This is a genomic window from Paraburkholderia sp. RL17-337-BIB-A (assembly GCF_046025895.1).
GTDB classification, from domain to species: Bacteria; Pseudomonadota; Gammaproteobacteria; order Burkholderiales; family Burkholderiaceae; genus Paraburkholderia; species Paraburkholderia fungorum_C.
The window spans coordinates 3,567,941-3,683,283 of the sequence record NZ_JARESY010000002.1; the positions used below are offsets into that span (position 1 = coordinate 3,567,941).

Sequence of the window (115,343 nt, forward strand, 5' to 3'; positions counted from 1 at the left end):
GTCGGTGTAGGTCACGCGGCCCTGTTGCAGCACCAGTTGGCCGAAGTGCAGTTTGACGGGGCTTTGCGGCGGCGTAGCGGCGGTCACCGTGGCCGGCGTCGCAGAGGACGCAGGAACCGGCGCGGACGCCACCACGGGCGCAGAAGCAGCCTCTGGCGTCAACGGTACCGGATCGTGGCCGCTCTTGTCGCGTGTCAGCGATTGCGCGGCGCCGCTTTCATGCGCGACCACGTCCTTCAGATTCAGCTTGCCTTGCGCGTCGAGCAGCACACGTCCATAGAACCTGGTGAACGTAACGCGGCCCGCGTCGACCGTCGTGCCGTGTTCGTCGTAGTCGGCCTTCAGGTTGGTCAGCGCGAGCGAACCCCAACCCGCGAATGGATCAGACGTCGCCTTGTCGAGCATCCGTACGTCGACGAGTGCCACGTCGCCGCGGTACGTCGCCTTGAGTGCTTTCGCCTGACTCAGCGCAAGATCGCCGTTCGCATTGAGCAATGCGCTCGCGATCAGTGCATTCAGCTTGCCGCCGAAGTACGGTTCGAAGGCCGCCGCATCCAGACGGTTCGCGTTCACCTTGACGGCCACCTTGAGCGGCGTCGCCGTGACATCGCCTTTTACGCCGAGCGTGCCTTTCTGGTTGAGCGTTGCTTGCAGATCGATCGGCAGCGGCTTACTGAGATCGTCGCTGATCTGCTGCACTTTCAGTTGCAGCGGCGTCACGCTCAGCTTCACCGGCCGCGGCGTGGTGTTGTCGGTGAAGTTGGCACTCGCGTCTTTCAGGTTGAGTTCGCCGATCTTGTAGTGCCACGCGGGCCCTTCGGCTTGCGCCTTCTTCACCGCATGGATCGCCGTGCGCTGCTGCTCGGCCTGATGCGGACCAGCGAGCGCGGCGAGGTCGATACTGCCGTCTTTCAGACGCTGCGCGTTAACCACGAACCCGGTCGTGTCGACGCCGGTGATATCGGCCGTGCGTCCTGCTACGTCCACCTGCTTGACTGTCACCGTGCCTTGCGCGAGCGAGACGACTGGCTCCCTGCTGCCGCGTGCCGCGAGTTTGAGCGACTGTAGATCGAGTTGCGTGTCGGTGACCATCACAGCGGCTGGGGACTTCGACCAGTTCGCGCCAACGTTCGCGTTGGCGGACAACGCGCCGTCCACCACCTGCGCGGCAGTTGCCGTGTCGAGATACGGTTGCAGCAGCGGCAACTTCAATGACTTCAGATCGAGCTTCGCACTGGCCGTCTTCGCGACGAGGCCGAACGCACCCGCCGCGCCGAGCGAACCGCCCGCATCCTTGAAGTCTGTGTTCAGCGTGTAGTGCGCAGGCGTAGTGGCGAGCGTCGAGAAATCGGTCAGCGTGACGGCCAGTTTTTGCAGGCCAAGGTCGACCGGCCGCGAGGCGGCTTCATCGTGAACGTTCACGGTGCCGTCGTTGAGCGCGAAACGCTTGATCGACAGATCCAGAGGCTGTGCGGTCTTATCCGTGGCGGCTGCACCGGATGCCACGACTGGTGCGCTGGCGGCGTTGCTGGCGGCGTTCTTAGCCGTCGTGGCCGCAGAAGCGGCCGCCGCGGATGCCGGAGCGGAAGCAGACGCCGATGCTGACGTGGAAGCCCCCGCAGCAGGCGCAGGCGCGAACATCTTCTCGACACTCAACACGCCCTCTTTATCACGCGCAAGATTGGCGCTTGGCGCGTCGATGCGAATATCGTCGAAGTGATACAGGCTCTTCAACGGCTCGAGCGTCGCGGCCGCCACATGCACCGCGCGCGCCGCGAAGAACGGCGCCTTGCCTTGGTCGCGCACGTCCACATCGTTCAAATCGACCGTGCCCGCCACGCGCAACGAAGGTGCGTCATTGGAGACCACGAAGTTGAGCTTGAGATCGGTGGACAGTTTGCCGCTCTGCACGATCACAGGCAGCTTGGTCGGCACATAGGACATCAGACGCGGCACGTCGAGCCCGTCGAAACGCAGCGACACTTCCGACTCGCGCGACGCTGCAAACGGTTTGGTCTTGCCGTCGATAGCGAGCGGACTACCGTCAATGCGCGCACGCAAAAGCGGCTCGACGAAGATGTCGGTTTTCGAAGGCAGCGTGGCGATGAATGGAACACCGAGCTTCCATTGATCGATCACATGGGTCGCGCCGAGCAGCTTGTCGTCGAACGTGATCTGGCCATTTTCAAGGCGAATGTTCGACACCGAAAAGAGCGTCGGCTTGCTATCGGGCTTGGCCGGCTGCTTCGAAAACTTCTCGATCAGATCGGTGAAATTGAAGCGCTGCGCGTCATAGCGCACGATATGAAAACGCGGCGAATCGAGTTGCACTTCGTCGATGATCGGCGCGGCGCGAAACAGCGAACTCCACGACGGTTTCACGATGAGCCGCGAAATATCGACGAAATCGCCCGCGCCGCCGCGCTCGCCGATATGCACGCGATCGGCTTCGAATCTAAGTGTGTACGGATTCAGCGCAATGCGCCCTATCGTGGCGGGCCGCTCGAGTTGCTTGCTGAGTTGCTGCTCGGCGATGTGGCGAATCAACGGCGGCGCCGCAAAAAAGCCCAGCAGACCGAACAATACGAGAAAGATCAGCAGACCGGTGATGACACGCCGGGTAAGGCGTGACTGCGCGACGTCGCGCACGGTCTGCATGGAAGAGGCGAATGATGCTTTATTGAGGCTTGCCATGCTCGGTCTTGGGTAATGCGGCGGCAAGCCCGCCGCGAAACGAAAATCCCGCAAGCGGCAGTATAAGTGGTGAATCTTACGCGGCGTACAAATGTAAGCTGGGGCTTACACATTGTTGCGCGTTACAGCGCCGCATGTCCGCCGGCACGAAGCGGCGGACACGGAGCTGAGTTATGCGTTACTCATGCATTGCTGTCACAGCAGTGACGCATATCACTGATGCTGATGCGCTTCACTGTCGCATTCGCCGCCGCGTTGCGTTGGCGAACTTCGTTGACGAACTTCATTGGCGCAATTTACTCACGCCCTTCATTGCCGAACGACCGCCGGCGGTTGCCAACTGCCGTCGGTAGCTTGCGGCTTCGGCGCGTACAAACGCAACACCAGTTGCAGATCGGCGCGCGGCGCCGGCAACCAGTTGCCACTCTTGCCGCGCGCCGACGACACCGTGACGTCGAGCGACCCGTCGCGATTGCGGCGCGCACCGTTGCGATCGCCGACCGCCAGACGCGCCGGCGTGCTTTCCCCTAACGCGCCGTCCTTCGTGTAGGCGGTGATCGACCAGAAACCGCGCACCGGCGGCAACTGGTTCGGCGCGAAGTGGATCACGTAGCGGTTCGCGCCATTGAGCGCATGCCCGTCGCTGTCCTGGGTGACAACCACGCGCACTTCATCTTCCTTCGTGCCGATGCCCGGCTGGGTCGCGGCGGCGTAAGCCCGCATTGCGTAGTCCGGGCCGTAGTTGCCCACACCGTCGCCGAACCAGCTCCAGCCGTTGCCGCTCAGCAGATTGGACGGCGGCGTGACGATGCGCTCGTGGCCGTCAGTCAGGCCCGCGGCGATCGCCTCGGGTGCCCTCGGCAGTTTCACCGGATCGCCAGGCGTCACGCCCAGGTCCGAGAGGATTTTCAGCGCATGCGGATCAGCCGGCGTCGGCGGATTGTCAGGCAAGGCCTGCGCCAGTTTGCTGAAGAAGCCGTTCGCGTCGAGCGCGGCGACTTGCGCGGCCGGCGTGCCGGAAGCGGTCGCGGCGGCGGCATCGGCGGCATTGCTGCGCGGCGGCGCAATCGACGCCGCGCGCGTGTCGCCGGTATAGACGCTCAACGGCGCGACGCGGATGGCGCTTTGCAGCTTGCGCACCGCCGTCAGGTCGCGGGTACCGTTCGACTGGATACGCACACTCACCCAGGCGTTACGGGTCGGCACGTCGACGCGTTTGGCGCCCTTGGGCAGATCGCCCTGCCAGCCCGGGCCGACGAAGGCAATCGTTTGCGCCTTGATACCCGCTGCGCGGCTGGCAAACTGCGAGCTGGTCGACCACACCACGTTGGTCCACATGTCGAGTACGCGGGCGTCCACGTAGCGGCCACGCGAATCGGGCAACGACACGATCACCGGCTCGCTGCCGAGGTCCAGCCAGCCGGTCGAGTCGAGCGTGTCGAGACTTGGCCGCAGCGGATTGGCTGCGCCGATTGGCGGCAAGGCCTGCGCGTGGCGCAGCGTGTTGACCGGCGCCTGGCCCGGATCGGTGCCAACCGCCGCGTCGCGCGCGACGCCCATTAGCACCAGTGGATAGCCGAACACATACGAATCGGCGACTTCGTCCTTGATCCAGCCAGTGGTTTTCTGCGTCGTGGATGGAGTCGACGCGCAGCCAGCCAGAAATGCGAGGCCTGCGAGCGATGCGCAGGTCCAGTGAAGCGAAAACAGTTCTTGGCGATTTTTTATCATTCGTTCAGGTGGCGGAACGTGCGGTCCTAAGGGAGACGTCGGTGCGCAGCGAAACCTGTTTGCGTGGCCTCCCTGAGCCGAACGCAGCCAGTCCGCGGCTTGCGATGCCGACAACATCGGGTTGTATCGTATCCTTGCTCACCAGGCAAGCGCAAAGGCAATAGCGCGTTGTAATGCGCGCGCGGACACCATTGACAAAAAGGTTGACGATATTTGTCACTTCCGCGCCGGTTCTTGCCTTGCTGGCCGCCCTTCCCGACCACTCGCCGATTTTTTGTATCCGGAGTGCTTTATGTATATGCCCGCCCATTTTGAAGAGAACCGTCCAGAGGTTCTCCACCGCCTGATCGCCGAGCAGCCGTTCGGCGCGCTGATTACCCACGGGCCGAATGGGCTCGATGCCAATCATTTGCCGTTTGAGTTCGACGCGAAGCGGGTCCCTGGAACGGGCGAAGCGAAACCAGTCCCCGGAAGGGATGACGCGCAGCGCGTCTCCGGCGGCGGCGACCCGACGCTCGCCTCGGCAGGAAACGACGCGCCCGCGCATTCCCACGGCGTCCTCCGCGCCCACGTCGCCCGCGCCAACCCGGTTTGGCAGGAAGTCGCCGCTAACCCGGAAACCCTCGTCATTTTCCAGGGGCCGGCCGCCTATATCTCGCCGACCTGGTATCCGAGCAAGCACGAGACACATCGCCAGGTACCGACTTACAACTATATGGTCGTGCACGCGCATGGCCGGATCGTCGTGCGCGACGACGAGGCGTTCTTGCGCGGCCTCGTCGCGCGGCTCACCCGCAAAATGGAAGCGGGCGAACCGGTGCCATGGAAAATGGGCGACGCACCGGCCGACTATATCGCCCAGATGCTTGGAGCGATCGTCGGTCTCGAGATCGAGATCACGCGACTGGTCGGCAAGTGGAAACTCGGCCAGAACAAGGAAGCCGCCGACCGGCGCGGTGCGGCCGAAACGCTGCTGGCGCGCGCCAGCGACGAACAGAAGGCGGTTGGTCAGGCCATGCTGGACGCGCCGCCCGCGTTCTGAGCCTGGATTCGACCGGCGTAGCGCGACGCAGCCGGCTCGCCACAAAAACATCCTTGACCTTCCCATCATGGGAAGGTCAATACTCGAGTCATGATGCGGCCCGATGCCGCCATGAGCCCTGCTTACCATGACCGAACTTGCCTCGCCACTGCGTCCCGCGGACGCCCCGCCCTCCAGAACCACCGAACTCGACGTCGGCGGTATGACCTGCGCCTCGTGCGCGATGCGCGTGGAGAAGGCGTTGGCCAAAGTGCCGGGGGTCAGGCGCGCGTCGGTGAATCTCGCCACGGAAAAAGCCAGCATCGACAGCGACGCTGCCGTCGACCCCGAAACGCTCGCCAGCGCCGTACGCAAAGCGGGCTACGAGGCGACGCCGGCCGCGCTTCCAGACGTCGCACCAGTGCAAGCGCCGCAGGTCAAGGACCTGGCGATTGGCGGAATGACTTGCGCGTCATGCGCGATGCGCGTCGAAAAGGCGCTCGCGAAGGTGCCGGGCGTCGTCGGCGTGTCGGTGAATCTGGCGACCGAAACGGCAACCGTCAATCTCAGCGAGCCGGCCTCGGACGCAAATGCCGATGCCGACGCCGACGCGCTGATCGCAGCGGTCAAGAAGGCCGGCTACGAGGCAACGTTGATTTTGCCGCCGGACGGGGCGGCGTCGGCCGACAATGTCACCGCTGCCAACGCCGCCGACAGCAAACACACTCAAACCCGCCGCGAACTGGCAACCGTGCTTGGCTCCGCCGTGCTGACGCTGCCGCTCGTCCTGCCGATGGCCGGCGAATGGTTCGGCCTGCACGCGATGCTTTCGCCGTGGCTGCAATTCGCCCTCGCCTCCATCGTGCAGTTCGTGTTCGGCGCGCGTTTCTATCGCGCGGCCTACCGTGCGGTGCGGGCCGGCGCCGGGAATATGGACTTGCTGGTGGCGCTCGGCACATCGGCGGCTTATGGGATCAGCGTCTACGAACTGGCAACCCATCCGGGCGACATGACGCATCTGTATTTCGAAGCGTCGGCGGTGGTAATTACGCTGGTGCGTTTCGGCAAATGGCTCGAGGCGCGCGCCAAGCGCCAGACCACGGATGCGATCCGCGCGCTCAACGCACTGCGCCCCGATCGCGCGCGAATCCGCGTCGGCGCGGAGGAACGCGAAGTGCCGCTCGCGCAAGTGCGGGTCGGCACCGTGGTGATCGTGCGTCCGGGCGAGCGCGTGCCGGTCGACGGCGCGGTACTCGAAGGCCGTACCCATATCGACGAATCGCTGATCACCGGCGAAAGCCTGCCGGTGCCGAAGCAGGCAGCTGATCCGGTTACCGCCGGTTCGATCAACGGCGAAGGCGCGATTGCGGTGACGACCACCGCGATCGGCGCGGAAACCACGCTCGCGCGAATCATCCGTCTCGTGGAAAGCGCGCAGGCTGAGAAGGCGCCGATCCAGCGTTTGGTCGATCGGGTCAGCGAGATCTTCGTGCCGGCGATCCTGGCGATTGCGGCGCTGACGCTGGTGGGTTGGCTGATTGCCGGTGCAGGCGGTGAAACGGCGATTCTGAATGCGGTCGCCGTGCTGGTGATCGCCTGCCCGTGCGCGCTCGGACTCGCAACGCCCGCGGCCATCATGGCCGGCACCGGCGTCGCCGCGCGGCACGGTGTGCTGATCAAGGACGCCGAGGCGCTGGAAACCGCGCATCGGGTGAATATTGTCGCGTTCGACAAGACCGGCACGCTGACGGTCGGGCAACCGTCGGTGACGGCGTTCGAGGCGATCGGCGGTATTGGACGCGATGAGGCGATGGCGCTCGCCGCGGCCGTGCAGCGGCATAGCGATCACCCGTTGGCGCGGGCCGTGTTGAAGGCGTATGAAGAAGCGAAGCTCGCGACAGGGTCGCCGATTACAGCACTCGCAGCAAGTGCCGCGCGCGCGGTGCCCGGGCGCGGCGTCGAAGCCGACATCGATGGCCGCACCCTCGCGCTCGGCAGCACACGCTGGCTCAACGAGCTCGGTATCCCGTTGGCACCGCAACTCGCCGAGCGCGCAAAACAGCTCGAAGCTGCCGGCAACACCGTCTCCTGGCTGATGCAGCGCGCGCCGCTTGCCCCCGTCGCGCTCGCACTGATCGCTTTCGGCGACACCGTCAAACCGAACGCTCGCGCGGCCGTCGAACGGCTCGCCCAAATGGGCATCAAAAGCGTGCTCGTCACCGGCGACAACCACGGGAGCGCGGCGAGCGTCGCCAAGGCGCTCGGCATCGCCGAATTTCACGCCGAAATTCTGCCTGACGACAAGGCCCGCGTGATCCGCGACCTGAAAATTCGCAGCGCCGGCATCGTCGCGATGGTGGGCGACGGCATCAACGACGCCCCCGCGCTCGCTGCCGCCGACATCGGCATCGCGATGGCGACCGGCACCGACGTCGCGATGCAGGCGGCCGGCATCACGCTGATGCGCGGCGACCCCGCGCTGGTGGCGGACGCCATCGACATTTCGCGCAGGACCTGGCGCAAGATCCAGCAGAACCTGTTCTGGGCGTTCGTCTACAACCTGATCGGCATCCCGCTTGCCGCCTTCGGCTTGCTGAACCCGATGCTGGCCGGCGCGGCGATGGCGTTTTCGAGCGCAAGCGTCGTCACCAATGCGCTTCTGCTGCGTAGCTGGCGCGGCGCGTTGATGCGTTGATGCGTTGGCGCGTAGGTGCGCGTTGGCGCGTAGATGCGTTGATCCGCTGACTTGCTGTCACGCAGATTGGCGAGGCAACCCAGCAGAACGCGACGATCGTCGGCGAGGCGGAACGCGCGGCGGCTGAACTGCGCGATCAGGCTGCGCGGCTTGCGCAGGTAGTGAGTGTGTTCAAGCTGGAAGCGGGGCGCGATTAAGGCGTTCAGAACTCCACATCCAGTTCATCGATCTCCTCCACTTCCTGCTGCGCATCCGCGATCCACTGCTGCATTTCAGGCAGCGCCATGATGCGCTGCCCATAGTCGACAATCTCCGGATCCAGCTTGACGTCGTAGGTGACGAAACGCGTCACCACCGGCGCGTACATTGCATCCGCCGCGCTGCGTTCACCGAACAAAAACGGCCCGCCGTACTGCTTCAGGCACTCGCTCCAGATCGTCACAATGCGGTCGATATCGGACTGCGCGCGCGCCCATACCTTGAAGCCCGGGAAGTGCGCTTTGAGATTCATCGGCAACGCCGAACGCAGCGAACCGAAACCCGAATGCATCTCACCGCAAATCGAGCGGCAATGTGCTCGCGCACGGATGTCCTTGGGCAATAGCGCCGCTCCCGGTTTCAACTCGTTGAGATATTCGGCAATCGCCAGCGTGTCCCAGATCTTGATGCCGTCGTGACAGAGACACGGCACCAGAATCGACGGCGAAAGCAGCAGCAATTCGGCGCGCGCCGCAGGGTCGTCGATCGGCATCTCGATCTCTTCGAAAGGCAAGCCGCTGAATTTGGTCAGCAGCCAGCCGCGCAGCGACCACGACGAATAATTCTTGCTGCTGATGGTGAGCGTGGTATTTGCCATACGTTTCTCCCCCAGATGAGGCGTTGCGCCGACGCCCGACGATGCGCATGCACGCTGCCGTGCGCGGGCGCACCAAAGCGCGGCAATTTCGGCCCGCTGGCCTAACCCGCGCAAATGCTATGCCAACGTGCAGGGACAGCCGCGCCAGTGCAACTGCGTGATTGGCACATGACTTGCCTCTATTCGGGCTCCTTCCTTTTCTGCATTCGTGCGAAGGTTATGAACCTGTTCGCATATCCCACATACCAGGCTTTCGCCGACATGATGCTGCCGATGCGGCACGGCGCGGCGCTGGTGAATCATTCGCTCGAGGCGTGGCCCGCATTCGGCGATACGTCGCATGGACGTTCGATACGCGCGGCCTGCGAATTGTTGACGCTCGCGGGACGCACGCCTGTCAGGCCGCCGTTCGACATCGATAGCATAGTGACGGAAGGCAAACCGGCGAAGATCGTCGAGGAAGTGGCCGCGCGCACACCGTTCTGTTCGCTGTTGCATTTTCGTAAGGACGCCACGCTTTCGCATCCGCAGCCGCGCGTGCTGGTGATCGCGCCCATGTCCGGCCACTTCGCCACGCTGTTGCGCGGCACCGTGCGCACGATGCTGGCCGAGCACGACGTCTACATCACCGATTGGCACAACCCGCGTGATGTGCCGTTAAGCCAGGGCCGTTTTGGCTTCAACGAATTCGTGCGGCACGTGATCGACTTCACCGAGACCATTGGACCCGGCGCGCATCTACTGGCGGTGTGTCAGCCGACAGTCGCCGCTTTGGCTGCGGTCGCGCTAATGGCCGCCGATGACAATCCCGCGCAGCCCGCGAGCATGACGCTGATGGCGGGCCCGCTCGACACGCGCATCAACCCGACGCGCGTCAACGAGCTCGCGAAGAGCAGGCCGATCGAGTGGTTCGAGCAGAACCTGATTAGCGCTGTGCCGTTCGGTTTTGCGGGCGCGCATCGTCGCGTGTACCCCGGCTTCGTGCAGTTGCCCGCTTTTATGTCGATGAACCTCAGCCGGCATCTCGACTCTTTTGAGACCTTGTATTACGAGCGAGCCAAAGGCGATCCGGTCAAGGCCGACGCGATCCACACTTTCTATGAAGAGTACTTCGCGACGATGGACCTGACGGCCGACTTCTATCTGGAGACGGTTGATACGGTTTTTCAGCGGCATGCGCTGCCGCTGCATGAGCTCGAAGTAGAAGGGCGTCTTGTGGAGCCTTCAAAGATTCGTCGCACCGCGTTGCTCACTGTCGAAGGAGAAAAGGACGATATCTGCGCGGTCGGCCAGACGCTCGCCGCGCAGGACATGTGCGACAAGTTGCGGCCGTATCTGAAGACGCATCACGTGCAAACCGGTGTGGGGCACTATGGCGTGTTCAATGGGCATCGGTGGGAGCGGCAGATCTATCCACGCGTACGGGCCGTGATTTACGACAACGAGCCGCGCGCGGTGCTGGTGAGTTCGCGGGCGCGCACGATCCAGCCGGTGTCGGTGGCCGTCGCTTCTGAGCTGATGGCGGCAGCGCCGGCTGCGGCGGCGGTGGGCGATGTCGAGATGGATACCAACGTGACGACTGCCACGCCGAACGGCGCCACGCCCAGCGACGTCGCCAAGCCACAGCAAGCGTCCCGATCGGCACGCCGACGGCCGCCGGCGGCGCAATGAGCTGTTCGGTTGGACGGCCGCGTCGTGCGAGGCGCCGCGGGTCTACACAGCGGCGATCAAGCCGCGACGCTCTTCCACGGCTGCACCGCCGGCACTTCGCACGGACCTTCGACTTCGATCGACTTGAAATCGGCGGGCGAAACAATTTCGATGTACTCCATATCTTCCGAATAATCGAACAGATAGTGGACAATGCCCGGCGCCTGATGCACGCAATCGCCGGCGGCGACGAGCGTCTCCTTGTCGCCGTACATGAAGCGCGCCCAGCCCTTCAGCATGATCACAATGTGGAAATCGGCCTCATGGCGGTGCCAACCCGTGCCTTGCTCTGGTGCGTGATTCGCCTTGACGAGTTGCGCGAGTACCTTGCCGCCGGTTGCTTGCGCGATGCCTAAATCGCGGTATAGAAAAAAGTCGCGTAGGCCCTGGTCCACGTAGGGCGTGTCTTGCGGACGGACATGGCTGAACTGCGTGGCGAATTCGGTGGACATGATCGCGCTCCTCTTGAGTGAGCCGGCAGGTGAAAACGACGCGTTGGAGCGTCGGTTGCAAGCATCAAGCGCGCCAGTTTGCGAGGGGTGGCTTTGGCTTTGCGCTACTCGGAGGCGATGGGGGGTGTGCGGCGACGTCACGTCACGTCACGTCACGTCACGTCACCAAAGGCTAAGGCCGCGCACGCACTACGCGGCGCGTCCAACTTCAAACGCTTCTGCTTTTACGGACTGTTATGCGCTCGGGCGAAACATCTGGAACATCTCGCCGATTTCCGCGTAATCCGCGCGGTAGCCGGCGCGCATGATCGGCTGCGCGGCATGCGTGTCGAACAGGCCGTCTTTCAAGTAGGCCTCGTTGATGTGAACGCCGACCACTTGTCCGAGGGACAGATAGTTGTCCATTGGCTTGCCGTCGAGCGTATGCAACCGCACGATTTGCAGCAGCTTGCATTCGAGCGCGGCCGGCGATTCGGCGACGTGCGGCACATTGACATTGCGACCTGGCGCAGGCGTGAGGCCGGCGAGTTCGAATTCGTCGACGTGCGGCGGGACCGGCGCGGACGAGCGGTTCATTTGCTCGGCGAGCGGCTTGGTGGCGAGATTCCAGACGAATTCGCCCGTCGCTTCGATATTGGCGACGCTGTCTTTACGGCCTTCGCTGCAGAATCCGATGATCGGCGGGAAGCTGGCGAACGCGCCGAAAAAGCTGTAAGGCGCGAGGTTCAGCGTGCCGTTGGTGTCGCGTGAGGAAATCCAGCCGATCAGACGCGGGGCGACGATGGCCTTGAACGGGTCGTGCGGCAGGCCATGACCGGCAGCGGGATCGTAGAAATAGTGGGACATGGTTTTACGTTGGGGTTGGCGGATGAGGCGGGAGGTATTTATACCGCAGACTCGCTGGCGCTGCTGGGACAGGATTGAAAGGTGCTCCTGTTATTGGCCCTTCCAGATTCAGGTTGATCGATTGGCTTCGTGTTCCCGCTCGACAGGCCTGGGACTGTAAATTACAAATACAGTCTAAAACCTGTATATCTACTTTACAGTCTCTGAACTGTATTTTTGTGATACAGTTCAGAGACTGTACGAGTCTGAAGAAAATCCGATGGATTACGCTATCAAGACACTAAGTCAGCTTCGCCCGATTCTGTTGGGCTTCCGCAAATCCGCAGGGCTCACACAGGCTGCGGTGGCCGAGCTGCTAGGCATCACCCAGCAAAGCTACGCGCAACTGGAAGCCAATCCGGCATCGGCGAGTGTCGAACGGCTTTTTAGGGTCATGCGTTTGCTGAACGTGGAACTGCGCATGAGCCAGGCGTCGTCTGCACCAGGCAGTCAACCCGCGCAGGCCCGCACGCCAAAGCGTCAACAATCCGCCCCCACTGTCAAGAAAGCGAAGCCCCCGGCGGCCACTAACCGCTCCGCGCGAACTCAGAAGGCGCCGACTTCGAAACAGCCTCTCGGGGCAATCACGGCCAAAAAGAAAAGGGAAAACTGGTAATCATGGCGCGCCGCCCTCAGACGCAGCGACTCGACATCTGGATGAACGGCCTGCCCGTCGGCTACTGGGAAAAAAACCGGGAAGGTGACCGCCTGAGTTATCTCGACGAGTGGATCGAGGATGAACAGGGGCGCCCCCTTTCTCTGTCGATGCCATTCACGCCCGGAAATCAACCGTACCGTGGGGACGTAGTCAGCGCATTCTTCGACAATCTGCTTCCCGATAGCGATGCGATCCGTCGGCGATTGGCTCAACGGCATCGCACGGGCAGCACGAATGCTTTTGATCTGCTAGTGGCACTCGGCCGTGACTGCGTCGGCGCGATCCAGCTCCTTGCGCCTGATGAGCAACCCACCGATCTTTACGACATCTCTGGAACACCGCTATCCGATCAGCAGGTCGCGCAGTTGCTGCGCAATACCACCTCAGCAGCGCCGCTCGGCCAATACGACAGCGGTGCGGATCTGAGGTTATCGATTGCTGGTGCGCAAGAGAAAACGGCGCTGCTGCGCCATGATAAGCAGTGGATCTACCCGACCGGCAGCACGCCAACCACGCATATCTTCAAGCTCCCGCTCGGCCTCGTTGGGAACATGCAGGCGGATATGCGGACGTCGATCGAAAACGAATGGCTGTGCTCGAAAATCGTAGCGGCGTATGGACTGCCCGCGGCGGATTGCGAGATTGCAACGTTCGAGGATCAGAAAGCGCTCGTGGTTGAGCGCTTCGACCGTAGGCTGTCCAGTGACGCGAGCTGGATCGTGCGCCTTCCTCAGGAAGACATGTGCCAGGCCACCGGAAGGCCCTCGCACCTGAAGTACCAGGCTGACGGTGGGCCAGGCATCGCCGAGATCATGGACGTGTTGCTCGGCTCGGAAAACGCGGATCAGGATCGGCGGCAGTTCTTCAAAACTCAACTCGTGTTCTGGCTACTGGCGGCAACGGATGGGCACGCGAAGAACTTCAGCATTTTTCATTTACCCAACGGCTTATACCGCTCGACGCCCCTTTATGACGTGCTTTCCGCCCATCCGATCATCGGCCCGGGGCGAAATCAGATTGCGCGCCAGAAGGCGAAGATGGCGATGGCCGTCCGCGGCAGTACGAATCACTATCTGATCGACAAGATTCAACGCCGGCACTGGATCGAACAGGCTCGACAAGTTGAGCTGGGAAGCGAGACGGCGCAGGACATCATCGCCGAAGTAGTCGACTCGACCGATCACGTGATCAACGAGGTGAGCGGTCTCGTGCCGTCAGGATTTCCGAAAGGACTGGCGGAATCGATTCTGAGTGGAGTCGGGAGGCAGCGAAATAAGCTAGCGGCGGCGCCGAGTCGATCGTCGGCTGCGTAGCAGGGGAACGTGCCCCCCCCGCCCGACGCCATTAACCGCGACTAATCACCCGCTTGCGGCCTTCCTTGACTTGCGCCAAATGGGCTTCGCCGCTGCCCGACTTGAACCAGGCCCCGCCTGATACCACGCATTGACCTCAAGCGCCTGCACGACGGCACCTGAGCCCCCCCCCCGCCCGCAACCACGAACTTCCTGAAGTCAGCATCTCGCAGATCACGAGCGATGGTGAACAGCGCCGCCTCCATGACTGTCCCCGCCTGCGCGACGCCGAACTCGCGTCATCGGGCGTTGAGCACGCAAAGATCAGAACTGGCTCGGCCTTCGCGTCTGCGTCAACCTGAGTCGGCTCGCGAGGCGTTCCGATCGTCAGAACGTACGCATGCCGCCTCGAACCAGCATGTTCGCCACATCAGTGGCGCCGGTGAAATCGTCGGCGCTGCAACCGGCCAAGGTCGTTGGCAGGTCGGGGCAAGTAGACGGATTCATTGGGGCTCTTGCGGCACAGAAAGGTTGAACGCATCCCGACCTTAATTAACGATTAGGTACATATAACTCGGGATTGGTACAGAAAAGCTTGGGTCATGGAAGACAACGGCGACATATGGGCGCCCTTCCATCTGCGTCCCTGTAAACGTCCAAAGCGCCTATCTGTATGCGGTATGACGGCTTTCCGCAAGCGACAGCCGTATCTCCCATCATTAATCAAGACGCTCCTTTCGACACCGGCGACCCAGAATCCCCGTGCCTTGGTGTTAACCACAATGGGAATTAATCCCCGTCAAGCGCAATGTTTGACTAACGGAGCAAGTATTGAAAACAACCGCTGACCTCGGGGCTTGTGCACAGCAACAAGTCGCGGCGTACAGCACTGGCTCGACTTATCAACATGGTGGAGACACACCTTATGTTCAGGACTCACGCAGCGATCGCCGCTGTGCCTGGGGAGGCACCCGTCCCCCTCACATCGGCGGAAAGCGTATTCGAAGCCAGCGACCAGGATGTCCGGGCGACGATGCTGATCGAACGCATGGAGTCGGTGCCATTCTCCAGATGGCACGCCCGCGCCCGGATCGTGATGGGTAGCGCAACCTTCTTCGACGCCTACGCCGCCCTCTCGCTCGCCTATGCCCTGCCAGTCCTGATTGGCTTGTGGCACCTGCGGGGCGCGCAGATCGGCGGCCTCATCGCCATCGGCTACGTCGGGCAATTGCTGGGGGCCATCCTGTTCGGCGCGCTGGCGGAACGCTTCGGTCGGATTCGCAGCGCAACCGCCGCGATCAGCGTGATGTCGGTGATGGGCATTGCCTGCATCTTCGCGAACAGTTTCACCGCGCTGCTCGTCTGTCGGTTCATCCAGGGTATTGGCGTGGGAGGCGAAGTGCCGGTGGCCGCGACTTACCTGAACGAGCTGTCTCAGGCGCGCGGACGCGGGAGGTTTTTCTTGCTGGGGCAGTTGATTTTCCCCATTGGCCTGATGATCACCGGCTTGATCGGCGCGTGGCTCGTTCCGTTCCTCGGCTGGCGCGCCATGTTCCTGTTCGGCGCTATTCCCACGCTGGTCTCGGCAGTGTTCGTCGCCCTGCTGCCGGAGTCGCCGCGCTGGCTGATCTTTCACGGCCGGCTGGACGAGGCGCAACGTGTGATCGAGCGGGCTGAAGCAAGTGCGGCACGGCTGCCGCCGGAAAAGCGCGTGCCGACTGCGCCGCCGCGTGCCCCTGTGACTGCGGCGAACTGCAAGACCTGCTTCGTCAACCACTCGAGCGGGAAACGGCGTGTCTGGTCGGAGCTTTTTTCGACGGTGTACCGCCGCCGCACAGTGGTCGTGTGGACCATGTGGATCACGTCCTACTTTATTGCGAACGGGCTCAATAACTGGCTGCCGTCGCTCTACAAAACTGTCTATCACATGGACTTGCAAAGTGCACTTCACTTCGCATCCCTGACTAACGTTTTGCAGGTGGTGATCACGGTTGTCTGCGCATTGCTGATCGACAAGGTTGGCAGGCGCTACTGGAACCTGGGGGCGTTCATATTGACGGCCGCAGCGCTCGCCGGGGTCTGGATCCTCGGGGCGCACGAAGCGTTGTCTGTGATTCTCTTCGGATCGCTCGGGTACGGAATCATCGGCTCCACCAACACACTGCTGTTTCTCTACACGACCGAGATCTATCCCACGCGCATGCGCGCCATCGCAACGGCGATCGCCACCTCCTGGCTGCGCGCGGCGTCGGCTGTCGCCCCAGCCGTGGTCGGGCTGATTGTCGACGCAAACGGGATCGACGGCATGTTCCTGCTGTTTGCGGTGATCGGCATCATCGGCGCGTTCGCGGCATGGCAAATGATCGAGACCAGCGAGCGCCAACTGGAGGAGATCGCGCCCTGATCCACCTCGCAGTACAGACCGCCTGCAAAGCAGGCGAACGAGCCGGACGCATGCGCGCTTCGAACAAGAACAAGCACAGGAATAACCCATGACACCACGCTTCAAACACTGGGTGATGGCGGGAACCGCTGCGGTCTGCGCGGGCATGACGTCGCTCGCCGCCGCGCAAAGCATCGTCTATCTTCCGCCCTCCGGAAGCAGTCCGTCGCCGTCAGGCATCGAACTGTATGGCCGCATCGACACCTCGGTACAGTTCGGCAACGCTGGCGGTAATTCGATCACCCGCCTTGACAGCAGCAATGTGACGCCTTCGGTCTGGGGCCTCACCGGCAGCGAGGACCTCGGCGGAGGTTATCGGGCAGTGTTCAAACTCGAGGACGGGTTCAGTCCCACCACAGGTTCGATCGCGGGCAGCGGCGCGCTGTTCGGGCGCGAGGCGTGGGTCGGCGTGGCGGGCCCATTCGGGCAAGCACAGGCGGGCGTCAACTACACGCCGATATTCACCACGCTGGTGACTTATTCACAAGGGCAGTTATGGACACTCGGTTGGGGCAACGCGGCGAACAATTTCTTCTACCTGCCGTCGGCGCGCACGAGTAACTCTATCCGCTATGTGTCGCCCTCGTTGGCGGGTCTTCAGTTGCGGGCGTCGTATGCGCGGGGCGCCAATGGCACGGCGGGCGAACCGACCACGCTTGGCGACACCGCGTCCGTTGGCCTCGTCTACAAGATTGCGCGCCTGTCCATCGATATCGACTACCTGCAGCAGGCCGCGGCGCAAAGCACACCGGTCAACTCCGGAACCTCCACGAAGACCGGCAATTACTGGCTAGCGGGAGCGTCTTACGACTTCGGCTGGATCAAGCCGGCGGCGCTTGGGCAGATGCATCGCAACGGCTCGGGGAGCGTCGCGAACAGCACGACGTTTCAGAATCCCGACAACGATTTTTATGAGTTATCCGTACTGATACGTTCGTTAGGCACGGGAACACTGCTTCTCGACTTTGGCCAGTACCGCCAGATTGGTTTCAGCAAGGGGGACGCCACCTCTTACGCGCTGCGCTACGACTATCCGCTGTCGGCACGCACGGGGCTCTACGCCGGTATCGGCCATGTGCGCAACGGCAGCGCGGCGTCGTTCAGCATGAGTGGCGCCCAAGGAGCCGGCCTGCCCACGACACCTGGCCATAGCGTCACTTCAGCAGTCGTTGGAATGCTGACCAAGTTTTAATTTTTTCGCACTTTGCACGGAGGCATAGCATGAACCCACGACTTTATATCGGCACGGGCGGCCTGTCGGTCTGGTACAGCGACGATCGCGGCGACACGCTCAAGCGTTTGCTGTCCGACACCGGCATGTATAGCGAATCGAGAATATGGGCGCTCTCGACGCATCCGGAGCGGCCAAACCACATGCTCGCCGGCACCGATTCCGGAATCTACCGGCTCGACCTTCGGGAAGGCAAGTTCGTACACCTGCCCTCGCCCATGGACAACATGGCGATCTGGTCGATCGCGCAGGCGCCGGACGACGCCGATACGATCCTCGTCGGCACTCGTCCAGCGACGGTATTTCGCTCGACCGATAGCGGCGCGACGTGGCAAAAGATGAACGCCGGTTTCCCCGAATCCTGCAAGTTCGTATTGCGGCCGCGCATCACCAAGCTTCAGTTTTCGGCGACCGTGCCGGGCCTCGTATGGGCGGGTGTCGAGATCGCAGGGGTATGGGTCAGCCGCGACGGCGGAGAAAACTGGCAGCGCTCGTCCGAGGGCATCCGCTCGGACGATATTCACGATGTCACCTCGGTTGTGCGCGATGGCGTGGAAACCGTGTTTGCCACGACGGATCTGGGCCTGCACGTCAGTCACGATCTGGGACATTCCTGGCGTTTCGTCGAGATCGATTCGCCCTCGCAATACACCCGCAAGCTGTTCGCCCGCGCGGACGACAGCGGCGTGCTGTTCCTCACCAACGGCGACGGGCCTCCCGGTTCGTGGGGGCGCCTGCTGCGCAGCGTCGACTTCGGCAAGACATGGCAGGACGCCCGCTTGCCGGGCGAGGTGGCGAGCACGGTCTATTCGGTCGCCACGCATCCAGCGGACCCTAAGTTGATCTTCGTTGCCTCGGCTCTCGGGCAAGTATTTCGCTCCGCGGACGGCGGTGACAGTTGGTCGCAGATCCCTCGCCGGCTCGGGGAAACACGCTCGTTGATGTGGGTGCCGGTCTGAACGCGGCTACATGAAAGTAGATGAGACATTGGAGATTGATATGGAACTCGGCATCGCAGGAAAAAACGCAATTGTCTGTGCATCGAGCAAGGGCCTGGGACGGGGTTGCGCGTTTGCGCTCGCGCAGGAAGGGGTCAACGTTGTTATCAACGGCCGTCATCGCGAAGAAGTAGAAGCCACCGCCAATGCGCTCAGGGCGCAGACGAAAGTCCAGGTCACGGAGGTCGTCGCCGACGTGACCACGGCCGAAGGCCGCGCGAGGCTGCTCGACGCATGCCCGCAACCCGACATACTCGTGACCAATGCGGGCGGACCGCCCGCGCTCGATTTTCGCAAGCTAGGGGAGAAAGAGTGGCTTGAAGGACTGATCCCGAATCTGGTGGCGCCAGTGCTGCTCATCAAGGAAGTGATCGACGGCATGACGGAACGGCGTTTCGGACGCATCGTCAATATCACTTCGCGGTCGGTCAAGACGCCGCTGCTGCACCTGCCGCTGTCCAACGCCGCTCGCGCGGGACTGACCGGCTTCATTGGTGGCCTTTCGCGCCAGGTCGCGCCCCATAACGTGATTGTGAACAATCTGCTGCCCGGACCGTTTGCGACGGACCGGCAGATGGGACAGGTCCGCAGCAAGGCGACCGAGATGAAGATACCCGTGGACGATTACCTCAAGTCGCAGCACGCGCAGGTCCCGGTGGGGCGCTTCGGCACGGCGGAGGAATTCGGTCGTGCATGTGCTTACCTGTGCAGCGTTCATGCCGAATTCATCGTAGGGCAGAACCTGCTCATGGACGGCGGCGGCTTCGTTTCCACGCTGTAGTCCGAAGCGTTCAAAAGACAAACAGCGAGAGAGCCATGAGCTATGCATTCGATCCCGTCGCGCCGGTGACCGTTCCGCTGACCGGCAGCGACTCCCTATTTCCCGTGCACCGGATCTACTGCGTCGGGCGCAACTACGCGGATCACGCCCTGGAGGTCGGCCACGACCTGCTGGCGGAGCCGCCGCTCATCTTCTGCAAACCCGCCGCATCGCTTCTGGCTGTCGCGCCGGGCACGGTCGGCGTGTTCCACTACCCGCCGCGCACCGGCCTCGTCGACTACGAACTCGAACTCGTTGTCGCCCTCGGCCGTGGCGGCTCGGAGGTCGATGAAGCGGCCGCAAGCGAGCTCATCTTCGGATATGCGGCTGGCCTCGACATGACGCGCCGTGACGTGCACCGCGAGATGATGAAGGGTGGCAAGCCGTGGGATGTGTCGAAGGGCTTCGCCGGCGCGGCGCCCATTGGCGCCATCACGCCCGTGCGCGAGGTCGGCATCCTCGAACGAGGCCATATGTGGCTCGATCTGAACGGCGAGCGGCGCCAGGACTCCGACCTGTCGCTCATGGTCTGGTCAGTGCCGAAGATCATCGCCCAACTGTCGCGCTCCTTCGAGCTCAGGCCGGGCGACCTGATTTATACGGGCACGCCCAAAGGCGTGAGCGCAGTAGAACGCGGCGACATCCTGAGCGGTGGCATCGAGCGCGTTGGTGAACTCAAGCTACGCATTGCCTGATCTCGCCGTGCCCCTTCGAGCGGCATCCAGACTTTCTATAGTGAGAACATCGTGAATCCAGAACTTCTTGTCATCGTCGATCTTCCCGAAGCGCACGTTGCAGAGCTACGCCAGCATTTCACCGTCCATTACGTTCCAAACCCCCAGCAACTCGAACATCAAATCGGGAAACTTGGCGCTAGCGTGCGCGCCGTGCTGACCAATGGCATCACCGGGCTCAACAGCTCGCAACTCGAAGCGCTGCCGCGCGTCGAACTGATCCATGCGTTGGGCGCGGGCTTCGAGGCCGTCGACATCAAGGCGGCTCGCGCCCGCAACGTCAAGCTGAGCTACGGACCGAACACCAACGACTCGAACGTAGCCGACCACGCGTTTGCGCTGCTATTCGCGCTGGTGCGAGGCATCGCACGGTGCGACAGCCAGATTCGACAGGGCGAATGGCCGCGCTTCGACTTCCCCTCGATTGCGGGAAAGCGGCTCGGCATCCTGGGCCTGGGCAACATCGGCCTGCAACTGGCGCAACGCGGCAGCCGCGGATTCGACATGCCTGTGTCGTATCACACGCGTTCGCCTCGCGAAAACTCCCCCTATACTTACGCGGCATCGGTGCTCGAACTGGCGGAGTGGTCGGACTATCTCGTGGTCGCTTGCCCCGGCGGACCGTCGACCTTTCATATCGTCGACGCCCGAGTCCTGGAGGCGCTGGGTCCGAAAGGATACCTGGTGAACATAGCCCGAGGCACGGTCGTCGATACGCCGGCGCTTATCGATGCATTGCGGAACAAGCGCATTGCAGGCGCAGCGCTAGATGTAGTCGAAGGACAGCCCCATCCGCCGCAGGCCTTGCTCGAACTTCCCAATACGGTCTTCACTCCCCATATTGCCGGACGCTCTCCCGAGGCGCGTGACGCGATGCTCAAGAAAGCGCTCGCGAACCTGTGCGGACATTTCCGCGACGAAGCTCTGCTCACGCCCGTTCCGGCATGACTTGCACAGCGACCAGACAGGAAGCTCATCGTGACACGAATCGTTCTGATACACGCCGTCGAGGTGGCCATGCGGCCGGTGGAAGCAGCAATGCGCGAGTTCTGGCCTGCCGCGCAATGCGGCAACCTGCTCGACGACGCGCTGCCCCGCGATCTCGAAGCGGCCGGCACGCTGACGCCCGCGATAACCGGGCGTATTGCCGCGCTCGCCGACTATGCGGCAAATAGCGGCGCACAAGGCGTGCTGTTTACGTGCTCGGCGTTCGGCCCGGCGATCGACGAGGCTGCAAAGCGCCTCCCGATTCCCGTTCTGAAACCCAACGAAGCGATGTTCGAAGCGTCGCTGGATGCGGGTGGCGTGGTCGGCATGCTGGCCACTTTCGAGCCGAGTATCGCGTCAATGACGCGAGAGTTCGACGATGAGGCGAGACGCCGCGAGGTCTCGGCGCAACTCGATACCGTGTATGTTCCGGGCGCGCTAGATGCGCTGAAATCGGGCGATGCCGCGACTCATGATCGTCTGCTTGCCGAAGCCGCACCGCGCCTCGCCCATTGCTCGACCATCCTGCTCGCGCATTTCTCGACGGCTAGAGCGGCCGCGGCAGTTGCGGCGCGCAGTACGCAGCCGGTCTTGACGAGTCCCGGCAGCGCGGTCATGAAGCTGCGGCGGCTGACGGCTTGACGCTTTAGATATCGGCGGCATTCGCCGCCGTATCCCAGCGGATCAGCCACGCGCCCACAGCGCGTCGAATCGCTGGATGATTCGCGCGGCCCATTCGCCTGCCGCCTTCGACGCGCCCTGCACACGCATGAATCCATGCGTCATTCCTTCGGCCTCGATCAATTCCACCTGCGCACCATGACGCTCGAGATGGGCCGCATACTCGCGGCCTTCGTCGCTCAGCGGATCGAGTTCAGCCACTGCGAGTACCGTGGCTGGAGCAGCCGAGAGCGGCGCATGCGCGAGCAGTAACGCTCGCCCATCATCTTGCGGGGCGGAAGACGGAAGAAAAGATGCCCAGTAAAACTCGATATCGGCCAGCGTGATCCCCGGAACGCCTGCACTGGCGGCGTAGCTTGGCCGGGTGAAGTCCGTGTCCACCATCGGGTACAGCAGCAGTTGGGCCGACACGAGTCCAGGGACCCGCTCGTTGACGGCGAGCGCCGCGCCTGCCGCGAGGTGAGCGCCGGCACTATCGCCGATCACGGCCAGCGTACCTGTCGCAAGCCCAAGCCGCTTGCGGTGTTCCGCAAGCCACATGACGGCGTCTGCGGCGTCGTCACAAGGGGCTGGAAAAGACGCTTCGGGCGCGCGCCGATAATCGACGCTGACGACGGCGCAGCGCAGGGCGTCGGCCAGGCGCGCGGCTACCAGGTCGTGCGTGTCGAGGTCGCCGACCACCCAGCCGCCGCCATGAAAGAACATCGCCAGGGCCGGCGTGACGACGCCGTGCGGACGGTAGAGGCGCGCCGCCAACGTGCGCCCTTCCAGTTCCATGGAAAAATCCGTTACATCGAGAGCCACCGGGCGAGTCTCGTCTAGTAGCGCCCCGGTGGCCCGCAGACGATCCCGGCGTGCTTGCACGCCTGTTGAGTCCATGGGCGCGAGGTGCACGCGCAAACGGTTGTAGTATTCTCGGAGTTCGGAGTCCAACGGCATGGAAGTTCTTCCTTGGTAGTGCGAGCCGGTCGCGTGATGACCTCATCGCATAGAGATTTAATTCCCGATGTAGTTAATAATACCTCGGTTAGTTATTCTCGCCAAGTCGACTTCGGGGGCGTTCTTCTGAGCTCGGCGAACATTCAATCGAACCGGCGATCGTTCACCAATCGCTTTTTCACATGAACAAAGATGACCGAAATAGAAAAGGCCACGCGCAATCGCGACCGCACCCGTGCACAACTACTGGCCGCTGCGCGCGACGAATTCGCCCAGCAGGGTTATGGCGGCGCGCGCATCGAAAACATCGCACAGCGAGCGAGCACGAACAAACGGATGATCTATTACTACTTCAACAACAAGGAGGCCCTGTTCGTTGCCGTAATGGAAGAAACCTATCAGTCCTTGCGCGATGCCGAAGATAAGTTGGCGCTACTCGACCTCCAACCGGTCGAAGCGATCCGGGCACTGATTTTGTTCACATGGAATTACTACGTGGAACATCCGGAGTTTCTTCAGTTGCTCACGGCGGAAAATCATTACCGTGCCGAACATCTGCAGTCTTCGCCCACGATCAGCCGCATGCGTTCGCCGCTCGTGGAGACGTTGCGCGAAGTATTGGCGCGGGGGCAACGCAGCAACATTTTCCGCGGCGGCGTGGACCCGCTGCAACTCTATATATCGATTGCCGGCTTGGGATACTTCTACCTTTCGAACAACTACACCCTTTCCATGTCGTTTGGGCGCGACCTGAATACGCGGCGCGCCTATATGGAACGGCAGCAACACATTACAGACGTCGTGCTCGGCTATCTGCTGGTCGCGTGAGGTCGGCCGCAAAAGCTGAAAAACGTCGTCTATAGCGGGTCATCAATCCCGCCCCCCATCAATGACTAGCCCCTAGATAAGCCGCCTTAACCGAAGGATCATTACGCAACGCCGCCGCAGGACCATGCGCCGCGATCCTGCCATTCTCCAGCACGTACCCATAATCGGCCACATTAAGCGCTGCCGCCGCAAACTGCTCAACCAGCAGCATCGTCACACCTTCGCTCTTCAGATTGCCGATAATCCGAAACACTTCCTCGACGAGAATCGGTGCGAGCCCCATCGACGGTTCGTCGAGCAGCACGATATCCGGATTCAGCATCACCGCGCGCGCCATCGCCAGCATCTGCTGCTCGCCGCCGGAGAGCGTGCCGGCCAGTTGATGCCGGCGCTCCTTCAGCCGCGGAAATAGTTCGATCGCCCGCTCCAGATCCGCATTCACATCGCCGCGCGGCCTCGCCCACGTGAGACGCGGGAAAGCGCCGAGAAGCAGATTGTCGGTGACGCTCATCGTCGCGAACACGCGCCGGCCTTCCGGCGAATGCGCGAGCCCGAGCCGCGCGATGCGGTGCGAATCCAGCGCGTCGATGCGCTTCGCGTCGATGCCCACGCCCATCGTGATCTCGCCGGCAGTGGGGCGGATCATGCCGGAGATCGCGCGCATCGTCGTGGTCTTGCCCGCGCCGTTCGAGCCAATCAACGTGACGACCGACGCCTTCGGCACGTCGATCGAAATGCCATGCAGCACTTTGACCTTGCCGTAACCCGCATGCAGATTTCTGATCGATAGCATGTCTGTTCCTGTGGGAGACGTGAGCGTCTTCACGCAGCTTGCCCGGCAGCCTGGCCGCCGAGATAAGCTTCGATAACTTTCTCGTTCGACTGGATGTCGGCGGGCCTGCCTTCGGCGATCTTCTGCCCGAAGTCCAGCACGGAGACGCGGTCGCACACGCTCATCACCACGTCCATGTGATGCTCGATCAGCACAACGGTAATGCCGTGATCGCGCACCTTGCGGATGATCGCGACGAGCTCCTTGATATCCGGCGCGGTGAGCCCCGCGGCGGGTTCGTCGAGCAGCAGCAGTTGCGGGTCGAGCGCGAGCGCACGCGCAATTTCGAGCAGCCGTTGCTTGCCGTACGGCAGGTTGCGCGCTTCTTCCCCGGCGACGTTTTCCAGCCCCACGAAACGCAGCATGCCGAACGCACGCTCACGGGCGGCGTGCTCTTCGCGCTTGTAGCGCGCCGACATCAATCCCACATCGGCGAGGTTCGTCTTGAACGTGTGATGCAGACCGACCAGCACGTTCTCGAGCGCGGTCATTTCGCCGAACAGCTGGACGTTCTGGAACGTGCGCGCGATACCCGACAACGCGATCTGCGACGACGTCTTCCCCGCGAGCGACTGGCCGCGATACTCGAGCGTGCCGGCGGTCGGCACGTAGATGCCGGTGAGCACGTTCATCATCGTGCTCTTGCCGGAGCCGTTCGGTCCGATCAAGCCGTGAATCGTCCCACGCTGCACAATCAGGTCGACGTTGTTGAGTGCCTTCAGTCCGCTGAATTGCATCAGAATGCCGCGCAGTTCAAGGATGTTCCCGGTCGCGCCCCCCGCATGCACCGCCTGAATTGCGTCGCCGCCGATCGCCGCCGGTTTCGTCGTATCGACGGTCACCGTGCGAACCCGGCCGTGCGTCACGATCTTGCGCACGAAGCCGACCACGCCGTCCTGCAGGTAATACACCACCAGCAGAATCATCAGCCCGAAGATCGTCAGCCGCCAGTCGGCGAGCGTATCGATCCGATATGAGAAGGCAGCAAGTCCCACCGTGCCGAGTACCGGAATCGCGACCTTGCGCGGCGCCGACACCTTGCGCGCCAGCGCCACACCCGCGCCGATCACGACGACCGCCGCCAGCACCGAGGCGACGATGCGGAACATGTCGATATCGTCGAGCAGTTTCGGCAGCAGCACGATGATCGCCGAGCCGAGCAACGCGCCGGTGCGCGTCTTGCGCCCGCCCATGATGATCGCGAGCAGGAACAGGATGGTCAGTTCGAAGTTATACGTGTTCGGCGAAATGTACTGCTCCGAATACGAGTACAGACAACCGGCGAGCCCCGCGAAGCCCGCGCTGATCACAAACGCGTACACCTTGTAGCGGTACACGGAAACGCCCATGCAGTCCGACGCGATCGGACTGTCGCGCAGTGCCTCGAACGCGCGGCCCAGATGCGACTTGAGCACACGATGCACGACGATCAGCGACACCACCAGCAGCGCCGCGACGAGCCAGTAATATTCGACCTCGTTCATCGGCCGCCCGCCGATCGACGGCTTCGGAATCTTCACGCCCATCGGCCCGTTGGTCAGAAAATCCATCTCGTTGATGAGGATCTGCAGGATCGTGCCGAACGCGAGCGTCACCATCGCGAGATAGGGGCCGGACACGCGCAATGCCGGCAACGCGAGAATCGCGCCGAAGCCGGCCGTCACGAGGATCGCGAGCGGCGCGGTGACGAAGAACGGCATGCCGAGCTTGAAAAACAGCACCCCCGCCGTATAAGCGCCCACGCCGAACAATCCGGCATGTCCGAGCGACACCTGGCCCGTATAGCCGACGACGATGTCGAGACCGAACAGCAGGATCGCGTAGATCATGATGGTCTCGAACAGATGGATGTAATACGGGTTTCCCGACAACACCGGAAACACCGCCAGCACGACCAGCGCGAGTCCCGCCGCAATGAGCTTTTTCAGATTCACGGCGCGGCCCTCATACTTTCTTGATCGAGGTCTTGCCGAACAGCCCGGCAGGTTTCAACGCAAGCACGATCAGCAGGAGCACGAGCCCCGGCACGTCTTTATAGCCGGTCGAAATGTAGAAGCCGGTCGTGGTTTCCGCAATGCCGAGGATGACGCCGCCGACCACGATCCCCAACCCGCTCGACAAGCCGCCGATGATCGCCACCGCGAACGCCTTCAGCCCGAGCACGGCGCCCATCGTCGCGCCGGTCAGCGTGAGCGGCGCGATCAGCACGCCGGCAAAGGCGGCGGTCAGTGAAGAGAGCGCATACGAAAAGGTGATCACGAGGCCGGTGTTGATGCCCATCAGCGCGGCGGCGTCGCGGTCGTTCGCGGTGGCGACCACCGCTTTACCGAAGATCGTCTTGCGGTTGAAAAACTCGACGGCCAGCATCATCACGAGGGCACCACCCACCACCAGCAATTCCATCGGCAGCACATTGGCGCCGAACACCTTGATCGGCGCTTCCGGCAGCGGCGAAGGAAAGCGCAGATCGTCGCGGCCCCAGACGTTTTCCGCGACGTTCTTGAAGATGATGCCGAGCGCGATCGTCGACATGATCCAGCCGAATTCGGATTTGATCCTGATCGCAGGCCGTACCCCGATCCGTTCGACGAATGCGCCCTGCACGAGGCCGAACACGCAAACGATCGGAATCATCAGCCAGTAATTGACGCCGAGCGTGACGAGCGTGAGGCCGACCAGCGCGCCGAGCATCAGCGCGTCGCCTTGGCCGAAGTTAAGCGTGCCGGATGTGGCGAACGTGAGTTGATAGCCGAATGCGATCACGGCGTAGATCATGCCGAGCGCAATGCCGCTATAGATGAGCTGCAGAAGAATGGCCATGGTCGATCGCCCGAGGATTCACCGCATATAAGGCAAAGCCGCCCCCCGCCGTTAGGCGGGCGCGGCTCGCGGACATCACGCTACGCTTGCACTGCGCGGGTTTTGCACTTGTATTGTGCTTGCCGCCGCGCTCAGTTCGTCGCCTGCTTCGTGCGCAACTGGCTGCCGCCTTTCTTGTCGGCGTCGTACGCGTAGACCACGCGACCGCCCTTGACCTCACCGACCACCGGCACGTTCGGGCTGATCGCTTCGTGGTCGTCGTGCGTGAACGGCTTGTCATAAACCATCACGACGCCTTCCACCTTGCTGTTGAGGTTTTCGAGCGCGGCGCGCACTTTCGGACCGTCCGTCGAGCCGGCCTGGGTGATCGCGGCAGCCAGCAGGTAGATCGAGTCGTAGCCTTGAGCGGCGGACACCGGCGAATCGATGCGGTTATTCTTCGGCTTGAACTCTTTCAGGTAGGCATCGATGAACGCCTTGCGCTTCGGCGTGTTCGCTTCCTGAATGAAGGTCTGCGGCATGCGCGCGCCTTCGCCGTTGGTGCTGGCATTGTCGATGTAGTTGGCCATCGAGAGTGTCCAGCTGCCGATCAGCGGCACTTTCCAGCCGAGCTTGGCCATGCCGTTGGCGATCTGCGCGAGTTCAGGCCCAATGCCGTAGGTCAGCACCGCTTCCGCGCCTGCCTCTTTGGCCTTGAGCAACTGCGCGGTCATGTCCACGTCCTTGATATTGAATTTTTCGACGGCGACCGGCTTCACGCCTTTGGCGGAGAGCGCTTTTTCGAGGTCTTCGCGGCCGAGCTGGCCGTAATTGGTCGAGTCGGCGAGAATCGCGACCTTCTTGAAGCCGCGTTTGGTGACGGCTTCCTCGACGATCATGGGCGCCTGGATGCGGTCGGCGGCGGCGTTGCGGAAGACGTAGTTATCGGGCTGATCGGTGAACTGCTTTGTCACGATACTGCCGGTCGCGACGTTATTGAAAACGGGGATTTTGGCTTCCTGGAAGAAGCGCTGCGAGGCGAGCGCGACGCCGGTGTTGATGTAGCCCACCACCGCGACAACTTTTTCCTTGTTGATCAGTTCTTGCGCGATCTGCACGCCGCGTTCGTTCTTCGCTTCGTCGTCGCGTTCCACCAGCACGATCTGGCGCCCGAGCACGCCGCCTGCCTTGTTGATTTCAGCGGTGGCGAGGCGCACGCCGTCGCGCATGCTGACACCCATTGAAGACGACCCGCCGGTGAAAGGTCCGTCGACACCGATCTTGATCGGGTCGGCCGCGTAGCCGACATTGGCGAGGGCACAAAGCGCGAGCGCACTCACTACGCTCTTCAAGCGAATTCCCATGACTGTCTCCGTAGCATGTCTCTTTTATGCACGAGAGCCACGTCGTGGCTCGAGTGCGCGCCGACTTAACCGTTCTTAGGGGGCCTGACCGTTAATCGGTGAGCCAGTATAGAAAGCGTAATGTTTTAGTAATATGAGGAATTACCCGCTTGGTGCAATCCCGCAATCAAACGGTCGCCCGGTCGGACAAAACCGCCTGCGCGACTGCCGGGCTGTCACACGCCTAAACCTCGCTTCGCTTCAGCAGGTAATCGAGGCCGCCCACCCGATACCATCGATACCCGTACGGCTCGAGCACTACGGTATGCCGCCCGTCATCGGCTTCCACACTGTGGTCGTCGGAGAGAAGGTTGATGAGGCGGTTTTCGCCCTGCCCGCTGCAGCCCGAGCGGAACTTCACTGTGCAGGCCTCGGGTCCGAAGTTATGCACGCAGATCACCGAGTTGTTGCGCCAGTCGTAGCGCAGCGCGAGGACCTCGTTGCGCGATGTACGCAGGACCGAGAAATCGCCCCAGCTTATTTCCGGCACTTCCCGGCGCATGCGGATCATGCGCTCCGTCCAGTTCAGGAACGAATTCGGGTCCCGCCGCTGGCTGGCGACGTTCACTCGCTCGAAACCGTAAGCGCCGCCCGAGATGACCCGGCACGATGGCTTCGAGTGCTTCGTGAAGCCGCCGTGGGGTTCGGTCGACCATTGCATGGCGGTGCGCGTACATTCGCGCTCCGCCAGGCGCAGGTCGTCGCCCATGCCGATTTCATCGCCGTAGCGAAATACCGGCGTACCTGGCGAGGTCAGCATCAGGCTGTAAGCGAGCTCGAGGCGGCGCCTGTCGCCAGAGAGCATCGGCGCAAGCCTGCGGCGAATGCCGCGCTCGTATAGCTGCATGTCGGGGTCCGGGCCGAACGTGGCGAACACAGCGGCGCGCTGGTCGGGTGTCAGACGGCCCAGATCCAATTCGTCATGATTGCGCAGGAATACACCCCATTGAGCGGTCGCGGGACGTGGTTTCGTCGCTGTCAGCGCTTTCTTCAAAGGACCCGTATCGCCGGTCGCGAGGGTGTAAAACGTGTTCTGGTTGACCTGGAAATTGAACATCATCTGCAGGCGCTCGCCGTCGTCGCCGAAATAATCGAGGTCGGTATCGGGCAACACATTCGCTTCGGCGAGGATGATCGCGTCGCCCTTGCGCCATTGCAGAAACTCGCGGAAGGTCCGCAACATATCGTATTGCTCGACTGGCTTGCGTACTTTCGGGCCCTTCGTGGCAATCACGAACGGCACGGCGTCCATCCGGAATCCTGACACGCCGAGCTGGATCCAGAAGCCCATCACCTTGAGCAATTCGGCCTGCACATGTGGGTTCGCCGTGTTCAGGTCCGGCTGGAAGTCATAGAAGCGATGGAAAAACCAGCGTTTGGCCTGCTTATCGTAGGTCCAGGTCGATTTCTGAACGCCGGGAAATACGACCCCGTCTCGAGCGTTCGGCGGTTGCTTGTCGGCCCAGACATACCAGTCGCGATACTTCGAGTCAGGATCGCTGCGTGCTTCCTTGAACCACGCGTGCTGATCGGACGTGTGATTGATCACGAGGTCGATCATCACGCGCAAGCCGCGCTCGCGGCACGCATGCGAGAACTCGGCGAAGTCCCCCAGGGTGCCATATTTCGGGTCGACGTTGTAGTAATCCGAGATGTCGTAGCCGTTGTCGCGGCCAGGCGACGGCTGGAAAGGCATCAACCAGATGGTCGTGACGCCGAGCCCCTGAAGGTAGTCGAGCCGGCGGATCAGGCCCTGGAAATCGCCGACGCCATCGCCATTCGCGTCCATGAAGGTGCCGACGGAGAGGCAATAGACGATTGCATTCTTGTACCAGAGGTCATTTAGCATACGGTCCGCGCGCGGCTCCAAAACAATCGATCAGTGAGAGGAACTGCGATGTCTGAACTGGTGTGGTGGCAATGCGGCGTGATCTATCAGGTCTATCCGCGCTCGTTTCAGGACACCAATGGCGACGGCATCGGCGACCTGGCGGGCATTAGCGCGCGTCTGGAATATCTCACGGCGCTTGGCATCGACGCAGTCTGGATCTCCCCAGTCTACCCGTCACCCATGGCGGACTTTGGTTACGACGTCGCCGACTACTGCAATATCGACCCGATGTTCGGCACGCTCGACGACTTCAAGCAACTTGTGGACCGCGCCCACGCACTCGGGTTGAAAGTGCTGCTCGACTTCGTGCCGAATCATTCGTCGGACCGGCATGCGTGGTTCGAAGAAAGCCGGTCCTCGCGCGACAACCCGAAGCGCGACTGGTATCTGTGGCGCGATCCCGCGCCCGGTGGCGGACCGCCGAACAACTGGCTGAGCCGGATGGGAGGGTCCGCGTGGCAATGGGATGCGCACACCGGCCAGTATTACTATCACGCGTTCTTGCGCGAACAGCCCGACTTGAACTGGCGCAATCCCGAGGTGCGCCGCGCGATGGACGATGTCCTGCGCTTCTGGCTGGATCGCGGCGTGGACGGATTCCGCGTGGACGTGCTGTGGCTGCTGATCAAGGACGCCCAGTTCCGCGATAACCCGCCCAACCCCGCGTTCCGGCCGGGCGAGCCGGATCATCATCGACTATTGCAGACTTACACCGAGGATCAGCCGGAGGTGCATGAGATCGTGCGGTCGATGCGTGCCACGCTGGATGAATACGGCGAGCGCGTGTTGATCGGTGAAATCTATCTGCCCGTGCCGCAACTGATGACGTACTACGGCACGAACGGCGATGGTATTAACATGCCTTTCAATTTCCAGCTCCTGAACGCAGCGTGGAATGCGGCCGATATTGGAAGGATGGTGTCGGATTACTATCGCGCATTGCCGAAGCACGCCTGGCCAAACTGGGTGCTATGCAATCACGACAACCCGCGCGTGGCGTCGCGCCTCGGGGCAGCGCAAGCGCGCGTGGCCGCCGTGCTGCTGTTGACACTGCGCGGGACACCCACGCTCTATTACGGCGATGAGATTGGCATGATCGACGGCGAGATTCCGCCCGACCAGGTTCAGGACCCGGCCGAGCTTCGGCAGCCGGGTATCGGTCAGGGCCGCGATCCTGAACGCACGCCGATGCAATGGGACTCATCGCTGCCCCATGCCGGTTTTACAAGCGGCCGGCCGTGGTTGCCGGTAAGCACGGCAACCAGCGTTAGCGGCCAGGACGGCGAGGCATCGAGCATGTTGTCGCTGTATCGCTGGCTGTTGTCGATTCGGCGGAGCAACGCGGCGCTCCTGGAAGGGGCGATTGAAAACCTCACCGCGCACGGCGACGTGCTGACTTACGAGCGGCGTTCTGGCGATCAACGATTTTTCATGGCGCTAAACATGGGCGCCGCCGATGCCGCCGCCCCTTTGCCATCAGGCACGGTGCTGTTATCGACTTTACCCGGCCGCGGCGGCGAGTCGATCACGGAAGGCGCAAATCGTCTCGCCGCCGGCGAAGCACTGATCATCGAGCTCGTCTGATCGCCGATGGTAGGCAGCCCCCGTGCTGCGCGCTCGTCTGGGCTCCAGGGCTGATCGGCGAGGTAAAACGCGCCCGAATGAGGGCCGCCGTCGACCGTTCCCGGAAGCTCCGGCCGTCACCTGGCTCGGCGGCGCGCCGGGCTCACAGCTTCGCTCAGTTCGCAGTCTTCGGCGTTAGCGGTTCGAGCCCGGTCCCCTCAATCGCGGGGGCCGCGTCCGGCGATGACAGAAAATGGATCAGGGCCGCCGCGCCCGCTGGATTTCTGGCATTGGTGGCGATGCCCCCGGAAAACACCGTGTACCTTTGTACCTCCGCGGGCAAACTGCCGACCACCGTCACCCCGTCCACCGGCAACAGTTCGACGATCTGCTGAAATCCGAGCTCCGCTTCACCGTTCGCGATGACACTGGCGACCCGCTCGGACGGAATCATGCGGCTCTTGCTCTCCACCCGCCCCTCGATACCGAGACGCCGGAATAGCTCGCTGCCGATATAGACTCCATTCGCGTCGTCCGGATAGACGATCGACTTCGCGGCGAGCAGGGTGCGCCGCAATGCGTCGATCGAGCCGATATCCGGCTTCGGCGCCCCCTCGCGAGCCGCGATGCCGATTGCCGAGCGTGCGAAATCCACCTTGCTCCCAGACACGACCTTGCCAGCGTTGATCTGATCGTCGAGCGCATACCCGACCACGATCAGCACGTCGGCCCACTCGCCGCGCACAAGTCGCACAGGGATGGCATTCGCGGCCGTGCCCACTGCGGGCCCCCATACGGTGATCAGCGTATCGCCAGCCGCCTCCTCGAATTGTGGACCCAGTGCGCGATAGGCTGACGCAAACCCGCCCGAAATCATCACCTTAACTTCATCTGCCGATGCCGCGACGCTGCTCAACCATGCGGCCGCGACGCAGAATACGAGTGCGTGAACCCTCAGCTTGCGGCAAATCATGGCCACGCTCCATGTCGATCGGATGACCCAGCCCAGACATGCATCGAGTCTGGACGTTACTGATGATGTTAGCCAGCAGCGCGGCAACGGACGCATGCGGAATGCTCTTCTCGTCGCTCGCCTTTGACTGCGCCCACACCCTTAAGCGTGAGATCCTGGTGCGGAGGCTCAGTGGCCGGCTTGCCGTATAGGTCAGCGCACCACTAGTGTCCACGCCATCAAAAAGCGAACAACGAATCGATGTCTTTCGCGGTTAGTCCCCAAACGGGTTACCGGTGTCTTTCACTTCGGTATTGAGGTTGTATTCCGCACGCACGGCCTTGAGCACGCCCTCGATGTCGCGCTCGAAGCCGACCGCGTTGCCGAAGTGGGTCATGTTCCAGTTGCAGCCTGTCTTGTCAGCCTCTTGCAACTGCGGCCGCGGCACGCGAATCTTCACGCCGTCCTCGACGATTTCCTGCAGTCGATGAATTCGCCGGTTGACCTCTTGCTGAAGCTGCGAGGCATTGAGTGTCTTGCGTATCATCCAAGTCTCCTTCCGGTTGCTCAAGCCAGTCTAGCGCAAGTGAGGCGTTCCGCTACCTGGCGCTGAACATGGCCTATGATGCGTGCCGCCCCGCCATCGAAAATGGGCCGTACGCTGTATGATGCCGTGAACGAAAATGCACAGATTCGCGGCCGCTTCGACGAAACACACCTGCGAGCATTGACCGACCCCGCGAATTAGCTCGGCGCTGCTGCTCATATGGCGCGCGCGGTTGCGAACGGGTCAGTAGTACAAGGTCACCGCTGGCTCGGGCCGCCTCCGCGGCGGACCGCGGCATGCCGGTGACAACTTCGGAATGTCACGCCTCAGGGCCAATATTAGGAACATCGATGAAGCTTTACGGCAGACGTACTTCTATAAACGTACAGAAGGTTTTGTGGTGTCTTGGCGAACTGGGCGCTGTTGAGGGACGCGACTACGAACGTATTGATGCGGGTCTCGACTTCGGGGTTGTCAATAGCGCCGAGTACCTTGCGCTCAATCCGAATGGACTGGTGCCAACTTTGGTCGACGGCGACTTTGTGCTGTGGGAGTCAAATGCCATCGTCCGATACCTCGCCGGCGCAGCCGGCAACGAAGCGCTGCTTCCGGTCGAGCTTAAAGCGCGTGCAGGCGTCGAGCGCTGGATGGACTGGCAGCTTGCAACCCTGTGGGCGACGCTCCGCGTTGCTTTCCTGGGTCTCACGCGGACCCCGGAGCCCCAGCGCAACTACGACGTGATAAGGAAAGCGCACGCGGACGCCGGGCGTATGCTGGCAATCGTCGATAAGGCCTTGAGTGCTCGTGCGTACATTGCAGGCGCGGAGTTCACGGTGGCGGATATCGTAATCTGCCTTTCCGCCCACCGCTGGTTTTCGCTTTCGGACAACTTCGGTCAAGTGTTGGAACCGGCACCCCTGCTACCGTCCGTCATCGAATGGCACCGGAACCTCTCGTCACGCCAGGCGTTCAAGGATGCGGTAAGCAGTCAAAGGAAATAGCCAGGTTGGCATGGCGCCGATGCCAGCTTGACCCCGCATGCCGAAATCCGGCTGACCAGCTCAATGCCTCCGGCACAAACGCCGCACGCTATATGCGACATGACCGACCTCTTTACTACCAAACCTCGCGCGCCGCTCGCCGAGCAGCTCCGACCCGAATCGCTCAGCGATGTCGTGGGGCAGTCTCATCTGCTCGGCCCGGGCAAGCCCCTTCGGCTCGCGCTCGACTCCAAAAGGCTGCACTCTTTCATCCTATGGGGACCGCCCGGCGTCGGTAAGACGACGATTGCGCGGCTTGCCGCGAAAGCGTTCGACTACGAGTTCATCGCTGAGTCCGCCGTCGCCGCCGGTGTCAAGGAACTAAGGGAGGCCGCCACGCGTGCCCAGCAGGTGTTAGACCAACATGGCCGCTCGACCGTCCTGTTCCTCGACGAGATTCATCGTCTCAACAAGAGCCAGCAGGACGCGTTGCTGCCACACGTGGAGGTCGGCCGGTTGACCCTCATCGGTGCTACCACGGAAAACCCCAGTTTTGAGGTCAACAGCGCCCTGCTGTCTCGTGCGCAGGTGTACGTGTTAAAGCCGCTGTCCGACGGGGAGCTGCGGCAGCTGTTTGCGCGAGCCCGCCGTCTGCTGGGAGAGCTGGCGTTTGAGGAACCCGCGCTCGAAGCTGTCATCGGGTTTGCGGATGGCGACGGTCGAAAGTTCCTGAACCTCCTTGAGCAGCTCACCAATGCTGCCGTGGCGGCTGGAGTAACGCGCATTGACAGTAGCTTCGTCAGCACCGCGTCTGCCGCGACCACCCGGCGTTTCGACAAAGGCGGCGAGGAATTCTACGACCAGATTTCGGCGCTTATCAAATCTGCCCGCGGCTCCGACCCGGATGCGGCCCTGTACTGGATGGCCCGGATGATTGACGGCGGCGTCGACGTTCGTTATCTCGCGCGCCGCATCATCGTACTGGCAAGCGAGGAGGTAGGTAACGCGGACCCAAGAGCGTTGCAGGTTGCGGTGAACGCGGCTGAGGCCTATGAGCGGCTTGGCTCACCCGAAGGCGAACTTGCACTGGCGCAAGCCCTTGTGTACGTCGCGGTCGCGCCCAAGTCGAACGCCGTCAGCATGGCGTGGCATCAGGCGTTGTCATTCGTGCGCAGCGACCGCACACGCCCGGTACCGCTGCACCTGCGCAATGCACCAACGCAGCTCATGAAGAAGCTCGGCTACAAGAAGGACTACCGCTACGCGCATGACGAACCGGACGCGTACGCGGCGGGAGAGAACTACTTCCCGGAAGATATCCCTGAGCAGCGGTGGTATCAGCCAGTGCCGCGCGGTCTCGAAACCAGGATTGGCGACAAGCTTGACCATTTGCGCGAGCTCAACGAGCAGGCGCGCAAGGCAGACAAGAGCTAGGGCAGCACAGAAGCTATGTGACGGTTAGCTATCCGTACCGTTACGCAAGCCATTGCGCGGGATTCGTCCCGCTTTATGCGTTTCAAAGCCGCAGCAGTTCATCTTTCATCCACTCGTGGACGGCTCGACTCAGTTCCTGCTGTGACAGGTCCCGAGGGGAGAATGCCGGGCCGACAACCACACGAATTTTCCCAGGGCCGCTGGGCCAGCCTTTCGCCGGCCAGACTTTGCCCGCGTCGAGGACCACAGGAACAGCAGGCACGCCAGCTGCGCAAGCCAATCGAACGCCTCCCGATGTCATCCTCAACGGGGCGTCGTGTGGCACCCGGGTCCCCTCTGGGAAGATGACGACAACGTCCCCCTTCGCCAGCCTCTCAGCGCTTTCCTGCGTGACAGCCTGATGAGCCTGCCGAGCGGAGCCGCGGTTCAGACTAACCATATCGAGGCCACGCAACACCCATCCAAAAAAGGGAATGCGAAGAAGCTCTTCCTTGAAAACAAAACTGATGCGCCGTGGAAAAAGTGCAAGAAACGCGAGTGTCTCCCAGGTCGATTCGTGACGGCACAGCAGTATCGCTGGCCCTTCGGGAATATGTTCAAGCCCTTCTATCGAACATGAGACTCCCGGCAGCCAGCGCATCACAACTACCAGTGCCCGACACCATTGTTTTGCCAACCAGTATCGTCCAGCCCTACCGACGAAAGGAAACAGGAGCAGTATCGCCATTGAATACAGCGTCCCGCTACCGAGGAGATAGACGATGAACAGCCATTTAGTGAGAGTCGAGCGCATCGGGGCCTGATTCAGATTGGTTGAGGCGGAACAGTTTACCGTTGACAGGTGAGACTACGCCGTGAGCGATGCGTTCGTTCCCCAAACTCGGTCCACCGAAGAAATCAGCGATATCCGGAGAGGCCAGGCCCGTTTCGCCATCGCAAGACACCGAGACGTGAGCTTTAAGCTCTTGAAGTTTGGTGGACTTGACTGGATGGATGCTCCGTTTCATCCCGGCTGAATTTGCCAGGTTTTGAAAGAGTTCGATCGCTTCGACTATATGATGCGACGAGCCCATCTACGGACTGGTACAGAAAGTCGATCAAAAGGGCATGGCGGAATGACAGAACGCTGGGGCTTCCCGCGATCGCGTGAGAGTACCACTCGCCGCCGCGCGAACCCAACAAACCGAGGCGCGGCAAAAGATGCTCGCCAAAGTAAGCCCGAAAAGCGTGGCTAACTACGCTCCGATTGACAAATTCTCCGTGTAGGAACCCTAATCGTCTAGCACGATTCCTATACTCTATCTCGAGCGCACCAAGGTCCGCGAAATAAGGCACAGAGCGAAAGCGCTGCCTGTTTGGCAGCGTGGTCGATACGTCCGGCGTCGATCAGTTCATCGAGCACCGCCTCCGCCTTTGGCGTAACGCTCGCGAGGCGTGCCGGGTCGACGTCGTGGACGATTGTCCGATGCCCGTGCAACGCGCTTTGCGTCGCGATGCCGACGCCCATCAATCCCGTGCCTACTACACCTGTCACTGCCTTGCGCACGCCGGTCTCCAGCTGCCATCGATGAAAGCGTTCAAGCATGGCGCAGCGCGTTAATTTTCAAAGACCGAACGTGACAAAGCCGGTCTTCCGTGAGGAAGGACCGGCTTTGTGGACTTCACGCCGCGTCATGCGGCGCCGTCATGGGCGCATTAATAATGCTGCTGCGGACGATGGTCGTCGCGGTGATGCGGATCGTAGCCGTGCGGGTGATGACGCATCCAGTCGTCATGAGCCCAGTAGCGATGGCCGTCGTAATAACGATCGCCATGCCAGCCGATGTTGATCGAGACGCCCACCGGCATCATGTGCGGCTGACCGTACACCGCCGGTCCCGGACCATTCTCGATGACCACCCGTTCCTGGGCGAAGGCGCTGCCTGCCGCAAGCAATGCGCCGCCGGCCAGCAAGGTTGCAATAATCGAACGCGATGTCTTGTTAAAGGTTTTCATAGTGACCTCCCATCAAAGTTTTGTGTCAAGCCAGCGCCCGTGTTCGGTCCCACATTGAACCGCAATTTTGGGTTCGGACCAGACGCCGTACGCTTGAGACCAACTTTAGCGGGCCAAATCGCATGAAGACGTGAGCACTTGTAAGCACACATTTCGCAGAAAGAGACGGATGAGCACCCGCTTTTGTGGTGTCTGCCGCCCGTCACAGCGCATGCGCGGGGGATCAGGCGGATCGCGCGGCGCCGTTTCGTCAGGCCCTGTTACATTCATTTCGGCCAGGAAATATTCCGAAAGGCGCACAGAGACAGTGACAGCGCACGACGGCACCAAAACAAAAGCCACGGCACGCATTCGCGGGCAGTGGCTTCAATGAGGCGATGCGCACTCCACGTGCGCGCCCATACGCGGCGGTCCGCGCTCAGGCTTTACTACTTGGCTTTTTAGTCGCTCAGCTTGATGCCGAACAACGTAGCTTGCGCTTTGCGCATGCGGTCTGCTTCACGGCTACGGGCTTTATACGAGTAGTCCGAATCCAGCGGCAGATGGGGCGACGCAAAGAGGTCGCTGACCTTTTGGAACAATGCAAAAATGAAGCTCATGGCGACTCCCGGTTGGTTACTGCATTTGATAGGGGTTTTCCCTTAAGAAGAATTATAGGGTTTTCCCTAGTCAAAAGCTAGTGCGATGCAGCAATTTCCTGGGCGTGGTGTGTTGCCACAGCGTTTTCGTCCATGGTGCGTCGCATCATGACAACGTCCCTTTTTTCATATTTCAGGGTCAAAAGACTTCCCTTCTCGGTGAAGCCGCCGCCAGATAACGCTGGCGAGGCGGTCACTGACGATCAGCGCGAATTCGCTACTTTCGGCTTGTGCGCGTGCTGGGCTCGCGCGCTGTGTGTGCCATGAGCCGGCGTCGCCGCGGCTGGCGGAGGTGCTGCGGACGCGGCTGCGTCGGAAGCCGCGTCCGCCGCCGCGGCATTGGCCATCGCCAGGTGGGTGTCGAGCAAACTCGCCATGGCAGCCTGCTGGTTCTGCATCATCTGTTCAATGCGGTGCTGCTGGGCGGTGGTTTCTCGCGTCAGGTGCATCAGGAGCACTGTCTGCGTGATGCCGATCGCGACCGTCATCAGCAATGCGCCCACCACGATCGACAGCATCCATTTCATGCGGCGCGAATGGTCGGTCGCAGCGAGGCGTTGGTCGGCGATCACGCCATAGAGGGCGTCGACGGTATCGGCGAAGGCCGTCGCACGCGCACGGTCGAGCTCAGGCGCGAAACGCAGCGCAGCCGCGGCTGCTTCGGCGCGTTGAGCTTCGCGAAAGGACGGCGCAGCGAAAGCGGCGTTTGGGTGTGGATGTGGATGCGCGGACGCCGGTGCTGGTGCTGGTGCTGGTGCTGGTGCTGGTGCTGGTGCCGGTGCCGGTGCCGGTGCCGGTGCCGGTGCCGGTGCCGGTGCCGGTGCAGATCCTGGTTCTGATGTGGATGCTGGTGCCGGTGCTACTGCGGATCCTGCTGCGGGTGCGACCGCAGACGCGTCACCTATCACCTTGGCGGCCGGCTCCGGCTCAGCAGCCATCTCACCGGTATCAGCCCCAGCCGCGGACGAAGACGAAGCACGCTCCTCTCCCGCATTCGCGGCTTCAGCGCCAACTGCTTCTCGCGAAGCCGTCGTCGCCTTGGCAAAGGTCGCCGCAAAGCGCTGCGGCGGCGTAGAAGGCTTGGCACCGCCCAAGGTCGATGCAGCCGCTGACTCTGTCGTCGTAGCCCCCGGCTCGGCCGCCTGGCGCAGCGCGGTCACGCTGCGCGCCACCGTGGCCGCCGCCATTGCCGGCGTGAGCGGCGCGACTGCGTCAGATGCCGACGCCGCCGGCTTCTCTTCCACCAACGCCGCTGCTGTCGCCGTCTCATCCCCGAAAGCCAGTTCGCCAGCAGGCGATACCGTCGCTCCCGCGGCCTCGGTCTCCAACCCGCTCAATTGCGCATTCACCGGCGTCGGTTCATCGGATTTCGCAGCGCGAGGCGCGCGACGCGCCGACCGTACCTCAAACGACGCACCATCGGCATCGATCGCGCCGACCGCCGCCAACACGACATCGGGTAATTCAAAGCCATGCAGCGTGCCTTGCCGGACGTCGATATTCATCGCTTCCAGCGTGGCGCGGGTGGGATCGTCGGGGAACAGGTCGAGTGTGCTGTCGTCGCGTGAGGCATCGCTCAGTTGCGCGAGACGTTGTGCCGAGCGCACGGCGCGCGCCAGCTTGTTTTCAGTTTCGGTCGAGACGGTGGCCTGACGCCGCTTCTTCGAAGCGGCACGCTGAGGCCGGGACTGCGTGGATGCTACGGAATCTGCCATAGAGAAAAAAGCGGTCGTCGCCGGAAAGCGGGCGCCGGGCACCGCTCGTCAATGCCATTGGAATTTTTCGAGACCGCATTGTCGCATGGCCGCCCGCCCCTGCCGAAACCATTCGCCGACGATTTTCCGCTTTTTAAGACGCCGCCCCGTCCTGCCGGAACTGCTTGACGCCAGGCAACTGACGCAAGCGCGCGCAGATCGCCTCGTATTCGGTATTCGACACCCGATGCAGCGTGATCACGACTTCATCGCACTCCGGCGCGTCGTCGCTTTGCTGCATCACGAACTGCTTGACGCGCGGGCTCGCGGCGCCGAGTTCGTCGTGTATCGAATGGAATGTCATGGTGCCGCGCTCGACGATCATCGTCAGCTGGCGCCGTTGCTTCACCGTGATGAAGCGGCGCTCGAGCGGCTTGATCCCGGCGAGGATGATCAGAATGATGATGGTCGCGGCGATCGACGCCGTATATAACCCGCCGCCGACCGCCAGCCCGATCGCCGCGACCGACCAGAGGCTTGCCGCCGTCGTCAGCCCGCGCACGATCTCGCCGCGCAGCAGAATCGAGCCCGCGCCGAGAAAACCGATACCGGAGACCACCTGAGCGGCCATCCGCGACGGATCGAGCACGACGTGATCACCGGACAGCACTTCGGCAAAACCATAGGCCGACACGATCATGATGAGCGTCGAACCCACGCAAACCAGCATGTGCGTGCGCAACCCCGCCGCCCACGAAAGCCGTTCGCGCTCGAAGCCAATCACGCTGCCGAGCGCAGCCGCCAGCATCAGACGGGAAATGAGTTCGAGGTTCCCCAGCATTGTTTTTCCTCCTTATCTCAAATTATTTGAAGCGTATTGCGCACCTGTGGCGCAGTGCCAGCGGCAGCCGTTTGCTTTATGCTTGGCCGCACGCCGCCGCGCGAGTGGCCAGGACGATCGATCGACATGCTGCTTGCGAGCCTTCCTGTTGCAGGCCGATCGGCATCCATCATCGCCGACTCAGCACGATCGCCGGCGGCTGCGCCACGGCGCGAGCCAAAGTCCGCAGGCGTTTCGAATGACGCGTTTGACCAACCGAACTAATGCAGAGCATGACCCCTTCCACCGCTTCGACGAGCACACTCGCCACCGCATTGCGTGATCACTTCACTCGTGTGGTGCTGCCGCTGTGGCGCGGGCCCGGTTTTAACCCCGCGCTGAAACTACCCTACGAAGCGGTCAGCGCCGAGGGTTCGGAGCCGTTGCCCGCACAACGCTACCGGGCGATGGCGTGCGCGCGACAATTGTTCGTGTTCTCGCAAGCAGGCGATGCGGCCCACGCCCAGGTGCTGTTCGATTCATTGATGCACACCTTTCAGGACACGCGCCACGGCGGATGGTTCTATAGCGTGGATGCACAGGGCGCCCCGCTCGACACTACCAAAGACCTGTACACGCATGCATTCGTGGTGTTCGCGTGTGCGGAATACGGCGGCCGTTCCGGCAACCGCGACGCGCTGGAAGTCGTGCATCGCACGTCGGCATTGATTCAGTCGCAGTTCGCGGCCGAAGGTGACCTGTTCAACGCCGCGCTCACCGCCGACTTTGCCAGCGTGACCGGCACGCCGATCCAGAATCCCCTGATGCACCTCACCGAAGCCTGGCTGGCCGCCCGCGACGCCATGCAAGACAACGCCTTCGACACGGCGTTGCGCCGCCTCGCCGGCGCCGTCGCGCGTCACTTTGTGCATGCGCCGAGCGGTTGCATCGCCGAATTGCCGATTGGCGCGGACGACAACCGTCTGGAACCCGGTCACCAGTTCGAATGGTTCTGGCTGGTCAAGCAGGCGGGCACCTTGTTCGAGGCCTCGGGTCTCGACGAGTCGTTGACGCGCGCGTTCAGCTTCGCGCAGCAATATGGCGTGGACCCGCAAACAGGCGGGGTATGTGCCTCGCTCGACGAAACGGGACGGATCAAGGACGCCACCCAGCGGATCTGGGCTCAGACAGAATATCTGCGCGCATTGGCAAGCCACCACGACCCTGCTGAGCTCGCCGCGCTGCCGCGGCAAATCGAGCTTTTCCGGCAACGCTTTCTGCGTCCGCAAGGCTGGTTCGAATGCAAAACGGCGGCTGGTGACGTGGCGCGTGCCGACATGCCGTCGACCACGCCCTATCACCTCGCCACCGCCTACGAGGCGTTGCCCGGCTAAGCACCGGCAGCCATCTCGCGGACATCGGCGTTAAAAGCCGACTGGCCGGTCAATCAATATTCTTCGCGTTGCCAAGGTCCCCAGTCGGCGTCGGCAGTTTTAAATCGCGTGTAGGTCGCGCTTTGTCCGGTAGGGGTTTCCGATGTGTCGCCGTGCGGCTTTTTATCGGTAGTGTGGAGGGCGAAGGCCTGGTGATCGTCGCTATCGACCGTGATACGGCCGACCGGGTCCGGGGCGCCTTCTTGAGGTGATTTCGACTCCAATATCGCGAGATAGGGGGTCAAACGACTCCAGAACGAGGTGAGTTCTTCTTGCAAATAATGTGTCAATGTTTTTCCTGGAAGAGTAATACAAGCAGTTTACCCTACCGGCTGGAACACCCCGCAAAATGCTTTCTGGGTCCGAAAAGGGTCCCAAAACGGCCCAATCAGGGGAATACCCGAATACTTGTTGATTGGCGTCCATCATAAAGACGTGATACAACTCGTACTTCGCGCTCGATCTCGTGTTGAGAAATAGCGGTCGCGAATGCAACACACAACATTTACTGGATTAAAAATGGCAACAGGTACTGTGAAGTGGTTTAACGATGCAAAGGGCTTTGGCTTCATCACCCCGGACGACGGCGGCGAAGACCTGTTTGCTCACTTTTCGGAAGTTCAAGGCAGCGGCTTCAAGTCCCTGCAGGAAAACCAGAAAGTGACGTTCGAAGTCAAGCAAGGCCCGAAGGGCAAGCAGGCTGCAAACATCCAGCCGGCCTAAGTACCTTCAGGTACTTTGAGGCACCCTTAGGCGCTTGCGTCTAATGCAAAATGGCCCGCTTTCGCGGGCCATTTTCTTTGGCAGATGCCCTTTTTCCAGGCGCCTGTGCGGTTCAGATTGCCCGCATCCCCGACAGCGCGAACGCCGCCGCTTGCCCTCGCGTGTCGTCCATTTGTTGCGTTCGCAACACAGTTTCCGAAATTTCGATCACGGAAACGGCCTCTTTCAGTTGCTGCGTCTGTTGATGCCGTGAGGCATGCCGCTGCATGCTCGACCAGCACCGAACCGCCTTGAATCTCGGCCACCGATTCGCTGATCAGCGTCTTGATCTCCTTCGCCGACTGCGCGCTGCTAGGCTGCAAAGAATGACGGGAGCCATGTCAGGGTTAACGGCATCGACGCCCGCTCCTTGAGGGCTAATTTCGCTAAAGATCGCCTTACCACCCTGTTTCATTGGCCAACTCCACAATTCCAATCATTTGGCGCAACAATGCCCCCAGCATATTTCCGATTGACCTTGACGCGGTGCGCCAGCGCTTCCTAGAGTGGGTAGGGACTGCACAACGCACGCCAGTGCAGATATCGCCACGGGCCACCGCCCGAAGGAACCACAATGACCGACCTCCTCGACCGGGCGCGCGGCGCACTGCATGCCCAGCCGTTCAGCATGCTGTTAGGCGCCGAGCTGATGCACACGGGCACCGACGAATTGACGCTCTGTCTGCCGATCCGCGACGAACTGCGGCAACAGCATGGCTTCGTGCATGGCGGCGTCATCAGTTATCTCGCCGACAATGCGCTGACTTTCGCCGGCGCGCTGTCGCTGGGTCCGAAAGTCGTCACCAGCGAGTACAAGATCAACTATCTGCGGCCGGTGGTGAACGGCACGCTGATCGCGCGTGCGAGGGTCGTCTACGCGGGCCGGTCCCAGGCAACCTGCCAGTGCAACGTGTTTGTGATGGACGACGGTCGTGAGAAGCTCGTCGCAGTTGCCCAAGGCACGATCAATCGGATCGGCGATATGGGCGAGCACGAACCGGCGGGTTGAACGGGTGAAAGCGTTTCGTGTCAGCGCATGGTCATGGTGTACGGAAGCCAGGCACGTCTCCCAAGGTCGCGCGCTGATCATGCGGTCGGTCTTCAGGCAAACGGTCGCGAATTGAGGCATCCGGGCGCCGACTGAGGGTCCGATAAAAAAAGGCCGTTCCTGCATTGCGCGGGAACGGCCTCTTCACGTCTAACGGCTCACATCAACACTACATATCGCCTAAACGATCAACTCACTCCGCCGCGTAAGTCTTCTGCGTCTGCTCGCCGAGACCTTCGACACCCAGACGGATCGTCTGGCCCGGCTTCAGATACACCGGATTCGGTTTCACACCCATACCGACGCCCGGCGGCGTGCCGGTCGAAATCACGTCGCCCGGTTGCAAGCTCATGCACTGCGACACATACGACACCAGCTTGGCGACGCCGAACACCATCGTCTTCGTGCTGCCGTTCTGATAGCGGTGGCCGTCCACTTCGAGCCACAGGCTCAGATTCTGCGGATCGGCGACTTCGTCGCGCGTCACGACCCACGGGCCGATCGGGCCAAACGTATCGAAACCCTTGCCCTTGTCCCACGTGCCGCCGCGTTCGGCCTGCCATTCGCGTTCCGACACGTCGTTGATCACGCAGTAGCCGGCGACGTAATCGAGTGCGTTGGCTTCGTCGATATATTTCGCGGGCTTGCCGATCACCACGCCGAGTTCGACTTCCCAATCGGTCTTCTTCGAGCCGCGCGGGATTTCGACGTCGTCGTTCGGGCCGTTGATCGCGCTCGTCCACTTGTTGAAAATGACCGGCTCCGTGGGCACCGGCAGATTCGATTCGGCCGCGTGGTCCGCGTAGTTCAGCCCGATACAGATGAACTTGCCGATCTTGCCGACGCACGGTCCGATACGCGGGTTGCCTTCCACGACCGGCAGCGAGGCCGGATCGAGCGCGCGCAGCTTGGCGAGGCTTTCGTCGCTCAGCGCGGCGCCGTCGATATCGGGCACCACTTTCGACAGATCGCGGATCTTGCCCTGCGCATCAAGCAGGCCCGGCTTTTCCTGGCCCTTCGGCCCATAACGAAGCAGTTTCATCGTTGCACTTCCCTTTTGCGTTCAGTGATATTCAGTTCGTGTGTCAGTGTTTGGCAATGTCTTGCGCTGTCTTGCGGCCCAACTCAGTTCGACCAGCCGCCGTCGATCACATGAGCATGCCCCGTGGTAAACGACGATTCGTCGGACGCGAGATACAGTGCCAGCGCGGCGATCTCTTCCGGCTTGCCGATGCGGCCCATTGGCTGACGCGCGACAAAGGCCGCCTGCACGGCTTCCAGCGTCGCGCCCTGCGCCTTGGCCTGCTCGACGATCCGCTGTTCGAGCGACGGCGAAGCCACCGTGCCGGGGCAGATCGCGTTACAGCGTACACCACGCGTGATGAAGTCCGCAGCAACGGACTTGGTCAACCCGATCACCGCGGCTTTCGACGCGCTGTACGCAAAGCGGTTCAGCACGCCCTTCACGCTCGAGGCCGCCGACGACATATTGATGATCGACCCGCCGCCGTTCTCCAGCATGGCCGGCAAAAACGCGCGGATCATACGATACATCGCTTTCGCGTTCAAATCGAAGGCGAAGTCCCAATCCTCGTCGGTGCATTCGAGAATCGAACCGGCGTGCACGAAGCCCGCGCAGTTGAACAGCACGTCGACCGCGCCGAGTTCGGCCGCCAGTACCTTGATCGCCGCGTCGTCGCGCACGTCGAGCTTGCGCGCCTCGACCGGCTTGCCGGCCAGTCCGTCGATGCGGATATCGGTGGCGATCACGCGCGCGCCTTCCCGCGCGAACAGTTCCGCGGTGGCGAGACCAATGCCTTGTCCTGCCGCGGTGATCAGGGCCGTCTTGCCGGCCAGTCTTTGTGTCATTTACGACTCCAGTTGGATGGGCTTCTTTTGTTTCTCTCGTCTTCGTAACTTGTCTTTGTAACGCGTCTTCGTAACGCGTCTTCGTCACATCAAAGCCGATAAAACGCGGCGGCGTTGCCGCCAAAAACCGCTTCGCGCTCGTCGTCTCTCAACGACGCGAGCAAGCTGTTCGCCACCGAATGCCACAGCAGATAGTCGCCGTTCAGATCGAGTACCGGCCAGTCGCTGCCCCACATCAAACGCGCAGGACCGAATGACGCCAGCAGATGGTCGACATACGGTTGCAGCGTTTCCTCGGTCCAGCCAGGCGAGGCTTCCGTGACGAGTCCCGACAGCTTGCAGTGCACTTGCGGCAGCCGGGCGAGCCGCGTGATCGCATCGGCCCACGTTTGCCAACCCGCGCGACCGTAGCGAATCGGCGGCTTCGCGCCGTGATCGACAACCACGCGCAGCGTGGGAAAACGCGCCGCGAACGTTTCGAAAGGCTCGACGTGCCGTGCATAAATCAATGCGTCGAACGCCAGGTCGTGCGCGATCAGCGCTTCGATCGCGGGCGCGAGATCGGGGTTCGCAATCCATGTATCGTCGGGCAAATCCTGCAGCATCGGCCGCACGCCTTTGAACTTCGGCTCATGCGCCAGCGCTTCGATCACAGCCGGCGCGTTCGGCAACAGCAACGGCACCCAGCCCACCACGCCCGCAATCGAGAGTTCGTTGCGCGCGATGTCCAGCAAGTAACGCGTTTCGTCGATCGTCGGCGCCGCCTGTACCACCACCGTCCGCTCGATGCCCGCTTTTTCGCGCAACGGCTTCAGATCGGCGGGACCGAACGGCCGATAGAGGATTTTCAGTTCCGGCGTGAGCCACTCGTAGTCGCCGCGAGCGGGGTCCCAATAGTGCTGGTGGGCGTCGATATGCATCGTCAAATCAATCCTCTGGTGCGGGCGCGCGGCTGTCGAGCAAGCCTTTGTCGCGCAACGCGGACCACAGGTCCGCGGGGATCGGCTGCTCGAACGACGCGGCGTTCTCGCGCAATTCGTCGGCGCTGCGCGCGCCGGTCAACACGGTGGCAACCGCCGGATGCGCATACGGAAACTGCAAGGCCGCGGCTGGAAGCGGTACGCCATGCACACGGCACACCGCTTCCAGCCGCGCGACGCGCTCGATCACTTCTTGCGGCGCGTCGCCGTAGTTGAACTTCAGATCGCCTTCGACGCCGCGCGCCAGAATGCCTGAATTGAACGCGCCACCTAACAGGATGCTGACGCCACGTTCTTCACATGCTGGGAGCAGATCGTCGAGTGTGGTCTGTTCGAGGAGCGTATAACGGCCCGCGAGCAACGCGCAATCGATATCGTATTCAGCCATCGCTTCGAGTATGACCGCGCCTTCATTGACGCCGAGCCCGACTGCTTTGATCGCGCCCGAGGACCGCAGATCATCGAGCGCACGAAAGCCGCCGCCTTCGGTGAGTTGTTTCCAGTAGTAGGGGTTCTTGTCGCCATGCGTGACAACGCCAATATCGTGCACCAGCAGAATGTCGATATCGACGATGCCGAGGCGCTGCTGGCTGTCTTCGAACGAACGCAGAATACCGTCGTGTGTGTAGTCGTAGATCGCCTGGAACGGCAACGGGTCTTGCCAGCCTTCGCTGCCATCGTAGGGCGTGGTGCGCGGTACGAAACGGCGCCCGACTTTGGTGGACAGCACGTATTCACTGCGCGGATAGCCGCGCAACGCATCGCCCAGACGATGCTCGGCTTTCGTGTGACCGTAATGCGGCGCGGTATCGAAGTAGCGCACGCCTGTGTCCCACGCGGCGGCAATGGTCGCGTGAGCTTCTTCATCGGACAGATCGCGGTAGAGGCCGCCCAAGGGCGCCGTACCGAGGCCCAATCCGGTGACTTGTAATGTACGGCGGCCGATGCCGCGCCGCTGTTCGATTTTCGAACCGCCTGTTGTCGTCATTGACCACGTCTCCTGTGTCGACCAGAGTTAGCGCTTTAGCGCTTACTCTGGTCCCATGCAAAGCGGTCGACCAGAGTTAGCGCTTTAGCGCTTACTCTGGTCCCATGCAAAGCGGTCGATCGGAGTTGGCGCTTTAGCGCTTAATCCGATCCCATGCAAAGCGGTCGATCGGAGTTGGCGCTTCAGCGCTTACTCTGGTCCCATGCAAAGCGGTCGATCGGAGTTGGCGCTTCAGCGCTTAATCCGATCCCATGCAAAGCGGTCGACCAGAGTTAGCGCTTCAGCGCCTACTCAAACCCCCAGCACTTACTCCAATCCCATTCGCGTTTTTACCACGCAGCGCCCAGATTTGCCCGCCGCGCTAACGGTTTGTCCGCCAACAGGATCGCGCATGAAACGCTCAATGCGGCTCGATCGCCACAACCCGATGCAGCGGCGCAGCGTTCGACGGCAAACATGCGGGGCCGACCGGTTCAAAACTCTTGTACGTCAGAATAAATTCTTGATGTCCGAGCGTTTCCGACTTCGACGCCGCGCCTCGCGACACCGCCACCGTTTGCTCGAATACTTCGTGGCCGACTTCGTCGAGCGTGCCGCGGCCTTCGAGAATACGGCCTGCGTCGACGTCCATATCGCCGACGAGATTGCGGTACGTCGCGGGATTCGCGCACACCTTGATGACCGGCGAAATCGCCGAGCCCACCACCGACCCGCGTCCGGTCGTGAACAGAATCACATGCGCGCCACAGGCGATCAGTTCGCCGATTTCCGCGTTGTCGCTGATGTTCGGAAAGCCGAAGCGCGGCTCGCCGTCCGGCACGACGTCGAGAAGATAGAGGCCGCCGGTCGGTGGAACATCACCGGGTTTGATGATGCCGACAATCGGCGACGCACCGCTTTTCGCATACGCACCTAACGATTTCTCTTCCTGCGTGGTCAGGCCGCCGTCCGCATTGCCGACGGCAAAACTGCCATGCCCAAGGATCGAGTAGTAGCGCGCCGCCTTCGCTACACACGCAATGATTTCATCGCCGAGTTCCGGCCTCGCGGCGCGCGTTTTCATATGGAACTCGCAGCCCACCAGCTCGCCGGTTTCTTCGAAGATGCAGGTCGCGCCTGCGTCGATCAGATGATCGAACGCGCGGCCCACGGCCGGGTTCGCGGTAATGCCGCTGGTGCCGTCCGAGCCGCCGCAAATCGTGCCGATCACCAGTTCGCTTAGCGCCATCGGCACCTTTTGTTGCCCGGCGAGTTGCCTGCGTGCATCACGAACCCAGTCGACGCCGTATTGAATCGTGCTGCGTGTGCCGCCTTTTTCCTGAATCGTCAGGACTTCAACGGGACGGCCACTCGCGCGTACGACGTCCACGAGGTAGTGCTTGTTCATGCTCTCGCAACCGAGCGACACGAACAGCACCGCGCCCACGTTTGGATGTGTCGTAAGGCGCTCGAGCATCTTCTCGGCGTACCCATTCGGATAGCAACCGGGAAAGCCGATCAGATGCACCGGCGGCTCGCGCTCGGCTGAAGGATCGTCGAACGCATCGAGCGGTTCGCGAAACTGCGTGACGATCTCGCGTGCGACGTGATGCGCGCACTCGACCAGATACGCCACCGCAACCACGTTGCGGATGCCTTTGCGGCCATCGCTGCGCAGATAGCCTTGCAGCATGGGCGGCCGCGCGTCGGCGGATGCTATGTAAGTGTCAGTCATGGTCATTCCAGCGCGGCGCGAGGCCACGTCATTGTGCTCACATCAGTGATGGACGAACTCGTGGCCCGCGTCGTGCGTATAGGTGGGCAGGTAATCGCTTTCGAGGTTGTGCGTATGCAGATGCGCCCCGCGCGCCACCGCCTCGGTCACGTGACCGATCACCGCGCCGTAGCGCAGCACCTTGTCGTCTCTCGCGAGCTCATGGCGCGCCACCTTGTGGCCGAGATCGATGGTTCTGGTAAGCGTCACGCGTTCGCCTTCGATCTCGACTTGCGTGCCCGCATCGAGACGCGCCGCCGCGATCAGACAGTTATCCGTGGGACTGAGCAAAATCAGGCGTGAGTCGGTTGGCGATGTTTGGGGCGTTTGCAATGGACGGCTGGTCAAGTGAGTTCTCCGTGATGCGTGCGCATTAGTTTTGACCTTCGCCACTGGCGAGCCGCGCCACCATCAGCGAGCCGAGGATGATCGCGCCATAGATCGCCTGAATCCAGAACGACGGCACCTGGGCAAGCGTCAGCAGGTTCTGCACGACGCCGAGCAACAGCACGCCGGAGAGCGCGCCGAGCATCGTGCCCTTGCCGCCATCGAGTGAAATGCCGCCGATCACCGCCGCCGCGAACACCGTGAAAATCATGCCGTTGCCCTGGTTCGCGTTGATCGCGCCGACATAGCCGGTCACGATCAGACCGCCCACCGAGGCCAGGATGCTGCCGAGCACGAACACACCCCACGTGATGCGCTCAACGCGAATCCCCGCCGCGCGCGCCGCTTCCGGATTGCCGCCGATCGCATATAACGCACGGCCCAGGCGGTGATAGCGCAGCACGAATGCAGCGATCGCGAACGCGGCCGCTGCGAGCCACACGGACAACGGCAAGCCGAGCACGATGGTGGTCGCGAGCGCGAAGAACGACGGCGGCATATCGAACAGCGTGCCGCCTTTGGTCGCGCCGACCAGCATGCCGCGCAACACGATCAGCATGGCCAGCGTGACGATGAACGCGTTCAGTCGCAAACGCACCACCAGGAAACCGTTGACGAAGCCGATCACCGCGCCAACCACAATGATCGCCAGCAAACCTGCCGCCGCCGGCCATTGCATCCCGAAGCCCGCGGACGCCGCCGGCATCACCAGCATCGCGCCGACGGCGGGCGCAATGCCCACCGTCGATTCGAGCGACAAATCGAACTTGCCGGTCAACACGATCAGCGATTCGGCGAGCACGACCAACGCCAGGGCCGCGGACGCACCCAGCACGCTGATCAGATTCGCCTTCGTCAGAAAGCTTGGGCTGACAAACGCGCCGATCACGATCAGCAACGCGAGCGCGGGCAGCAGAGCCAGTTCACGCAGCCGCGCGAACTCATTGCGAGCACGTTTGCCGCGCGTCGTCTGTGCAGCGGTCTGCGGCTGGGCAGGCTGACCTTGCGCCGTGCCGAATGCAGGGCTGGGCACGCTATTCTTCATGAAGACTGACTCCTTCAACGGATGCGATCAGGTCGTGGTCCTGCCAACCCGCGGGAAATTCGGCCGCGACACGGCCACGGAACATGACCAGCACGCGGTCACAGGTGCGCAGATCGTCGAGTTCGCCTGACACGACCAGCACGGCTTTACCGTCTTCGCGCACGCGATCCACGACTGACAGCAACGCTTCTTTGGATTTCACGTCGACGCCTGCTGTCGGGTCGATCAGCACGAGTACGTTGGGATCGGTGGCGAGCGCGCGCGCCATCACGACCTTCTGCTGATTGCCGCCCGATAGGCCCGACACGATATGTTCTGGGCCTTGCGCAACGATGCCGAGCGCGTCGATCATCTTCTGACCGAAGGCATTCTTCTTCGCCGGTGGCGCGATGCCGAATTTGCCGAGCAAACGCGCGATCGTCATCGAGGCATTTTCGGCAACCGATTGCGTCAGCACCAGGCCTTCATGATGACGATCCTTCGGCACGCAGCCGATGCCGTGCGCCAATGCTGCGGGGACGTCACCGGGCGGCAGCCTCATGCCATCCACGCTGATCGCGCCGCTCTTCGGCGCGCGCAAACCGGCAATCGCTTCGGCCACGCTCGTGCGCCCGCTGCTCGTTGCGCCGGTCAGACCGACCACTTCGCCACGCTTCACCGTGAACGACACGCCTTCGTAATCGGGACCGGCCAGGTCTTTGACATCCAGCGCGATGGCTGTGTCCTCAGGCAACGCGTCGCGCGCCGCCGCATCGGCGACGGCGAGGCCGCCACGTTCGCCGGTCATCGCTTCGATCAACTGCTCACGCGGCAACGCGCAAACCGGCGCGCTGACGATATGCCGCGCGTCGCGCAGCACCGTCACGGCCTGGCAGATTTCATAGACCTCTTGCAGATGATGCGAGATAAACAGGAACGTCACGCCTTCGCGCTGCAACTCGCTGATGCGGCGGAACAGGCGCTTGATCTCGTCGCCGTCGAGCTGCGCGGTGGGTTCGTCGAGAATGATGAAGCGCGCGCCATACGACAACGCCCGCGCAATCTCCACCAGTTGGCGCGCTTCCACGCTCAGATCGCCGGCGCGTGCGTCTTCACGTACGTCGATCTTCCAGTGGTCGAGCAACTTACGCGCGTCGCGGCGCATCGCGCGCCAATCGATCACACCGCCGCGCGACGGCTGGCGGTTGATGAACAGATTCTCTGCAACTGAGAGATCGCGGATGATCGTCGAATGCTGATAAACGCAGGCAACGCGTTCACGCCATGCGTCGCGGTCCGCGATCGAGGGTGCAGCCACGCCGCCGAAACGCACTTCACCGGTATCGGGCTTGCGCAGGCCGGTCAGGATCGACACCAGCGTCGATTTGCCCGCACCGTTGCGCCCGACGAGCGCATGCGACTCGCCAGGCATCACGCGGATGCTCACGTCTTTCAGCGCAGGCGTGGAGCCGAAGCGTTTGGTGACTTCAAACGCTTCGACCACCGCGGGAAGTCCCTGCGCACCGAAGGCAGCCCCCGTGGGGGACGCCCCGAAGGAAACTCCCTCGGGGGATGGGACCACCGGAACGGAGGGCGTCGGCTCGCTCATTTAACGGTATTGCCCCACAACGATTTGTCGTCGACATTCGACTTCGTCACGAGCGGTGCGGGCAATTGATCTTCGAGTACGCCCGGCGACAACTGGACGATGTTGCTGCCGTGATCGGTCGGGCCCGGCTTGAAGGTTTGCCCGGCCAACGCGGCCTTGATGTAGAAGAGGCCGTATTTCGCATACGAATCGGCGGGCTGCGACACGGTGGCGTCGATGTCACCGCGACGGATTGCCTCGAACTCCTGAGGAATGCCGTCGTTACTGACGATCACGACATGCTTCGCATCGCCGGCGGGAAACAGCATCTGCTTGCGGCGCAGGGTTTGCAGCGTCGGCGACAGATAGACGCCGCCCGCCTGCATGTAGATCGCCTTCACGTCAGGATTCGCGGTGAGCAGACTGTCGAGCGCGGTGGCGGCAACATCGCCTTTCCAGCTTGCCGGAATCTCCAGCAGCGACAAACCCGGATAGCCCTTCAAACACGAGCGGAACGCTTCGGACCGGTCGCGCCCATTCACCGACGCCAGATCCCCCATGATCTGCACAACCTTGCCCGACTTCACATGCTCGCCAATGTACTTGCACGCTTTCTCGCCGTAGGCGCGATTGTCGGCGCGTACCACCATCGCCACCTTGCCTTGCGTCGGCGCGACGTCGACCGCGACCACCGGCACGTTCTTCGCCGCTGCGGCGTCGAGCGCGCGGCTGATCGCCGCTGAATCCAACGGCCCGACCACGATGCCCTTCGAGCCGAGATTCAGCAGGTTGTTCATGTCGGTAATCTGCTGGACGGGATCGCCGTTCGAATTGACCGGTGCGAGGATATCCATGCCCATGTCCTTCGCGTACTTGGGCAGATAGTTGTTGTACGACTGCCAGAACGGCGACGTGAGCAACGGCAGATCGAGACCGATCTTGCCGGCGTCGGCGGCTCGTGCCGCGCCACTAGCGGCGAGGCCGGAGACGCAAGCTGCCGCCGCGACGGCAAACAGAGAACTGCGGAACATACGGCGAGCCGCGTGCGGCCCTTTCGCGAACGACATGGTTTGTCTCCTGTGTCGGCTGGAGTTAGCGCTTTAGCGCTTACTCCAGCCCCATGCACAGCATGTCGGTCCGGCGTCAGCGCTTTAGCGCTTACTCCGGACCCATGCACGGTAGTGCGTCGAGGGAACTACGTGAACCCGCCGTGTGATGGCGAGCACTTCGTCCTGCGCTTTCTTATGAAGTATTGGCGTCCGTTGATTCACCAATGAACGTATTATTCATATACGGACTTTTCGAAGTCAAGGAACGTGCACTGCACCATGCGTCGGTGTTTCCCCTGGACTCGCGACACTTCGCATGAGAATCACCCCGCACTTACACTCACGCGCCAGATAATGAGAAAAGCACACGGAGCCTTGCTCGCCATGGACGCAGAAGATAAAGACGACGCCGACCGCTACCGCGCGCCCGCGCTAGACAAGGGTCTCGACATTCTCGAACTGCTCGCCGAGCAGAAAGAAGGACTGACGCGCGCCGAAATCACCAAGCTGCTGGGACGCAATGCGAGCGAGATGTACCGGATGCTGGAGCGACTGGTCGCGCGACAATACGTGGTGCGCTCGGCGGCGGGTGACCGGTATTCGTTGAGTCTGAAGCTGTATGCGCTCGCGCATCGCCATCCGCCGATGAACCGGCTGATCTCCGAAGCGCTGCCGCTGATGCAGCGCTTTGCCGATGCGGCCGAGCAATCGTGTCACCTCGTGGTATACGACCGCGGCAATCTGCTGGTGATCGCGCAGGTGGACGGACCGGGCACGTGGGGGATGTCGGTACGGCTCGGTTCGCGGGTCGGCCTGATCGATACCGGCTCGGGGCGCGTGATGCTCGCGTTTCAAAGCGTCGAGCAGCGCGAACAGATGCTGGCCGAACACACCAAGGTGAAGGGCGAAGTCACGATCGATCGCGATGCCTTGGAACAGGCATGCGCGCGGATTCGCGCGGCGGGTTTTTCGCAAAAAGACAGTCAGCAGACTTTCGGCGTGACCGACGTTACGTTTCCGATTCAGGGGCCGGCCGGTCAGGCGATTGCGGTGCTCACCTGCCCGTACTTGCGGCGCATCGACGAATATGTCGCGCCGACTCTGGAGGCGGCGACTGCGCTGCTGCGCGAGACGGTGCAGGCGTTGTCGATGTTTCGGGAAGAGGCGGCCTAGCGCACATGGTTTAGAATGGCGACCCTCTCAAAAATCACGCCGCATGGGTCCCCTCATGCGCGCTCAACGATCAAGCAATGGCGAAACTTCTGACCGATTCCGAATTCCAGCGTTTTTCCGAACTCCAGCAGAAGCAGTCGAGCTTCACGATCACGCCTGAAGAAGCCGACGAACTGCGCGACATCGTCGCTCATGCGCAAAAGCGCCGCGACGACCGCGCGGCGGCAATGCAAAGCATCGAGACCTTCATTCAGCAATTCGATATCAGCCCGGACGAGCTGTTTTCGGCCGAGCAGATCGGCGACGCCGCGCGCACCTTCGGCCTGATTCCGGCGGCGAAGAAAGAGCGCGTGCTGCCGCCGCAGTTCACGTTCAACGGCAAACCGTATCAATGGACGGCGCGCCCGCTGCCGGACGACATCCGCGTGCCGTTGTTCGACGCCTTCAAGGCGGGTGAATCGGTGAAGTCGTTCATCGCGACGCTGAAGGATGCGAACCGTTGCGCGGCGACTATTGCGCGTCTGGAACGGGAGACGGGCGCTGTCTACGCTGAGGCGTTGCTGGAAGAGTTGTCGGTGACCCGCACGCAGGTGGATGAAGCCGCGGCGAAGCTGCCGGCTTAAGCTTACGGTTCATCCAGCGCCATTCGGAAGCCGACTACGCCCGGATCCTCCGTCCGCGTGATGGTGAAGCCGCACGATTTCGCTAGCCCGATCATCGGCGCGTTTTCGCGCAATGCCTCGCCGACCAGCCAATGGATGCCGCGTGCTCGCGCGTACTTGATGATCCGGTCCATCAGCAATTGTCCGAGATGCCGGCCTTTCTGGTCCGAGCGGATCGCGACTGCAAATTCCGCTGTTTCGTTATCCGGATCAGCCACTGCGCGCACCACACCGAGCGTGCGCGTAAAACCTTCGTCGCTCGTTACGGTTGCGATCAGCGCCATTTCGCGGTCGTAGTCGATCTGCGTCATGCGCGCGAGTTGCGAATGATCGAAGCTGCCGACCGCGCCGAAAAAACGCAGGCGTAAATCTTCGGGCGTCATCGCTTCGACGAAATCGTGATGCGCGGCTTCGTCTTCCGGGCGGATTGGCCGCACGGTTACGCGTATCCCTTGCCAATCGAGCGTCTCTTCGAAGCGACGCGGATAGGGCACGATCGCGAGCCGACTGCGCGTCGATGCGATGTGCAGCGTCGGGGCGACCACCACGACATGGTCGCGGAAGACCCGCAGCATCAGCGTGAGGCCGACGATTTCCTTGACGTCGCAAACTGCCTGGGACAATGCCGTCAACGCGGCCAACGCTGGCTCCGGCTCGATCAGCCGCGCGTAGCGTGAACGCATGACGAGGTCGCGTGCCAGCATTGGATTGAGCGGCGGCAGGCCGTAGACGCGCAGCGGCTCGGAGACGGCATCCACGGACGGCGCAGTGAAGCGGAAGACGGGGCCGAAGTTGTCGTCGTCGTGGAGTTCGACGACGATGTCGAGGATGGATTTGCTGGATTGCTCGGCGGCCAGTTCCGCGCAGTCGTCTGGCGGCGGCGCTGCGCGCGCTGCTGCTTGTTGCACGGGTTGTTGGGTTGAAGCTTGTGTCGGCCCCGATGATGTTGCTTGTGCGGGCTCAGACGTTGCTGCTTGCGCCAGCTTTGGCGTTGCTGCTTGTGCCGGCTCTCGCGTTGCCGCCTGTGCCGGCTCCGGCGTTGCTGCCTGTGCCGGCTCTGGCGTTGCTGCCTGTGTCGGCTCTCGCGTTGCCGCCTGTGCCGGCTCTCGCGTTGCCGCTTGCGTCGGCCCCGACGTTAAACCTTCCACCGTTCCCTGCGCTGACCCTTCCACAACGCCTTGGGCCGATGATCCCTTCAGTCGATCGCCCCCTCGCGTTTCAACATGCAGTCCAAATCGCTCTAGAAACTGTGCCGCCGCTTCGCCAGTTAGTTGGTGCTCACCCGCGGCAATGGCCGCACGCGCTTGCGCCTGGGCGGCATCGATCGCTTGCGGAATCTGCGCCGGCAAGCCCTCCGGCGTTTGCATCAGCAGCTCGCGCCCCAGCCGATAGTCGACCAGACGCGCGAAGGCGCGCGCGAGCCGCTGTGGCGTCGGATGAACCGGAATGCCTTGCGCATGGAGTGCGTCGCGCGTCGCCGCATCCACGCCGCCGAAAAAGCACGCGAGCAGCCCGCGATAGGCGAAGCGCTGATTCGCGATCAACGCCTGCGCGACCTCGCCGACCGGCGCACCATGCGTCGACGCGTGAACCACAAACGCCGTACCCGTGCTGCGATGCTCGGCGAGCAGCTCAAGTGCCGTGCCGAAATGCTCGGGACGGGCATCGTCGCCGAGTCTTAGCGGGTTGCCGGCCACCGCGTGCGGCAACGCTTCGGTTAGCGCCGCGTCCGCCTCGGCGGGCCATGGCGCGAGCGTGTCGCCGGCAGCGGCGAAGGCGTCGCAGGCGAGCGTGGCAAGGCCGCTGTCGCTGGTGATCAGCGTCGCCGTCGCGCCCGCCGCCACTCGGCCCACGCCGAGCGTTTCGATTTCGTCGAGCAGATCGTCGAGCGCATCGACACGCACCATGCCCGCGCGACGGAACGCGGCGGTATAGAGCCCATCAGCGGGATCGGCGCGGCCCGAGCGCAGCGCCAGCACCGGCTTGTTGCGCGCCGCCGCACGCGCCGCCGACATGAACTTGCGCGCGGCGCGCACCGTATCCAGTTCGAGCAGGATCGCGCGCGTGCCGGGATCGCTCGCCAGATAGTCGAGTACATCGCCGGCATCGACATCCGCCTCGCCGCCCAGCGCCACCGCATGCGAAAACCCGAGCCCACGCGCATGCGCCCAGCCGAGCACGGCATTGGTCAGCGCATTCGACTGCGAGACCCACGCGACGCCCCCCGCCTTCACCGTGCACGACGGCGCGCCGAAATGCGCGTGCAGCGCCGGCGTCACCACGCCGAGACTGCCCGGCCCGACGATGCGCAGCAGATGCGGCCGTGCCGCCGACAGCGCGTGCCGCAGTGCCAGGCGATCCTCATCGCACCGCACTTCGCCGACGATGATCGCCGCGCGCGTACCCCTACCGCCGAGCTTATGAATGATGCCGGGCCAGGTATCGGGCGGTGTGCAGATCAGCGCGACGGTAGGCGCTTCCGGCAGGTCACCGGCATCGCCGATCACTGCATGGCCGCCGAGCGTGCTGTATTTCGGATTGACCGGCCACACAGGGCCTTCGAAACCACCCTCCAGCACGCGCGCCCACACCATCGCTCCCGTGCTGCCCGGCCGCTCGGAAGCGCCGATCACGGCGACGGATTTGGGTCGGAACAAGGCGTCGAGATTGCGAACGGTCACGGGGCGCTCCGCGGAAAGTGCGCGCCAGCAATGAGCGCGCGTGTTCGTCAGGATAGGCGAAGTCGGGAGCTTGCGCGGCGCTTCTGAGTTCGCGGCCCGAAGCTGCGCGAAATTCCACCTGATTCGCGCCAACGTGCCCTAAAATTTTTTAGCTCGTTTAGGCAAAATATAGCGCCAGGATGCGACAATCCTATGGATACCGAACAGCCTGTTTACCTTGAAACGCGTAGCCGGTTGAAGGTCGGCACAGCGCGTCGGAGACAACTCGCGACACGAACACCGATTCCGCAAGCGAGTGCGCAACAAGAGCCACGCCGCTCGGGATGAACAAAGAGACAGAAGGTGATTTATGCGGCGCTTGCCATCGTTGATCGCGTTGCGTTTCTTCGAAGAGACCGCCCGTCATATGAGCTTCAATCGTGCAGCTACTGCGCTATGCGTGACGCAGGGCGCGGTGAGCCGGCAAATCAAGCTGCTTGAGGATTCGCTCGGCGCGAAGCTATTCGAGCGTGATCACAGGGGTATCCGTTTGACGCAGGCGGGCCAGCAATTCCTGCCTTGCCTCTCTGATGCGTTTGACACGATCGAACGCGGCTTCCGGCAAATCACCACAGTCAAAGGCCGGCGCCGCCTCGTGCTCGCCGTGCCGCCCACTTTCGCGACGCAATGGTTCTCGCCGCGGCTCGGTTCGCTGGCGGACCAATTGCCCGATGTCGAGCTTTCTGTCCGCACTTCGCCTACTGAGGACTGTCACTGCACGATCCGCTTCGGTCGCGACGCGCTGGCGGGTGCGCATTCCGAATTGCTGATGATGGAGCGCCATGTACTCGTCGGCGCACCGCGTCTGCTCGGCGAATCGCTCGATATGCTGCTCGAGCACATGCCCGCGCTGCATGTGCTGCATAACAACGCCCGGCTCGACTTGTGGCCTAACTGGTTGGCGACGGCGCGTCTGCCCGCGCGCTACGCGGAAAACGGCATCGAGTTCTCGACACTGGAGCAGGCAATCCGCGCGGCACGCAAGGGGGCGGGGCTAGCGGTGGTGGATCGGAACATGATCGCCGAGGAACTGGCGGACGGGAGTCTGGCGCAGTTTTCCGATGTTGAAGTGACGGGGCCCTTCGGTTACTGGCTCGACGTGGCGCAACGCCACGCGGCGCTTGAGCATGTGCAGGCGTTTGCCCGGTGGATGCGAGAAGAGGTTTTGAAGATGCAGTGACAAATACAGGCGGGCTCCGGCACGCCGAATCGTGCCAAGTCTCCGTTACATGCGCGGGCAATCGCTTGCGCACCCGCGCCAATCACACTGCCCACCGTTCCTAAGCGTCCAATCCAGACCACCCCTTCGTTGCAACGTCAGATTTTTCCGCAATGTAGCTAGGCATATTCCCATTTAATTAAGAATAATCCGATTTTTTATTGGGATGGTGCTGGGCGAAGATTTGACTAATCGCAACCCTTTCTGCTTACAAGTCGATCTGCCCGTCCGCAGCAACGTCCGGACGATGTGTCAGAGGACAGGGGCATTTACGTGAGTCCTAGCGGGAAGCCATCTTACAAACTCGCTGAGTTCAACTGGTAACCAGAATGTTCAAGTTCAAATCCGCCAGATGCGCAATTTCGCACGCTTTCGATTCCTTAATGATTGCGCTTGGCTGGACCGCTAGCGCGCATGCAGATTGCCGGACAACGGGTCTGCCGACGACGTTTACCTATGGCGCGATAGCCACGTCGAACTCACTTCCTGTCGGTCAGACGATCCCCGGCACACTCAAGCCATTCACCCTTAACGGTAAGTGTTCCGTTTCTCTCGCTAACAAAGATGTCGTTGCCTGCCCGGGCGGCGGGACCGCCGTAGCGAACATGACCGGCGTCTACCCAACCAACCTGGCTGGCGTTGGTATGCGAATGCGTGACAGCAACGGAAAACCGATGGTGGGCACGGGTGCCTGCTCTACCACTTCGTCGCTCGGCAAGACCGCTGCCAATGGACGTTTTAACGTCTCGGGTACGTTCGAACTCGTTAAGACCGGACCCATTCAAAGCGGTACGATTTCGGCCGCCAAGTATGCAACCCGCATTTTGAACTCAAGGGCAGCCCTAAATAATGGAAAAAATTTGATGTCCGTAGCAAGTGGCACTCCGGTTCGCCCAGTCAGTTGCTCGGTCACAGCCGATACCGCGAATCAGACGATCCCGCTTGCAACGGTAAGCCCTTCAATGTTCGCCAGTGCCGGCTCAACCGCCGCCAAAACTCCGTTCTCAATCGGCCTTAGTTGCGAATCGGGCGTCAAAGTCGCTGTGACATTCTCTTCCGTGTCGGGCGCGTCGGGGGTGCCTACAGTAGTCGCATCGAACGACACGGCGACTGGCGTCGGCGTACAACTGCTCGATACGTCACACAAACCGATAACTCTGGATAAAGCCCTTCAGCTAACCTCCGGCACCACGGGCAACATGTCATTCCAGTTTTACGCGCAGTACTACCGGCTAAGTGCAGTTGACGTGACGGCCGGCCGGGTCAACGCCTCCGCCATATTCACGATGAGCTACCAGTAATAGAAGTCGCGCAAACGGCCCAGTTGAATGACCGCTTACGCATTCGGACGACTTTCGACAAGATGTTCCAGGGCTGGTCTGTTTCGCGCCTGAAGGCTTCGTCAACGAGGCTGAAGCTGGCGCCGCCGAGAAGGCGCAATGTTCGTCATACTTCCGAATACGACCAGATGTCCGCCACGAATCCGCATCCACTCGGCCGTCACGTCGGAGAACCGCGTCAGCCTTAGTGCAAAGGGCCACGTTTCCGACTCAGCCTTTTACTTGATCAATTAGATGAAGCCGCCGACTACCGGGCGGAACACCTGAATTGCGCCCTCCTCGCCTAGTCGCCGAGTCGCCTCAGCGCCTTATCCAAACGGCCAAAATCGACTATTGGCCTGGACAAACGACCGACGCCACGCTGCCCTGATTTATAATCATCAAACTGTCGGGAAACACCCGGCGGTCAGGTTTGGAAGCCTGCTAGCTAAACCCGCACACCCGCTCCGGCGGGTGGTGCGTCTACATCTGCACGTCTGTTGGTCTTCAATGGGCGGGCCGTTGTGGGGGAGTCGCAAGGCTCGCCGGTTTGGTTTAGCGCCGGTCTTCCAATCCCGCTTCGTGCCCGCTCACCCAATTTGCAAGCGAGTGTCGGGCGATCCATGAAGTATCAGGGAGGTCGCACCATGAGCAAATCCACAAAACAATCTCAACCCGATTCACGTCCGCCAGTCGACGCACTCCAGTACGAAAAGCTGGCGTTGTCCGCCTTCCACCTTTGCGACCGGCAGTTGAGCCAACTGAACACGGTGATCACACTTGCGTCCTCAATGTGTAGGAATCCTGCCGTCATGAGCGACGAAAGGCGACGTCAACAGACCATGCTTGAATTACTTGTCGACACGGCAGAGCAATATCAGCAGGAGCTCGAATGTGACCGTGAGCTGTACCAGGTGATCGCACTCGATGCGAAGGGCATCCCGCAAAGCCGCATCACCGCGAACCGTGCCGCACGCCTTCTTGCGGAAGCATCAAACATCGCTGGGCAAGCTTCACCTACGGCAAAGACTGAAGAGCGCAAACAGGCTTCCGCTGGAAGCACGAGAGACGTAGATGCAGATGCAGGTGAAGACGCGCAGCAAACAGTGCCGGTGCGACACTGATTCATCAAAGGCCGTCGCCGTTCTGCATAAACCTCGATTCGAGCAGATAGGATAGGACAGCGCCAACCGCCCCAAACCTCCACGCGAAAAACAGGCCCCGTCACTCGTCGGCGGGGCCTTTTCACATGATTGAGCGGATTAGCTTGGACCTGAACTGCACAGCAGGTCTGAAAGTCGGCGTGACGCTTACCGACGCAACGAATCCGTCCAACACCTCGACGACGCTAAACCTGTCACCCGACTCGACCGCGACGGGGGTCGGTCTGCAGATCCTGAAGGGATCAACGCCGATCTCCTATGGCGCCGATTCTCCGGCGGCTGACAATCTCAATCAATGGTCGGCGGGTACCCTCCGTGGGCGGACCGATGAGCATTCCACTCACCGCGCAGTACGTGCGAACAACAGGCGCGTTGAACGCCGGCACAGCGAAAGGATTGGCCACCTTCACGATGTCGTATCAATAGGCTTTGCAAGCCAATCGGGTATGACAAGGGCGGCACGATGTAAGGGTGGCTCCTTCCATCGTGCCGCCTTTTGCCCAACTAGCCGAACGCCCCAAATAAAACCGCAAAGCAAAAGATCCTCGATCTAGAATGATCGTAAAATCGAGCATTATCGATTTTATGCTCGATTTAAGGCACATGTCTTTCTCGATGACACTTTGACGTCCGGCGATCAATGATCTAATATGCTCGATATATCGAGCATTAAGCTCATAATGAGTGTTTTAACGAACATGAAGGTGACCCAAGCTTCCGCCCTCGCGCCGTCTCTCCTCGAGCAAAGCAGACGCCTCGGAGAACTGCTGGCACGGCTGCGCATTGCGCGCGGCGTCAAGCAGACAGACGCGGCGCTGCGCGCCGGTCTGTCGCGCAACACCGTGTACCGCCTCGAACACGGCGACCCAGGCCTCGCCATCGGACAGGTTCTGCGGTATCTGGATGCCATCGCACCCGGCACATCGCTTGAAATCCTGTATTCGGAAAAAGACCCGGCGTTGGCGGCGTTGGCGGTGCGCGAGCGTAGGTCCCGGGTTCGCGAGATGAGCGCAGCCGAGCGTGACGAACTGAATTTCTAACTGTCCGCTTTACCCTACACAGCTAAAAAAGGATCTCAATGGCGACGCGCGAATCAAGACTGATAGCTTTCGCCAACATGGGCGCGCAATGGGCGCCATGCGGACAACTCGTCCTGACTGAGGAGGGCTCGAACCTTGTCGCATCGAGCTTCGCCTATGGTCTGAACTACCTCAAGCGCGACGACGCACTGGAGGTGGACCCGGTCAGTCTGAGCATTGCGGACCGAACGTCCATCTCAGGCAAATACCTGCTGCCGGTCAATGCCCTTCATTTCTTTGGTGGCATCCGCGATGCAGCGCCTGACTCATGGGGGCGGCGCGTTATCGAGGCCAAGCTCAGGGCGCCGCCGAACAGCCTCGCTGAATCGGAGTATCTCCTGCACGCGGGAAGTGAACGCGTGGGAGCGCTCGACATCCGCTCCAGCCGGACGGATTTGCCAACGGCGGGCGTGAGCAACTGGCACACCCTGAACCACCTGATGGAGGCTGCGGAACGCATCGAGGACGGCCTACCCGTTCCGGCCCACCTGGAAGCCATTTTCGTGGAGGGTACCGCTCTGGGTGGCGCGCGCCCAAAGGCCTCCGTTCGCGATGACCAAGAGGTGCTGTGGCTCGCCAAGTTCGCAAGCCGCCATGACCGGTTTGATATTCCAGGCATCGAGTACGCCGCGCTCAGAATGGCAGAGAAAGCAGGGCTGACAGTGCCACCAGTGAAAACGCTATTGCTTGGCGACCGCCGCATCATGCTTATCCGTCGATTCGACCGCTACTGGATGATGCCGGGCGGCGCGCCGGCGCAATACGCCGATCTCCTGAAGCTCGGGTCTGGCGATGGGCGAGTTGAACACCGCTCGGGGTTTGTCAGCGGCCTCACGCTTGTGGCGTGCGATGAGGCTGAGTCGCGCGACAAGTCGTATGCAGACCTGGCCGACTCCATTCGGAAATATTGCCACCCGAGCGTAATTCGCGACGACAACGCGGAGCTCTTCAAGCGCATGGTCTATAACATCTTCGTGAGCAACGACGATGACCACCTGCGCAACCACGGCTTCATCTGGGATGCCGCGTTGCCCGGATGGCGATTGAGCCCGCTTTACGATGTTCTGCCTCGCGCCAGCAATGCCACCGAGCGCTATCTTCACCTGAGCATAGGCAAGGACGGAAGGCTGGCTACTCTGGACAACGCCCTGAGTTGGCACGACAAGTTCACGCTATCCCGGCGCACAGCCAGCCAGTTGATTGCAGACATCTGGCGCGTGGTGCGCGAGTGGCGGGTCTACTTCGAGGAGTTCGGTGTCGATGCGGTGGAGATGGATAAAGCCGCACCAGCGTTTCGCCACATCGATGACATCTCGACACCGGAATTGCGCAAGCTGTTGCCGTGAAATACATCCCCTGAATATAGCTGTGCCACGTGCGCCGACGCCTCTGGCGCACGCATTCGTTCGTTACGATTCTCCACTTGGCGTACAGCTTCAGGGCCTGAGTTTCGTACAACACACTCTCACCGCATGACTCGTTAGCTAAAAGTGAAAGATTGCTGCGGCGAAAGTAGTCGCACGGACCGGGTCGCCCGTGTCCGCGCGACATACATACGCTTACATCGCCTTCTTGAACGGCGCGCCCGAATGCTCGCGCAATTCGTTAAAGACGATCTTCGGCCACGCCTTCTGCGCGACTTCGATTTCCCCCACGTGCGACGCCAGATACGTCGGCGCATCGGACGCATCGAGCGCAATCCGCGCCGCATACGAATCGGTGAAGCGGCGCAACTCGGCGGCATCGTCGCAGGTCACCCAGCGCGACATCCGATAACGCGCCGGCGCCATCCGCACGTCGACCTTGTATTCCGTCGACAAGCGATGCGACACGACTTCAAACTGCAGTTGGCCGACCGCGCCCAAAATCATCAAGCCGCCGACTTCCGGACGGAACACCTGAATCGCGCCTTCCTCGCCGAGTTGCTTCAGCGCTTCGCCGAGTTGCTTAGCGCGCATCGGATCGACCACTTCCACCGTCTGGAAAATTTCCGGCGCGAAGAACGGCAAACCGACGAACTGCAACTGTTCGCCTTCGGTCAGCGTATCGCCGAGACTCAACGTGCCGTGATTCGGGATACCGATGATGTCGCCCGGATACGCCTCGCTCACCGTCTCGCGACGCTGCGACAGGAACGTCACCACGTTATTCGCGCGGAACGTCTTGTTCGTGCGCGTCACCTTCACGGCCATGCCGCGTTCGAAATGCCCGGAGCACACGCGAATGAATGCCACGCGGTCGCGGTGCGCCAAATCCATGTTCGCCTGCACCTTGAAGACGACGCCGGTGAACTTCGGCTCGTCCGGCAGCACGGGACGCTGGACGGTCATGCGCATGGACGGCGGCGGCGCCAGATCGACCAGCGCATCGAGAATTTCCTTCACCCCGAAATTGTTGATCGCCGAGCCGAACAGCACCGGCGACTGCTGACCGGCGAGGAACTGCTCGCGATCAAAATCAGGCGACGCGCCGGTGATCAGATCGATCTCTTCTTTCGCCTTGACCCACGCATGGCCGAAGCGGCGTTCGCCTTCTTCGTCGCCGAGCGCTTGCAGCGTTTCGACCTCGCCACCCGCCTTATCCTGCCCGGCGCGGAACAGGCGAACCTGGTCGCGCTGGATGTCGTAGACGCCCTGAAAGTCCTTGCCCATACCGATAGGCCACGTGAACGGCACGGCGGCCACGCCAAGGTGTTGTTCGATCTCGTCGAGCAGTTCGAGCGGCTCACGCACTTCGCGGTCGAGCTTGTTGATGAAGGTGACGATCGGCGTCTTGCGGCTTCGGCAGACTTCGAGCAATTTCAGCGTCTGTGCTTCTACGCCGTTCGCGCCGTCGATCACCATCACGGCGGCATCGACCGCGGTCAGCACACGGTAGGTATCTTCGGAGAAGTCTTCGTGGCCCGGGGTGTCGAGCAGGTTGATGACGGCGTCGCCGTACTCGAACTGCATGACCGAGCTGGCGACGGAAATGCCGCGCTGCTTTTCGATCTCCATCCAGTCGGACGTCGCGTAGCGATTGCTCTTGCGGCCCTTCACGGTGCCGGCGATCTGGATCGCGCCCGAGAACAGCAGCAGCTTTTCAGTGAGCGTGGTCTTGCCCGCATCCGGGTGGGAAATGACCGCGAACGTGCGGCGGCGTTTGAGTTCGGAGACTGACATCGGGTCTGGCGGTCACGGATAGGGGTTCGGGCGGACTTCAGCGGCTTGTGGCCTCTGGGCTGCCACGTCTGGCGCGGCGGCGTCGAGCTGCGGGAGTTGGGTCTGTAACCCGCGTCACAATGGCAACCCGCCGCGTCGGAACCAGGTCACGAACGAGCGTTCGACAATACGGGAATCGCCAGCGCAGAACAGCGCAGGGAACGAATGATACACGTCATGGGGACGTGCGTAGGGAAATGGGCTTTGTGGGGGCATATGCGGCCGCCCGCGATGGGGCCGCCGCGTGGAGGAAAGCGGCTTCTTGCCGCCTTCCCCCAGACTACTGATATGACATCGTAAACGTCGTTTTCGCGGTTGCCGTGCCGGGTGTCATGTCACCGGTTCGGATAAAGCGGGCAGTCAACGGAATATTCACGGGACCGCCCGCAGCCGGACTGGACATAGCCGAAAACTGATTGACGTTGCCCGCTGCAGCTGAATCAGGTCCGAACGATATCGGGTTACTGTTGTACAGAACCTGATAGCCAATGCCCGCCGCGGTGGAGTCGGTTCCTAGCGACAACGTGTTGCTGGTGTTGGACGGCGTAGTGGCATCAGTAAGCGTCATAAAGGTCTTAACGCCCGGATCACAGTTCAAGCCGATATTGAACGGGATCGTCGCGTCCGTCGATCCGACGGCAGGCAGCCGGTTCGTGTTCGCCTGGGACATCGAGACGGCGACTGACGGCGTAGTGACCGAGCAAGTCAGACTGGAAAAGTTGCCGCTCGCAGAACCTGTAAATACGTTTCCCCATGCTGTAGTTCCGCTTTGGTTGTTGATGCGGTTCGCGACCGACAAAGCAGGGATGGTCGTAAGCGGACCAACAGCGCCATTTGCAAGTTTCACGAATTGGGCCGAGACGACCACCGAATAGGTTTGTCCTGGCGATGCAGCCTGGTGAAGCTGATGGCAGGTTACCGTTTTCAGACCGGTGGAAACGGTCACGGGAAGGCTATTGCAAGTGGTACCCGCACCGTTGGAAATCGTATATCGCACCCCGACACTATCAACGTTTGTTTTGAACAGATCTGTATAGCCTGATACAAGCGTTGCTGCCGACACTTGAAAGTCCAAGAAGATGTCGCGGTCAGCACCTGGATCGCCAGTGCAAGTGAAGTTCACCGGTGTCGAATAATTTGGCGTGGTGCTACCGACGGTCGAATCTCGCCCGAAACCCGACGTGTCGAGTACTGGCGCAAAATTGAGGCCGGACTGCAAGGAGCAACTTACGGTCGCCGCGTGAGCTTTGGGTACGCCCAAAGTCAACTGGGCAAGCGCAAATAAGAATATGCCAAGGATTTTCCACATGATTTTGTGTCTCGATCGTGTCGCTGATGCGCCAGAAAAGTTGCTCGCCATGCTTAAACATTCAGCTTTGGTTCGTTCAATACTGCGATCCAGGATCTCATTCATTTCGATAGCTCCATCGGCGCCCTCGGCACCGAACCATGGTCGGCAAGGTTCAATCCATCGCCACCCACGCAATGCCCTTCCACCGACAAATAAGCAGCTCCCGCCTTACCCGTCGATTTCGGCAACACATAATCAATCCGGCATTCTTCCGAAGCGGCCGAACCCCACTTCACAAACAACGAGCCCTTGTCTTCCAGCCCACGAGCAAAAATCCGGCTGTCCTGCGCCACGACGCCCACGTTGCGACCATTGCCATCAACCACATCCGCACCAAACGGCAGCGCCTTGTCGCCGAGTTGCGGCGCACGAATCAGCGCCGCACGTCCGCTCACCGTCTTGTACTTGATCATCACCACCGACCCGAGGCGCGGAACGGCCTGCTCCGAAGTCGATTCGAATTCGACGTCGGTCGACGTGCCCTTCGGATCAATATCAACCACGTTCATGCCGTAAGGCGTCAGATAAGGCACCACTGCGTAGCCACGGCCATTGAGCTTGACGCCCGGCGCGCTGGTCACGCTTGCGCCCGCTGCACCCGGCGCCTCGACGATGCCGAACGTATCGCCAACCGTCTGCGAAAACGTCACGCCGCCCGGATGCGCGACAACCGACCCGCTGATACCGGCCGATGCCTGCCTCGAACCCGAGCCCGCGCTTGCCGATGCCGTCATCTGCGCATACGGCGCGCGCCATGCACCACTCACGCCAGCGTTGCCGGTATTGCTGCCACTGCCGTTGCCATATGTCCCGTACGCGTTGTACGAATACTGGTTGGCGTCGCCAAGCGAGCCGCTCACGTTGGCTTGCAGATTGGTGTTACCGCCCGAGCTCGACACGTTCGTCGACAACAACGGCGTATGCTGGCTGTGGCCAAGCGGCAGCGTCGTGCTGACCATGTACTGGTTGGACATCGACCCGTCTGCGTTGCGGGTCCGTCCCGCGGTAACGCTGTAGGTGCCGTACTTGAAGCTGTTCGTATAGCCGGCCTGATAAAACGTATCGCTGCCGGCGTGATTCCAGTACTGCTGCGACGACGCACTCAGGAACACCGACCCGTGATCCTTGATATTCTGGTTGACCGTAAGCTGGAAACGATTGCGTTGGCGATAGACCGAATTCGTGTCGCCGCCGCGCATGGCCAGATCACGCACCGATGACGCGTCCGACAGATTCAGGAAGCCCGCGGTCGAATAACGGTACGCAGCCACGGCAATGTTCGTGTTCGTCGGATCGATGAATTTGCTGTAGCCAATGCGCAAGCTGGTACCACGCATCGTGCTCTGGTTCGGCACCTGAGTTTGTGCGCCAGTGACATCGGCGGAGAAAGCTCCGAACTTCGTGTTCAGCGCGGCGCCGAGGTCAGCCGCGACATAGCCGTTTGCCGCAACGGCGCCGCCGTATGCTGTCACCAGATTGGTGAGGCCACGCTGCAACGTGAACTGTGCAAAATTCGGCTGCGACTCAAGCGTGCTGTTGCGCAATTGTCCGGCGGTCACCGAGAACCGCGTGGTGCCCGGCCGCAACGACTGCGCAACCGAAGCGAACGGCACAGTAAAAGTCTTCGTGCGGCCGTCCGCTTCCGTCACCGTCACGTCGAGATTTCCGCCGTAGCCAGTCGCATACAGGTCGTTGATTTCGAACGGCCCCGGCGACACGCTGGTTTCATAGATCACCTGGCCATTCTGACGGACCGTCACACGCGCATTCGACTCCGCCGTGCCACGCACCACCGGCGCATAGCCACGCAGCGATTCCGGCAACATGCGGTCATCGGTGGCAATCTGCGCGCCACGGAACTGCACGCTGTCGAACACGTCGCCCGTCGTGGATCCGTCGCCCACCGTCACTTGCGATTTCAGCGCGGCAACGTCGTGCTGCACATAGGTCGCGATGTTGTCGAAATGCGTGCCTTGGCCCGTCCCCTGCGACAACGACGATTGGTGACGGAAGTGCCACGCGCCGATGTTCACGCCGGCATTCAGGCCCAAATAGCTTTGTGTCGACTGCGTGCCCGAGCCGGCGGTGTGATAGGTATTCGCGTTGTAGCTGACGAAACCCGCGTTCACGCCGTTTTGCCACATGTCCGGAGGCACATAGCCGCGTGCGGCGTTGCGCATGTATTTCTGCGGCACGCTCAGCGTAAGCTTCTGTTCAGAGAAGTCGAAGTCGACGGTCGCCTCGGGTACCGTCGCGCCCAGGTCCATGCATTCCTCAGCATAGGCGCTTGCATCTGTCGCGGAATGCGTGTCCTTGGCGCCGGCCGCTTCGGTAGATGTGTGCCCCGGTAACTTTGCGCCAGTATCGGCGCCAACCTTGGCGAAGTCGACACCGAGTTTTTCCAGCAACTCGCGGCTGAAGCAAGCACGCGCGCTCTTTCCATCGCGAGTCGCCACAAAGCGCACATCCTGGCGTGCAACGCGAACGTCGTTGACAAAAAGGTCGACGGAATACACGCCCGGCTGTACCAGGTTGCCGCTCGTGAAACGCGAGACGTCCACGGTTTGGCTCGGGTCGGTACGCAGAAACGTCGTATCGAACTGGACCGACGCGCCCGCGTCACTGGTTTCCGCTGCATTCACGCTCGCCGACTGGACGCCGCCCAGCACCGCGAACGCCGACATGACCACTGCGGCGACAGGGCTCAGGCCGAACGCGCCAGAAAATTCGCTGACACGAGCATGCGATTGATGACGAGGTGAAAGTTTCATGATCTGAGTAACTTCTAATGTTTGAAACAGGCGTGCGTCGTCCTTGTGCGTTGCCTGTGCAACGCACGCCGTGCTCAAAAATGGGTTTAGCTAAGGGCGGGTGGCTGCCGCCCGACCGGCAAACTGCTGCGGTCTATTGGCCGAGTGTCGCGTCGCCGTTGAGGGCGCCACCGTAGTCGCTGATCGCCATGTAGTGAACCTTCGCGCCGGCCGTAACGGCGTCCATCTTTGCTATCGGCAACACCGTCGTCGCATGAGGGGCAACCATGCCGCCTTCTTCGTTCTTGTAGGTGTGTCCACTGCTTTCCACATCGACTTCGCTAAACGACACGTAGTACGGCGTAGGATTCGATACGCTAACGGCCTGGCCCTTGCCGCCCGGCGCCGCCGTCACCTTCCAGCTCAATTGGGCAGGCGCGTCTTCCGGCTTGCCCGGCAGCTTTGCCGGGCGCACAAATACCTTGATGCGCGTGCGATAGGCCAACTGCAGCACGTTGGCATCCGTTGCACCGCTTGCCTTCGGCGGAATATCGAGCACGTTGAGCCAATACACGGACTCACGGTCCTGCGGTAACGCTTCGCCGCTATACATCACGCGCAGTGTTTGCGCCTTCTTCGGGTCCATGCGGAAGATCGGCGGCGTAATGACGAACGGCACCTTGATCTCGCCGGGTTTCGCGTCTGCGTTACCGTCATCCATCCACACTTGTACGAGCGACGGGTTACGGCTGTCGTTATCCAGCTTGACGGTGACCTCGCGCTGCTCGAGCGGATACACCACTCGCGTACCGCCGATCGTTACGCTTGCTTGTGCGCTGCCTGCAAGCAGCGCACAAGCAAAACCGATTCCCATCGTCATTTTTCCGAGCAACTTCATCACATCACCTCTAAACGCAATCTTGAAAAAAGGCCGTTAAAAAGGCGTTCGCCTTCGCGAACGCCTCGGTCCGCGCTTACTGATACTGCATCGTGTATTGCACTTGCGAGCTGACCGTACCGGCCGTTGCCTTACCCGTCGCGTAGTACTGTGCGAAGTACTTCGGGCTTGCGGCACCACCGGTGATCGTCACGCCGTCCGTTGCCAACTGGTTGTTCGAGTTGGTCGTGACGTTGATCGGCTGCATCTTCGAGTTCAGCAATTGGACTTGCACGTTTGTCGCCGTACCGGCGTTGAGCAGGTTGCCGCTGTTCTGGTCTACCGTCGAACCGTTTTCGAAGTGCGCGATCGCCTTGGTTGCCGCACCCGAGCAGCCGCTCAGGGTCAACGCCAGATCGGTCGGGTTCGACGTACCTGCCGTCTTGCCGGTCGCCGACAGCGTGCCTGCGGTCACTTCCGGCAGCGTGATCGACTTGTCAGCGGAGGCGCCGGTTTGAGTGCCGTTAATCGAGCACGTGGTATCCGACACCGTGCCGGTGATGGTGATCGTGCCGTCCGCGGCGTGGGCGCCGAACGATGCGAGACCCAACAGACCGGTGGTGGCGATTGCGAGTGCGGGGAAAATTGCTTTCATGTTTGCTGCTCCAGTGAGTTAAGAAATTTGTGAATCCTTGGCGGATCGATATTGGTTGAGACCCGCCATTTGGTCCTGGGCGCTCCAATGTTCTCGATATCTGCTTCGAACTATTGGCCTCTCGTTCAGGCACAAACCAATGTTAGGGTTTCGAGATTCCTATGTACCTAGGACGATTCTTATTTGGATAAGACTTTCCCTACATGAAACATGGATGTTTCTGACGGTTGTGCTTCGGCGCGCGCAGGCGACTAAGACTTTTCCTAAAATCCGAAGAGGGAAGGTCCATTCAGATCCAGCGCACCAAATAAAAAACCCGCCGCATCGTTGCCGATGCGGCGGGTTTTTCTTACAGCGCGTGAGCGGGCTACGCGCCGCTTGCTTCGTTCAATGTCAGATGCTTTGTCTCAGGCGCCCAGGCGATCGATACCACCATGCCGATCAGCAAGACCACGGCGAGCACCATCATCGTCGCGTGGAAGCCCAGATGGACGATGCCGAGCGGCAACAGGAAGGTGCCGACCGCCGAGCCGAGGCGGCTGCACGCAATGGCCAGCCCCACACCGCACGCCCGTACCTCGGTCGGAAAGCACTCCGGCGGAAATACGCCGACTAGGTTCGAAAACGCAGACATCGTCAGTGTGAAGATCGCGAACGCGACGATCATGCCGAGCGTGGCGGATTCCGGCAGCAGGCTCAACGCAATCAATGACACGCACGTCACCGCGAACGAGCCAATCAGAAACAGGCGGCGCGACAATTTGATCGTCAGCCAGATGCCGATCAACGCACCAAGCACCAGGAACCCGTTCAGCAGGAAATCCGCGCCCGAACCATCGTTCAGATGGATTGCCTTAAGAATGGTCGGCAGGAACGTGTAGATCGCGAAGTACGGAATCACGAGACACACAAAAAACGCGCAATTGAAGATCGTTCTGCGAATCAGATCCTTCTTGAACAGGCGCATGAAACCACCCCGCGTTTGAGCGTGCTCGTCGTCGCCGCTGTCGAGCGTTACATTGGGACCAAAGTGTTTGAGCACGATCGCCTTGGCTTCGGAGACACGCCCCTTGCCGTGCAGCCAGCGTGGCGATTCCGGTGTGCCCATGCGCAAGATCAGCACGATCAACGCTGGAACGCCCGCAGATGCAAGCAGCCAACGCCATGCATCCGGCGAAGCGTCCGCGTAATGCATACCGAGCACGTTCGCCACCACATAGCCGACCGTCCACACCACGCTGAACGAACCGAGCAAGGTGCCACGATGCTTGCGCGGCGAAAATTCGGCGAGTATCGCGTGCCCGACCGCAAAATCACCGCCCATACCGAAGCCGATCAATACCCGCAGCAAACACAGCTCAAACGGCGAACTCACGTAGAACTGCGCGAACGCCGCGGCGGTGATGATCAAAAAGCTCAGCAGGAAGATCTTCTGCCGTCCCAGGCGATCCGACAACCAGCCGAACACAAGGCTGCCGACAAAGATGCCCATTAGCGCGGAACTGCCGATCATGCCCATCCAGAAAGCGTCGAGCGGCATCTGGCGATTCAGCGACGCGAGCGCATAGCCGATCGTGCCGAGCGCATAACCTTCGGTAAAGTGCGCGCCGAACGTGAGTCCGGCGATCTTGACGTGGAACGTGTTCAGCGGCACGTCGTCGAGAGGAACGGGGCCGCGTACAGCCGCAGCCGCGGCGGACGGCGAAGTGGGGGCGAGGCCTAGCGTCGCCGTCTGGATATCCTGATTACTCACGCTGTCTCCTTCGTTGTGTGGGCAGCGCTTGCGCAGCCGGCGTGCGACCGGCTTCAAACACGCAACGCTGCTTCGTGCGCCTCGCTTTGCTGCTTTGCTGCTTCGCTGCTTGGCTGCTTGGCTGCTTGGCTGCTTGGCTGCTTGGCAGAAGCAACACGAGGCACAGACTTGAAGTTCAATACACGACGCTAGCGTCCGAGTCCGCCCATCATCATGTACTTCAGTTCGGTGTATTCCTCGAGGCCGTACTTAGAGCCTTCGCGGCCGAGGCCCGATTGTTTGACGCCACCGAACGGCGCGACTTCGGTCGACAAGATGCCTTCGTTAATGCCGACCATGCCGCTCTCCAGCGCGTCGGCAACACGCCATGCGCGAGCGAGGTCGCGTGTGTAGAAATACGCGGAGAGACCGAATGGCGTGTCGTTGGCGGCGGCAACGGCTTCGGCTTCCGTCTTGAAGCGGAAACACGCTGCGACCGGGCCGAAGGTTTCTTCCTCTGCGATTAGCATCGACCTGGAAGCGTCGACCAACACTGTCGGTTCATAGAACGTGCCGCCGAGCGCGTGCGGTTTTCCGCCGGTCAAGATCTTTGCGCCCTTTTGCAGCGCATCGGCGACATGCGCCTCGACCTTCTTCAACGCGGCCTGATTAATCAGTGGACCTTGCTCGACCTCGCCTTGCAGCCCGTTACCGACACGCATCTTTCGCACGGCTTGTGTCAACGCCAGCGTGAACGCATCGTAGACACCGTCCTGCACGTAGAAGCGGTTAACGCACACACAGGTCTGCCCGGTGTTGCGGAATTTCGAAGTCATCGCGCCTTGCACGGCGGCGTCGATATCCGCGTCGTCGAACACGATGAACGGCGCATTGCCGCCGAGTTCCAGCGAGAGCTTCTTCAGCGTATCCGCTGACTGTTTCGCGAGCAGCTTGCCGACGCGCGTCGAACCGGTGAACGACAGCTTGCGCACCACATCCGATTCGGTCAGCGCGCCACCGATCGCGACGGCATCGCCGGAGACGATGTTGAAGACGCCCGCTGGAATGCCCGCCTTCTCCGCCAACACGGCTAGAGCGAAAGCCGACAATGGCGTCTCTTCCGACGGCTTGAGCACCATCGTGCAGCCCGCCGCAAGCGCTGGGCCAGCCTTTCGCGTGATCATCGCGAGCGGGAAATTCCAAGGCGTGATGGCCGCGACCACGCCGACCGGCTCGCGTGTGACGATGATCTTCGCGTTCGGATTCGGACTTGGGATCACGTCACCGTAGCTGCGTTTGGCCTCCTCGGCGAACCATTCGAAGAAACTCGCCGCATAGCCCACTTCGCCGCGCGCCTCAGCGAGCGGTTTGCCTTGCTCACGTGTCAGTAGTTCGGCGAGCGCGTCGCGATTCTCAAGCATCAACTCGCCCCAGCGCTTAACGCGTGCGCTGCGTTCCTTTGCTGTCATCGCGCGCCATGCCGGTAACGCGCGTTGGGCGGCGGCAATGGCTTGTGTCGTTTCCGCGGCGCCGCCTCTTGCAACCTGAGCGATGACCTCGCCCGTTGCCGGATTCAGCACGGCATACGTAGTCGCGCTTTCGTACCATTCGCCGGCAATGTAATGACCTGTGCGGAGAAATTCGTTCATGCCGCTTTCTCCAGGTTCTCGACAAACGTGCCTTGCGCGAGCCGCGCTTCGCGGGCGATGCGTTTACCCGCGGTGTAGTCGTTGATCAGATCGCACGGGGTGTAATTGCGTTCGAGTTCGAACAGTTCGTCCTCCGCGAGCTTCGTGGCGAGCGCAGCCAGGGCGCTATCGAATTGCGCGGGCGTGTCCGCGCCAACCAGCATGCTGGCGACACCGCCATGATTCAGCACCCACGCCTGCGCAATCTGCGCAGCCGACACACCCCGCCGCGCCGCCACCCGCGCCACCGAAGCAGCAATCTCGCGCGACGCCACATCGCCGTACATCTGTGCGGTGAAGAAATCAGTCTGATTGCGCGTCGAACTCAGATCGCAGGTCAGCAGTCCGCGCGCCAGCGGACTGAACACGGATACGCCAACGCCCTGATCCTGGCAGTACGGAATCATTTCGCGTTCCTCCTCGCGATAGGCCAAGTTGAGTTGCAGCTGCATGTTGATCGGCTTGTGCCAGCCGTTGCGCTCGCACACCTGCATGATCTTGGCGAACTGCCACGTGTACATCGTCGATACGCCGATATAGCGAGCTTTGCCGGCGCACACAATGTCATTGAGCGCGCCCATGGTTTCTTCAACCGGTGTATTCACGTCGAAGAAATGCAGCATGTAGATATCGACGTAGTCCATGCCGAGGCGTTTCAACGAGCCATCGATGCCGTCCATGATGTGCTTGCGCGAATGGCCTCCGGCGTTCTGATACGCGCCCATGTCATAGCCGACCTTGGTCGTCACGACGATTTCCTCGCGGCGCGCGATGCGCTTCAAAATGCGGCCCACCACTTCTTCACCTACACCCGTCGAATAGAAATCAGCGAGATCGATGAAATTAACGCCGGCTTCCAGCGCATGACGCACGATCGGCTCGCTATGCGCTTCGTCGAAAATCCACGGCTTCCATTGCGGCGTGCCCATGTTCATCGTGCCGAGGCACAGACGCGATACCTTCAGGCCCGAGTGGCCGAGGCGAATGTATTCCATAGCGCTTGTCTCCTTGCTTCCTGATCGCATTCGGTAGCGCACGCAGCCGCGCGCCGCTCACGGCGCGCGAACCGCGTTGCGCGTGATTAACGTTGTTTGGGGGTATAGAACGGATTCGACACATCGCGCGCGGCGGCGAACACTTCATCGCGATGCGGCAGCCCCTTCATTGCCGCGAGGATCGCGTTCTTGCAGGCGCGGTAGTTGTTCTCGAAGACGGCGTCGAGATCGTCGGTGCCCGGGTTGACCCAGTTCGCCGACACCACCACCCAATCGTTTTCCGCTTCCGGCGGCAGCGTGCCGTTTTCAAGCGCCTCGGCGACCGCCTTGGCAATACCGGCTTGCGAAGCGCCCCACGTTGCGTTGCCGTGAAAGTCGCTGCCGATCTGCGCCTTGTTCACGTACAGCGTCAACGGTTTGGTCGGCACGCCCGGACGCGCGATCACGACGAACGGCGCGTGTCCTGCCGAAGGCGTCGCCAATGCAGTGGCAAAGGCCTGCCCTGCCGGACCGTTACGCGGGCCGACCAGTACGTTGATATGTGCGAGGTTGACGCCGGGGCCTTCGAATCCTTCGCCGATAAAGAGTTGTTTGTCCGTCGATACGCTCATGGTCTTTCCGTCGGGGTAATTGGATGACCGATTGTGGCGTCCGGACTTCGCGATCATGTATCGATGAGTTTTGATGCAGGGTATGAGGCGAACTCATCTCCGGGTTTGCCCGCAAGCGCGTGTGGTGGGCGCATGAGGTCGCGTCTTGGGTGGCGTGTGAGGCGGCGCATGAGGTAGTGCCTCAGGTGGCGTATGAAGCAGCGCATTTGGCTACGCGCGAGGTGACGCATTTCATGGCGCACCACGTCGCGCCCACGCACGAGCCCAAAGGTGAGCGTTTTCGGGACTCGCGATTGCTAAGCTCGAATCGCCATGAAAGGTGATCACGCAGATGGCCGCTCACGCACCAGCAGCGCGAAGTTCAGCAGCAAGACAAAGTTCGTGGAAACGGCCGCGTGAGAACCGGATGACGCGCCACACGGTGTTTCGCATAGCCTGGGAACGCCCGCCAGCAAAGGCTGGCGCGGGTTTGGAGGAAAGTGGGTGCTGCCCGAAGTACAGCAGAGATGATCACACCTCAAGGTGCGTCATTCGACAAAACCAGGCTCACCGAAACAACGAATCCTGGCTGGAGGGGCGAGGAGAAATCCATGGCGCGCGTTGCAAGCTCACGCGAAAGGTGAGCGTTTTCGGGACCCTCTCAGCGGTGCGAGAAAAACCCGACGCAACTTCACTTCAGAAAGGACCGACGCGTCACGAGCACAGACGCCGTGCACAAAGCGGCGTCAACCTTCGATCAGGAAGCGCTCGCGATTCTTGCCCGCAAGCCAGCCAGGCGAGCGGCCACGGCCGCTCCATGTTTCACCGGTCTTCGGGTTGCGGTACTTGGCGACCGCTGCCGGTTTGCGTCCCGCCGCACGCTTGCTCGCGAAACCGAGCTCTTCCGCCGTCAAGTCATATTCGGCGATCTTCTGCTTGATCTCGGCGATCGCCTGAGCGATCTCCTTTTCACGCGCCGCCGCGACTTCCTTGTGGAGCTTTTCGAGCTGGGCGGTCAACTGTTTGTATGAGGCCATGGCAGGTACTCCGATCGATTTTGACGAACTGCAATGCGGACGCTCCGGAGGAAGTCTCCTTGGGCGCACACTATCAGACGAATAAAGTGCCGGATAGAGCCGCACGCGCGGGGCGGGGCGCGTCGCGCAGGCCGGTCCGCCGGGGACCGGCCGCGGAAGTTGGTCCGCCCAAGAGGGCTATGCAAGGCGGAAGGTGACCGCCCAGGGCAGCCCACGACTAACCGCCGTTCAAGGCTTCCCACTCAACGACCGTAGCAAACGCACTCAATCGTCAATTGCATCGTACACGCGGCGTTCGAAATCGACAGACATCGGAAAGGGTTCGACAGCACGCCGCTGAATCAGCATGAGACCGATCAGGTCTTCCACCGGATCGGCGAACCAGCTTGTGCCGTACGCACCCGGCCAGCCGAACGAACCCATCGAACGATAGCCGAGCGGCAACTGCTGCGCCGGATCGTCGACGATGGACAAGCCAAGGCCAAAACCCTGCCCCGCCCACAGCACATGACCGAACGCCGGCACGCGACGCTGGTCGCGGGTCAGAAAATTGGAGCGCATCAAATCGACCGAGCGATGCGACAGCAAACGTGTCGAACCAACGCGTCCACGCCCGAGCAACAGTTGCGCGAACTGCAGATAGTCCTGCGCAGTCGAGACAAGACCGCCACCGCCGCCCTGGAATCGCTCGGGATTCGCCCAGCGGCTCGCCGACGGGTGATCTTCGACCACACGCCGGCGAGTGCCCGGCTCGACGCCATAAGCCGTGGCCAAACGCGTCAGCTGCGCGCCGGGCACCCAGAACGCCGTGTCGCGCATGCCGAGCGGTTCGAAGATCCGCGTGCGGAAGAACTCGCCGAGCCGCATGCCTGTCACGCGCTCGATCAGCACGCCGAGGATATCGGTCGCGATGCCGTAGTGCCAGCGCGAGCCGGGCTGAAACATCAATGGCAAACCCGCTATACGCGCCAGCCACGCGCTGGCGTCCCCATGCGCTTCAATACCGTTGAAAGCGGCCGCGTAAGCCTCGGCCAGCGGACCGGTGGCCGTGAAGTGATAGGCGTAGCCGGCGCGATGCGTAAGCAGATCGAGCACGGTAAGCGGCGCTCTGAGCGGGTCGGTTTCGTCGAGCGGGCCGGTGGGATCGCGCAGCACGGATGGCGCAGCCAGTTCCGGCAGCCACAAGGAGATCGGCGTGTCGAGTGCGAGCCGATCCTCTTCGATCAGCATCAGGATCGCCGCACTCGTCACCGGTTTGGTCATCGACGCGATGCGAAACAGCGTGTCGCGTTCCATCGGCAATTGCGCGGCTTCGTCGCGCAAGCCGAGCGGCTCGAAATAGCCGATTTCGCCGCGCCGCCAGACCAGCGAAACGACGCCTGCCACTTCGTCGCGCTCCACATAGCCCTGCATGGCGTTCGTGAGCGCTGTGAGCCGCATCGCTGAAAGTCCTGCTGGTTGCATGTTCCTCCTGAGCCGTAGGCGTTACGTTCCCTTATTTTTTGCAAAGAACGTTACCCGATCAGAAGGTACACGTCATATTCCTTCCGTGGGACGGTCAGGCCTTCTGCCGCGCCTCCAGGGCCGAAAGTGCTGCATTGAGCCGTTTGATGCGACTGGCTTGCGCGGGCATCAGTACCGCCCCGGACACCAAGGCAATGCGGTTGCGCCAATATGACAGCGGAATACGGTCTTCAGCGGAGATATGTGAAATGACATGTTCAAGATGCTCGATATCTTTTTCGAGTTGGCGGTGATTCATTGTTTACCCCGGAATTACTCATTGAACTCGTTCAAACAGCATGAAACGCGCCGCAATTACGCCATTCAGTCTCTCAAACGGAAAATCTTTCTTTTTAGCGGCAATCCGCCCCGCCGCTAGCCGGCAAATTTTGCGTATAGGTTTAATTTCGAGCCGGCCAGATGACGATACTGCGAAGAATCTTCGCGTTCCGTTAGGTGGCGCACGGAGTCGGTCTAACGGCGAGATCGCGGCGATTTGTTATCGGCTCAAACAGTGAATAATAATCTCAAAGCAGTTCGGCAAATATCCAATGCGCATCATAGCGTTTCAGTAAATGCACATTAGAGGTAGATAGTTATGACGGCCATGTGCTTATTGTGTGACAGCGTGTGTGACAGCCGCTCGCCTGATATCCGGTTTGTCACGATCAAATGAGATCTGCGCTGAGAGGGAGACGCCCGCCGTCTCAACCGGGCGGCGGGTTAGGAAAGGAGTGACAAGCCTGCGACGCCAGCCGTTGGCTGGCGCCACCTCATTTCGCCCGACAGGCGTAAATCAGGCTGAGCGTGCCGTTCTCGCTGGACTGGCGCACCACGTCGAAAGCGCCGCCGCACGCCGCGCTTGCCTGCTGCGAGCAGGAGTCGGAGCCGGCCGGACATTGAACCAGCGTAGTCGGCCGGCCGTCCGGCAGAAACAGCGGTGAACTGCTGCTGCAACCGCCCAGCATGGCGATTGCGGGAAGCGCCAGCGCGGCACAGGCCCGGCGCGCGCAAGAGGAGAGACTGCGTTTCATTTGAAACCCCGATCACGTCTTGTTTTTCGATCACGCGATTGTGCCACGCGGCAATTGCGCTGCGTCACTTGATGTCGCCGGACGTTGTCACATCTCGATGCCGTAGGCCGCGATCTTCTTGTAGAGCGTCGCGCGGCCCATGCCGATCTGCGTGGCCGTCTCGATCACGCGTCCGCCGTTGGCGCGCAAGGCGTCGCTCAGGAAGCGTTTTTCGAACGCCGCCATGGCGTCGCTCCACGACGCCGCCTGGGGCGCCCCCGCAGCCGCCATATCCGAAGCGTGCGCCCCGGAAAGCGTGCTCGACACGTGCGGACGACGGCCACCACCCGGTGCCGGACCAATGAACGGCGCCAACGCACGTGCGTCGATTCGCTCGCTGTCCGAGAGCATCACCGCCCGCTCCAGCGTATTGCGCAGTTCGCGCACATTGCCGGGCCATCCGTAGGAACACAGCAGCCGTAAGGCATCGTCCTGCAATTCGAAGTGACTGGCGCCGCGCGCTTGCGTCGACAGGTCCTCGAGCATGGCGTAGGCCAGCGCTTCAATATCGGACAAACGCTCGCGAAGCGCCGGCGCCAGGATCGTCAATACGTTCAGCCGATAGAACAGGTCTGCGCGAAAACGCCCCGCCGCGACCAGCGCCGGCAAATCGGCCGAAGTGGCCGCGATGATCCGCACATCCGCGCGCACGATCCGATTCGAGCCAAGCGGCTCGAATTCCTTGTCCTGCAGCACGCGCAGCAGCTTGCCTTGCAACGGCAACGGCATGTCGCCGATTTCGTCGAGAAACAGCGTGCCGCCGTTCGCGAGCTCGAACTTGCCGACGCGTCCTTTCCGGTCGGCGCCCGTATAGGCGCCGGGCGCGGCGCCGAAGAATTCAACTTCCAGCAAAGTGTCCGGAATCGCCGCGACGTTGACGGTCACGAGCGGCTGATTGGCTCGCGCCGACCCGCCGTGAATCGCATGCGCCAGCAGTTCCTTGCCCGTGCCGGTTTCGCCGAGCAACAGCACCGGCGACTCGAGTTGCGCGGCGCGGCGCGCCTGGCGCTTCACTTCGAGACTGGCCGCGCTCGTGCCGACGAAACTGCTGAACGTGTACTTCGCCCGTCGTGCTTGCGCGAGCGACTGACGCGTCGCGATCAACTCTTGCTGCACGCGCGAGTAATGGGAAAAAAGCGGCGTCAGCGCCTTCAACTCGTCGAACAACGCGAAGCCCACCGCGCCGACCGTTTCGCCCGCATCGTCTTTCAGCGGCAGCCGCGTCACGACAAGCGGCTCGCGGTCCGTTTCGAGGATGTCGAGCAGAATCGGCTTGCCGGTGTTCACAACCTCGCGCATTAGGCTGTTGGGAATCACCTCCTCGCAATCCCGGCCGATCGCCTGCTCCGGGTCCGAAAAACCGAAGCGCGCCGCGTAGCGCTTGTTGATCCAGACGACGCGCGCCTCGGCGTCGACGATGAAGGTGCCTTCGCTGGAATTTTCGAACGTACGGAAGAGCGAATCCATCGCACGGCGCAGCACATCGCCGTAAGTGGCAGGAAGACCCGCCCAGTCGTTCATCATGGTGTCGCTGTCTCCGGCTATCGTTTTATTTATGCATGTCTCATTTCGTAGACAAGCTTATCTCAGCGACGAGATCGACCGCAAGCACACAGAATAAGGGTTTAACCTCGGTTCGCCCTATGTTCAGCTGATTTGCGTCCCGTTTTAGAGACGTTTGGGTACAATCGGCCGCATCACGTTTCGAACTTTGGCCTGTGAAATCAACGGGCAGGCCGCTGCGGCGCGCGTGGCACGGAATCTGCATTTGCGGGCGCCGGGCCGTCGCACCATCGGAACGGCGTACACGTAGAACTATCAAGCTTTGGAGACTCAATGTCCTTTGTCATCGTCCTCGCCGCCCTGGCGTTTCTGATGTTTGCCGCATATCGCGGCTACAGCGTCATTCTGTTCGCACCGATCGCCGCCCTCGGCGCGGTTCTGCTCACTGATCCGGGCGCCGTCGCACCGGTGTTCTCCGGCATCTTCATGGACAAGATGGTCGGCTTCGTCAAACTGTATTTCCCCGTGTTTCTGCTGGGCGCGGTGTTCGGCAAGGTCATCGAACTGTCCGGCTTCTCGGAGTCGATCGTCGCCGCAGCCATCCGCTATATCGGCCGCTCACGTGCGAATGCGGTGATCGTCGCGGTGTGCGCGCTGCTCACCTATGGCGGCGTGTCCTTGTTCGTGGTGGTGTTCGCGGTGTATCCGTTCGCCGCGGAGCTGTACCGCCAGAGCAATATTCCGAAACGCCTGATGCCGGGTGCGATCGCGCTCGGCGCGTTCTCGTTCACGATGGATTCGCTGCCGGGCACGCCGCAGATCCAGAACATCATCCCGACCACCTTCTTCAAGACGACCTCCTGGGCCGCGCCCACGCTCGGCGTGATCGGCTCGCTGTTCATCATCGTGGTTGGCCTCACCTACCTGGAATGGCGCCGCCGCGCGGCGATGGCGACCGGCGAAGGCTACGGCACGGATCTCGTCAACGAACCGGAACGCGTCGAATCGAAGCAACTGCCGCATCCGCTGCTCGCGGTCGCGCCGCTGGTGCTGGTCGGCGTGGCGAACTTCCTGCTGACCCGCTGGATTCCGGACTGGTACGGCGCGTCGTACACCATCGCACCGGACATCCTGCCGGGCATCCATGCACCGGTCACGACGACGATCAAAAGCGTCGTCGCGATCTGGGCCGTTGAAGGCGCACTGCTGCTCGGTATCGTGATGGTCGTGGTGACCGCGTTCGGCCGCGTGCGCGAACGCTTCGCGGTCGGCACCAAGGCTGCGGTGGCCGGCGCGTTGCTGGCTTCGTTGAATACGGCGTCGGAATATGGCTTCGGCGGCGTAATTGCGGCTTTGCCGGGCTTCCTGGTGGTCAGCGATGCGCTGAAGAGTATTCCGAATCCGCTCGTCAACGCGGCCGTGTCGGTGAGTTCGCTAGCGGGCATTACGGGTTCGGCATCGGGTGGCATGAGCATCGCGCTCGCGGCCATGTCCGACACGTTCATCAAGGGCGCGGAAGCCGCGCACATTCCGATGGAAGTGCTGCACCGGGTCGTCGCCATGGCGAGCGGCGGCATGGACACGTTGCCGCATAACGGCGCGGTGATCACGTTGCTGGCGGTGACGGGTTTGACGCACCGTCAGTCGTACCGCGATATTTTCGCGGTGACGGTCATCAAAACGCTGGCGGTTTTCTTCGTGATCGCGGTGTATTACATGACGGGGCTGGTTTAACTTTGCGGCTCTGAGAGAGGACTGTGCTGACCACGGCGCTGGCGCGCGATGCGTTGGTCGAGATCGACTTCATCGCGAAACGGCCTGACTGATGCACCGCAACGCGGTGCATCAATGCATCGACGCTTCATCCAACCCGAATTGATCGCAGATCGCCTCGTGCAACGAGATCGCGCGTTCGTCCATTTCGGTTGTCCAGCTTGCGCTGTCCTCACATAGCCGCTGAAGCTCACGGCATTGCTGCGCGAACTGCCGCTCCTGCACCACGAGGAACGCGCCGCCGGCGCTGTGCGCCCAGCCGCCCAATGCCTTGCGGTCCTCCTGCTCGACGATCGCCATGAGCCTCGGCAAATCATTTTGCAAGTGCTGTTTCAGCATGGCCGTGTAACGCGTCTTGTCGTCCGCGCCAAGCATGTTGGCCGGATCGGCGCTTGCACCGGCCGCAGCCAAGGTTGTCGGCGCCACCGGCGCTGTGGCAGCCGCTGCTATTGACGCTGACGTCCCAGCCGGCGCTACCGGCGCTATTGCAGCCGTCACTTTTGACGCTGACGTACCAGTCCGCAACCCCGCCGACGCCACCGCGAGCAACGCCGTCTCCAACTCGCCCAACGACGCCGGCTTGGCGACATAACCGGTAAAGCCGCGCTCGCGCCAGCCTTCCTGCTGCTGATTGTCTGTAACCGCGCTAAAGGCCAGCACGGGCAAGTCCGCATGCGCCTTGCGCAGCGCCGCGAGCAATCCGTAACCGTCCAGGACCGGCATGTGGATATCGGTCAGCACGACCTCGAAGTGTCCCAGCTCGAACGCCGCCAGCGCTTGCCGCCCGTCGCCGGCGATCGTCGGCAGGCAGCCGAGCGCATCAAGTTGCTCGACGATCAAGGTCTGGATCAGCGGGTTGTCTTCGGCGACGAGAACCGTCAGGCCGTGCAGCGCCGGATTCGCAGCCGGCGGCAGTGCCTCGGCAATCTCGCTGGCGAGCGCCTCGGCGCTATCGGCAGCCGCCCCGCCCGCGGCCGCAAGTTCGATTGCGGACAAGATCGCCGTGCGGCTGAATTCCGTGGCTTCGAGCACACCCTCGCCACGCGCCGCGGGACGATGCGGCCCGGTTCGCGTAATCCATGCGGCGCCGATCGGCTGGACCGCGCGCAACCCGGCAATAGCGTCGAGACTGTACTCACCGGTGATCAGCATCGCCTGCGGGCGGTTCACGCGTAACCAGGCCAGCGCGCTACGCGTCGACGTCACCGTGTGTGCCGACCAGCCCGCGCGTTGCAACCAGCCGTCGAGCAGTTGTCCTGATTCACGCTCCTGGCATAACACCAGCACGCTGCCACGGCGCGTCGGCTCGACGGCCGGCACACGCAATTCATCGGGCGGCAACGCAAGCGGGATCGAAGCGCTGAACGCACTGCCCACCCCGAGCACGCTCTCGACGGCAATATGCCCCCCCATCAATTCGCACAGCCGCGCGCAGATCGACAGACCCAAACCGGTGCCGCCGTAGCGGCTCGAGGTGCTGGCCTCGCCCTGCTCGAACGGATTGAAAATGCGCGCCACCAGCGCCTGATCCATGCCGATGCCCGAATCGCAGACCCGGCAGGTCAAAATCGGGCGGCCTTGCAGATCGTCCTTCACTTCGGCACTCAAGGTGATCTTGCCGCACGACGTGAACTTGAACGCGTTGCTCAACAGGTTGTTGACGATCTGCGCGATGCGCGTGCGATCGCCGCGCAAGGTCTGGTCGAGCGTCGGCGAGAGGTGCGAATAGAAGCGGATCGCGCGATCCGCCGTCATCGGCGCGTAGGAAAGCGCGATATTTTCGAAGTCGTCGATCGGCCGGAACGATTCGGTCATGAGCCTCATCTCGCCGGCGTCGATCTTCGAAAAGTCGAGAATGTCGTTGACGATGCGGCGCAGCGCACCAGCCGCCACCTCCAGCGTGGCAAGCCGTTGCGTGTGCGCTTCGAGGCCTGGGGTCCGCGCGAACAGTTCGAGATTGCCGAGCAGCGCGTTCAACGGCGTGCGGATTTCGTGGCTCATCGACGCGAAGAAATTCGAACGCGCCCGCATCATGCTTTCGGAAGTCTGCTGCGCGAACCGCAGTTGCTGTTCGAGTGCATGCTGCGCAGTCACGTCGAGAATTGCGCAGAACAACACGTCCTCGTCGGCATAACGCGCGGCGGCGTAGGTGAATTGCAGGAACTGCGCCGGCGCCGCTTCGTCTTGGTCTGGCTGCGGTTGCGTGGCCGGCTGGGTTGCAGCTTGCGTGACCGGTTGCAATAAATGCGACTGCGACGGCAACGGTCGTGCAGGTGCGACAAAAGCGGCGACCTTCGCAAACGCGGTCAGCGAAGGCTTGTCCGGCGCCTGCGCCGAGAACTCGCCGACGATGTGTGGCGGCAGGCGGTTGCTGCCCGCTTCGATATGCAACAACTCGTCAGCCAGCGCGTTGGCGGTGAGGATCGAAAAGTCGCTTTGCCGAACAATGCATAAACCGATCGGCGTTGCACTGACGAGAATGTGATTGATGGTTTCGCTTTCCAGCGCGCGCGTCGTTTCGGCGAACGTCTTCTGTAACAGACGCAGCCCCCATAGACGAGCGGCGAGCGCGATGGATCCCAGTACGAGCAGGGCAAGGCCGGCGAGGGTCGCCAGTTGCCAGCGTAGTGCCCCGACTAACGCCCGCCACGGCAGATAACCCACCAGCGAGCCGAAGTCCGGTGCGAGCGGCTCGACCAGCACCGCGCCGCCGCGGGTGTAGCGATACCCGTCGGCGGGAACATTGGCGACGAGGTTGCGCAGCATGTGCGACGTGCCCGCGTCGATCGGCGGCGACGACACGATCACGCGACGGTCTGGCGTCGTGATCAGCAGCGCCCCCTCGGCTGCCGGCCGGGTGAAATAGTCGGGCAGCGTGCTGACCGGGATGCTGGTCGTGATGAGCGTGACCGGCGTGTCGCCCGAATAGTAGGCGCTCACGGCGGTGATCACCGGTACGCCTTGCAGCGGGTCGCGATAGGGACCGAGCCATATCCGCTCGCCTTTACCTGGCACGCGCTTGCCGGTCTGAGCCTGCAACTGACGCTCGATCGTGTCGCGCAGCGTGCCGATCGTTGCCGGTTGCAGCAGCAGCGCGTCGGAGGCCGATGCGGCGCCCGGCGCGTCGGCGGCCGGGAGCATGACCGCGTAGTCTTCGTTCAGTCCGACCAGCATGGCGCGCTGGCGCAGCGCGAAGGCCTGCTCGGTCGCCAGCGTCGAGACCCCGGTCTGGTACAGACGCCAGAGTCTGCTGTTCATCTGCGGCCCCCACGCCGCCCGAGTCGCGTCGCCAATCAGCAGATCGATATGCGCGCCGGCCGCCTCCACAAGACTGCGTGCCGCGCCCGTTTTCTGGACCGATTCCGCCATGCCCTCGGGCAGCGGCAACTGACCTTCGAAAGCGTTGTAGTAAGCGAGTGTCAGCTCGGCACGCGCCAAAAACGCCTGTTCGCGATGCAGCAGCGCTCTGATATCGGCGGCATTCTGCGTGGCTAAGGCGCGCCGGTAGTCCAGTTGTTTGGTCGCGGCGAGAACCGCGAGAAGCAGCGTGAATATCACCACGATCAGCATCAGCGAGCCAATCGTCGCGAGATACAAGCGTTGCTGACGCTTCGCGCTTTGCGCGAGCGAAGCGAACGCGTGGGCCAGTGACTCCTGAGTACGGTCGAGGATCTTCTGCATCGTCTCGCTTGAGTAGCGGATTCGCGCAGGCAGACCGCTGCGGATGTCGGGGTGACGAAATGCGTCTGCAGGCCGTGTCCGGCGCAGTGTAACGCGTTTGAAGGCAGGGCGGCACGCCATCCGGCACCGTTTTCCGCGCCCATTCGGCACGCATGAAACAACCCTGTATTAACGGCTCTGCACCGGATAAACCTGAGTGGTTTACTGGGAAAACCCACAAGCGTGCGGGGTTAATGCCGTTATTCCCTGCATCGATCTCGCGCGCCGCACCGAACTGGTGGCTCGCACCACCTCGCAGATGCGCGTGATCGACGAAGCGGTGAGCCGCGTGTCGTCGATCATCGTCGAAGTGGCGAATGCGAGCAGCGAGCAGGCTGAAGGGATTCGCCAGGTCAATCAGGCGGTCTCGCATCTCGACGGCGCCACGCAGCAGAACGCCGCGCTGGTCGAGCAGGCGGCGGCCACGGCACAACGTCTCGCGGAACACGCTGACGTGCTCGACGAAGCGGTGCGCCTTTTCACCGTCGCCGATGCAACACCCGCGCGGCGAGCTGCGCAGCCGCTGCGGCAGGCCCCCACGCGCGACCTGACGCCGCATCCCGCGCACAAGCCGGCCGCTGGATTCACGCGCGATGCTGCACATGGAAACGCGCACGAGGTCGAGCCGGAAGATTTGACATTGGTCTGATAGATCGGCGTTACTCCCACCTCGACAGCCCGGAATTGACGCATCACGATGCACACGTCAGCGCCCAATAAGTTGCAAGGGCAGGCTGACCCGAGTAACAACGGCGTTTAGCGGCCCGTCCTATTCAAGGACGGGCTATTTTTTTTGCCGAGAATTTCTCGCATCGCGCTCGGCCCTAACCCAAGAACGCGTCAGCACCGTGACAGGCGGGGAGACAGGGGTTGCACCGTCACGGGGCACGAAAAATGCATCCGATGGTGGCGGGAGTCGCGTTAAACTGATTGTCACAGTCGGGCGTCACGGCCCGCATTGACCGGCGTGACGCGCCAGCGATTGGCCAACACAGCGCAGCGGCACCGCGGCAAACAGACAGGTGAACGGGCAGACAACGAAGTGTGAGCGCGGCGCGACACGCGGCGGTCAACCTGCCCGTACAATGGTTCGATCAACAACGGAAGAAGGACAACTTCGATGCGCACTACCGGGTCCTCCGGGTCAATGGCCCTGCTCACCGAATACGACGACGCAACGGCGCGCGAACTCCGCTCGCTGCGCCTCGAATCGACAGAAGACGGCAAAGGCATTCTTCTGATCGAGGTCGATGAGCGCAAGCCAGGGATTCACCGCGAAGTGCGCTACGAAATCACGCCTGCCGAACTGATTGCGGCGATTCGCGCGCATGGCGCGGAGTTGCCGGGCGAACAGCACAATTATCGTCAGTAAAACTGCCACGCCCGGCATTGCGCTCACGCGCGAATGCCGGGCAGGCTCTGCACCGTCATGCAGGACGTCTTACGGGTGTCCGTAAGGCGTAAAACCCACCCGTTTGCCGCGCGCGCTTCGCTCCATTTCGCTTTGTTTCATTCTCGCTTTTAATCCGCGCTTCTCATCCCCAAGTACGCCAGAGGTGCCCGTTTAACCTCCCGATTGCGGACCCGTTTTCCGGGCGTTTGCACGTCTTGAAAATGCGTCCATAATCCTTGCATTCTCCTTTGCTTTTCCCTACCCGCGCCGTTCCCGAAAGGGCGACGGAAGTAAGCCGATGCTACATGACCTTGTCGAGCAATATGGGCCGGCGCTCGTCTTCGTGAACGTGCTGGCCGCCTCGCTCGGGCTGCCGGTGCCCGCGATGCCGTCGCTCGTGTTGTTTGGCGCGATGGCGGCCATGCATCCCGGCTCGGTGGGCACGCAATTGTTGCCGGTTCTGATCCTGTCGATATTCGCCACGCTGATCGGCGACAGCGCCTGGTATCTCGCCGGCCGCATGTATGGCGGCAATACGCTGAAAACGATCTGCCGTCTTTCGTTGTCGCGCGACACCTGTGTAAAAAAGACCGAACGCTTTTTCGGCCGCTGGGGCGTGCGCGTGCTGGCCGTGGCGAAGTTCGTGCCGGGCCTGTCGATCGTGTCGATCCCAATGGCCGGCGCAATGGGTACGCGCTACCGCACATTTCTCACTTACGACAGCATCGGCGCCGCCTTGTGGTCGGGTACCGGTTTGATCATCGGTGCGCTGTTCGCCCGCCAGATCGACATGCTGTTCGCCATGGCCGGACGCCTCGGGCGCACGGCTGCGCTGGTGGCCGTCGCGTTGCTGCTGGTGTATGCGGCCTATCGCTGGATTCGCCGGCGCCAGCTGATTTCGAAGCTCGCGACCCAGCGGATCGAAGTCGATGAACTGGCGGCACTGGTCGCGGCCGGCAAAACGCCGGTACTGTTCGATATCCGCTCCCACGAGAAGCGCGTGCTCGATCCGTTCGTGATTCCGGGCTCGCAATTCGCGGACGAGCGGCAACTCGACGAGATCGTCGCGACGTACCCACACGATCAGAAGGTAGTGATTTACTGTTCATGCCCGAACGAAATATCCGCGGCATGGATGGCCAAACAGATGAGCGAAGCCGGCTTCGCCGACGTGCTGCCGTTACGCGGCGGCATGGAAGCCTGGCGCGACTCGGGCAAGACGGTGGACGCGTTGCCCCATATGCCGCCGCCCCACGTGGCGGTCGACGATATCGCGCCGAAGGCCGTGTAGCGCAGCAGCGCAACCCTATTGGCGCCCTCGCGCGCCCGCGCCGCTTCGCTACCCGTGTCGATCGATCAGGATAAACACAGAAGGAGCGGTTCAATGCTGTCGACTCAAGAAACAGAAGGGCAACAAGCCGTCGTCGCCGACGCGCCGTTTTCGTCGCTCGCGACGCGCATGCACCAGATGTTCCCCGAACTCACGTGCGCGGAAATCGATCGTCTGCGCCGGTTCGGCGAAGTGAGCCACTGGGAAGCCGGTGAGCTGCTGTTCGAAACCGGCCACACCGGACCGGGCATGTTCGTGCTATTGAATGGGCGCGTGAAGGTTTATCAGCGCGATGGCATCGGGCGCGAAGTTCTGATCGCGGAACATGGCGCCAGGCATTTTCTCGCCGAAGTCGGTCAGTTGTCCGGACGGCCCGCGTTGGTCAACGGCATGGCCGTCGGCGCGGTCGACGCGTTGCTGATTCCGCCGGCCAAGCTGCGCGCGCTGATCGTCGCCGAGGCCGAACTGGGCGAGCGCATCATGCGCGCGCTGATTTTGCGGCGCGTGTCGCTGATCGAAAAGGGCGCGGGCGGCCCGATCCTGATCGGTAATAGCAGCGACGCGCGGCTCGTCATGTTGCAAGGCTTCCTGTCGCGCAACGGCCATCCTCATTCAGTCATCGACGAACGCGACGAGGACGCGCTGCGTCTGATCGAGCAATTCGCCGCGCAGAGAGAAGACATGCCGCTGGTGATCTGCCCCGACGGTTCGGTGCTGCGTCATCCGAGCATGCCGGAACTCGCCACCTGCCTCGGCTTGCTGCCCGATCTCGACGATTCGCATGTGTACGACGTCGCGATCGTCGGCGCGGGACCGGCCGGCCTCGCCACAGCGGTATACGCGGCGTCCGAAGGCCTCTCGGTCATCGTGCTCGACAGTCGCGCGCCGGGCGGGCAGGCGGGCGCCAGTTCGCGGATCGAGAACTATCTCGGCTTTCCGACGGGGATATCCGGTCAGGCCCTGGCGGGCCGCGCGTTCGTGCAGGCGCAAAAATTCGGCGCGCACGTGGCGATTCCGGTCCACGTCAAGGCGCTGCATTGCGCGGAGTCGCCGTACCGGCTGGAACTCAAGTGCGCCGGGCATATCACCGCCCGCACCATCGTGATCGCAAGCGGCGCGGTGTATCGGCGCCCGGCCCTCAAAGGGCTCGACCGTTTCGATGGGCGCGGCGTCTATTACTGGGCGTCGCCGGTCGAGGCCAAGCTGTGCAAACGCCAGGAGATCGTGATCGTGGGCGGCGGCAATTCGGCGGGCCAGGCGATCGTCTATCTGGCGACGCACGCGGCCAAGGTCCACGTGCTGATCCGCCGAAGCGGCTTTGAAGCCACCATGTCGCGCTATCTGATCGACCGCATCCGCTCGCTGCCGAATGTATTCGTGCATCCGCATTCGGAAGTGGGCCAGCTGGAGGCGGACGAAATCGGGCTGGCGTCGGTCTCGTTGAAGAAGCCACTGCCGGGCGGCACCACGAGCATCGACACGCGGCATCTGTTCCTTTTCACCGGCGCGGATCCGAATACCGACTGGCTGCGCACCTGTGGGGTAGAACTGGACGATAAGGGCTTCGTGCTGACCGGCACCAGCGCGGACGGAATCTCCGTCTGCGATCTCGCGACGACGGTCGAAGGCGTGTATGCGATCGGCGACGCGCGCGCCGGCTCGACGAAACGGGTCGCGGCGGCGGTCGGAGAAGGCGCGGCGGTGGTCGCGCAGATCCATCAGCTGCTGGCTGTCTCGGCGGGCGAAGCGGTCGCTTTGGGCGCCTGAGCGGCCGCGTTCGGACACGCCCGGGGCTATCGCGGGCACCATGACCATGGGCGCCGCCGTGGCCTGGATCGCCATCATGGCCACGGCAGATAACGTCGGTGGCACGTCCCGCACGCCGATTCGTCCGCCGTATTCACGCAACAGTAGCGGCTGCTGATTCAGGCCGGACCTCGCGTCCGCTCCCATCGCAGTCACTCATTAGCCAACGCCCGTGACCGACGCCCGCGTGAAGACGCTTCCGCTATCCGCCGCCCGCACCCTGCATCTGGCCGCGCAAGGTTTGCTGACACCGCCGCGCCGCAAAGCCGTCAAAACTGACGTGCTCGACGCGATCCGCGGTATGGCGCAGTTGCAGATCGACACGATCCACGTCGTTGCGCGCAGTCCGTATCTCGTGCTTTTCAGCCGCCTCGGCGCGTACCCGCAGCAATGGCTCGACGAGCATCTCGCCGAAGGCAAGCTGTTCGAATACTGGTCGCACGAAGCCTGTTTCGTCCCGACCGAAGATTACGGTCTGCTGCGCCACCGCATGCTCGACCCGAGCGGCATGGGCTGGAAATACGCGGCCGAGTGGCACACGACGCATCGCAAGGAGATCGATAAACTGCTCGCGCATATCCGTGCAACGGGCCCCGTGCGTTCAGCGGATTTCTCCCGCGAGGCGGGCACAGGCAACGGCTGGTGGGACTGGAAGCCCGAGAAGCGCCATCTGGAAGTGCTGTTCGCAATCGGACAATTGATGGTGGCCGAGCGGCGCAATTTTCATCGCGTCTACGATCTGACCGAACGCGTGTTGCCGGACTGGGACGACGCGCGCGATCTGCCGCCGCGGGAGACCGTCGTCGAGGAAGCGTTACGCCGTACCTGCCGCGCGCTTGGCGTCGTGCGCGCCGATTGGGTCGCCGATTACTACCGGCTGCCGCGCCGTCCCTATCGCGACGAACTGCATGCGCTCGCCGATCAGGGTGAACTGATTCCGGTGCAAGTGGAAGGCTGGAAGCAGGACACCTTCGTCCATCATGAATTCGCGCCGCTGATCGACGACGCGGCGAGCGGCAAGCTTGCTTCGACCGTTACCACGGTGCTGTCGCCGTTCGATCCAGTGGTATGGGACCGCAAGCGCGCCGCCGCGCTATTCGACTTCGACTACGCGATCGAATGCTATACGCCTGCGGCAAAGCGCAAATACGGCTACTTCGTGTTGCCGCTGTTGAGCCGGGGGCGTTTCGTCGGCCGCGTGGATGCGAAAGCGCATCGGACCCACGGCGTATTCGAACTGAAATCGTTGCATATCGAACCCGATGTGCGGCTCAGTGCGAGGCTGGCGGGCGATCTGCGCCGCGCATTGCAACGCTGTGCGGATTGGCACGGCACGCCGCAACTGGAGATCACCTCGGGGCCGCGCGAGTGGCTCGATGCGTTGACGGCGGACAACACCGCGCAAGCGTGAGCGCCCTACGCGGGCGAGCGGAGGCAAGCGGAGGCAAGCGGAGGCAAGCGGAGGCAAGCGGAGGCAAGCGGAGGCAAGCGGAGGCAAGCGGCCAATATCGTCGCCGAGGCCTGCGATAGCTACGTCCTCAGTGCAACGCCGCCCATGCGAGCGACAGGGAAAACACGCCCAGCATGATCGACGCACCGCGCTGTATCTTCACCGGATTCAGCCAGCCGAGTTTGCCGCTGCCGAGCGCCGCGCCGAATGCGATCCACGCCAGCGCGATCGGTACCAGCAGGCAGGCGAACATCAGCATTGCGGTGGCATATGCGGGCACCTGCGCGAACGCGATAGCGGGAAAGATCGTACCGGCGAACAACAAGCCTTTCGGGTTGACCAGCGTCGCCACGAATAACGTACGCATACCGATGGAGCGCTGCGTCGAATCGGGCAAGGCCACCGCCGCGCGCCACATATCGACGGCGAGATACGCGATGTACACACCGGCCGCCACGCGCAGCAGCGACGGCAACCAGGGCAACGCGCGCGCGGCTTGCACAAGAAAATGTCCCCACACTGAAATCGACACGAGATAGCCGGCCAGTTCGGCGGCGATCAGCGGCGAGGAACGCCGCACGCCCTGACGCAAACCAGCCGCCGCCAGCAGCGTATTGGTGGGGCCCGGCGTAATCAGCACGACGATGATGCCGACAGCCAGTAACGCGATAGCGGACGTGGAGAGCATAAAAAGGCGCAAGGTTGGAAACAATGCGCCTTTTTATCACAGAGAGCCGCACTGCCGAAATGCGACGGCGACTGCGTTGTGAACCACGCTGCCCGGAGGCGGCGCGTAGCTGCCTAGTGCTCGAGCTTCGCGCGCAATTCGCGAGCGGCTTCCAGCAGCCCCTCATAACCCGAGCGCGCGTGTTCCGGCAGATCGGGATCGCCAACGAACGCGCCGAGCGTTTCGATCAGGCTATACAGAATGCCCTTTGCGGCACCCGACGCAATGCTGCCGGACGATACCTGCTGATCCACGTGACTGAGCGCTGCATCGAGGTGTTCCAGTTCGGGGCGGTCGCCGGCGGGCGGTTTAGGGGTTACGTCTTGCGTCATGATGAAGCGTCTCTCCCATTCATCGGTGAACAAAGCCATCCTTTCATGTTGTTATATACCGATCGTGCGCTGGCGTCCATTCGTGAGCGGACTCAACGCGATTTACTTTAAAGGCGTGCATCGAATCATCTGGCTTTCGGCGTGCGTCGAACGCATCGAGCGCATAAACATGCGCGGCACTACGCCGCTATTGGCCTTTAAGCTTCACGCGCGCCGCTGAGCGCTCGAGATTCAGCGTGCGCGCCTTTGTCGACTGGCTCGCCAAGGTGTTCGACAAAGCGTCGGGAATGGTCCGGGTGGCGCCGCTGCTGACCGATCCGCCAGCATGGCCGGTGCTGGATCCGCAACGGTTGCATGGGGTTGATGCGGCGTCGCATTGCGGCGCGTTGATCATGGGCATGGAGATATGCGTTCCATTGCTTAGCCATTGCAGCACAGTTGCGTGCCGACGAGCGTTGATGTGCGCTAGCTAGTTAGCATGCCTCAACGCGACTGCGTGGATTACTTCGCCGCGGCGCTTTCGGGTCTTTGGGATTTCCTTGATCTGGGTCTTTGGCCTTTCCTTGAATTGATATTGGTCTATTAGCGTCGCCCCTGTGCGGGGCGGCACTTACTTTCTTTGCAGCCGCAAAGAAAGATAAGCAAAGAAAGCGGCTCACACCGCCAACTCATAAGCGGGTCCCCCGCACAGTCGCGGTAGTGGCGCATCTGGAATCTGTGTTCTCGCACACTCCGCGTGAGTGACACAGCAGTCATTCTTCCGGCGGCGCTGCGCGCGCCGAAGGGCTCTTCATAAAATCAGCCGGGCATTTCTTTATCGCGTGCGGGTGAGCAGCGAAGCGCTTTCCGTGTCGCGCTTTACGTTTTTTTTTTGCTCCCGGAAAAGCTCGCCGGTGATGTCTTCGGGCCGACTCTCTGCTGCCGCAAAAACTCACGTTTGACGATACGGTGCGCCGTGCAGAGGGTCAGGGCAACAATCCTCGAACCGTTCGACAGCCTTGAAAAGCGCCCGGAGTGGACCCCGGCGCATTAAGGCGCCGTCCCCCAAAGCGCCGTCATTCGCGCGGCGTTAGAGCCGGCGCAGTTGGACTCAAGGCACCGCGCTCTCAGGATGCCCGCACCCGCCGCGCAAAAATGCGCCGCGTGAGATCGAACGCAACCAGATTCCCCGCCACCACCAGCACAAGCCCGACCACCGACAACGCGGACCATTGATAACCTTCAAATACCGTCGACGCCGCCAGCGCCACGATCGGAAATAGCACAGTGGAATAGGCGGCCCGCTCCGGTCCGATGCGCCCGACCAGCATCAGGTACGCGGTAAAGCCGATCACCGAGCCGAACACGGCTAGATAAGCGAGTGCGCCGAGATAACGCGCGTCAGGCTCGATAGCGAAGGAAAAGCCGGCCAGCGCGCTGCCCACCGTCAGGATGCTGGCACCGATCAGCATCGCCCAGCTATTGGTGGCGAACGGGTGCAAGCCCATCGATTGCATCCGGCTCGACAGCAGATTGCCGGCCGAAAAGCACAAGGTACCCAGGAACGCGATAGCGAGCCCCAACCACACCGCGTGGTCGCCCAGGTGTCCGGCCATCTGCTGGACGAACAGGCACACAATCCCGACGAGCCCCAACGCCGCGCCGGCAATCGCCGACGGTTGCAAAGGACGGCCCATGAATAGTCTGCCGTTGATCGAATTCAACAGCGGCGCGGTGGAAAACACCACCGCGACGAGGCCACTCGGCACCACCTGCTCGGCGTAGTAGAAGCACAGAAAGTTCAGACAGAAGAGCGCCAACCCTTGCGCGGCGAGGAAGCGCCATGCGGCGCGCGGCGGCCAGATTGGCCGGCGCATGATGCGCAGCAGCGCGAACAGCAGCAGCGCGGCGATCCAGAAACGCCATGCAATCGACACCGGCGGCGGCACCGCCCCCAGTTGCCATTTGATCGCGATCCACGTGGTGCCCCAGATCAGAACGGTGACGGCATAGAGCGAGAGATTCATGACAAAGCCTGCAGCAGCAAAAGGGTGGAGTCCTACTATGCTGCAGCGCCGGCGGCCGCACTTGTCCAGGATTGCGCACTTTTTCGGAGGGACGCGCCGCCGGTGATCGCCCGCCGTATACTGGCGCTTACCCTGTCATCGAATACACGCCCCTCGTTTTCGTGAACGCCAGACCGCCCGCCACCGTGATCGAATCCACCGAAACGCCGTTCGGCCTTCAGTCGGTCTGTCACACGCTGCGCAGCGCCAACGCGAATCTGGAACGCTTCGCGTGGCTCGGCGACCGGCTCGCCATCGCCGTCTGGACCCGCGACACCGAAGAAGCCGAAACCGTCTACGACCGGCCCGGTCATCACACACTGTCGTGCTATCTGGATGGCGGCTATCGCACCGAGCGTCAGAAAATGCCCGGACGTTATGGCGCGCCGTCGCGGCTTTGCGCGTTGCCGGGCGAGCATGAATCGCGCTGGTGGGTGCGCGGCCACATGCATTTCATGCACCTTTACTTCCTGCCGGAACACTTCACGCAGCGCGCCGTGCAGGAACTCGATCGCGAGCCGCGCGAACTGACCCTTGCCGATCGCACCTATTTCGAAGACGCTCACATCGCGAGCCTGTGTCAGTCGCTCGCCAATGAAGACTGGCAGGACCCGGACGGACGGTTGCGAACCAATGAAACCGCGCATCAGGTGTTGAGTCTGCTGCTGCGCGCACAAGGCGTGCGTCGCACGGATGCGTCGCTCAAGGGCGGTTTATCGGTCGCGACCCGGCGGCGCTTGCGCGACTACATCGAGAATCATCTCGCGCAAACGCTCACACTTGGCGAGCTTGCCGGTGTAGCGGCACTGTCCGAATTTCATCTGGCGCGCATGTTCCGCGCGTCGTTCGGACTGCCGCCCGCGGCGTGGATCGCACAGCAGCGGCTCGAACGCGCCCGCACGCTGCTGCGCACCACGCGACTGCCGCTCGCGCAAGTCGCCGAACAATGCGGCTATGCGAACGCCAGCCATTTCAGCCATCGCTTTCGTGACAGCGTCGGCGTGGCGCCGACGGCGTATCGGCAGGTGGTCAGCGCGTAATAGCGGCTGGCACCCTCACTGCAAAGCCATCGCCAGCACGCGCGCCACATGGATCGCGTCGACGCCCGCGCCATCATGAATCTGATGCCGGCAACTCGTGCCGTCCGCGACCATCAGCGTGTTGCCGTCGATCTTGCGCACCGCGGGCAGCAGTGAGAGTTCCGCCATCGCCTGCGATGTGGCGTAATGCTCCGCTTCATAGCCGAAGCTGCCCGCCATCCCACAGCATGACGATTCCACCGTCGACACCTTGAGGTCAGGAATCCAGTTCAGCACGGTTTGCACGGGCGTGAAGGCGTCGAAGGCCTTTTGATGGCAGTGGCCGTGTACCAGCGCCTGCCGCATGGCCAACGGTTTCAACGCAAGCTGCAAACGTCCGGCCTTCTCCTCGCGCACCAGAAACTCTTCAAATAGAAACGCCTGTTTCGACAGACGCTGCGCTTCTTCACCGAAGCCGTAGTGCAGAAACTCATCGCGCAACGACAGCAAGCACGACGGCTCCAACCCGACGATCGGTACACCACGCTCCACGAACGGTTTGAACAGATCGAGCATGCGCCGCGCTTCCTGCTTCGCTTCATCGACCAAACCGGCCGCGAGGAAGGTACGGCCGCAGCACACTGGGCGTTCGCCTTGGCGCGTATTGAAATGCACCGTGTAACCGGCGGCTTCCAACACCTGCTGCGCGGCGCGTGCGTTTTCCGGCTCCATGTTGTTGTTGAATGTGTCGACGAACAACAGCACTTCTTTCAGCGCGCCACCTTGAGCGGGTCTAGCCGCCGACGCATCCGCCAAAAACGACTTCCTGAAACGCGGCAGCGTGCGTTCAGGCGCGAAACCAATCGAACGCTTGAACCACGCCGACAACACCGGCACGTTGTCGGCCAGCGCCATCAGGCCCGGCATGCGACTCGCCGTCGCCGCATAGCGCGGCATGAACGCCACCAGCTTGTCGCGTAGACGCAGGCCGTGGCTTTTGACGCGCGCCGCCCGCGCCTCGATCTTGAACTTCGCCATGTCGACGCCCGTCGGGCAATCGCGCTTGCAGCCCTTGCATGAGACGCACAGGTCGAGCGTGTCCTTGACCTCGTCGCTGGCGAGTCCTGCTTCGCCGACCTGGCCGGAAATCGCCAGACGCAACGTGTTCGCGCGTCCCCGCGTCACATGTTGTTCGTCCTTGGTTACGCGATAACTCGGGCACATGGTGCCCGCGTCGAACTTGCGGCAATGGCCGTTGTTGTTGCACATCTCGACGGCCTTCGCTAGACCGCCTGCCAGATCGTTGCCGCTGCCCGGCTGCGTCTCCTGTCCCGTCAACGGATCGCGTTCGACGTTCCATGCGGACCAGTCGAGCGCGGTCTCGATCCGATGCACTTCGTAGCCCGGCGCAAAACGGAAATTGCGCGCATCGTCCATCTTCGGCGGACGCACGATCTTGTCGGGGTTGAAGCGATTATCGGGATCGAACAGCGCCTTGATCTCGCTGAACGCCTGGTTCAGACGCGGCCCGTATTGCCATGCGACCCATTCGCCGCGACACAAACCGTCGCCGTGTTCGCCCGAATAGGCGCCCTTGTATTCGCGGACCAATGCAGCGGCTTCCTCGGCGATCGCGCGCATCTTCACCGCGCCGTCGCGCCGCATATCGAGAATCGGCCGCACATGCAGTGTGCCGACGCTTGCATGCGCATACCAGGTGCCTTCGGTGCCGTTGCGGTGGAAGACTTCGGTCAAACGGCTCGTGTATTCCGCCAGATGCTCGAGCGGCACCGCGCAGTCTTCGATGAAGGAGACCGGCTTGCCGTCGCCCTTCATGCTCATCATGATGTTCAAGCCGGCCTTGCGGACTTCCCACAACGCTTTCTGCTCATTCGCGGCAGGCATTTCGACGACCGAATCGGGCAAGCCCAAATCCGCCATCAGTTCGGTGAGTTGCTTGAGCGACGCAAGTTGCTCGTCGCGGTTCTCGCCCGCGAATTCCACCAGCAGGATCGCTTGCGGCTCGCCGACCAGCGCCTTTTCGATCACCGGCCGGAAGGCAGGATTGCTCATCGCCAGATCGATCATCGTGCGATCGACCAGTTCAACGGCCACCGGTTTCAGCTTGACGATGTGCTGCGCGAGATCCATCGACTGCCAGAAGGTCGGGAAATTCACCACGCCCAGCGTCTTATACGCGGGCAGCGGCGCGAGCTTCAGCGTCAGTTGCCGGCTAAACGCAAGCGTGCCTTCCGAACCGACCAGCAGATGCGCGAGGTTCGCGACGCCGTCGTCGGTATAGGCGCGCGGGTTCTGACAATCGAACACATCGATGTTGTAGCCCGCTACACGGCGCAGCACCTTCGGTATGCGCTCGACGATTTCATCGTGCTCCCGCTCCGCAATCCGCTTCACGCCTTCGAATATTTGCTGCAAGCGCGCGCCTTGCGGCGCCTCGCGCAATGAGGCGAAACGTGCTTCGCTGCCGTCGGCGAGAATCGCGTCGATAGCTTCGACGTTGTGCACCATGTTGCCGTATTCGATCGAGCGCGAGCCGCACGAGTTGTTGCCGGCCATGCCGCCTATCGTGCATTGCGCTGCCGTCGACACATCGACCGGAAACCACAAACCGTGAGGCTTCAACCATGCGTTCAGATGGTCCAGCACGACGCCCGGTTCGACCGTCACCGTGCGCGCTTCGGCATCGAATGCGACGATGTTGTTCAGCCATTTGCTGGTGTCGAGCACCAGCGCTTCACCGACCGTCTGGCCGCATTGGCTCGTGCCCGCGCCGCGTGCGAGCAACGGTACTTTCTCGCTGCGCGCAATTTCCAGTGCAATGCGCAGATCGTCCTGATCGCGCGGTACCACCACGCCGATCGGCGTGATCTGATAGATCGACGCATCGGTCGCGTAACGGCCGCGGCTCGCGGCATCGAACAACACGTCGCCACGCAACGATTTGCGCAGATGCTGCGCCAGCGGCGTCATCAGTCGTGCGGCCGACGGCACCAGATGGATCGGCTTGACGAGTAAAGCGGAAGTGGGGTTCGTCATATCGTCGGCCTATAGAAATGCGGGCTAGTACAGCGTCAGGCTGAGCGGCGGGAGCCCTTCAATGTGCCCTCTCGCCGTGCCCGCGCCCTGCGGAAAAAAGATCCCGGTGTACGAACCGGTGGTGACGACCATCTCCGGCGTGACCGCGATACCGCGCGAGGTGGCGTGATTGACGAGCCATGTCAGCAGGCGTCGCGGATCGCCGGCCGGGTTGGCGGGCGTCTCCTTGACCACGTCGTCTCCCTCGAAGCAGAAACGCAGTTGCGGAGCAGCACAAGGAAAGTCCTCGCGATACGGCGTAAATTCGCCAACGATCAGCGCGCCGTGATTCTGCAAATCCGCGAGTTGGGCAAACTTGTCGACGTTGGGCCAGCCGGCGTAACGGCTCGCCACGATCTCGATGGTCGCGCCGAACGAGCCAATGCCCGCGCGCACTTCGGCTTCGCTATAAGGTGTTGTGGAGGGTTCGAAGCGGCGGCCAAAGCGGAATGCGATCTCCAGTTCGAGCCCCACCGGCGTAAAGGCTTCGCGCGGCAGCCGTGCGCCGTCCGCATGTAAATCACGCGCGGGCAACGGCGCGCCCTGGATCGGCCCGCTATCCGACTTCGCGCCGATCTTCCAGCCGCCGATCGGCGCGTCAAGTATGCGCAGGACTTCGTGCTGGATCGCGTAGGCGGCGGCGCCATCAGCGGGCGTTTGCTCGGGCGGCAACGCAGCGAGCGTCAGGTGCTGGCGGCGTGCATCGGCGAGACGTTGACTCAATAGTGTCGTCATTTCTTTAAAAGCGTAGTGAGGGGATAACGCATTGCGTTTATGCGCCCGCACCCGTCGTAACGTGTGCTTTGTCGGCCGCATTAAACTCGAATTTGCTTTCCGGCTGCATGCGAAGCGCGAGCACCACGCCGATCGCCATCAACAGCATGCTGCCGGCGAACGGCAACTCCCAGCTGCCGAAGTAGTCGATCAGAAATCCGCCGGCTACCGGCGAGATGATCGCGGCCAATGCCGAGCCGGTGTTCATCATGCCGCTCGCGGTGCCCGAGTATTCCGGCGCGATGTCCATCGGGATCGCCCACATCGGGCCGATCGTCATTTCGGCGAAGAAGAAACCCGACGCGAGACACGCCATCGACAGATACAGGCTGTGCGTGAACATCAGCGGAATGAGCGAGAGCAGACAGAACAGCATGCACACCGACACCATCCAGCTACGAGCACGTTTCAGGCTGCGGGTGCGCGTGAAGATCCAATCGGTCATGATGCCGCCGAGCGTGTCGCCAAGTACACCGGCAAAGAACACGACCGACGCGAAGATCGCCGATTTTTGCAGTTGCAGGTGATAGCTATGCAGGAAGTACTGCGGAATCCAGCTGAGAAACAGCCACAAAGTCCAGCCGTAGCAGAAGTACACGATCGTGACCGGCCACATGCGGCGAAACAATTTGCCCCACGGCACGGCGGCCACTTTCGGCTTCGGTGCGGGCAGAAATTCGAGTTCTTCGCTCGTGATACGCGGATGATCTTTCGGATGCTCGGTGAACGTGAACGACCACACCGCCACCCACAGCAGGCTGAACACGCCGCAGATATAGAACGATTCGCGCCAGCCCCATGTCGCCATCACCAGCACGATCAAAGCCGGTGCCACCGCATTGCCGATACGCGATGCTGCATGCGTGATGCCCTGCGCAAAGCCGCGTTTTTCTTTCGCGACCCAGCGCGCCATGGCGGAAGTGGCCGCGGGAAACGTGGCGCCTTCGCCGAAACCAAGCAGCACGCGCGCGGCCAGCAACGACGCCAGGCCGCCTGCAAGACCGGTCAGCAATGTCGCGACGCCCCAGATGGCGCCACAGAAAATCAGCGTGCGTTTCGCACCGAAACGATCGCTGACCCAGCCCCCGATGATCTGAAAAATCAGATACGGATACGCGAAGGCCGAAAACACCAGCCCCACTTCCGTATGCGAGAGCCCAAACTCCTTGCCGAACCCGGCGGCCGCGGTACTGACGTTGACGCGGTCCAGGTAGGTGATGAAGTACATGATGCTTAGCATCACAATAACGATACTAGTCGCACTGCTTACACGAAACCGCTTCATCGTCTCTCTCCGTTGCAGTCTATCGACGGCACGCCTGAAATGGCGTGCTGCGTCGTCGCCCGTCAGCGACGTACGCTGCGGGACCCTTGCATGGTGTTCGTGGGCCGCGTTCTATGCGCGGCTTCGTGAGGGAATTACCCCCCGCCTTCCTTGGCTGCGAGATGAGCTGTTGCCTGTTGCCTGTTGCCTGTTGCTACTGCTACCTGTTGCTACTGTTGCCTGTTGCTGCTGCTGGTTGTGTGGACGCGCTGACGCACCGATGCGCGTGGCGCCGTTCCGCGACTGCATCGAAGTGCGCCATAGCGCCGGCGGTTGCAGTTGCGTTGACGCACCACGCGTCCAAGTGCTTAAGCCGCGGCTTTCAGCCCCGAGGCTTGCGTCGGCTGACTCAGCCACTCCATAGCGGCAGGCAAGCCGCTTGCCTTGAGCGGCACACCCGCGATCCGCAGACCCATCTCGCAGCCGGCGAGTGTCGCCAGCAGCATCAGGTCGTTACAATCGCCGAGGTGGCCGATGCGGAACATGCGTCCTTTCATCTTGCCGAGGCCTGTGCCGAGCGACATGTCGAAGCGTTCGTAGATGACCTTGCGCACCGCGTCGGCGTCGATGCCCTCGGGCATCATCACGCCGGTCAGCACCGGGCTATACACAGCCGGATCCGCGCACTGGATCTCCAGGCCCCAGGCACGCACCGCACGGCGGGTGGCTTCGGCGAGACGTGCGTGGCGGGCGAACACGTTGTCGAGCCCTTCGCCGAGAATCATCTCCAGCGCCTCGTTGAGCCCGTACAGCAGGTTCGTGTTCGGCGTGTACGGCCAGTAGCCGGTCTTGTTCATTTCGACGATGTCGGTCCAGTCCCAGAAACTGCGCGGCAGTTTGGCCGCTTTGCTGGCGGCGAACGCCTTCGGCGAAATGGCGTTGAAGCTGATGCCCGGCGGCAGCATCAAACCTTTTTGCGAGCCCGACACGGTGACGTCCACGCCCCATTCGTCGTGGCGATAATCGGCGCAGGCGAGGCCCGAGATCGTGTCGACCAGCAGCAGCGCCGGATGACCCGCGGCGTCGATCGCGCGGCGCACGGCGGCAATATCCGACGTGACACCCGTCGAGGTTTCGTTATGGACGACGCACACTGCCTTGATCGCGTGCTGCGTGTCGGCGCGCAGACGTTCCTCGATCATTTGCGGCTGAACCCCACGCCGCCAGCCTTCGATGCCCGGCAGGCCGAGGAACTCCGGCTTCAGCCCCAGGCTTTCCGCCATCTTTTTCCACAGCGTTGCGAAGTGCCCGGTTTCGAACATCAGCACGTTGTCGCCGGGGCTCAGCGTGTTCGACAGCGCCGCTTCCCAAGCGCCGGTGCCGGAGGCCGGATAGATCACCACCGGCTGCTGCGTCTTGAAGATTTTCTTGATGCCTTCGAGCACCTTCAGACCGAGTTCGCCGAATTCGGGGCCGCGGTGATCGATGGTCGGGTAGCTCATCGCACGGAGAATGCGATCGGGCACCGGGCTCGGACCCGGAATCTGCAGGAAGTGACGGCCAGCGGGGTGAAAGTCTAACTTGAGCATTGAGTTTCTCCGATTGAATTTTGCATGCAAAAAACTATATCAGAGGATATGCGATAATCCAAAGGTCAAAATTGCCTGCTGGCACCGGTGTTTACCCCTGCTGTTAACTAATCTGTATGGTTCCGATAAAATCCCGCTTACATGGGTTGAGGGCTTTTGTATGCAAAATTCGGATTTCGCCGCGGGTGTCACCGCTTCCCCTCTGATGCCGAAGGTTGAGCGTCAGCGCTTGCACGACACGGTGGTGGAGCACATTCGCCGCTTTATCGTCGAGGGGGTGCTCGAGCCGGGCAAGAAGCTGAACGAGCGCGAGTTATGCGAGACGCTCGGGATTTCGCGCACGCCGTTGCGGGAGGCGTTGAAGGTGCTGGCTGCGGAAGGGCTGATCGAGATTTCGCCGAATCGGGGCGCGTCGGTGTCGAAGATGTCGGAAGCGGAGTTGCGCGAGACCTTCGAATTGATGAGTGGTCTTGAAGCTTTTTCCGGCGAATTGGCGGCGGAGCGGATGACGGCCGCCGAGCTTGCCGAGATCAAGGCATTGCATTACGCGATGCTGGCTTGCCGGACGCAGAACGATCTGGCGGGGTATTACAGCCGTAACCAGGCGATTCACGACAAGATCAATGAAGCAGCGAGGAATTCGGCACTGCGGCAGACTTATGTGGCGGTTAATCGACGCCTGCAGGCGTTACGGTTTCGGTCGAATTTTCAGGTCCCTAAGTGGGATAGTGCGATTCATGATCATGATGAGATGTTGAAGGCGCTCGAGGCGCGGGATGGGAAGAAGTTGAGTGCTATTTTGCGGCAGCATTTGCTGGATAAACGGGATGCGGTTTTGCAGGTGCAGTCGAGGGAGGAGGTGGCGGCTTCGCCGCTGAAGGCTTAAAGGGTTTTTTTTGCCTGCGCGGGGCTTGTTATCTATATGCCTGCGGCGTTGGCCTTTCCTTGGATTGCTGGCCCGCTCGGCGCTTGCTATCTGTTTGCCTACGGCGTTGGCTTTTCCTTGAATTGCTGGCCCGCTCGGCGCTCGCTATCTGTTTGCCTACGGTGTTGGCCTTTCCTTGAATTGCTGGCCCGCTCGGCGCTCGCTATCTGTTTGCCTACGGTGTTGGCCTTTCCTTGAATTGCTGGCCCGCTCGGCGCTCGCTATCTGTTTGCCTACGGTGTTGGCCTTTCCTTGAGTTGATATCGGTCTATTAGCGTTGCCCCTGTGCGGGGCGGCACTTACTTTCTTTGCCGCCGCAAAGAAAGATAAGCAAAGAAAGCGGCTCACCCCGCCAGCTCATAAGCGGGTCCCCCGCACAGCTACGGTAGTGGTGCATCTGGAATCGGTGTTCTCGCACACTCCGCGTCAGTGACACAGCAGTCATACTTCCGGCGACGCTCCGCGCGCCGAAGACCACTTCATAAAACCACCCGCTACGTCTTGCCCCTCGCGTTCCGCCTAGTATCCTCGCGCGTTATTGCATTGCCATTGGATTGCCATTGCCATTGCCATTGCCATTGCCATTGCCGCTCTAGCCTAGCTCTAGCTGAGACTTCGACTTCGACTTCGACTTCGACTTCGACTTCGACTTCGACTTCGACTTCGACTTCGACTTCGACTTCGACTTCGACTTCGACTTCGACTTCGACTTCGACTTCGACTTCGGCTTCGGCTTCGGCTTCGGCTTCAGCTTTGGCTTTGGCTTTGGCTTTGGCTTTGGCTTTGGCTTTGGCTTTGGCTTTGGCTTTGGCTTTGGCTTTGGCGTTGGCGTTGGCGTTGGCGTTGGGTACGAGTGTGGGTGCGGGTGCGGGTGCGGGTGCGGGTGCGGGTGCGGGTGCGGGTGCGGGTGCGGGTGCGGCACCTCGACATTGATTCGAAGCGGGGGTTTGCTGATGAGTGCGGAGGCGCATCGCCGAGGCGAAGCCGATGGCTCCCACGGCGCGTGAACGAAGCCCCTGATTTCCCATGCATACCCATCCGCGACGCACGCAGTGCGGAGTGGGAGCTGATGACGGCCTGGTCACTAACGCCGAATGTGCGATGGCACGGATTCCAGATGCACCACTACCGCGACTGTGCGGGAGCCCCGCTTATGCGCTGGCGGTGTGAGCCGCTTTCTTTGCTTATCTTTCTTTGCGGCGGCAAAGAAAGTAAGTGCCGCCCCGCACAGGGGCAACGCTAATAGACCAATACCAATTCAAGGAAAGGCCAAAGAGTCAGATCAAGAAAAGACCAACGCCGCAGACATACAGATAACAATCGCCGAGCAGGCCAGCAATTCAAGGAAGGCCCAACGCCACAAGACAAACAGACAACAAGCGCCGCGCAGGCCCAAACCCCACCATGTGATAAAAAGAAACCCCAAAGTCTTGCCACTCACCGAGGCCCCCTCATGTCCTCCGTCATGGCCTTCAACCTCGTCCTCCTGTCGCTCGCCGCGATGATCGGCCTCCAGCTACTCGCCAAGCGGCTGCAACTCCCACCCGCAGCGGCACTTCTAATCGGCGGGGCGGCAATGGCCTTCGTCCCCGGGCTCCCCCCCGTCAATCTCGATCCCGAACTAGTCCTGATCGTGTTCCTGCCGCCACTCCTCATGGACGGCGCGTACTTCTCCGTATGGGAAGAGTTCAAACACAACCTCGGCGGCATCCTGCTGCTCGCCATCGGCGCCGTCGCCTTCACAACCCTCGCGGTCGGCCTGGTCGTGCATTGGGTCGTGCCGACGCTACCATGGGGCGCATGCTTCGCACTCGGCGCGATCGTCTCGCCACCTGACGCGGTCGCCGCCAAGGCCGTGCTGGAGCGCGTCGCACTACCGCGTCGTTTAATGGTGCTACTCGAAGGCGAGAGCCTGCTCAACGACGCCGCCGGCATCGTCCTGTTCCGCTTCGCCGTCGCGGCCGCACTGACCGGCACGTTCAGCGCACAACATGCCATCGGACGGTTTGCAGTGCTCGGGCTGGGCGGCGTCGCGGTGGGCATCGCAGTCGGCTTTCTGGTCGTCCGGTTGCTGCGCTATCTCGACGACGCGTACCTGATCATCACCGCATCCGTACTCTCCGCGTGGATTAGCTATATCGCAGGCGACATGCTGGGCGTGTCGGGTGTCATCGCTACGGTCAGTTGCGGCATGGTGCTCGGCTGGCATCAGCACGAAGTTTTCTCGGCCTCGGTGCGTATGCGCGGCACAGCCTTCTGGCAGGTTCTGATCTTCCTGATGGAAGCCTTGGTGTTCATTCTGATCGGGCTGTCGTTGCGCGGCGTGATCGTGCGGCTGGGCGGCGTCGGCGATGCGTTGACCGCATTTGCACCCGCCGTCGGCGCGGTGATCGCAGCGGTCGTGCTGTCGCGCTTCGTGTGGGTGTTCGCCGTCGAATCTTCGAAAGGGCTGCTGTGCAAACTGATGCGGCGCAAAGATGCGCCGCCGGACTGGCGCTCGGCCACCGTCACGAGTTGGGCGGGTATGCGCGGCGTGGTCACGCTTGCCATCGCGCTATCCTTGCCTGAAACGATGCCCGGCCGCGATCTGATTCTGGTCGCCTCGTTCGCGGTCATTCTGGTGACAGTGCTGGGTCAGGGCACGACGATCGGACCGCTGATCAAGTGGGTCAATCCGGACCACTCCTCCGAACGAAACGCAGAGCATCTGACCGAACCGCAGGCGTGGGCACGACTGGAGGCAGCGCAATTCGCCGCGATTCAACCGCTGGTGCATGGACCGGATGATGAAGTAATTCATCCGCGATTGCTGGAGCAATACAGCTATCGCGCGCGCATTACCGAGACCCATCAAGACGAGGCCGCCTTTCCTTGGGACGCTCGCGCGGAGCATTACGACGTGATTCTGGCCGCCATCTCCGCAGGACGCACCGAACTGCTCAAGATGCATCGAACGGGTCTGATTCATGATGAACTGCTGACCATCCTCGAACACGATCTGGATTTGCAGGAGATCGCAGCGCTGCATGGCAGAGGCTGACGGTCATGTCGCGCGGCGGCGGCGCTTTCGTCCATGCAACTGCCGCCGTCAAAGTGCTGCATCCTTTTGCCGTAGCGAATCAGGCAACCCGTACAACACAATCAACGCGCAAACCAGGCTCATCGCGCCGATCACGTACAACGCGGGCGTCGTACTACCGGTCAGATCCTTCACCCGGCCGACCATCACAGGGCTGACAATCCCGCCAAGCTGGCCGAGCGTGTTGATCAACGCAATCCCGCCGGCTGCGCCCGCGCCCGTGACCAACTTCGGCGGCAGTGCCCAGAACGCCGGAATCGAAGCAACCACCCCAGCGCCCATCACCGCCAATGCGACAACCAGCAACGTAGTCTGCTTGTCGAAGAACCCGGCGGCAAAGAATCCAACCGCCGCCATCACCAGCAATCCGAAAACAAACTTACGCCGCTCGCCGCTCGCGTCAGACAGCCGCCCCACCACGACCATGCAGATCGCACCGCACACATAAGGCACTGCCGTCAGCAAACCAATTACCGTCGGATTGTTCGTGCCCGCGACGCGAATCAAATGCGGAGCCCAGAAATTCAAGCCGTACGATGCCACCTGAATCAGGAAGTACACCAGGCCCAAGGTCAAGAATCCTGGCGTCCTGATTGCGCCGAGCAACGAATGCCCTGTGCCAGGATGCCGGCTTTGCTGCGCAATCTGCGCCGTCAGGAAGGACTTCTCCGTCGACGACAACCACCCCGCATCCTCGATCCGATCCTTCAGCAGCTTCAACACGAGATAGCCGAGTAAAACGCACGGCAGCCCGCCAAGCAGGAACAACCAGTGCCAGCCCGGCATGCCAAGCACGCCGTTCATATGGCCGATCACCAGCCCCGCGAGCGGTGCGCCGACCAAACCGGAGAACGCGGACGCCAGAAACAGCATCGACGTAATGCGTCCGCGGTAGCTCGGCGGAAACCACAGTGTGAGGTAATACAGCACGCCCGGCGCAAAGCCCGCTTCCATTGCCCCGATCACAAAGCGCAGTCCATAGAACTGCCATTCGTTGTTGACGAACACCATCGCCGCCGTCGCGAGGCCCCATGAAATCATGATCCGCGCAATCCAGCGACGCGCGCCAACCTTGTACAGAAACAGATTGCTCGGTACCTCGAACAACACATAGCCGATCACGAAGAGACTCGCGCCGAGACCATACGCGGTATCGGAGAGTCCGAGGTCGCTTTGCAACTGGAACTTCGCGAAGCTGATATTGATGCGGTCGAAAAACGCGAACAGGTAGCAGACCATGATCAGCGGCATGAGCCGCCACGCTACTTTGCGGATGATTGCCACTGCGTCGTCCGCGCTGTACTCACGGCCGCCGCTTGCGACTGCGCCAAGGTCACTCATGCTTGTCTCCAATGCCGGCTTCGGCGATGCCGTCCGGTCGTGTAATCAGTTAGGGAAGTGTCAGATCTGTAGAACGTATTCGGGCACGGGGTGCAGGTCGCGGTTACGGCCGGCCTTCGCGAGTTGTCCGGGCACGTCATGGCCGAGCAGCGCAGGCAATCCGCGCGACAACGCGAGCAACTTTTCCAGGTCGATCGCAGTCGGGATGCCGATTTCGTCACACATATTCACGAGGTCTTCGGTGCAGATGTTGCCGGAGGCACCCGGTGCGAACGGGCAGCCGCCGAGGCCACCCAACGCTGCGTCGAAGCGGCGCGCGCCGGCTTCGTAGGCGGCCAGCACGTTGGCAAGACCCAGACCGCGCGTGTTGTGGAAGTGCAGCGTGAGCGCGGAAGCCGGCAGTCGCTCAAGCACGCGCGTGACTAGCCGCGAAACCTGGCGCGGATTCGCCATGCCGGTCGTATCGGCTAACGTGATGCCCTGTATGCCCATCTCGCGATACGTATCGACAATGCCGATCACGCGGTCTTCATCGATCTTGCCTTCGAACGGACAACCGAACGCGGTCGCCACCGAGGCATTCAGCAACACGCCCGAAGCCTTGACGTGGTGCACGATATCGCCGAACGCCGCCAGCGACGCCTCGCAACTCATCCGCATATTGGCGCGGTTGTGCGTCTGGCTCGCCGACATCACCAGATTCAGTTCATCGGCACGCGAGGTCAGCGCGCGTTCGGCGCCCTTCAGATTCGGAATCAGCGCAACGTAGATCACGCCCGGATGACGCTCGATCTGCTGGAACACGGCTTCGCCGTCGCGCAAGGCCGGAATCGCTTTCGGCGAGACGAACGAGCCCGCCTCGATGCGCGTGAAGCCCGCAGTGGAAAGCGCGTTGATCAGCGCGATCTTGTCGACGGTTTCGACCCATGTGGGTTCGATCTGCAAGCCGTCGCGCGGCGCGACTTCCTGCACGATCAGCTTGTCGAGATTCGTGTCGCTCGCTTTCATTGCACGGCTCCCTCGCGGCGCAGCCGCTCGATATCTTCGTTGGCGAATCCGAGTGCGCTCAGCACGCTGCCGGTGTGCTCGCCCAGTGTGGGACCTTGCCAGTGCACTTCGCCCGGCGTGTCCGACAGCTTCGGCACGATGCCCGGCATCTTCACCGAGGCGCCGCCGGGCAGTTGCGTTTGCAACAACATGTCGCGCGCCTGGTAGTGCGGATCGGCGACGATGTCGGCCACGGAATAGATGCGTCCCGCCGGCACTTCAGCGCGTTCGAGCGCGGCGAGTACATCGTCGGTGGAATGGTGTGACGTCCATGCGGCAATCGCCTGATCGAGCAGCGCGCATTGCTTCGCGCGGCCGTCGTTGTGGGCCAACGCAGGATCGTCGGCGAGATCGGCGCGGCCGATTACCTGCATCAGGCGCTTGAAGATGGGATCGCTGTTGCCGGCGATCACGACATAGCCGTCGTCTTCGGTCGGATAGGTGTTCGACGGCGCGATGCCGGGCAACGCGCCGCCGCTGCGCTCACGCACGTGACCGAGCAGGTCGTATTCGGGCACGAGGCTTTCCATCAGATTGAATACGCTTTCGACCAGCGAGACGTCCACCACCTGACCTTCGCCTTGTCCCGTCTTCACGCGCAACAGCGACATCAGCGCACCGATCACGCCATGCAGCGAAGCAAGTGAATCGCCAAGGCTGACACCGACGCGCGCCGGTGCGCCATCCACTTCGCCTGTCGTATAGCGGATGCCGCCCATCGCTTCACCGATCGCGCCGAAGCCTGGCCGGTCGCGATACGGGCCGGACTGGCCGTAGCCGGAGATGCGAACCATCGTCAGCTTGGGATTGATCGCGTGCAGCACGTCCCAGCCGAGGCCGAGCTTTTCGAGCGCGCCGGGGCGCAGATTTTCGATCACGACGTCGGCATCGGCGGCGAGCCGCTTGACGATGTCGATACCGTCCGCCGACTTCAGGTTCACGCAGATCGATTTCTTGTTACGCGACTGCAGATACCACCACAGCGAGGTGCCCTCGTGCAGCTTGCGCCATTTGCGAAGGGGGTCGCCGGTGCCGGGGGCTTCGATCTTGATGACTTCGGCGCCGAACTCGGCCATGAGGCGCGCGGCAAACGGCGCGGCGATGAGGGTTCCGATCTCGATGACGCGGATACCCTGGAGGGGTCCACCCATAATGCTGTCTCCCATGCTGGTTTCGTGTTGAGAGACAGCTTAGGAGCAGCACTCCAATGGCGTCCAACCGCAATTCGCCAACGACCGTTCGCGAACGGCGAACGCTCAGGTCCCGGCGGCGGCCAGCGGGGCTTCGGACGCCTCGATCGAACGCAAGTGGTCGAACAACAGGCGGCTCACTGGCGACAGTGCCTCGACGTCGCGCACCACCAGCACCAGGCTGCGTTCGGACCATTCGTCTTCCAGCGGCACGCCGACGAGGCCAAGCGAGCGGCCCATGAGCTGATACACCTTCAGCGGCAAGACGCCGACGCCCATGCCGGCCTGCACCATCCGGCAGACCGCGTCGAAACCCGGCACGTGGATGCGCAAGCGCAACGGCTTGCCGGCCTGGCGCGCGGCCATGTGGGTGCGGGCGTTGATCGAACTGGCCGCGTGCAGGCCGACGTGATCGCCGTCCAGGGTTTCGGCGAAGGCGATGCTGGCGCGCGCGGCCAGCGGATGGTCGTCGCGCATCACCAGTACCAGCGAATCGTGCCGATAGTGCGCAACGTGCAGATCGCGCGTGTCGGCGTCGCCGGAACAGATGCCGAGGTCGGCGAGGCTGTCGTCGACGGCTTCCACCACGCCGCCGCTCGGCCGCTCTTCGAGATCGAGCTTGACGCGTTCGTGCTGCAACTGGAAGGCGCGCAAATCCTCCGGCAGAAACTCGACAATCGCCGAGAGGTTGGCCATCATCCGCACGTAGCCGCGCACGCCGCTCGCATGGCCGGCCAGTTCGATACCGATGTTTTCGATGTCGCGCATCACTCGGCGCGCGTGATGCAGCAGCGTTTCGCCGGCGGGTGTCAGCGTCATGCCGCGCGCGTTGCGCTGGAAAAGCGTGGCGCCGACTGCCTGTTCGAGTTCGAGCAGGCGTTTGCTCGCGGCGGATACGGCAATGGCCTCGCGCTCCGCGGCACGCGTGAGCGTGCCTTCTTCGTAGACGGCGAGGAAGAGTTGGAGCGTGGTGAGGTCCAGCCTTCGTAGAAGGTTTTTGATTACCATAGCGGGGCGCCGCGTGGTTGTGCAATGCGCCTATTTTGACGCCTGGTGCGAAAATAGGTGCGGGCCCCGGCCTAACCCCATTCCTTCCAGGACGACTGCCGCGGCCTGCGGATTCCGTCCATTGTCAAAGGAAATCATTCGATGCCTACCGTCGCGATCGCGATCTTTCCCGGCGTACAGGCGCTCGATGTCGCCGGTCCCGTCGATGTATTCTCCGAAGCCAATCGATTCGTCGCGCCGCAAGAGCGCTATGAGGTCGCGCTGGTCAGCGCGGAGCCCGGTCCGCTACGCGCGTCCAACGGCATGGCGCTCATCGCCGACGCCACCTTTGAGCAGATGCGCCGCCCTTTCAACCTGGCGTTGGTGGCGGGCGGACCTGCGCTGCCCGACGGCGAGGCGTCTGATCCACGGTTACTGGATTGGCTAACAGACGCTGCCACCCAATGCGAGCGCTACGGCTCGATCTGTACCGGCGCTTTTGCGCTCGGCCACGCCGGACTACTCGACGCGCGCAATGTGACGACGCACTGGCAACACGCGGCACAACTCGCCGCGCAATTTCCGCAAGCGCGCGTCGATTTCGACCGCATCTATCTGCGCGACGGCAAGCTCGTGACTTCAGCGGGCGTCACGGCGGGCATCGATCTGTCGCTTGCGCTCGTAGCGGAAGATCACGGACCCCACACGGCGCTGGCCGTCGCCAAGCGCCTCGTCGTGTTCGCCCAGCGACAAGGCGGCCAGTCGCAGTTCAGCCCCTATCTCACGGCACCGGCCGACGAAACCTCGCCGGTCGCCAAAGTTCAGGCCCACGTAATGGAGCGGATTCGCGAGAGCTTTACGGTGAAGCAACTCGCCGATGTCGCGGGAATGAGCGCACGGAATTTCGCGCGCGTGTTCGTGCAGGAGACAAACGTGACGCCGCACGAATTCGTCGAGCGCGCTCGCGTGGATGCGGCTCGTAAGTTGCTCGAAAGCAGTGGCGCGGCGCTCAAGGCGATTGCTTACGACTGCGGCTTCGGCACCGCGGACCGGATGCGCATTGTCTTCTCGAGACGGATTGGCGTGACGCCGATGCAGTATCGCGAGCGCTTCCGCTCTAATTGAATGCGGCGTGGAGAGGACTTGAAGGGATCAGGACCGCATGAACGCGGCTCGCGGGTTGCTGATGGGCAGCCGGAATGCGGCTCGAAAAACCGCCTCGCTGCAAGCCGTAAATATGGCGTGAGAAAATAGCGGCCCCGTCAAGCCAACGACCCCAAGTAAACAACATGACCTCTTCTTCTCCGATCCGCGCGATCGTCACCGGCCATACTCGCGGCCTCGGTGCATCCCTTGCTGAACAACTGCTGGCGCGCGGCGTCGCGGTGCTGGGTTTGTCCCGCTCGCGTCACGCTACGCTGAAAGACCGTTTCCCCGCCCTGCTCGAAGAAATCGAACTCGAACTTGCCGACCCTGCGCGCGTCGCGCAGTGGGTCGCAACCGATGCACTGCGCGGCTTCGTCAGCGGCGCGCAGAGCGTACTGTTGATCAACAACGCGGGCACGGTGCAGCCGATCGGTCCGATGGACGGCCAGAATGCCACGGACATTGCAACCGCCGTGAGCCTGAACGTGGCCACGCCGCTGATGCTGGCGGCCGCCGTCACCACAGCCAGCGTCGACGCAACCGACCGGCGCATCGTGCATATTTCCAGCGGCGCGGGGCGCAATGTCTATCCCGGCTGGAGCATCTACTGCGCGACCAAAGCCGCGCTCGATCATCACGCACGCGCCGTGGCACTCGACGCGAATCGTGCGCTGCGTATTTGCAGCCTCGCGCCGGGCGTGATCGATACGAACATGCAGGCGGAAATTCGCGGCAGCGGCGCCGAGCAGTTTCCGCTGCGCGAAAAATTCGAAGACCTCAAGCGCAACGGCCAGTTGGCGACGCCCGAACAATGCGCGACCCAACTGCTCGACTACGCCTTCAGCGATGCATTCGGGCAAACGCCCGTGGCCGATATTCGCGAGGTCGCGAAGCAAGGCTGACGCGGCAAGCTGTACGCTCCCGTAAAACCTCACCT

Annotated in this window: 95 protein-coding genes and 4 pseudogenes (1 of these 99 cut by a window edge); 39 read left to right on the top strand and 60 right to left on the bottom strand. The window is 62.0% G+C overall.

What is annotated here, in order from left to right; translation table 11 throughout:
- Together P0D84_RS36540 and P0D84_RS36545 are read right to left on the bottom strand one after the other, a co-directional pair.
- A protein-coding gene (locus tag P0D84_RS36540; RefSeq protein WP_408345318.1) for a DUF748 domain-containing protein crosses the window boundary here: on the bottom strand, positions 1 to 2,694 show its 5' portion. 1,131 nt of this gene lie to the left of the window's left edge; the window shows 2,694 of its 3,825 coding nt (coding positions 1-2,694); it begins with the start codon at positions 2,692 to 2,694; the stop codon falls past the left edge of the window.
- A gap of 309 nt (positions 2,695 to 3,003) precedes the next feature.
- Positions 3,004 to 4,425: a DUF1254 domain-containing protein gene (locus P0D84_RS36545; protein ID WP_408345321.1), complete on the bottom strand. Its 1,422-nt coding sequence runs from the start codon at positions 4,423 to 4,425 to the stop codon at positions 3,004 to 3,006.
- 292 nt (positions 4,426 to 4,717) lie between these two features.
- Here P0D84_RS36545 and P0D84_RS36550 point away from each other — a divergent pair, with 292 nt between their 5' ends.
- Together P0D84_RS36550 and P0D84_RS36555 are read left to right on the top strand one after the other, a co-directional pair.
- Positions 4,718 to 5,467, top strand: coding sequence for an FMN-binding negative transcriptional regulator (locus P0D84_RS36550; RefSeq protein WP_408345325.1), 750 nt, complete (start codon positions 4,718 to 4,720; stop codon positions 5,465 to 5,467).
- A 127-nt stretch (positions 5,468 to 5,594) separates the two neighbouring features.
- A complete protein-coding gene (locus tag P0D84_RS36555) occupies positions 5,595 to 8,141 on the top strand; it encodes a heavy metal translocating P-type ATPase (protein ID WP_408345328.1) in 2,547 nt (848 codons plus the stop codon).
- 202 nt (positions 8,142 to 8,343) lie between these two features.
- Here P0D84_RS36555 and P0D84_RS36560 read toward each other — a convergent pair whose 3' ends face one another.
- Positions 8,344 to 8,997 carry a glutathione S-transferase family protein gene (locus tag P0D84_RS36560; RefSeq protein WP_408345331.1) on the bottom strand — a complete coding sequence of 218 codons (654 nt, stop codon included), beginning with the start codon at positions 8,995 to 8,997 and terminating at the stop codon, positions 8,344 to 8,346.
- Between the two features lie 219 nt (positions 8,998 to 9,216).
- Between P0D84_RS36560 and P0D84_RS36565 the strand changes: the two genes are divergently transcribed.
- Positions 9,217 to 10,668 carry a polyhydroxyalkanoate depolymerase gene (locus tag P0D84_RS36565; protein WP_408345334.1) on the top strand — a complete coding sequence of 484 codons (1,452 nt, stop codon included), beginning with the start codon at positions 9,217 to 9,219 and terminating at the stop codon, positions 10,666 to 10,668.
- A gap of 56 nt (positions 10,669 to 10,724) precedes the next feature.
- On the opposite strand, the gene P0D84_RS36570 is transcribed toward P0D84_RS36565, so the two are convergent.
- Positions 10,725 to 11,159 (bottom strand): cupin domain-containing protein, encoded by a 435-nt coding sequence (locus P0D84_RS36570; protein WP_172308620.1) that lies wholly within the window; start codon positions 11,157 to 11,159, stop codon positions 10,725 to 10,727.
- Positions 11,160 to 11,393: 234 nt separating this feature from the next.
- Positions 11,394 to 12,005: a flavin reductase family protein gene (locus P0D84_RS36575; protein ID WP_408345338.1), complete on the bottom strand. Its 612-nt coding sequence runs from the start codon at positions 12,003 to 12,005 to the stop codon at positions 11,394 to 11,396.
- Between the two features lie 259 nt (positions 12,006 to 12,264).
- Between P0D84_RS36575 and P0D84_RS36580 the strand changes: the two genes are divergently transcribed.
- Together P0D84_RS36580 and P0D84_RS36585 are read left to right on the top strand one after the other, a co-directional pair.
- The gene (locus P0D84_RS36580) at positions 12,265 to 12,660 is read left to right on the top strand and encodes a helix-turn-helix domain-containing protein (RefSeq protein ID WP_408345341.1); all 396 of its coding nucleotides are present in this window, start codon (positions 12,265 to 12,267) and stop codon (positions 12,658 to 12,660) included.
- Between the two features lie 2 nt (positions 12,661 to 12,662).
- Positions 12,663 to 14,015 (top strand): type II toxin-antitoxin system HipA family toxin, encoded by a 1,353-nt coding sequence (locus P0D84_RS36585; protein WP_408345344.1) that lies wholly within the window; start codon positions 12,663 to 12,665, stop codon positions 14,013 to 14,015.
- Between the two features lie 322 nt (positions 14,016 to 14,337).
- On the opposite strand, the pseudogene P0D84_RS36590 reads toward P0D84_RS36585, so the two are convergent.
- A pseudogene (locus P0D84_RS36590) lies at positions 14,338 to 14,501 on the bottom strand (four-carbon acid sugar kinase family protein); the annotation flags it as partial.
- 418 nt (positions 14,502 to 14,919) lie between these two features.
- Between P0D84_RS36590 and P0D84_RS36595 the strand changes: the two are divergent.
- The 7 genes from P0D84_RS36595 to P0D84_RS36625 all read left to right on the top strand — a co-directional run bounded on the left by P0D84_RS36595 (position 14,920) and on the right by P0D84_RS36625 (position 21,849).
- Entirely contained in the window at positions 14,920 to 16,398 is a 1,479-nt protein-coding gene (locus tag P0D84_RS36595) for an MFS transporter (RefSeq protein ID WP_408345347.1), read from the top strand.
- Between the two features lie 88 nt (positions 16,399 to 16,486).
- Positions 16,487 to 17,629: a porin gene (locus P0D84_RS36600; protein WP_408345350.1), complete on the top strand. Its 1,143-nt coding sequence runs from the start codon at positions 16,487 to 16,489 to the stop codon at positions 17,627 to 17,629.
- A gap of 29 nt (positions 17,630 to 17,658) precedes the next feature.
- Complete coding sequence (locus tag P0D84_RS36605) at positions 17,659 to 18,627, top strand: WD40/YVTN/BNR-like repeat-containing protein (protein WP_408345353.1); 969 nt, start codon at positions 17,659 to 17,661, stop codon at positions 18,625 to 18,627.
- A 40-nt stretch (positions 18,628 to 18,667) separates the two neighbouring features.
- Positions 18,668 to 19,447: an SDR family oxidoreductase gene (locus P0D84_RS36610; protein WP_408345356.1), complete on the top strand. Its 780-nt coding sequence runs from the start codon at positions 18,668 to 18,670 to the stop codon at positions 19,445 to 19,447.
- A 35-nt stretch (positions 19,448 to 19,482) separates the two neighbouring features.
- Positions 19,483 to 20,181, top strand: coding sequence for a fumarylacetoacetate hydrolase family protein (locus P0D84_RS36615; RefSeq protein WP_408345359.1), 699 nt, complete (start codon positions 19,483 to 19,485; stop codon positions 20,179 to 20,181).
- Positions 20,182 to 20,232: 51 nt separating this feature from the next.
- Positions 20,233 to 21,168, top strand: coding sequence for a 2-hydroxyacid dehydrogenase (locus tag P0D84_RS36620; RefSeq protein WP_408345362.1), 936 nt, complete (start codon positions 20,233 to 20,235; stop codon positions 21,166 to 21,168).
- A 30-nt stretch (positions 21,169 to 21,198) separates the two neighbouring features.
- Positions 21,199 to 21,849, top strand: a complete 651-nt coding sequence (locus P0D84_RS36625) for an aspartate/glutamate racemase family protein (protein WP_408345365.1) — start codon at positions 21,199 to 21,201, stop codon at positions 21,847 to 21,849.
- A 42-nt stretch (positions 21,850 to 21,891) separates the two neighbouring features.
- On the opposite strand, the gene P0D84_RS36630 is transcribed toward P0D84_RS36625, so the two are convergent.
- A complete protein-coding gene (locus P0D84_RS36630) occupies positions 21,892 to 22,827 on the bottom strand; it encodes an alpha/beta hydrolase (protein WP_408345368.1) in 936 nt (311 codons plus the stop codon).
- A gap of 192 nt (positions 22,828 to 23,019) precedes the next feature.
- Here P0D84_RS36630 and P0D84_RS36635 point away from each other — a divergent pair, with 192 nt between their 5' ends.
- Positions 23,020 to 23,655, top strand: a complete 636-nt coding sequence (locus P0D84_RS36635) for a TetR family transcriptional regulator (protein ID WP_408345371.1) — start codon at positions 23,020 to 23,022, stop codon at positions 23,653 to 23,655.
- A 58-nt stretch (positions 23,656 to 23,713) separates the two neighbouring features.
- Here P0D84_RS36635 and P0D84_RS36640 read toward each other — a convergent pair whose 3' ends face one another.
- From P0D84_RS36640 to P0D84_RS36660, 5 genes are all read right to left on the bottom strand, one after another.
- Positions 23,714 to 24,448, bottom strand: a complete 735-nt coding sequence (locus P0D84_RS36640; protein WP_408345374.1) for an ABC transporter ATP-binding protein — start codon at positions 24,446 to 24,448, stop codon at positions 23,714 to 23,716.
- A gap of 29 nt (positions 24,449 to 24,477) precedes the next feature.
- The gene (locus P0D84_RS36645; RefSeq protein ID WP_408345377.1) at positions 24,478 to 26,421 is read right to left on the bottom strand and encodes a branched-chain amino acid ABC transporter ATP-binding protein/permease; all 1,944 of its coding nucleotides are present in this window, start codon (positions 26,419 to 26,421) and stop codon (positions 24,478 to 24,480) included.
- A gap of 10 nt (positions 26,422 to 26,431) precedes the next feature.
- Positions 26,432 to 27,307 (bottom strand): branched-chain amino acid ABC transporter permease, encoded by an 876-nt coding sequence (locus P0D84_RS36650; RefSeq protein ID WP_179731989.1) that lies wholly within the window; start codon positions 27,305 to 27,307, stop codon positions 26,432 to 26,434.
- Positions 27,308 to 27,438: 131 nt separating this feature from the next.
- Entirely contained in the window at positions 27,439 to 28,650 is a 1,212-nt protein-coding gene (locus tag P0D84_RS36655) for an ABC transporter substrate-binding protein (RefSeq protein WP_408345381.1), read from the bottom strand.
- A gap of 223 nt (positions 28,651 to 28,873) precedes the next feature.
- Positions 28,874 to 30,538, bottom strand: a complete 1,665-nt coding sequence (locus tag P0D84_RS36660) for an alpha-amylase family protein (protein WP_408345383.1) — start codon at positions 30,536 to 30,538, stop codon at positions 28,874 to 28,876.
- 48 nt (positions 30,539 to 30,586) lie between these two features.
- Between P0D84_RS36660 and P0D84_RS36665 the strand changes: the two genes are divergently transcribed.
- A complete protein-coding gene (locus P0D84_RS36665; protein WP_408345385.1) occupies positions 30,587 to 32,164 on the top strand; it encodes an alpha-amylase family glycosyl hydrolase in 1,578 nt (525 codons plus the stop codon).
- A gap of 154 nt (positions 32,165 to 32,318) precedes the next feature.
- Here P0D84_RS36665 and P0D84_RS36670 read toward each other — a convergent pair whose 3' ends face one another.
- Entirely contained in the window at positions 32,319 to 33,116 is a 798-nt protein-coding gene (locus P0D84_RS36670; RefSeq protein WP_408345388.1) for a substrate-binding domain-containing protein, read from the bottom strand.
- Between the two features lie 253 nt (positions 33,117 to 33,369).
- Complete coding sequence (locus tag P0D84_RS36675; RefSeq protein WP_062091079.1) at positions 33,370 to 33,642, bottom strand: hypothetical protein; 273 nt, start codon at positions 33,640 to 33,642, stop codon at positions 33,370 to 33,372.
- 350 nt (positions 33,643 to 33,992) lie between these two features.
- Here P0D84_RS36675 and P0D84_RS36680 point away from each other — a divergent pair, with 350 nt between their 5' ends.
- Positions 33,993 to 34,643 carry a glutathione S-transferase family protein gene (locus P0D84_RS36680; RefSeq protein ID WP_408345391.1) on the top strand — a complete coding sequence of 217 codons (651 nt, stop codon included), beginning with the start codon at positions 33,993 to 33,995 and terminating at the stop codon, positions 34,641 to 34,643.
- A 99-nt stretch (positions 34,644 to 34,742) separates the two neighbouring features.
- Entirely contained in the window at positions 34,743 to 36,056 is a 1,314-nt protein-coding gene (locus P0D84_RS36685) for a replication-associated recombination protein A (RefSeq protein WP_408345394.1), read from the top strand.
- A gap of 82 nt (positions 36,057 to 36,138) precedes the next feature.
- Here P0D84_RS36685 and P0D84_RS36690 read toward each other — a convergent pair whose 3' ends face one another.
- The 7 genes and pseudogenes from P0D84_RS36690 to P0D84_RS36720 all read right to left on the bottom strand — a co-directional run bounded on the left by P0D84_RS36690 (position 36,139) and on the right by P0D84_RS36720 (position 41,224).
- On the bottom strand, positions 36,139 to 36,849 hold the full coding sequence (locus P0D84_RS36690) for a lysophospholipid acyltransferase family protein (protein WP_408345397.1): 711 nt from the start codon (positions 36,847 to 36,849) through the stop codon (positions 36,139 to 36,141).
- Positions 36,830 to 37,129: a hypothetical protein gene (locus P0D84_RS36695; RefSeq protein ID WP_408345400.1), complete on the bottom strand. Its 300-nt coding sequence runs from the start codon at positions 37,127 to 37,129 to the stop codon at positions 36,830 to 36,832. Before P0D84_RS36695 ends, P0D84_RS36690 begins: the two co-directional genes overlap by 20 nt.
- Before the next feature lie 266 nt (positions 37,130 to 37,395).
- Positions 37,396 to 37,641: pseudogene (locus tag P0D84_RS36700) on the bottom strand (3-hydroxyacyl-CoA dehydrogenase NAD-binding domain-containing protein); the annotation flags it as partial.
- A 110-nt stretch (positions 37,642 to 37,751) separates the two neighbouring features.
- Complete coding sequence (locus P0D84_RS36705) at positions 37,752 to 38,051, bottom strand: hypothetical protein (protein ID WP_408345403.1); 300 nt, start codon at positions 38,049 to 38,051, stop codon at positions 37,752 to 37,754.
- Between the two features lie 440 nt (positions 38,052 to 38,491).
- Complete coding sequence (locus P0D84_RS36710) at positions 38,492 to 38,650, bottom strand: hypothetical protein (RefSeq protein ID WP_408345406.1); 159 nt, start codon at positions 38,648 to 38,650, stop codon at positions 38,492 to 38,494.
- 242 nt (positions 38,651 to 38,892) lie between these two features.
- Positions 38,893 to 40,404, bottom strand: a complete 1,512-nt coding sequence (locus P0D84_RS36715; protein WP_408345409.1) for a hypothetical protein — start codon at positions 40,402 to 40,404, stop codon at positions 38,893 to 38,895.
- A gap of 133 nt (positions 40,405 to 40,537) precedes the next feature.
- Positions 40,538 to 41,224 (bottom strand): MgtC/SapB family protein, encoded by a 687-nt coding sequence (locus tag P0D84_RS36720; protein ID WP_408345412.1) that lies wholly within the window; start codon positions 41,222 to 41,224, stop codon positions 40,538 to 40,540.
- 263 nt (positions 41,225 to 41,487) lie between these two features.
- Here P0D84_RS36720 and P0D84_RS36725 point away from each other — a divergent pair, with 263 nt between their 5' ends.
- A complete protein-coding gene (locus P0D84_RS36725; RefSeq protein WP_408345415.1) occupies positions 41,488 to 42,597 on the top strand; it encodes an AGE family epimerase/isomerase in 1,110 nt (369 codons plus the stop codon).
- Positions 42,598 to 42,650: 53 nt separating this feature from the next.
- Here P0D84_RS36725 and P0D84_RS36730 read toward each other — a convergent pair whose 3' ends face one another.
- Positions 42,651 to 42,926 carry a hypothetical protein gene (locus P0D84_RS36730; RefSeq protein ID WP_408345418.1) on the bottom strand — a complete coding sequence of 92 codons (276 nt, stop codon included), beginning with the start codon at positions 42,924 to 42,926 and terminating at the stop codon, positions 42,651 to 42,653.
- 229 nt (positions 42,927 to 43,155) lie between these two features.
- Between P0D84_RS36730 and P0D84_RS36735 the strand changes: the two genes are divergently transcribed.
- Positions 43,156 to 43,359, top strand: coding sequence for a cold-shock protein (locus P0D84_RS36735; RefSeq protein WP_007178724.1), 204 nt, complete (start codon positions 43,156 to 43,158; stop codon positions 43,357 to 43,359).
- Positions 43,360 to 43,471: 112 nt separating this feature from the next.
- On the opposite strand, the pseudogene P0D84_RS36740 reads toward P0D84_RS36735, so the two are convergent.
- Positions 43,472 to 43,736 (bottom strand): annotated as a pseudogene (locus P0D84_RS36740) (methyl-accepting chemotaxis protein); the annotation flags it as partial.
- Positions 43,737 to 43,972: 236 nt separating this feature from the next.
- Between P0D84_RS36740 and P0D84_RS36745 the strand changes: the two are divergent.
- Positions 43,973 to 44,407, top strand: coding sequence for a PaaI family thioesterase (locus tag P0D84_RS36745; RefSeq protein WP_408345421.1), 435 nt, complete (start codon positions 43,973 to 43,975; stop codon positions 44,405 to 44,407).
- Positions 44,408 to 44,639: 232 nt separating this feature from the next.
- On the opposite strand, the gene P0D84_RS36750 is transcribed toward P0D84_RS36745, so the two are convergent.
- The 9 genes from P0D84_RS36750 to P0D84_RS36790 form a co-directional block, all read right to left on the bottom strand.
- Complete coding sequence (locus P0D84_RS36750; RefSeq protein WP_408345424.1) at positions 44,640 to 45,488, bottom strand: ureidoglycolate lyase; 849 nt, start codon at positions 45,486 to 45,488, stop codon at positions 44,640 to 44,642.
- 83 nt (positions 45,489 to 45,571) lie between these two features.
- Positions 45,572 to 46,315, bottom strand: coding sequence for an SDR family oxidoreductase (locus P0D84_RS36755; RefSeq protein ID WP_408345427.1), 744 nt, complete (start codon positions 46,313 to 46,315; stop codon positions 45,572 to 45,574).
- An 89-nt stretch (positions 46,316 to 46,404) separates the two neighbouring features.
- Positions 46,405 to 47,235 (bottom strand): amidohydrolase family protein, encoded by an 831-nt coding sequence (locus tag P0D84_RS36760; RefSeq protein ID WP_408345430.1) that lies wholly within the window; start codon positions 47,233 to 47,235, stop codon positions 46,405 to 46,407.
- Between the two features lie 7 nt (positions 47,236 to 47,242).
- Entirely contained in the window at positions 47,243 to 48,283 is a 1,041-nt protein-coding gene (locus P0D84_RS36765) for an aldo/keto reductase (RefSeq protein WP_408345433.1), read from the bottom strand.
- Between the two features lie 400 nt (positions 48,284 to 48,683).
- The gene (locus tag P0D84_RS36770) at positions 48,684 to 49,997 is read right to left on the bottom strand and encodes a UxaA family hydrolase (RefSeq protein WP_408345436.1); all 1,314 of its coding nucleotides are present in this window, start codon (positions 49,995 to 49,997) and stop codon (positions 48,684 to 48,686) included.
- Positions 49,998 to 50,039: 42 nt separating this feature from the next.
- The gene (locus P0D84_RS36775; RefSeq protein WP_408345439.1) at positions 50,040 to 50,384 is read right to left on the bottom strand and encodes a UxaA family hydrolase; all 345 of its coding nucleotides are present in this window, start codon (positions 50,382 to 50,384) and stop codon (positions 50,040 to 50,042) included.
- A gap of 25 nt (positions 50,385 to 50,409) precedes the next feature.
- The gene (locus tag P0D84_RS36780) at positions 50,410 to 51,468 is read right to left on the bottom strand and encodes an ABC transporter permease (RefSeq protein ID WP_408345442.1); all 1,059 of its coding nucleotides are present in this window, start codon (positions 51,466 to 51,468) and stop codon (positions 50,410 to 50,412) included.
- Positions 51,458 to 53,056 (bottom strand): sugar ABC transporter ATP-binding protein, encoded by a 1,599-nt coding sequence (locus tag P0D84_RS36785; RefSeq protein WP_408345445.1) that lies wholly within the window; start codon positions 53,054 to 53,056, stop codon positions 51,458 to 51,460. Before P0D84_RS36785 ends, P0D84_RS36780 begins: the two co-directional genes overlap by 11 nt.
- Entirely contained in the window at positions 53,053 to 54,066 is a 1,014-nt protein-coding gene (locus P0D84_RS36790; RefSeq protein WP_408346311.1) for a sugar ABC transporter substrate-binding protein, read from the bottom strand. The genes P0D84_RS36785 and P0D84_RS36790 overlap by 4 nt, the downstream gene beginning before the upstream one ends.
- A 402-nt stretch (positions 54,067 to 54,468) precedes the next feature.
- On the opposite strand from P0D84_RS36790, the gene P0D84_RS36795 reads away from it, so the two are divergent.
- Positions 54,469 to 55,257 (top strand): IclR family transcriptional regulator, encoded by a 789-nt coding sequence (locus tag P0D84_RS36795; protein ID WP_408345448.1) that lies wholly within the window; start codon positions 54,469 to 54,471, stop codon positions 55,255 to 55,257.
- A 77-nt stretch (positions 55,258 to 55,334) separates the two neighbouring features.
- A complete protein-coding gene (locus P0D84_RS36800; protein WP_408345451.1) occupies positions 55,335 to 55,880 on the top strand; it encodes a hypothetical protein in 546 nt (181 codons plus the stop codon).
- Between the two features lie 2 nt (positions 55,881 to 55,882).
- On the opposite strand, the gene P0D84_RS36805 is transcribed toward P0D84_RS36800, so the two are convergent.
- Positions 55,883 to 58,600 carry a GNAT family N-acetyltransferase gene (locus tag P0D84_RS36805; RefSeq protein WP_408345454.1) on the bottom strand — a complete coding sequence of 906 codons (2,718 nt, stop codon included), beginning with the start codon at positions 58,598 to 58,600 and terminating at the stop codon, positions 55,883 to 55,885.
- 349 nt (positions 58,601 to 58,949) lie between these two features.
- Here P0D84_RS36805 and P0D84_RS36810 point away from each other — a divergent pair, with 349 nt between their 5' ends.
- The 5 genes from P0D84_RS36810 to P0D84_RS36830 all read left to right on the top strand — a co-directional run bounded on the left by P0D84_RS36810 (position 58,950) and on the right by P0D84_RS36830 (position 64,765).
- Complete coding sequence (locus tag P0D84_RS36810) at positions 58,950 to 59,819, top strand: LysR family transcriptional regulator (protein ID WP_408345457.1); 870 nt, start codon at positions 58,950 to 58,952, stop codon at positions 59,817 to 59,819.
- Positions 59,820 to 60,187: 368 nt separating this feature from the next.
- The gene (locus P0D84_RS36815) at positions 60,188 to 61,159 is read left to right on the top strand and encodes a fimbrial protein (RefSeq protein ID WP_408345460.1); all 972 of its coding nucleotides are present in this window, start codon (positions 60,188 to 60,190) and stop codon (positions 61,157 to 61,159) included.
- A gap of 665 nt (positions 61,160 to 61,824) precedes the next feature.
- Positions 61,825 to 62,301, top strand: coding sequence for a hypothetical protein (locus P0D84_RS36820; protein ID WP_408346314.1), 477 nt, complete (start codon positions 61,825 to 61,827; stop codon positions 62,299 to 62,301).
- A 689-nt stretch (positions 62,302 to 62,990) separates the two neighbouring features.
- Complete coding sequence (locus tag P0D84_RS36825) at positions 62,991 to 63,380, top strand: helix-turn-helix domain-containing protein (RefSeq protein WP_408345463.1); 390 nt, start codon at positions 62,991 to 62,993, stop codon at positions 63,378 to 63,380.
- Positions 63,381 to 63,418: 38 nt separating this feature from the next.
- Positions 63,419 to 64,765: a type II toxin-antitoxin system HipA family toxin gene (locus P0D84_RS36830; protein WP_408345466.1), complete on the top strand. Its 1,347-nt coding sequence runs from the start codon at positions 63,419 to 63,421 to the stop codon at positions 64,763 to 64,765.
- A gap of 213 nt (positions 64,766 to 64,978) precedes the next feature.
- On the opposite strand, the gene P0D84_RS36835 is transcribed toward P0D84_RS36830, so the two are convergent.
- The 14 genes from P0D84_RS36835 to P0D84_RS36900 form a co-directional block, all read right to left on the bottom strand.
- A complete protein-coding gene (locus P0D84_RS36835) occupies positions 64,979 to 66,580 on the bottom strand; it encodes a peptide chain release factor 3 (RefSeq protein ID WP_408345469.1) in 1,602 nt (533 codons plus the stop codon).
- A 319-nt stretch (positions 66,581 to 66,899) separates the two neighbouring features.
- Positions 66,900 to 68,033, bottom strand: a complete 1,134-nt coding sequence (locus P0D84_RS36840) for a fimbrial protein (protein WP_408345472.1) — start codon at positions 68,031 to 68,033, stop codon at positions 66,900 to 66,902.
- Positions 68,030 to 70,741: a fimbria/pilus outer membrane usher protein gene (locus tag P0D84_RS36845; protein WP_408345475.1), complete on the bottom strand. Its 2,712-nt coding sequence runs from the start codon at positions 70,739 to 70,741 to the stop codon at positions 68,030 to 68,032. The genes P0D84_RS36840 and P0D84_RS36845 overlap by 4 nt, the downstream gene beginning before the upstream one ends.
- A 133-nt stretch (positions 70,742 to 70,874) precedes the next feature.
- Positions 70,875 to 71,618 (bottom strand): fimbria/pilus periplasmic chaperone, encoded by a 744-nt coding sequence (locus tag P0D84_RS36850; RefSeq protein WP_408345478.1) that lies wholly within the window; start codon positions 71,616 to 71,618, stop codon positions 70,875 to 70,877.
- A 76-nt stretch (positions 71,619 to 71,694) separates the two neighbouring features.
- Positions 71,695 to 72,252 carry a fimbrial protein gene (locus P0D84_RS36855; RefSeq protein ID WP_408345481.1) on the bottom strand — a complete coding sequence of 186 codons (558 nt, stop codon included), beginning with the start codon at positions 72,250 to 72,252 and terminating at the stop codon, positions 71,695 to 71,697.
- A 367-nt stretch (positions 72,253 to 72,619) separates the two neighbouring features.
- Complete coding sequence (locus P0D84_RS36860; RefSeq protein WP_408345484.1) at positions 72,620 to 74,005, bottom strand: MFS transporter; 1,386 nt, start codon at positions 74,003 to 74,005, stop codon at positions 72,620 to 72,622.
- 188 nt (positions 74,006 to 74,193) lie between these two features.
- Complete coding sequence (locus P0D84_RS36865) at positions 74,194 to 75,633, bottom strand: NAD-dependent succinate-semialdehyde dehydrogenase (protein WP_408345487.1); 1,440 nt, start codon at positions 75,631 to 75,633, stop codon at positions 74,194 to 74,196.
- Positions 75,630 to 76,667: an aldo/keto reductase gene (locus P0D84_RS36870; RefSeq protein WP_408345490.1), complete on the bottom strand. Its 1,038-nt coding sequence runs from the start codon at positions 76,665 to 76,667 to the stop codon at positions 75,630 to 75,632. Before P0D84_RS36870 ends, P0D84_RS36865 begins: the two co-directional genes overlap by 4 nt.
- An 86-nt stretch (positions 76,668 to 76,753) precedes the next feature.
- Complete coding sequence (gene fae / locus P0D84_RS36875; RefSeq protein ID WP_408345493.1) at positions 76,754 to 77,278, bottom strand: formaldehyde-activating enzyme; 525 nt, start codon at positions 77,276 to 77,278, stop codon at positions 76,754 to 76,756.
- 725 nt (positions 77,279 to 78,003) lie between these two features.
- The gene (locus P0D84_RS36880; protein ID WP_408345496.1) at positions 78,004 to 78,294 is read right to left on the bottom strand and encodes an H-NS histone family protein; all 291 of its coding nucleotides are present in this window, start codon (positions 78,292 to 78,294) and stop codon (positions 78,004 to 78,006) included.
- A gap of 264 nt (positions 78,295 to 78,558) precedes the next feature.
- Positions 78,559 to 79,758, bottom strand: coding sequence for a serine hydrolase domain-containing protein (locus P0D84_RS36885; protein ID WP_408345499.1), 1,200 nt, complete (start codon positions 79,756 to 79,758; stop codon positions 78,559 to 78,561).
- A 94-nt stretch (positions 79,759 to 79,852) separates the two neighbouring features.
- The gene (locus P0D84_RS36890; protein WP_408345502.1) at positions 79,853 to 80,056 is read right to left on the bottom strand and encodes a hypothetical protein; all 204 of its coding nucleotides are present in this window, start codon (positions 80,054 to 80,056) and stop codon (positions 79,853 to 79,855) included.
- A gap of 514 nt (positions 80,057 to 80,570) precedes the next feature.
- A complete protein-coding gene (locus P0D84_RS36895) occupies positions 80,571 to 80,831 on the bottom strand; it encodes a hypothetical protein (protein ID WP_408345505.1) in 261 nt (86 codons plus the stop codon).
- Between the two features lie 87 nt (positions 80,832 to 80,918).
- Positions 80,919 to 82,394, bottom strand: coding sequence for a sigma-54 interaction domain-containing protein (locus tag P0D84_RS36900; RefSeq protein ID WP_408345508.1), 1,476 nt, complete (start codon positions 82,392 to 82,394; stop codon positions 80,919 to 80,921).
- A gap of 312 nt (positions 82,395 to 82,706) precedes the next feature.
- Between P0D84_RS36900 and P0D84_RS36905 the strand changes: the two genes are divergently transcribed.
- On the top strand, positions 82,707 to 84,107 hold the full coding sequence (locus tag P0D84_RS36905; protein ID WP_408345511.1) for a GntP family permease: 1,401 nt from the start codon (positions 82,707 to 82,709) through the stop codon (positions 84,105 to 84,107).
- Positions 84,108 to 84,218: 111 nt separating this feature from the next.
- Here the strand turns inward: P0D84_RS36905 and P0D84_RS36910 are convergent, their stop codons facing one another.
- Positions 84,219 to 87,827 carry an ATP-binding protein gene (locus P0D84_RS36910; RefSeq protein ID WP_408345514.1) on the bottom strand — a complete coding sequence of 1,203 codons (3,609 nt, stop codon included), beginning with the start codon at positions 87,825 to 87,827 and terminating at the stop codon, positions 84,219 to 84,221.
- A 253-nt stretch (positions 87,828 to 88,080) separates the two neighbouring features.
- On the opposite strand from P0D84_RS36910, the pseudogene P0D84_RS36915 reads away from it, so the two are divergent.
- From P0D84_RS36915 to P0D84_RS36935, 5 genes and pseudogenes are all read left to right on the top strand, one after another.
- Positions 88,081 to 88,515: pseudogene (locus P0D84_RS36915) on the top strand (chemotaxis protein); the annotation flags it as partial.
- Between the two features lie 471 nt (positions 88,516 to 88,986).
- On the top strand, positions 88,987 to 89,238 hold the full coding sequence (locus P0D84_RS36920; RefSeq protein WP_408345517.1) for a hypothetical protein: 252 nt from the start codon (positions 88,987 to 88,989) through the stop codon (positions 89,236 to 89,238).
- A 319-nt stretch (positions 89,239 to 89,557) separates the two neighbouring features.
- Positions 89,558 to 90,550, top strand: a complete 993-nt coding sequence (locus P0D84_RS36925) for a DedA family protein/thiosulfate sulfurtransferase GlpE (protein WP_408345520.1) — start codon at positions 89,558 to 89,560, stop codon at positions 90,548 to 90,550.
- Between the two features lie 93 nt (positions 90,551 to 90,643).
- Positions 90,644 to 92,356, top strand: coding sequence for an FAD-dependent oxidoreductase (locus P0D84_RS36930; RefSeq protein WP_408345523.1), 1,713 nt, complete (start codon positions 90,644 to 90,646; stop codon positions 92,354 to 92,356).
- A 226-nt stretch (positions 92,357 to 92,582) separates the two neighbouring features.
- Positions 92,583 to 93,806, top strand: coding sequence for a winged helix-turn-helix domain-containing protein (locus tag P0D84_RS36935; RefSeq protein WP_408346317.1), 1,224 nt, complete (start codon positions 92,583 to 92,585; stop codon positions 93,804 to 93,806).
- Positions 93,807 to 93,933: 127 nt separating this feature from the next.
- Here the strand turns inward: P0D84_RS36935 and P0D84_RS36940 are convergent, their stop codons facing one another.
- Both P0D84_RS36940 and P0D84_RS36945 read right to left on the bottom strand, forming a co-directional pair.
- Positions 93,934 to 94,533, bottom strand: coding sequence for a LysE family translocator (locus tag P0D84_RS36940; RefSeq protein ID WP_408345526.1), 600 nt, complete (start codon positions 94,531 to 94,533; stop codon positions 93,934 to 93,936).
- A 113-nt stretch (positions 94,534 to 94,646) separates the two neighbouring features.
- On the bottom strand, positions 94,647 to 94,904 hold the full coding sequence (locus tag P0D84_RS36945) for a hypothetical protein (RefSeq protein ID WP_408345529.1): 258 nt from the start codon (positions 94,902 to 94,904) through the stop codon (positions 94,647 to 94,649).
- On the opposite strand from P0D84_RS36945, the gene P0D84_RS36950 reads away from it, so the two are divergent.
- The gene (locus P0D84_RS36950; protein WP_408345532.1) at positions 94,903 to 95,124 is read left to right on the top strand and encodes a hypothetical protein; all 222 of its coding nucleotides are present in this window, start codon (positions 94,903 to 94,905) and stop codon (positions 95,122 to 95,124) included. The genes P0D84_RS36945 and P0D84_RS36950 overlap by 2 nt on opposite strands.
- A 16-nt stretch (positions 95,125 to 95,140) precedes the next feature.
- On the top strand, positions 95,141 to 95,377 hold the full coding sequence (locus P0D84_RS36955) for a hypothetical protein (RefSeq protein ID WP_408345535.1): 237 nt from the start codon (positions 95,141 to 95,143) through the stop codon (positions 95,375 to 95,377).
- A gap of 633 nt (positions 95,378 to 96,010) precedes the next feature.
- Here P0D84_RS36955 and P0D84_RS36960 read toward each other — a convergent pair.
- Positions 96,011 to 96,910: a DMT family transporter gene (locus P0D84_RS36960; RefSeq protein WP_408345538.1), complete on the bottom strand. Its 900-nt coding sequence runs from the start codon at positions 96,908 to 96,910 to the stop codon at positions 96,011 to 96,013.
- 161 nt (positions 96,911 to 97,071) lie between these two features.
- On the opposite strand from P0D84_RS36960, the gene P0D84_RS36965 reads away from it, so the two are divergent.
- On the top strand, positions 97,072 to 97,989 hold the full coding sequence (locus tag P0D84_RS36965) for an AraC family transcriptional regulator (protein ID WP_408345541.1): 918 nt from the start codon (positions 97,072 to 97,074) through the stop codon (positions 97,987 to 97,989).
- Positions 97,990 to 98,004: 15 nt separating this feature from the next.
- Here the strand turns inward: P0D84_RS36965 and P0D84_RS36970 are convergent, their stop codons facing one another.
- The 4 genes from P0D84_RS36970 to P0D84_RS36985 all read right to left on the bottom strand — a co-directional run bounded on the left by P0D84_RS36970 (position 98,005) and on the right by P0D84_RS36985 (position 104,691).
- On the bottom strand, positions 98,005 to 101,025 hold the full coding sequence (locus P0D84_RS36970; RefSeq protein ID WP_408345544.1) for an FAD-binding and (Fe-S)-binding domain-containing protein: 3,021 nt from the start codon (positions 101,023 to 101,025) through the stop codon (positions 98,005 to 98,007).
- A 24-nt stretch (positions 101,026 to 101,049) separates the two neighbouring features.
- Positions 101,050 to 101,799, bottom strand: coding sequence for a 2-keto-4-pentenoate hydratase (locus tag P0D84_RS36975; RefSeq protein WP_408345547.1), 750 nt, complete (start codon positions 101,797 to 101,799; stop codon positions 101,050 to 101,052).
- 37 nt (positions 101,800 to 101,836) lie between these two features.
- A complete protein-coding gene (locus tag P0D84_RS36980) occupies positions 101,837 to 103,123 on the bottom strand; it encodes an MFS transporter (RefSeq protein ID WP_408345549.1) in 1,287 nt (428 codons plus the stop codon).
- A gap of 347 nt (positions 103,124 to 103,470) precedes the next feature.
- Complete coding sequence (locus P0D84_RS36985; RefSeq protein ID WP_408345552.1) at positions 103,471 to 104,691, bottom strand: pyridoxal-phosphate-dependent aminotransferase family protein; 1,221 nt, start codon at positions 104,689 to 104,691, stop codon at positions 103,471 to 103,473.
- Positions 104,692 to 104,851: 160 nt separating this feature from the next.
- On the opposite strand from P0D84_RS36985, the gene P0D84_RS36990 reads away from it, so the two are divergent.
- Positions 104,852 to 105,577: a GntR family transcriptional regulator gene (locus P0D84_RS36990; protein WP_408346320.1), complete on the top strand. Its 726-nt coding sequence runs from the start codon at positions 104,852 to 104,854 to the stop codon at positions 105,575 to 105,577.
- Between the two features lie 533 nt (positions 105,578 to 106,110).
- Here P0D84_RS36990 and P0D84_RS36995 read toward each other — a convergent pair.
- Positions 106,111 to 106,644: a hypothetical protein gene (locus P0D84_RS36995; RefSeq protein WP_408345555.1), complete on the bottom strand. Its 534-nt coding sequence runs from the start codon at positions 106,642 to 106,644 to the stop codon at positions 106,111 to 106,113.
- A 425-nt stretch (positions 106,645 to 107,069) separates the two neighbouring features.
- Here P0D84_RS36995 and P0D84_RS37000 point away from each other — a divergent pair, with 425 nt between their 5' ends.
- The gene (locus tag P0D84_RS37000) at positions 107,070 to 108,656 is read left to right on the top strand and encodes a Na+/H+ antiporter (protein ID WP_408345558.1); all 1,587 of its coding nucleotides are present in this window, start codon (positions 107,070 to 107,072) and stop codon (positions 108,654 to 108,656) included.
- Positions 108,657 to 108,704: 48 nt separating this feature from the next.
- Here the strand turns inward: P0D84_RS37000 and P0D84_RS37005 are convergent, their stop codons facing one another.
- From P0D84_RS37005 to P0D84_RS37020, 4 genes are all read right to left on the bottom strand, one after another.
- Positions 108,705 to 110,036 (bottom strand): MFS transporter, encoded by a 1,332-nt coding sequence (locus tag P0D84_RS37005; RefSeq protein WP_408345561.1) that lies wholly within the window; start codon positions 110,034 to 110,036, stop codon positions 108,705 to 108,707.
- A 60-nt stretch (positions 110,037 to 110,096) separates the two neighbouring features.
- Entirely contained in the window at positions 110,097 to 111,044 is a 948-nt protein-coding gene (locus P0D84_RS37010; protein WP_408345564.1) for a hydroxymethylglutaryl-CoA lyase, read from the bottom strand.
- Entirely contained in the window at positions 111,041 to 112,234 is a 1,194-nt protein-coding gene (locus tag P0D84_RS37015) for a CaiB/BaiF CoA transferase family protein (RefSeq protein ID WP_408346323.1), read from the bottom strand. The genes P0D84_RS37010 and P0D84_RS37015 overlap by 4 nt, the downstream gene beginning before the upstream one ends.
- A gap of 105 nt (positions 112,235 to 112,339) precedes the next feature.
- Positions 112,340 to 113,281 (bottom strand): LysR family transcriptional regulator, encoded by a 942-nt coding sequence (locus P0D84_RS37020; protein WP_408345567.1) that lies wholly within the window; start codon positions 113,279 to 113,281, stop codon positions 112,340 to 112,342.
- Positions 113,282 to 113,422: 141 nt separating this feature from the next.
- Between P0D84_RS37020 and P0D84_RS37025 the strand changes: the two genes are divergently transcribed.
- Together P0D84_RS37025 and P0D84_RS37030 are read left to right on the top strand one after the other, a co-directional pair.
- Positions 113,423 to 114,385: a GlxA family transcriptional regulator gene (locus tag P0D84_RS37025; RefSeq protein WP_408345570.1), complete on the top strand. Its 963-nt coding sequence runs from the start codon at positions 113,423 to 113,425 to the stop codon at positions 114,383 to 114,385.
- A 164-nt stretch (positions 114,386 to 114,549) separates the two neighbouring features.
- Positions 114,550 to 115,308: an SDR family oxidoreductase gene (locus tag P0D84_RS37030; protein ID WP_408345573.1), complete on the top strand. Its 759-nt coding sequence runs from the start codon at positions 114,550 to 114,552 to the stop codon at positions 115,306 to 115,308.
- Positions 115,309 to 115,343: the final 35 nt, after the last annotated feature.

Coding starts and splice junctions, on each gene's coding strand:
- P0D84_RS36545 (WP_408345321.1), bottom strand. CDS start 4,425: ATGATAAAAAATCGCCAAGAACTGTTTTCGCTTCACTGGACCTGCGCA.
- P0D84_RS36550 (WP_408345325.1), top strand. CDS start 4,718: ATGTATATGCCCGCCCATTTTGAAGAGAACCGTCCAGAGGTTCTCCAC.
- P0D84_RS36555 (WP_408345328.1), top strand. CDS start 5,595: ATGACCGAACTTGCCTCGCCACTGCGTCCCGCGGACGCCCCGCCCTCC.
- P0D84_RS36560 (WP_408345331.1), bottom strand. CDS start 8,997: ATGGCAAATACCACGCTCACCATCAGCAGCAAGAATTATTCGTCGTGG.
- P0D84_RS36565 (WP_408345334.1), top strand. CDS start 9,217: ATGAACCTGTTCGCATATCCCACATACCAGGCTTTCGCCGACATGATG.
- P0D84_RS36570 (WP_172308620.1), bottom strand. CDS start 11,159: ATGTCCACCGAATTCGCCACGCAGTTCAGCCATGTCCGTCCGCAAGAC.
- P0D84_RS36575 (WP_408345338.1), bottom strand. CDS start 12,005: ATGTCCCACTATTTCTACGATCCCGCTGCCGGTCATGGCCTGCCGCAC.
- P0D84_RS36580 (WP_408345341.1), top strand. CDS start 12,265: ATGGATTACGCTATCAAGACACTAAGTCAGCTTCGCCCGATTCTGTTG.
- P0D84_RS36585 (WP_408345344.1), top strand. CDS start 12,663: ATGGCGCGCCGCCCTCAGACGCAGCGACTCGACATCTGGATGAACGGC.
- P0D84_RS36595 (WP_408345347.1), top strand. CDS start 14,920: ATGTTCAGGACTCACGCAGCGATCGCCGCTGTGCCTGGGGAGGCACCC.
- P0D84_RS36600 (WP_408345350.1), top strand. CDS start 16,487: ATGACACCACGCTTCAAACACTGGGTGATGGCGGGAACCGCTGCGGTC.
- P0D84_RS36605 (WP_408345353.1), top strand. CDS start 17,659: ATGAACCCACGACTTTATATCGGCACGGGCGGCCTGTCGGTCTGGTAC.
- P0D84_RS36610 (WP_408345356.1), top strand. CDS start 18,668: ATGGAACTCGGCATCGCAGGAAAAAACGCAATTGTCTGTGCATCGAGC.
- P0D84_RS36615 (WP_408345359.1), top strand. CDS start 19,483: ATGAGCTATGCATTCGATCCCGTCGCGCCGGTGACCGTTCCGCTGACC.
- P0D84_RS36630 (WP_408345368.1), bottom strand. CDS start 22,827: ATGCCGTTGGACTCCGAACTCCGAGAATACTACAACCGTTTGCGCGTG.
- P0D84_RS36635 (WP_408345371.1), top strand. CDS start 23,020: ATGACCGAAATAGAAAAGGCCACGCGCAATCGCGACCGCACCCGTGCA.
- P0D84_RS36640 (WP_408345374.1), bottom strand. CDS start 24,448: ATGCTATCGATCAGAAATCTGCATGCGGGTTACGGCAAGGTCAAAGTG.
- P0D84_RS36650 (WP_179731989.1), bottom strand. CDS start 27,307: ATGGCCATTCTTCTGCAGCTCATCTATAGCGGCATTGCGCTCGGCATG.
- P0D84_RS36655 (WP_408345381.1), bottom strand. CDS start 28,650: ATGGGAATTCGCTTGAAGAGCGTAGTGAGTGCGCTCGCGCTTTGTGCC.
- P0D84_RS36660 (WP_408345383.1), bottom strand. CDS start 30,538: ATGCTAAATGACCTCTGGTACAAGAATGCAATCGTCTATTGCCTCTCC.
- P0D84_RS36665 (WP_408345385.1), top strand. CDS start 30,587: ATGTCTGAACTGGTGTGGTGGCAATGCGGCGTGATCTATCAGGTCTAT.
- P0D84_RS36670 (WP_408345388.1), bottom strand. CDS start 33,116: ATGATTTGCCGCAAGCTGAGGGTTCACGCACTCGTATTCTGCGTCGCG.
- P0D84_RS36675 (WP_062091079.1), bottom strand. CDS start 33,642: ATGATACGCAAGACACTCAATGCCTCGCAGCTTCAGCAAGAGGTCAAC.
- P0D84_RS36680 (WP_408345391.1), top strand. CDS start 33,993: ATGAAGCTTTACGGCAGACGTACTTCTATAAACGTACAGAAGGTTTTG.
- P0D84_RS36685 (WP_408345394.1), top strand. CDS start 34,743: ATGACCGACCTCTTTACTACCAAACCTCGCGCGCCGCTCGCCGAGCAG.
- P0D84_RS36690 (WP_408345397.1), bottom strand. CDS start 36,849: ATGCGCTCGACTCTCACTAAATGGCTGTTCATCGTCTATCTCCTCGGT.
- P0D84_RS36695 (WP_408345400.1), bottom strand. CDS start 37,129: ATGGGCTCGTCGCATCATATAGTCGAAGCGATCGAACTCTTTCAAAAC.
- P0D84_RS36705 (WP_408345403.1), bottom strand. CDS start 38,051: ATGAAAACCTTTAACAAGACATCGCGTTCGATTATTGCAACCTTGCTG.
- P0D84_RS36710 (WP_408345406.1), bottom strand. CDS start 38,650: ATGAGCTTCATTTTTGCATTGTTCCAAAAGGTCAGCGACCTCTTTGCG.
- P0D84_RS36715 (WP_408345409.1), bottom strand. CDS start 40,404: ATGGCAGATTCCGTAGCATCCACGCAGTCCCGGCCTCAGCGTGCCGCT.
- P0D84_RS36720 (WP_408345412.1), bottom strand. CDS start 41,224: ATGCTGGGGAACCTCGAACTCATTTCCCGTCTGATGCTGGCGGCTGCG.
- P0D84_RS36725 (WP_408345415.1), top strand. CDS start 41,488: ATGCAGAGCATGACCCCTTCCACCGCTTCGACGAGCACACTCGCCACC.
- P0D84_RS36735 (WP_007178724.1), top strand. CDS start 43,156: ATGGCAACAGGTACTGTGAAGTGGTTTAACGATGCAAAGGGCTTTGGC.
- P0D84_RS36745 (WP_408345421.1), top strand. CDS start 43,973: ATGACCGACCTCCTCGACCGGGCGCGCGGCGCACTGCATGCCCAGCCG.
- P0D84_RS36750 (WP_408345424.1), bottom strand. CDS start 45,488: ATGAAACTGCTTCGTTATGGGCCGAAGGGCCAGGAAAAGCCGGGCCTG.
- P0D84_RS36755 (WP_408345427.1), bottom strand. CDS start 46,315: ATGACACAAAGACTGGCCGGCAAGACGGCCCTGATCACCGCGGCAGGA.
- P0D84_RS36760 (WP_408345430.1), bottom strand. CDS start 47,235: ATGCATATCGACGCCCACCAGCACTATTGGGACCCCGCTCGCGGCGAC.
- P0D84_RS36765 (WP_408345433.1), bottom strand. CDS start 48,283: ATGACGACAACAGGCGGTTCGAAAATCGAACAGCGGCGCGGCATCGGC.
- P0D84_RS36770 (WP_408345436.1), bottom strand. CDS start 49,997: ATGACTGACACTTACATAGCATCCGCCGACGCGCGGCCGCCCATGCTG.
- P0D84_RS36780 (WP_408345442.1), bottom strand. CDS start 51,468: ATGAAGAATAGCGTGCCCAGCCCTGCATTCGGCACGGCGCAAGGTCAG.
- P0D84_RS36785 (WP_408345445.1), bottom strand. CDS start 53,056: ATGAGCGAGCCGACGCCCTCCGTTCCGGTGGTCCCATCCCCCGAGGGA.
- P0D84_RS36790 (WP_408346311.1), bottom strand. CDS start 54,066: ATGTTCCGCAGTTCTCTGTTTGCCGTCGCGGCGGCAGCTTGCGTCTCC.
- P0D84_RS36795 (WP_408345448.1), top strand. CDS start 54,469: ATGGACGCAGAAGATAAAGACGACGCCGACCGCTACCGCGCGCCCGCG.
- P0D84_RS36800 (WP_408345451.1), top strand. CDS start 55,335: ATGGCGAAACTTCTGACCGATTCCGAATTCCAGCGTTTTTCCGAACTC.
- P0D84_RS36810 (WP_408345457.1), top strand. CDS start 58,950: ATGCGGCGCTTGCCATCGTTGATCGCGTTGCGTTTCTTCGAAGAGACC.
- P0D84_RS36815 (WP_408345460.1), top strand. CDS start 60,188: ATGTTCAAGTTCAAATCCGCCAGATGCGCAATTTCGCACGCTTTCGAT.
- P0D84_RS36820 (WP_408346314.1), top strand. CDS start 61,825: ATGAGCAAATCCACAAAACAATCTCAACCCGATTCACGTCCGCCAGTC.
- P0D84_RS36825 (WP_408345463.1), top strand. CDS start 62,991: ATGCTCGATATATCGAGCATTAAGCTCATAATGAGTGTTTTAACGAAC.
- P0D84_RS36830 (WP_408345466.1), top strand. CDS start 63,419: ATGGCGACGCGCGAATCAAGACTGATAGCTTTCGCCAACATGGGCGCG.
- P0D84_RS36835 (WP_408345469.1), bottom strand. CDS start 66,580: ATGTCAGTCTCCGAACTCAAACGCCGCCGCACGTTCGCGGTCATTTCC.
- P0D84_RS36840 (WP_408345472.1), bottom strand. CDS start 68,033: ATGAATGAGATCCTGGATCGCAGTATTGAACGAACCAAAGCTGAATGT.
- P0D84_RS36845 (WP_408345475.1), bottom strand. CDS start 70,741: ATGAAACTTTCACCTCGTCATCAATCGCATGCTCGTGTCAGCGAATTT.
- P0D84_RS36850 (WP_408345478.1), bottom strand. CDS start 71,618: ATGAAGTTGCTCGGAAAAATGACGATGGGAATCGGTTTTGCTTGTGCG.
- P0D84_RS36855 (WP_408345481.1), bottom strand. CDS start 72,252: ATGAAAGCAATTTTCCCCGCACTCGCAATCGCCACCACCGGTCTGTTG.
- P0D84_RS36865 (WP_408345487.1), bottom strand. CDS start 75,633: ATGAACGAATTTCTCCGCACAGGTCATTACATTGCCGGCGAATGGTAC.
- P0D84_RS36870 (WP_408345490.1), bottom strand. CDS start 76,667: ATGGAATACATTCGCCTCGGCCACTCGGGCCTGAAGGTATCGCGTCTG.
- fae (WP_408345493.1), bottom strand. CDS start 77,278: ATGAGCGTATCGACGGACAAACAACTCTTTATCGGCGAAGGATTCGAA.
- P0D84_RS36880 (WP_408345496.1), bottom strand. CDS start 78,294: ATGGCCTCATACAAACAGTTGACCGCCCAGCTCGAAAAGCTCCACAAG.
- P0D84_RS36885 (WP_408345499.1), bottom strand. CDS start 79,758: ATGCAACCAGCAGGACTTTCAGCGATGCGGCTCACAGCGCTCACGAAC.
- P0D84_RS36890 (WP_408345502.1), bottom strand. CDS start 80,056: ATGAATCACCGCCAACTCGAAAAAGATATCGAGCATCTTGAACATGTC.
- P0D84_RS36895 (WP_408345505.1), bottom strand. CDS start 80,831: ATGAAACGCAGTCTCTCCTCTTGCGCGCGCCGGGCCTGTGCCGCGCTG.
- P0D84_RS36900 (WP_408345508.1), bottom strand. CDS start 82,394: ATGATGAACGACTGGGCGGGTCTTCCTGCCACTTACGGCGATGTGCTG.
- P0D84_RS36905 (WP_408345511.1), top strand. CDS start 82,707: ATGTCCTTTGTCATCGTCCTCGCCGCCCTGGCGTTTCTGATGTTTGCC.
- P0D84_RS36910 (WP_408345514.1), bottom strand. CDS start 87,827: ATGCAGAAGATCCTCGACCGTACTCAGGAGTCACTGGCCCACGCGTTC.
- P0D84_RS36920 (WP_408345517.1), top strand. CDS start 88,987: ATGCGCACTACCGGGTCCTCCGGGTCAATGGCCCTGCTCACCGAATAC.
- P0D84_RS36925 (WP_408345520.1), top strand. CDS start 89,558: ATGCTACATGACCTTGTCGAGCAATATGGGCCGGCGCTCGTCTTCGTG.
- P0D84_RS36930 (WP_408345523.1), top strand. CDS start 90,644: ATGCTGTCGACTCAAGAAACAGAAGGGCAACAAGCCGTCGTCGCCGAC.
- P0D84_RS36940 (WP_408345526.1), bottom strand. CDS start 94,533: ATGCTCTCCACGTCCGCTATCGCGTTACTGGCTGTCGGCATCATCGTC.
- P0D84_RS36950 (WP_408345532.1), top strand. CDS start 94,903: ATGATGAAGCGTCTCTCCCATTCATCGGTGAACAAAGCCATCCTTTCA.
- P0D84_RS36945 (WP_408345529.1), bottom strand. CDS start 94,904: ATGACGCAAGACGTAACCCCTAAACCGCCCGCCGGCGACCGCCCCGAA.
- P0D84_RS36960 (WP_408345538.1), bottom strand. CDS start 96,910: ATGAATCTCTCGCTCTATGCCGTCACCGTTCTGATCTGGGGCACCACG.
- P0D84_RS36970 (WP_408345544.1), bottom strand. CDS start 101,025: ATGACGAACCCCACTTCCGCTTTACTCGTCAAGCCGATCCATCTGGTG.
- P0D84_RS36975 (WP_408345547.1), bottom strand. CDS start 101,799: ATGACGACACTATTGAGTCAACGTCTCGCCGATGCACGCCGCCAGCAC.
- P0D84_RS36980 (WP_408345549.1), bottom strand. CDS start 103,123: ATGAAGCGGTTTCGTGTAAGCAGTGCGACTAGTATCGTTATTGTGATG.
- P0D84_RS36985 (WP_408345552.1), bottom strand. CDS start 104,691: ATGCTCAAGTTAGACTTTCACCCCGCTGGCCGTCACTTCCTGCAGATT.
- P0D84_RS36990 (WP_408346320.1), top strand. CDS start 104,852: ATGCAAAATTCGGATTTCGCCGCGGGTGTCACCGCTTCCCCTCTGATG.
- P0D84_RS36995 (WP_408345555.1), bottom strand. CDS start 106,644: ATGGGAAATCAGGGGCTTCGTTCACGCGCCGTGGGAGCCATCGGCTTC.
- P0D84_RS37000 (WP_408345558.1), top strand. CDS start 107,070: ATGTCCTCCGTCATGGCCTTCAACCTCGTCCTCCTGTCGCTCGCCGCG.
- P0D84_RS37005 (WP_408345561.1), bottom strand. CDS start 110,036: ATGAGTGACCTTGGCGCAGTCGCAAGCGGCGGCCGTGAGTACAGCGCG.
- P0D84_RS37010 (WP_408345564.1), bottom strand. CDS start 111,044: ATGAAAGCGAGCGACACGAATCTCGACAAGCTGATCGTGCAGGAAGTC.
- P0D84_RS37015 (WP_408346323.1), bottom strand. CDS start 112,234: ATGGGTGGACCCCTCCAGGGTATCCGCGTCATCGAGATCGGAACCCTC.
- P0D84_RS37020 (WP_408345567.1), bottom strand. CDS start 113,281: ATGGTAATCAAAAACCTTCTACGAAGGCTGGACCTCACCACGCTCCAA.
- P0D84_RS37025 (WP_408345570.1), top strand. CDS start 113,423: ATGCCTACCGTCGCGATCGCGATCTTTCCCGGCGTACAGGCGCTCGAT.
- P0D84_RS37030 (WP_408345573.1), top strand. CDS start 114,550: ATGACCTCTTCTTCTCCGATCCGCGCGATCGTCACCGGCCATACTCGC.